The organism is Bradyrhizobium sp. 160 (assembly GCF_023073735.1).
In the GTDB taxonomy this organism is placed as follows: Bacteria; Pseudomonadota; Alphaproteobacteria; order Rhizobiales; family Xanthobacteraceae; genus Bradyrhizobium.
In genome coordinates, this window is the sequence record NZ_JADPKD010000083.1 from 56,483 (window position 1) to 170,452 (window position 113,970).

Here is a 113,970-nt window from a genome sequence, read left to right on the forward strand (position 1 = left end):
AAGTTCACGCTGGTGGGACCGGACAAGTCATACGAGTTCAATACGAACTTGGAGTAGCGTCGTCCCAATCCGAGCCGTGGTCCGGGACAAGCGCAGCGAATCGGAGCGCGGACCCACTACCTCAGGAGTAGTGGTGGCGCGAACTCGTTGCCCGAGCCTTCGCTCCAACTTCTCCCTGGGGCAACGGATCCTGGCCTTCGCCTGGCCTTCCGGGACGACGTTGCGGTTTCTACAGCACGCCCACCCAACCGAATCTTAACGAGTGGTTGCTAATTCCCGGGCCTGCCGCAGTATGCGGGCGGGGAACTCGAATTGGCCGTGATGGATGCACAACCCGCAACGACCGGACCAGCCGGGTTGATCGCGCGGCTGCGCGGCAGGCTGACGGGCGGCTCGAGCGAGGCCTCGCTGACGCGGCGGCTGGCCGCGACCATCTTCGTCATCCGCGTCATCAGTGCAGGCCTCGCCTATGTCTCGCAGATCCTGCTCGCGCGTTGGATGGGCACGTCCGACTACGGCATCTATGTCTATGTCTGGACCTGGGTGCTGCTGCTCGGCAGCATGATGGATTTCGGCATTTCCGCTTCCGCGCAAAAGATCATTCCGGAGTACCGCGCCAGCGGCGCGCATGCGTTGCTGCGCGGCTTTCTCTCCGGCAGCCGCTGGCTCACCTTTGCCGTCTCCGCTCTGGTGTCGCTCGGCCTTGCCGGCATCGTCAGGCTGCTGTCACCCTGGATCGATCCGGCCGAGGTGCTGCCGCTCTATATCGGCTGCATGACGCTGCCGGCCTTCGTCGTCGCCAACACCCAGGACGGCATCGCGCGCTCGCACGACTGGATGCAGCTCGGCCTGATGCCGCAATTCATCATCCGCCAGGCGCTGATCATCGGCATCACGGCATGCGCTTTCCTGCTCGGCTATCATCTCGGCGCAGTCGCGGCGATGGTCGCGAGCCTAGGTGCGGTGTGGATCGCGATGGCCGGGCAGATGCTGGTGCTGAACCGCAAGCTCGCCGATCACATCGAACCGGGCCCCAAGGCCTACGACATCGGCGGCTGGCTGGCGGTCTCGCTGCCGATCCTGCTGGTCGAGAGCTTCTACCTGCTGCTGTCCTACACCGACGTGCTGGTGCTGCAGCAGTTCCGCCCCTCCGACGAGGTCGGCGTCTATTTCGCGGTGGTGAAGACGCTGGCGCTGGTTTCCTTCATCCACTACGCGATGTCGGCAACGACCGCGCATCGCTTCGCCGAGTTCAACGCAAGCGGCGACAAGGCGCGGCTGTCTGCCTATGTGGCGCACGCCATCAGCTGGACATTCTGGCCGTCGCTGGCGGCGACCATCCTGCTGCTTGCGTTCGGCAAGCCGCTGCTCTGGCTGTTCGGGCCGCAATTCACCGTTGGCTACGATCTCATGTTCGTCGCCGCGATCGGGCTGGTGGTGCGCTCTGCAATCGGGCCGGTGGAGCGGCTGCTCAACATGCTGGGCCAGCAGAAGATCTGCGCGCTCGCTTATGCGCTGGCTTTCGTCATGAACGTCGTGCTCTGCATCGCGCTGGTACCGCGCTACGGCAGCCACGGCGCCGCCGCAGCGACCTCGATCTCGCTCACCTTCGAGACGGTGCTCCTGTTCTGGATCGTGCGGCAGCGCCTCGGCCTGCACGTGCTGGCGTTTGGCAAATAGGGGACGCGCGACCCTACTCCTGGGGAACGGCACGTTCGCAGCATGCCTCGGAACGAAGCGAAATTCCTACCGATTTGCCGTCCGCAGCATGATTTTTCTTATTGGACCCAGGTAGTTGCATGCGGGAGGAATTTCATTCTACGTCATGTTGCTCAACCGACGAGATCGACCTAAGATTCCCCGGACATGTTTGATCCACTCTACGTCGCCTCTGGATTCGGCGTCGGCTTGCTCGTCGGCATGACCGGCGTTGGCGGCGGTTCGTTGATGACGCCGCTGCTGATCCTGCTGTTCGGCATTCATCCCTCCACGGCGGTCGGGACCGACCTGCTCTATGCCGCCGCCACCAAGACCGGCGGCAGCCTGGTGCATGGCTGGTCGCGTAGCGTGCACTGGCCGGCGGTGCTGCGACTCGCCTGCGGCAGCATTCCTGCGAGCGCCGTGACGCTGCTGGTGCTGTGGAAGCTCGACCTCAGAAGCGATTCCGAGCGTAGCCTCGTCAATCTCGTGCTGTGCTTCGCGCTGATCCTGACTGCGACGTCGCTGATCTTCCGCAAGGCCATCATGGATCGCTACCGCAAACGCCTCGAGCAGGTCGACGCGCGCACCACCGCGATCGCGACCGTGATCACCGGAATCGTACTCGGCGTGCTGGTCTCGATCTCGTCGGTCGGCGCCGGCGCAGTCGGCGTCACTGTGCTCCTGCTGCTCTATCCGCGCCTGCCGATGGCGAGCATCGTCGGCTCCGACATCGCCCATGCGGTGCCGCTGACGCTGGTTGCCGGCATCGGGCACTGGGCGCTCGGTGACGTCGACTGGGCGCTGATGGGCGTGCTGCTGCTGGGCTCGCTGCCCGGCATCATCGTCGGCAGTTTTAGCGCAACGCGCGTGCCCGAGACGGTGCTGCGCCTGACGCTGGCGAGCGTGCTGTTCGTGGTCGCCGGCAAGATCATGTTCGCGGAGCTGAACTTGTCATCGGCGATCGTGACGGCCCTAGCGTGGACGCATTAAACCAGAGACCGCGCCCCACTCTCACTGTCGTCGCCCGGCTTGAACGGGCGATCCAGTATTCCGAGAAAGCTGTGATTGAATGGATAAGCCGCGGCGTACTGGATGCCCCGGCCAAGCCGGGGCATGACAGCGAGCTAGCTGAACCGACGCGAACTACTCCGCGGTCCAGCCGCCGTCGATCGACAGATTGCTGCCGGTGATCTGCGCGGCATCGTCGCTGCACAGGAACAGGGCGAGCGCGGCAACCTGCTCGGAGGTGACGAACTCCTTGGTCGGCTGCGCATCGAGCAGCACGTCGTTGATGACCTGCTCGCGCGTCAGATTGCGCGCCTTCATCGTGTCGGGGATCTGCTTCTCCACCAGCGGCGTCCAGACATAGCCCGGGCTGATGCAGTTGCAGGTGATCTTGTGGGTCGCGAGCTCCAGCGCCACGGTTTTGGTGAGACCGGCGATGCCGTGCTTGGCCGACACGTAAGCCGATTTGAAGGGCGAGGCGACGAGTGAGTGTGCCGACGCCGTGTTGATGATGCGGCCCCAGCCCTTCTTCTTCATGCCGGGCACGGCGGCGCGAATGGCATGGAAGGCCGACGACAGGTTGATGGCGATGATCTGGTCCCACTTCTCGAGCGGAAACTCCTCGATCGGCGAGACGAACTGGATGCCGGCATTGTTGACGAGAATGTCGACCGAGCCAAACGTCTTCTCGCCGAGCGCGATCATCCCGGCGATCTCGGCGGGCTTGGTCATGTCGGCCGGCGAGTAGATCGCCTTGACCTTGAACTCGGACTCGATCTTGGTGCGCTCCTTCTCGATATCCTCGGGCGAGCCGAAGCCGTTGATGACCACGTTGGCGCCGGCGGCGGCGAAGGCGCGTGCGTAAGCGAGCCCGATGCCGCTGGTCGATCCGGTCACAACGGCGTTCTTGCCTGACAGACTACCCATTCTATTCGCTCCTTTTTGCCGGGGGTGCGGTGACGTCCCCCGTGAGATCGTAGGTCACCATGGTCTCGCCGGACTGCGGCTTCTCGAGCCAATCCTTGTGGCGCATCGACAGATGCACGTCGCGCACCCCGGCTTCCCAATGCTCGACCATGGCGACATGCGAGAAGTCGTAGTCCTTGGACGAGGATTCGTAGTTCTTGCTGCGATAGATCAGATGCACCACCGTGACGGTGCTTTCGCGCGACGCTTTCGCGAGGAATTCGACGGAAGGATCGTTCTTCAGGTAATCCGGCAACTTGCTGATGAGATCTCGCACCGCCCTGCGGGCGTTGTGCAGCTGCTTGTTCTTGTCGGTGTTCATCCGCGTGCGGCTGGAATAGCGGATGTCTTTCTCGCGCTCGGCGGCCTCGAGCAGCGAGGTGGGCAGATCGCCGCGCGCGGAAAACAGGTCGACCTGGAAGATCAGCATGTCGCGGTCGACCTCGGCATCGAGCACGTAGTCGAGCGGCGTGTTGGAGGCGATGCCGCCGTCCCAGTAATGCTCGCCGTCGATCACGACGGACGGAAAGCCCGGCGGCAGCGCACCGGAGGCCATGATGTGCTCGGGTCCGATGGTCTTGCCGAGCTTCTTGAACGCGTAATTGTCGAAATATTTGAAGTTGCCGGAGGTGACGCCGACCGCGCCGACGGACAAGCGCGTCTTCAGATCGTTGATGCGATCGAAATCGACCAGACGCTCCAGCGTCTTCTTGAGCGGCGCGGTGTCGTAATAGCTTTCCGCCTCGGGGTGCCCCGGTGGCCAGAGCGGCGCCGGCGGCACGCGGGGTACGAAGAAGCCGGGCACACCGAAGGTCGCGATCAGCGCTGCGCTCGTCGAGTTGAACAGCTCGCGGCTGCGATCGCTCTTGCCGATCGGCTTCCACGGCACCGGCGCCGACACCATCTCCCAGAATTCCTTCAACCGCTTGACGCGGGTGTGGCCCTCATTGCCGGCGATGATCGCTGCGTTGATAGCACCGATCGAGATGCCGGCAACCCATTCCGGCTCGAAGCCGTAGCCGCATAGCGCCTGGCAGGCGCCGGCCTGATACGAGCCGAGCGCGCCACCGCCCTGGAGAACCAGGACGCGTTGCGCATTCGCGGGGATGCTGGCGGTATCAGGACGATGATCTGTCATGAGGGAACATTAGCAAAAGGCAAGCCACCGTGGCGACACTCCGCCGCGGCGTCAATGCATCCAGGATCAAGTCTGGCTTATCGAGGGTCCGCCGAAGCCAAGATCATGGTCCAGAACACCTTGTACTTGGTGCCGGGAGCATAGCCCGCTGCGATGCCAAGTTTTGTGACACCGCTTTTGAGCATGTTGGCGCGGTGGGGTGGCGAGTCGCGCCAGCCGGAAAACGCTTCGGCCAGCGTATGATAACCGGCCGAGACGTTCTCGACGGCCACGGTCGCAGGATAGCCGCCGGCGGCGAGCCGTTTGGCGAGCGGCGCGCGAACGTCGTGGTCCATCTTGTTGGCGGCCGCCATAGCCTGGGACTGGGATTCGGCGAGCCGCATCAGATCGGAATCGATCACGACGGTGCCGAGCCCGTTGTTCTGGCGGTATTGCGAGATCATCACGGCGGCGGCCTGCGCATCGAGCTTGGCGCCCGGGACAGCCATGTCAGTATACATGGACGGCTGCTGGACCAGCGCTTCGTTGCCGGCGCAGCCGGCTAGAAGCAAAGTGATGGATATTGCGGCCGCAGCGCGCATGAATCAGGCCCCCAAATGAGGGGCCGTTGTTGCATATCAACCGTGGCTGAAAGGTGAATTTTGGGGAAAATTTGACCCGACGAGTCGGCTCAGGCGCCCGCAAATATGCGGTAGCGGCGCGGCTCCAGCCCAATCGTGTCGCCGGCGCGCAGTTCCTTGTCACGGGGGGCATCGATCTCGATGGTCTCGCCACCTGATAGCGCGACCTCGGCGCGCTGCACGGGACCGAAATTGCGGACATGCCGAACCGCGCCCTCGAAGGCGCCGCTGCCGGGCGGGCCGACCAGCATGTCGTGTCGCCGCACGAACAGTTTTGACGCGCCAGGCGCAAGCCCGTCCGCGGCAAGCCGCAGCGGCCGGTCGCCCAGCCTGATCAGGCCGCCCTCGACCTGGATCGGCAGCTCGATGGATTCGCCGATGAAGCCGTGGACGAAGGCGGTCGCCGGGCTTTCATAGACGTCGTCGGGCGAGCCGATCTGCTCGATTCTGCCCTTGTCCATCACAACGACGCGGTTGGCGACTTCCAGCGCCTCTTCCTGGTCATGGGTGACGAAGATCGAGGTGACGTTGATCTCATGATGCAGTGAGCGCAGCCATCGGCGCAGCTCCTTGCGCACCTTGGCATCGAGCGCGCCGAAGGGTTCATCGAGCAGCAGGATGCGCGGCTCGATCGCGAGCGCGCGGGCGAGCGCGATGCGCTGGCGCTGACCGCCGGAGAGTTGGCTCGGATAGCGGTCGGCAAGCCAGTCGAGCTGCACGAGATCGAGCAGCTCCTTCACCCGCGTACGGATCGCGGCCTCGTCCTTGCGAATCGCGCGCGGCTGCACGCGCAGGCCGAAGGCGACGTTCTCGAACACCGTCATGTGGCGGAACAGCGCATAGTGCTGGAACACGAAGCCGACATGCCGTTCGCGCGCGCCCTGCGCCAGCGCGTCCTCGCCGTTGAAGGAGACGTCGCCCGCATCGGGCCAGTCGAGGCCGGCGATGATCCGCAGCAGCGTGGTCTTGCCGGAGCCGGACGGGCCGAGCAGCGCCAGCAGCTCGCCGTTGTCGACCTTAAGATCGACGCCGTCGAGAGCTTTAAAGCTGCCGAACTTCTTGACGAGATTCTTGACTTCAATGGTCACGGGGCTCGTGTCCTTCGTCCAGGTGACGTTCGAGAACAGCTTTTGCGATCAGCGTGATCAGCGCCAGCATCGCCAGCAGCGAGGCGATCGCAAACGCGGCGACGAACTGGTACTCGTTGTAGAGGATCTCGACCAACAGCGGCATGGTGTTGGTCTCGCCGCGGATATGTCCGGACACGACCGAGACGGCGCCGAACTCGCCCATCGCGCGGGCGTTGCAGAGCAGGACGCCGTAGAGCACGCCCCATTTGATGTTGGGCAGCGTGACCCGGAAAAAGGCTTGCAGACCCGAGGCGCCGAGCGAGATCGCGGCCTCCTCCTCCTGCGTGCCCTGCTCCTGCATCAGGGGGATCAGTGCGCGCGCCACGAATGGGAAGGTCACGAAGGTGGTGGCGAGCGCAATGCCGGGCACCGCGAACAGGATCTGGATGTCGTGCTCACGCAGCCAGCTGCCGAAATAGCCCTGCGCGCCGAACAGCAGCACGAAGACGAGGCCCGAGATCACCGGGCTGACGGAGAACGGCAGGTCGATCAGCGTAATCAGAAAGGTCTTGGCCTTGAAGTCGAACTTGGCGATGGCCCAGGCGGCGACGAGGCCGAACACGAGATTGAGGCCCACTGAAATCGCGGCCACCAGCAGCGTCAGCCTGATCGCAGCCAGCGCTTCCGGTTCGGCGAGCGCAGTGAGATAGGCCATGACGCCCTTCGAGAGCGCCTGTGCGAACACCACGACCAACGGCAGCACGACGAAGACGGTGAGGAAGATCATCGCCAGCGCAATGATGGTGATGCGCACCGTCTGTGGCTCGGTGCGAAGGCTGTCGCGCGCGGCAGCCGCATGCGCACGTGCCTTGGCGTCGGGGGCCGGGAGAGAGACCGAATCTGCAATCTGCATCGTCATGGTCGGCCCTTAGCGCTCCGGAATCCGGCTCTGTGCCCAGCGCTGGAGCCGGTTCACAGCGAAGATGATGACGAAGGAGACGACGAGCATGACCACCGCGATCGCAGTCGCATCGGCGTAGCGGAATTCGGACAGCCGGATCACGATCAAGAGCGGCGCGATCTCGGAGATGTTAGGCAGATTGCCGGCGATGAAGATCACCGAGCCGTATTCGCCGACCGCACGCGCGAAGGCGAGCGCAAGGCCGGTGAGCAGCGCCGGTGCGAGTGACGGCAGGATCACGCGGATGATGGTCTGCCAGCGGCTTGCGCCCAGACTGCCCGCGGCCTCCTCGATCTCGGGGTCGAGATCCTGGAGCACCGGCTGCACCGTGCGCACCACGAAGGGAATGCCGATGAAGATCATGGCGACGAAGATGCCGACCGGCGTGAATGCGACCTTGATGCCGAGCGCCGCGAGCGGGCCACCGAGCCAGCTCTTCTCGGCGAACAGCGCGGTCAACGCGACGCCGGCGACCGCAGTCGGCAGCGCGAAGGGCACGTCGACAATCGCATCGAACAGCCGCCGGCCGGGAAAGCGGTAGCGCACCAGCGCCCAGACGATGATGCTGCCCATCACGAGATTGACGCAGGCAGCCGCGAAGGCGAGGCCGAAGGAGACGCGGAGCGCGTTCAGCGTGCGGCGACTGGAAAGGATATTCCAGAACTGTTCCGGGCTCAGCTCGAGCGACCTCAGGAACAGGCCGGCGAGCGGAATCAGGATGATGACGGAGAGCCAGGAAAGCGTCAGCCCCATGGTGAGACCGAAGCCCGGCAATGTCCGGCGTCTTGCTGCGAGTGCGCTCACCAGGCCCCCCTGCTAAAAGCCTCCTAAGACGGCGCTCGATCAGTTCTTGTAGATCTGATCAAAGACGCCGCCGTCGGCAAAATGTTCCCGCTGCGCCTTGGTCCAGCCGCCAAAGACGTCGTCGATCGTGAACAGCTCGACCTTGGCGAAGGCACTTTCGTGCTTCTTGGCGATCTCGGCATCGCGCGGGCGGTAGAAATTGCGCGCGGCGATCTCCTGCCCCTCTTTGGTATACCAATACTGGAGATAGGCGTCGGCGGCGTTGCGCGTGCCTTTTTTATCGGCAACTTTGTCGACGATGGCGACCGGCGGCTCGGCGAGGATCGATTGCGGCGGCGCCACGATCTCGAACTTGTTCGCGCCGAACTCCTTCAGCGCGAGAAACGCCTCGTTCTCCCAGGCGAGCAGCACGTCCCCGACGCCACGCTCGACGAACGTCACGGTGGCGCCGCGTGCGCCGGTATCGAGCACCGGCACCTGCTGATAGAGCTTTCCGATGAAGTCCTTGGCCTTGTCGGCCGAGCCGAACTTTTTCTGCGCAAAGCCCCACGCTGCGAGGTAATTCCAGCGCGCGCCCCCTGATGTCTTCGGGTTCGGCGTGATCACGGCGACGCCCGGTTTGATCAAATCGTCCCAGTCCTTGATGCCCTTGGGATTGCCCTTGCGCACCAGGAAGACGATGGTCGAGGTGTAGGGTGATGAATTTTGCGGCAGCCGCTTCTGCCAATCGGCTGCGGTGAGGCCTTTGGCGGCGATCGCGTCGATGTCATAGGCGAGCGCGAGCGTCACCACATCGGCTTGCAATCCGTCGATCACCGCGCGCGCCTGCGAACCGCTGCCGCCATGCGACTGCTTGATCTCGACGCTCTTGCCGGTTTCCTTCTGATAGGCGGTCGCGAACGCCTTGTTGAACTCGACATAGAGCTCACGCGTCGGATCGTATGACACGTTCAGCAGATTGATGTCAGCGGCGAGAGCCGAGCTTGCCCAGAAGAGTCCTGCAGCGAGCGGAACGATACGGCGCATCATCTCCATCTCCATTCACTTCGGCGACGTCGGTGTCAGCGAAGGCGTGCAGGCATAACTCGGGTCGAAACGCTCTTAAGTCAACGGAACCGGATTTTCTTGTTCACAGCGTGGCAGCGTAACCGTGCTACGAAGTCTCCATCGTGTGAATGCCGCATTCTGTCTTGGCCCGGCCGCGCCAGCGGCCGGCGCGTACATCCTCGCCTTCGGCCGTTCTGCTGGTGCAAGGCATACACCCAACCGACAGGAAACCGGAGGCGACGAGAGGGTGACGCGGCAATTTGGCGCGGACGAACATCGCCTCGAGTTCCTCGCGCGAGACGTTGGCAAAGGGATTGAACTTCAATCGGGCGCCATCGTTCTCGACGACCGGAATGTCGGCCCGCGCATTGCCCTGGAAACGCTTGCGGCCGTTGAGCCAGGCATCGAACGGTTTCAGCGCACGCGCCAGCGGCTCGACTTTACGGATGCGGCAGCACGCGTCGGGATCGGAGAACCAGAGGTCGCGGTCGGGATCCTCGCGCGACAGCGTCTCCTCGGCGGGCTGGACCGAACGGACGTCCTTCAGGCCCAGCGTCGCGATCAAGGTGTCGCGATAAGCGAGCGTCTCCTCGAACAACCAGCCGGTGTCGAGAAAGATCACCGGGATCGCCGGATCGACGTCCGCCATTACTTTCAGCAGCGTCGCCGATTCCGTACCGAAGGAAGATACCAGGGCGAGCTTGTTGCGCCCGACCGCCTTCAGCGCCGCAGCGATAACCTCTGCGGGCGAGGCATCGCGCAAGCTCCGATCGAGCTCGTCCGCCGAGGGCAGCGCAGAGATGGATGAAACCTGAGGCGCGATCGCGTTCACGTGCCGACACCTTCGGAATGGCGCAACTGCATGCGCCGATGCAGGGCCGTGATGCGGCCGTCGCCGGTCGGCTGGTAGAACACCGAATAGCGCTTGGCGGTCTGCATGAACGCTTCCGCGTCGGCCTGCTTCTTGACCTCGAAGGCGTCGAAACCGGCGCGCAGCATGAACACGAACTGATCGCGCAGCACCTGGCCGGTGGCGCGCAATTCGCCGCGGTAGTTGTAACGCTCGCGCAGCAACCGGGCCTGGCTGTAGGCGCGTCCGTCACGGAAAGTCGGAAACACCAGCGCGACCGTGGCGACCTTGCTGAGATAGGGCACGAGTTCGGCGATGTCGCGATTGTTCGGCCAGATCACGCCGACCTTGCCGGCGCGCTTGAGCAAGCCTTCCGCTTCACCGAGGAAACGCTCGGCCGGCACCAGGATATCGCCGCTCTCGGGCAGCGGGGTATCGACGGCGAGCTTGGCGAAGCCGTCGTCGACGATCTTTCCGCCGTTAACGAGTGGCATAGACGCGCTCCTTGAAGGGTTCGACGCCGAGGCGTCTCACCGTGTCCATGAATAGCTCTTCGGGCCGTTCGCGCAGCGCCAGGTAAGCTTCCACGATGTCCTCGACGACGTCGGCGACCTCGTCGAACTTCACCCCGGGGCCGATCAGGGTGCCCAGCGCTGCGTTCTCGTCGGCGCGGCCGCCGATGGTGATCTGATAGACCTCCTCGCCATTCTTCTCGACGCCGAGAATGCCGATGTGGCCGACATGGTGATGGCCGCAGGCATTGATGCAGCCGGAGATGTTGATGTGGAGACGGCCGATCAGGTTGGCGAGCTCGTGATTGGCAAACCGGCGCGTCAGCTCCTGCGCGATCGGGATCGAGCGCGCATTCGCCAGCGAGCAATAGTCGAGGCCCGGGCAAGCGATGATGTCGGTGATCAGATTGACGTTGGGCGTCGCAAGCCCGAGCTTGTCGAGCGCCTTCCAGAGTGCCGGCAGGTCGCGCTTGGCAACGTGCGGCAGCGCAAGGTTCTGCTCGTGGCCGACACGGATCTCGCCGAAGGAATATTTGTCGGCGAGGTCGGCCAGCGCGTCCATCTGCTCGGCGGTGGCATCACCCGGAGGCCCACCGATCGGCTTCAGCGAGATCGTGACGATCGAGTAACCCTGCACCTTGTGCGGGGCCACCGAGTTCTTGCGCCACGCCTCGAAATCCGGATCGGCCGCGGCCTGGCGCAGCTCGTCAGGCATGTGCGGCAGCTTCTCGTAAGCCGGGTAGGTGAAGCGCGAGCGGATGTCCTCGATCACCTCGTCGTCGATCTGGAGCGAGGAGTTGCGGATGTGCTGCCACTCGTCCTCGACCTCGCGGGAGAACTTTTCGATGCCGAGCTCGTGCACCAGGATCTTGATGCGCGCCTTGTAGATGTTGTCGCGGCGGCCGTACTGGTTGTAGACGCGTAGGATCGCCTCGATGTAGCTGAGGATGTCGCGGCCATGCACGAAGTGCTTGATGGTCTTGGCGATGAAAGGCGTGCGGCCGAGGCCACCGCCGACCAGAACCTCGAAGCCGGTCTCGCCCTTCTCGTTCTTGATCAGCCTCAGGCCGATGTCGTGAATCTTGATCGCCGCGCGGTCGTGGTCGGACGCGGTAATCGCGATCTTGAACTTGCGCGGCAGGAACGAGAATTCCGGATGCAGCGTGGTGTGCTGGCGGATCAGCTCCGACCAGATACGGGGATCCTCGATCTCACCGGGCGCGACGCCGGCCCACTGGTCCGAGGTGACGTTGCGCATGTTGTTGCCGGAAGTCTGCATCGCATGGATGCCGACCTTGGCGAGGTCGGCCAGCGCATCCGGCAGCTCGGCGAGCTTGATCCAGTTGAACTGGATGTTCTGCCGCGTGGTGAAATGGCCGTAGCCGCGATCGTATTTGCGCGCGACATGGGCGAGTGCCCGCAGCTGGTTCGTCGCCAGCGTGCCGTAGGGAATCGCGACCCGGAACATGTAGGCGTGCAGTTGCAGGTAGACGCCGTTCTGGAGCCGCAGGATCTTGAACTCGTCCTCAGTGAGCTCGCCGGACAGGCGCCGCTTCACCTGGTCGCGGAACTCCGAGACGCGCTCATTGACGAGCGTGCGATCGATTTCGTCGTAAGCATACATAAGAGAGCGCCTTAAACCTGGGCCGGCTGTCCGATGGTGACGCCGGTGCGGCGGATCTGTTCGCGCAGATTGCCGGGCTGGACCTTGCCGTCCGCACCGACCTGCACGGGCGCGATATAGGGACCGATCGCGCCGACGTCATCGGCAACGGACTCCGCAAGCAACGCCTTCGCCTCGTCGGAGTTGCGTACGATCGCGGCTTCCGAGAGGTCCGCGGACCAGCTCTTGGCGGCGGTGCGATAAACCACGATGCCATCCCAGGTGCGGTTGGCGGTCACGACCGAGGGGCCAGCGATTTTGATCTTCTTCTGTTCAAGCGGGGAGGTCATTCGGCTGCATCCAGGAGGTCAGAGATGATTTGGTTTGGGGTTTTCTTGGGAGTTTGCCGGCCAAGTGAGCCGGCATGCCGGACCACCTCGCCGATGATGAGAATGGCAGGACCGCCATTGGTCCGCCGCACGAGCTCGGGCAGATCGCGCAGCGTGCCGATCACGCCTTGCGCATCGGGGCGCGTGACGCGGGCGAACACGCCGACCGGGGTTTCCGGCGAACGGCCGGCGGCGAAGAGGCCGGCGCGTACGGCGGGCGCGGCGGTCGCGCCCATGTAGACCACAACAGTCATCTTGGCGTCGGTCAGCGTCGACCAGTCCACGACTTCCGCGTCGCGCGCCTTGTGTGCGGTAAGAAAGGTGATGCGGGTTGCTTCATGACGGTAGGTCAGCGGCACCTCGAAGTCGGCGGCACCGCCGAGACCTGCGGTGATACCGGGAATGATCGAATAGGCGACGCCGGCGGCGCGCAGGGCTTCCATCTCTTCGCCGCCACGGCCGAACACGAAGGGATCGCCGCCCTTCAGGCGCACCACGCGCTGACCGGATTGCGCGGCCTCGATCATGCGCTTGTTCATGGCGTCCTGGCCGATGCCGGGCTTGCCGATACGGCGGCCGACGGCAACACGCGTGGTATCGCGGCGGATGCGGTCGAGAATTTCGGGCGAGACCAGCTCGTCGTGGAAGACGATGTCGGCATCCTGCAGCGCGCGCAGCGCCTTGATGGTGAGAAGATCGGGATCGCCGGGGCCTGCCCCGACCAGCGCGACCGAGCCTTCCGGCTTGTCGGCGCGCGCGAAGGCGGAGGGATCGGCGATAGCCTTTAGCGCAGCGTCGGCCTCGGTCTTGCGGCCGGCGAGCACGGCGGCGCCGATCGGCCCGTCAATGACCCGCTCCCAAAAGCGGCGGCGCAGCGGAAATTCAGCGATGCGCTCGTTGATGGATTTGCGGAAGCCGCCGATGAATTCAGCGAGCTCGCCGATGCGGGCGGGCAGCAGCGCCTCGATCTTCTCGCGCAGGCGCCGCGCCACCACCGGCGAGGTGCCGCCGGTGCCAACCGCGACCACGACATCGCCGCGATCGACGATCGCGGGGAAAATGAAGCTGGAATGTTCAAGATCGTCCATCACGTTGACAGGCAAACCCAGCGCCTTGGCGCGAACCGACATCGCTAAACCAACATCACCCGCGCCTGCGCAGACGACCGCGATGATGCCTGAGAGATCGGCAGTAAGCGGATCCCCGGACATGATTTCGACACGCGCTGCGTCCTCGGAGCTGAGGCTCAGATCACGATCGCCGTCGATCGCATGCACGCGGATGCGCGCGCCGGCAGCGGCGAGCACGCGCAGCTTGGCGCGCAAAAGCTCGCCCGCGCCGATGAGGACCACCGGACCGGTCTTGAGATCGAGAAACACCGGCAAGAACCGCATGCGATACCCGCTTCCCCACAAACGGGGTTGACTGGAATTATTTTCTATATATGTCTCGTTTCGAGCGCGCAAAGAGAAAATTTTTTCTTCTCTTCCGCAGTGCGACTATAGAATTTTCGCCTCCAAACGCAAAGTGGCAGAGATGCATCTTCTCAAGGACGATTCCGCTGCTGATCGACTGAGCAATCCGGCGCTGGCCGAGCGCGTGCGCGCGCAAGAATTTTCTGGCGAGCTTGCCCCAAGCATGGATCATCTCGACCAGCTCGAGGCGCAGAGCATCTACATCTTCCGCGAGGCCTTCGCCCGTCTGAAGAAGATTGCCCTGCTGTGGTCGCTCGGCAAGGACTCCAATGTCATGATCTGGCTGGCGCGGAAAGCGTTCTTCGGCAAGATGCCGTTCCCCGCCCTTCATGTCGACACCGGCAAAAAGTTTCCCGAGATGTATCGCTTCCGCGATCACTACGGGAAGGAGTGGGATCTCGATTTGCGCGTCGAGCCCTGCCCGCCGATCGACGCCGTCGACCCAACGCTGCCGCCGGCCGCACGCTCCGCCGCGCGCAAGACCGAAGGCCTCAAGATGGCGCTCGCAAAGTACGGCTTTGACGGCCTGATCGCCGGCATTCGCCGCGACGAGGAGGCGACGCGCGCCAAGGAGCGCGTGTTCTCGCCGCGGGGATTGGAAGGCAATTGGGACGTGCGCGACCAGCCACCGGAGTTCTGGGATCATTTCAATGCCTCGCCGCCGCAAGGCGCGCATTTGCGCATCCACCCGATCCTGCATTGGACCGAGGCCGACATCTGGGCCTACACCAAGCGCGAGAACATCCCGATCATTCCGCTGTATCTCGCCAAGGACGGCAAGCGCTATCGCTCGCTCGGCGATCAGGACATCACCAATCCGGTCGCTTCGACCGCCTCGAGCATCGACGAGATCCTGATCGAGCTCGAACAGACCAAGGTGCCGGAGCGCGCGGGACGCGCGCTCGACCACGAGACCGAGGACGCTTTCGAGCGCCTGCGCGTCGCCGGCTATCTCTGATTCCCAAGGACGCGAGCGTCGCATGAACATGATCGTCACCACGGCTTCGCCGGCCACTCCGAACGGCACCACGCGTCCGCAAGTGCGCATCGTCATCGTCGGCCATGTCGACCACGGCAAGTCGACGCTGGTCGGCCGCCTCCTGCACGAGACCGGCAGCCTGCCCGAGGGCAAGCTCGAAATGCTGAAAGCCGTCAGCGCGCGGCGCGGCATGCCGTTTGAATGGTCGTTTCTGCTCGATGCGCTCCAGACCGAGCGCGATCAGGGCATCACCATCGACACCACGCAGATCCGCTTCCGCACCAATTCGCGTGACATCGTGCTGATCGACGCGCCCGGCCACGCCGAATTCCTGCGCAACATGATTACCGGCGCCTCGCAGGCCGACGGCGCGGTGCTGATCATCGACGCGCTCGAAGGCGTGCGCGACCAGACCCGGCGCCACGGCTATCTGCTGCATCTCTTGGGCGTGAAGCAGGTCGCGATCGTCGTCAACAAGATGGACCGCGTCGACTTCTCCGCCGAGCGCTTCAAGGACATCAGCGACGAGATCTCGGCACATCTGAGCGGCCTCGGCGTGACCCCGACGGCGGTGATCCCGATTTCCGCCCGCGACGGCGACGGCGTTGCGATGCGCACCGACCGGATCGGCTGGTACAAGGGCCCGACGGTGGTCGAGGCGCTCGACCGGCTCGAACCGGCGCGGCCGCTGGAAGCGCTGGCGCTGCGCCTGCCGGTGCAGGCGATCTACAAGTTCGACGACCGCCGCATCGTCGCGGGCCGGATCGAATCCGGCAGCCTCATTGCGGGCGACGAAATCGTGATCATGCCGGCCGGCAAGATCGCCAAGATCAAGACGGTCGAGAGCTGGCCGGTGACGCCGGTCGCGGGCCGACAGGGCGCCGGCCGCTCGGTCGGCATCACGCTCGACCGCGAATTGTTCCTCGAGCGCGGCGACATCATCGCGCATGCAGGCAGCGCACCGCGCGAGACGCGGCGGCTGCGCGCGCGCATCTTCTGGCTGCACGACAAGCCGCTCGCCAAGGGCGACCAGCTCCTGGTCCGCTGCGGGCCGAAGGAAAGCCGCGCCACCGTGGTTGCGATCGAAAAGGCGGTCGATCCCGGCGAATTGTCGAGCGTCGAGAACAAGGCGATCGGCCGCAACCACGTCGGCGAGATCGACATTTCGCTTTCGAATCCGATTGCAACGGATCCCTATACCGACAATCCGCGCACCGGCCGGCTCGTGATCGAGGTTTCCGGGCGCATCGCCGGCGGCGGCCTGGTGCTGTCGGTCGACGCCGGCCAGCGCGCCGTGCCGGTCGACATCGTGCCGGTGGAATCGGCGCTGCGCTCCGACGAGCGCTCCGCGCGCTACCGCCATAACGGCGCCGTGGTCTGGCTCACCGGCCTGCCGGCCTCCGGCAAATCGACCTTGGCGAAAGCGCTGGAGCGGCGCCTGTTCAGCAATGGCGGCTCGCCGGTCCTGCTCGATGGCGACACACTGCGCGCCGGGCTCAACAGCGATCTCGGCTTCTCCGCCGCTGATCGCAGCGAAAACATCCGCCGCCTTGCGGAAGTCGCCACCCACCTCGCCCGCAACGGCCATATCGCGATCGTCGCGGCGGTCTCACCGGCGCGCGAGGATCGCGCCACCGCGCGCCGGATCGCCGACACCGCGTTCCGCGAGATCCATGTCGCGACGCCGGCTGAAGTGTGCGAGGAGCGCGACCCCAAGGGTCACTACAAGAAGGCCCGCGCCGGCACGCTGGCCTCGTTCACCGGCATCGGCAACGACTACGAGACGCCGCAGGCGGCCGAGCTTGTGATCGATACATCGACACGGACGGTCGCCGAAGCGGCAGATGCGATCGAAGAGATGCTGAAGACCACCGGCGTGCTGTTCGACGAAGTCGTGGACCTCGCCGCGAATATTTGAATGCTGTCGTCGCCCGGCTCGACCGGGCGACCCAGCTTTCCAGAGACAGCGCTGGATACGGAGAAGCCGCGGCGTTCCCCGCTTTCGCGGGGAATGACAGCGGTGCGCTGAGCCCCACCTCACCTTGACATTTTGACAAAGGCCTGGGGGTCTTCTCACGGCCTTGATTTTGGGGCTAATAGGCCCCCGAAAGCTGCCCTATGGGCGCATTTTGCTGCTGACGGGTGAAAAGCAGCCAAAAACAGTCATTTCCAACAAGAAAGCCCATCATGAAACGCGTCGATGCCTACGGATTGAAGATCGCTCCCGTTCTGTTCGATTTCATCGCCAAGGAAGCGGCCCCGAAAACAGGGATCGCGCCGGATGCGTTCTGGGCCGGGCTTGCCGGCATCATCAAGGAGCTGGGGCCGAAAAACCGGTCGTTGCTCGCGTTCCGCGACACGTTGCAGGCCAAGATCGACGACTGGCACCGGGCCAACAAGGGCAAGGCGTTCGACCTCAACGCCTATACCGCCTTCCTGAAGGAGATCGGCTATCTCGTTCCGGAGCCGGCGACGCAGAAGGTCGAGACCGCCAATGTCGACGAGGAGATCGGCAAGATCTGCGGTCCGCAGCTCGTCGTGCCGCTCACCAATGCGCGCTATGCGTTGAACGCGGCGAATGCGCGCTGGGGCTCGCTCTATGATGCCTTCTACGGCACCGACGCGATTCCGCATGATCCATCCGAGAGCGGCAAGGGCTACAACAAGGCGCGCGGCGACAAGGTGATCGCCAAGGCCAAGGCGTTCCTCGATACCGCCGTGCCGCTCGCGACCGGCAGCCACACCGACGTCACCGCCTATAGCGTCGTCGCGGGCCAGCTCGCGGTGAAGCTGAAGAGCGGCAACGCCACCGCGCTGAAGAACGCGGCGCAGTTCGCAGGCTTCCAGGGCGATGCGGCCGCGCCGTCCGCCGTGCTGCTCGTCAACAACGGCCTGCATGTCGAGGTCAAGATCGACCGCAGCAGCGCGATCGGGAAAGACGATCCGGCCGGCGTCGCCGACATGATCATGGAGGCCGCGGTCTCCACCATCCTCGACATGGAGGACTCCGTCGCCGCGGTCGACGCCGAGGACAAGGTGCTGGTCTACCGCAACACGCTCGGCCTGATGAACGGCACGCTGTCGGCCGATTTTGAGAAGGGCGGCAAGACGCTGACGCGCTCGCTCAACGCGGACCGCAGCTACAGGACGCCCGATGGCAAGGGCGAGCTCAAGCTGCACGGCCGCAGCCTGCTCCTGATGCGCAATTGCGGTCACCACATGTTCACCGACGCGGTGCTGGACGAGAAGGGCGAGGAGATTCCGGAGGGCCTGCTCGATGCCGCCGTGTCGGGCCTGCTCGCCATTCACGACCTCAAAGGCAATTCCAAGGTCAGGAACAGCCGCACCGGCTCGGCCTATATCGTCAAGCCGAAGATGCACGGCCCCGACGAGGTGTCGCTGACCTGCGAGATTTTCGATCGTGTCGAGAAGATGCTGGGCCTGCCCGAGAACACGCTCAAGGTCGGCATCATGGACGAGGAGCGGCGCACCACCGTCAACCTCAAGGCCTGCATCCAGCGTGCGTCCAAGCGCATCATGTTCATCAACACCGGCTTCCTCGACCGTACCGGCGACGAGATCCACACCTCGATGGAAGCGGGCCCGATGATCCGTAAGAACGAGATGAAGGCGCAGGCCTGGATCAAGGCTTATGAGGACTGGAACGTCGATATGGGCCTGATCTGTGGCCTGCCCGGACATGCCCAGATCGGCAAGGGCATGTGGGCCGCGCCCGACAAGATGGCGGACATGCTGGCCCAGAAGCTTAGCCACCCGCAGGCCGGGGCCACCACCGCCTGGGTGCCCTCGCCGACGGCGGCGACGCTGCACGCGCTGCACTATCACCAAGTCAACGTCATTGCGCGCCAAGAAGAATTGGCCCAGGGCGGCCCGCGCGCAAAACTGTCGGACATCCTCACCATCCCGGTGTCGAAGTCGAACTGGGCGCCTGACGACGTCAAGCAGGAGATCGATAACAATTGCCAAGGTATTTTGGGCTATGTCGTGCGCTGGATCGACCAGGGCGTCGGCTGCTCGAAGGTGCCCGACATCCACGATGTCGGCCTGATGGAAGACCGCGCCACATTACGCATCTCCAGCCAGCATCTCGCCAATTGGCTGCACCAGGGCGTCATCACCGAAGCGCAGGTGATGGAATCCTTGAAGCGCATGGCCGTCGTCGTCGACAAGCAGAACGCGGGCGATCCGATCTACAAGCCGATGGCGCCCGCCTTCGACGGCGTCGCCTTCAAGGCAGCCTGCGACCTCATCTTCAAGGGCCGCGAGCAGCCGAACGGTTACACCGAGTACATCCTCACCGCGCGCCGCCGCGAGGCGAAGGCAGCGGGTTAAATAGCCTCAGTTCGAAGGGCGAAACCGTCCCGGCGCGCAGCGGAACGGCTGCGCGCCGCTTGCGTTGTAGGGCCATCAACTCGATGGAGATGGTCATGGACTGGAATCGCATCGAAGGAAACTGGAAGCAGTTCAAGGGATCGGCCAAGGAGAAATGGGGCAAGCTCACGGACGACGACCTCAGCTCGATCGAGGGACGCCGCGAGCAACTCGAGGGCCGGCTCCAGGAACGTTACGGCAAGGCCAAGGACCAGGTCCGTCAGGACGTCGACGACTGGCTCAAGTCGCTGCATTGAGGCAGCACGAAAAAGCCCCGGCCCAAGCCGGGGCTTTTTTGTTGGAATATCCGGAGGCCCGCTAAAACACCGCGAGATATTTCAAGAGCGACACGATACCGATGATGATGACGATCACGCGCGCGATCTGCTTGGCGCGGCCGTCCATCGGAAGCATGTTGATGAGATAAAGCACGAGAATGACGACGAGAAAGGTGACGAGTACGCCGACCAGCATCGTGAGGGCCCCCCTTCAGGCAAATTACCAATGAGGTCTTAACGCCGGTCGCTCGCGCTGGTTCCATTGCCGCAACCCGCTGCAATTTCTATAGATTACGTACTTCTACGATCGGGTCGCAGCCCGAAGTTTCACCCTTCGCTCTCAGATATCTGTGCGCTCGCGCCGCGAGCGGCGTGCGATTGCCGATGCCACCGCTCGACGGCGGAGATTGAGGCGCCAGCGGCGCCGCTCACTCAACGGCTCCCCCTACTCCTTCGCCACCACCGGTACCTGACGGAATCTGGCGCGCACCGATTCCGGCAGCGGCGAGAAATTCATCGCAACGCCGCGGCGGTCGTTGGCATTGCGGTTGGCAACCACCAGACCGTTGGCACCGGCGACGATGTCGCCCTTGCGTAAGGTGGGATCGTCCTCGATCTTGACCTGGGCCAGGCCGGCCGGATCCTTGCCGTTGCAGGTGCAGCCCGCGACGATCTCGTTGCGGTAACGGAAGGCGTTCGGCAGATCGGAATAGGACTTTCCGTTCTCCGTCGTGGCCTCGTCGATATTGCTGCCGTAGACCAGCGAGGTCTCGGACGCCGGGCAGAAGCTCTTGCAGGACTGCGCCTTGCTTTCGGCATCCGTTCCTTGTGCCGGAAAATAGCGGCCGTCGCATCCGCGCACGCAATAGGCGGTGCCGCCACCATAGGCGGCTCGCTGGCGCGGCACGTCATATCGCGGCATGTCATCGTTCGGGAACGGCGTCCGGATCTGCGGAGGCCGCGCGCCGAACGCACCGAACAACGCCGAGAAAAAGTCCTCCGCATGCGCCGGCGGCGTCAGTGCGAGGCCGAGAGAGATGATTGTGAGCACGGCCGCCGCACCGCCGGTCAGCTTGCCAATCGAGCGTTTACACATCTGACCTCGCTCAATCCTAGTTCAGCGCCGACGTCGTGATGTTCAGCGCCTGCCGCCCCGAAGGCAACGCGGTCACCGCCGGACGCTTGCGCACGGAATCGCCGCCGCCTTTCGCCATCAGAGGCGCGTTCTTCGGCAGCACCACGACCTTGGCGCCGACACTGACGCGGTTAAAGAGATCGATGACGTCCTCGTTGGTCATGCGGATGCAGCCGGACGAGACGAACTTGCCAATGGTGCTGGGATCGTTGGTGCCGTGGATGCGGTATTCGCTCGAGCCGAGATACATCGCGCGGGCCCCGAGCGGGTTACCCGGACCGCCCGCGACGAAACGCGGGAGATAGGGCTGGCGCGCGATCATTTGGGCCGGCGGATGCCAGTCCGGCCACTCCGCCTTACGGCTGACGCTCTGCACGCCCGACCAGGTAAAGCCTTCGCGGCCGACGCCAACGCCATAACGAATGGCGCGGCCATTGCCGAGCACGTAGTAGAGATAGGTGTTGTTGGTATCGATGACGATGGTGCCGGCCGGCTCGCTCCTGTCGAAGCTGACGATCTGCCTGCGCAGGCGGTCGGGCAGCTGGGCATCTTCGTCGGCGGCTTGCGGCGCCTCGCTTCCATAGCCCTGTGAATAGCTCTGATCCTGCGGATACAACTGCGGCCGGATCGGCGCAAAGCCGAGGGTTTGCGCACTCGCGCTGCCAAAGGGCACGGTGAACAGAACGGTCGCGAAGGCAAACGCAGTGACGGCACGCGGCGAGAAGCGGCGGACGAGAGAGAAGCTTGTCATGTGCTGCCCCATTGGATGTGTGCATCCGGGTGATGCGCCAGCCAAGCAACGCCATCGGGCTGATCTAAGTTCCGGCGCGGAGCGCGGCCGCGACGTCACAGTCAAGCGAGCGTTTCTTCACGAAGGCGCGATGGAACTGCTACCGCGATCACGCGTTCTCACCTCGTAAATGGGCGCGCGGATCGCGGCTTCCGTGCGGGAGAGGTATTGTGCGCGTCCTTCCCAGCGAACGTCTGCCTCCCGGCAAAAGCGAAGGTGAACCGCTTCCCGACAGCCATAGCGAGCTGCCGCCGGTCATCCGCCGCACCGAGTTCGTCGCTTTCGCACTCGCAGGCCTGCTGCTGATTGCGGTCGTCACCGTACTCTATGTCGGAAGAGCTTTTTTCCTGCCCGTGGTGATGGCCTTCGTGATCGGCACCATGCTGTCGCCGGCGGCGAGCTTCCTGGAGCGATGCAAGGTGCCACGCGCGCTCGCCGCCGTGCTGATCGTGGTCGCGGGGACCGCGGTGGTTGCCTTCGCCCTGGCGCTGATCGCCTCGCCGATTATGGAGTGGAGCACGCGCCTGCCGGAGCTCGGCGCGCAATTGAGGGACAAGCTGCACGTGTTCGACCGCCCGCTGGCGCTGTGGCGCGAGCTGCAAGGCATGGTCGGCGGCTCGGAGGCATTCCCGAGCTTCCAGATGCCGAAGGTCGAGTGGGTGCAACCGACGCTGGAATTCCTGTCGCCGACCTTTACTGAATTTCTGCTGTTCTTCGTCACCCTCATTCTGTTCATCGCAAGCTGGCGCGACCTGCGCCGGGCCATGATCATGACCTTCAGCGATCACGACGCGCGGCTGCGCACGCTGCGTATTCTCAACGAGATCGAGGTCCATCTCGGCAACTACCTGCTGACCGTCACTCTCATCAATGTCGGCGTCGGCGTCGCCACCGGCCTGATCTGCGCGCTCACCGGCATGCCCAATCCGGCCGGGCTCGGCGCGCTGGCGGCAACGCTCAATTTCATCCCGATCATCGGGCCAGTCGCGATGTTCGCCGTGCTGGTCGTGGTTGGGCTGGTCGCCTTCCCGACCATCAGCGGTGCCCTCACGGCGGCGCTCGCCTTCGGCGGCCTCACCTTCCTGGAAGGGCACTTCATCACCCCGACCATCATCGGCCGGCGGCTGGCGCTGAACGCACTTGCGGTCCTGCTTGCGCTCGCATTCTGGACCTGGATGTGGGGCCCGATGGGCGCGTTCCTGTCGTCGCCGCTCCTGATCGTCGGCCTGATCCTCAAGGAGCATCTGTTGCCGGCGGATTCGCCGCAGTTGCCGCAGGCCTGAGGCGGTTTCCGCAAACGGAACTTCCCCGACGACGAAACGTTCTCCGGCTATCTCAGCCGTCAACAGTTTGGAGCTCCCGATGTCCACGACCAATGCCGAAACCGGGATGAAAGACTGGACCGACAAAGCCACCAGAGAACGCCTCGAGAAGGATGTAGCAGCCGTGAAAAGCGATATCGCCGCCCTCACTGAACAAATCACCGACGCGCTCAATACCTTCGCCAATTCCAGCAGCAAGCAGGCTCGCCGCGGCTATCGCCAGGCGCGCGAGAACGTGGATTCCGCGATGGACGATATGTCCGAGCGCGGCAGCGCGATGATGGAGGCTGCGCAAGACGCCTACGGCTCGATCGAGGAGACGCTGGAAGAGGCCATCACGCAGCGGCCGCTCGCGACCGTCGGGCTCGCCCTCGGCATCGGCTTCCTGATCGGCGTCGCCTGGCGCCGGTAGGTTTGCGGAACGGATCTTGAGACGGCGACGCTGCCGCGCCGCCGATGTCGGCGTGTGGCGGTTCGGCTTGTGGGGATTTGAGGAGCAAGGCCATGTTTCAGCGCATCATCGACGGGATCAGTGCATCCACCGGGACCACTGTGCGACTGACCTCCCTTGCCGCAGGCGCGGCATTCGCGCTCTTCATCACCACGTGCTTCCTCTGCGCCGCGGCCTTCATCTTGGTGCTGGAGAAATATGGTCCGGTGCAAGCCTGCCTCGCGGGTGCCGGCGTTTTCTTTCTGCTTACCTTGGCCGCAGCAGTGAGCTACTGGGCCTATAAGCGGCAGTTGCGCAAGCAAGCCCAGATCGCGGCCGAGCGTGCCGCGAAGTCGGCGGCGCAGAGCATGCTCGCGGACCCCATGCTGCTCGCCACGGGACTCCAGATCGTCCGCGCCATCGGAATCAAGCGGCTGTTGCCGATCTTGGCGATCGGTGGCGTCGCTCTCGGAATCATGGCGAGCCGCGCCGGCGTTCCCGACGAGGCATCGGCCGAGCCCGCCGAGTGACGACCAGCGTGGGTTAGAAAATTTCGCCGCAACTGCTGCCATCTGATCTGGTGGAGCTCGGCAGGAAGGCGCTGCGCAATTTTGCGCCATCCGGCACGGATGTCCCCGCCATCACGCAAACGCTACTCGGATGGGCAGGCGGTTGCCGCTAAAAGCGGCGCCCCTGATTCCAAAAGTCTTTTTCGCAATGAAACCGTCCGTCAAGGCGAACCTCGCCGCATTCCAACCCGACGCCAGGCTGTATTTGACACTCGGCATCGCCAACTGGTCGGTTTTCGTCGACCACATCCCGAACAACGTCGTCAACCTGCTGACGCTGCGAAATTTCGGCTTCAGCGGCGCTGCGGATTTGTTCGTGTTCGTGGTGGGCTATGGCGTCGCCATCATCCACGGCCGGATGGCGCTGGAGCGCGGCTACGTCGTCGCGGCGACGCGCATCTTTCGACGTGTCTGGCGGCTCTACGCCGCCTACGTCGTCCTGTTCGTCATCTATATCGACACCATCGCCTATGTCGCCTCGCAATCGATGGCACCGGAGATCATTCACGAATACAACATCTCGGGGATTCTCGAGCACCCGCTGCGCATCCTGATCCGCGGCCTCGTGCTCCAGGAGGAGCCGCTGAACCTCGATCTCCTGCAATTGATGATCCCGCTGATGGCCTTCTTTCCGCTTGTGCTGTGGGGCCTGTTGCGGCGGCCGAATGTGACGCTCGCGGCATCGGTCGCGCTGTACCTTGCCGCACGCTGGTTCGACTGGAATTTCCGGGTCTACCCGGATCAGGAGTGGACCTTCAATCCGCTCTGCTGGCAGGTGCTGATGGTGCTGGGCGGCTGGTTCGCGGTGACAGGCGCACCCGGACGGACGTTGCGCAGCATGCCCTGGCTGCGGATCCTCGCAGGGACCTATCTCGTTTTGGCGATGGCGGTCACCTTGATGCGCCATTCACCGGCGCTCTCCGCTTATCTGCCGAACTTGCTCCTCGACGCCATTGCGCCGACGGAAAAGGAAAACCTCGCGCCTTATCGCGTGCTTCACTTCCTCGCCCTCGCCTTCGTCGCGACCCATCTCATTCCGGCCGGTCATCCCGGCCTGCAGTTGAAGCCGCTTCAGGCGGTCATCCGATGCGGCGAGGAATGGCTCGCCGTGTTCTGCGTCGGCGTGTTCCTGTCCTTTGCTGGGCATCTCGTCCTGATCACGGGGCCCAATCTGGTGGTGATGCAGGTCGTGGTGAGCCTCGCAGGCTTCGCCGCGATGACCGCGGTCGCCTACTACATCGCCTGGTCGAAGTGGCAGGACCTGCCCGCAGCCCTGCGGCACCAGGCCTAGCGGGGAGCCCATTTCCGATTCTCCTAGGCTCGCCGCCGCGGCTGCGCTATGCGAATCGAGCGCAGGTTGCGCGAGGAGACCGGGCCAGGTCATGGCGAGAAATGAGGGTGAAGAGTCTGACGGCGCGCCGCCCCGGCGCGGCCGGCCGCGGTCGATCGAGACCGCCAACGCCATTCTCGAAAGCGCGTACGCGCTGATGGCTGCGACCGGCCTTGCCGCCACCACCATCGACGCAGTCGCGCGCAATTCCGACGTCTCCAAGATGACGATCTACAAATGGTGGCCATCCCGGGAGGCGCTTTTGATCGACGCCTTTCTTCACCACGCCGCACAGATGCTGCCGCTGCCCCCGGAGAGCTCCGGCACGCCTGCGGCGCGTGCGCGCCGCCACGCCGCGGCCTATGCCGAGGCACTCCAGGGCGAGTTCGGCAAGGTGCAGCTTGCCGTGATCTCCGAATGCATTTCGAAGACCGGCTCCGCCGAACTGTTCTACGCCCGCTATCTGCAATTCCGCCGCGACGCTCTGGTGGAGATGATCGCAGCAGGCCAGAAGGACGGCAGCATCCTGGCCGAGGGACTGCCCGAGGATCTCTATGACGCGATCTACGGCGGCCTGTTCTACCGCTACGTCTTCGGCATCGCGCCGGTCACGCCGGCCTACGCGCGCAATCTGGTCGACCTGGTGTTGCAGCCGAAGGGCTGAGGTGCCGCTCTACCGCACCGGCTGCGAAAACTTCTCGGTGCGATCGCGCTCGGACATGTCGACCACCGTCTCCATCGGCGCGGTCAGCTCGTAGACGTAGGAGACGTCGGTGAAGTAGCGCTTGGCGGTGCCGCCGAGCGCCTCGGGCGCCACGCGGTCGAGCAGGATCAGGCCGAAATCGGAATCGGGGCGGCGCGTCGCCTCGCTGGTGTTGAACTCCTCCCAGCGGAAATTGAAAATCTCGTCGGGCTCCTCGCCCGTCACCGTCCAATTGGCGGTGATGTGCGGATGCTTTCCGACCAGCGACAGGCCTTCGTCGGAATGCGAGGCGAGCTCGAAGAACAGCAGAGACAGGCTCTGCGCCGCGCGCGCGCTGACCGCGATGTCGGGACCGGTGACGGCGATGCGTTCGGCATGCGGGATGGCGCGCGCTTCGAACAGGCCCTTCAGCTTGACACCCTGCCATTGGCTCTCGCTGAGCAGCGAGACCACGTTCGACATGGCGTGGATGCGGCCGATCAGGAGCTCGCGCGCGACGTCGATGTCCGAGCCGTGGCGCAGCGTGCGCGTCACGATCGACTGGATCACCGCCAGGATGTTCTTGACCCGGTGATTGAGCTCGTCGATGACAGCGGTCAGCCGCCGCTCGAAGCCAATCCGCACCTGGATTTCCCGGCTGAGCCGCAGGTTGTTGTAGGCGACATAGCCGAACAGGCCACACACCATCGCGGTGATCGCAAAGCCGATCGCCGCCACGATGATGGCAGTCTGTTCGGCGCGACGCGCCGAATTGGTCTTCGCGTAGTAGGCGAGCTGCCAATCACGGCCACCGAAGCTCACCGTGCGCATGGCCGACGGCGCCAGCCCGTCCGCCGCCGTCGCGCGCGTGGAGACCACGCCCTGGTCGTTGGCAACGAGCTCGCCGCCGTCCTTGCGCGGATCCCTGAGCGCGACCGAGAACAACGACATGTCGTCATTGGTCAGCATCAGCGAGGCAAGCTCATAAGAGAATGTGACGAACCCGGCCGGCTCCGTTGCTCCCTCGGGAATGACGGGCGCGGCCACGATGACGCCGATCGGCCCGTCGCCGCTGAGCAGCGGAATCGGATCCGAGGCAACCGACCGCTTCTCGGCGCGCGCACGCGTCAGCATGGCGCTGGAAACCGGATCCTTATCGTAGCTGCGGCCGGGCAGCGTCTTGGTCTCGTTGCTGCGCGGCTCGAGATCCATCAGCACGTCGATCGGCTGAGTAACCTCGGCGGGATTGATCGGCTTGTCGTCAAACGTGCGGATCCGCGGATTGGGGAAGCCGGCGCCGGCAATGGCAGCCTGCGCTGCGGCAAGCTCATTCGGCTTCAGGCGGGCGATCCAGCCGGCCACCACGAAATCGGTCTTGAAGGCGTAGATGGCCGAGCGCAGCGGCTCCAGCATGTTCGGCTTGATCACGGATGGCGCACGGAACAAGCCGGAGGCGACACGCGCGAGCAGCTCCCGCTCGGTGAGGCGGTCCTGGACCAGGCTTGCGTGAACGTCAATCGCACGCGCGAGCGCGATCCGGTCCAGCGCCAGCTCCTGATCGTGAACGCGATAGGCCGCAAGCCCGGAGAGCAGGGCTCCGAGCAGAGCGATGAAGCCGATGATGAAACCCAGCCGGACCACTTCGACTACTCAGGCGAAAGCAAGAGGTCGGCAATAATTGTGGACCATATGAACGCCGCTCGAACGGCCATCTGCCGAAACAGGGTGAACCCCAGTGGCGGAGATAATGGAGGAGGAGGCATCAGTACGCAACGTAGGTCGGCTGACAAGCTTAATCCGCCCGGCCGATGGTCAGGCCGGAATGGCTGCCCCGAGGCGGAGGTAGTTAATCTCCATGTCTAAAATTTGTTCCGCCGCTCTGAGCCTGCTTCACCCGTCAACCGCGAAAACCACCTGCGCCAAGTCGTCGCGTCGGTCAGCCTGCCCGCCTCAGGCCACCTTTGGCTTCGATGAACGCGACAATGCGGTCGAGCCCCTGGCTCTTCTTCAGGTTGGTCATGACGAAGGGACGCTGGCCGCGCATGCGCTTGGCGTCCGTCTCCATCTTTTCCAGGGAGGCCCCGACATGGGGCGCCAGGTCGATCTTGTTGATGACAAGAAGGTCTGACCGGGTGATGCCCGGGCCGCCCTTGGACGGAATCTTGTCGCCGGCGGCAACGTCGATGACGTAGATGGTGAGGTCGGCCAGCTCCGGGGAAAAAGTGGCAGCGAGATTGTCGCCGCCGGACTCGATCAGCACGAGATCGAGGCCCGGAAACTTCGCGCGCATGTCCGCCACCGCCGCGAGATTCATCGAGGCGTCCTCGCGAATCGCGGTGTGCGGGCAGCCGCCGGTCTCGACGCCGGCGATCCGATCCGGCGTCAGCGAACCCGAACGCACGAGGTATTCGGCATCCCATTTGGTGTAGATGTCGTTGGTGATCGCGGCAATGTCGTACTGCTCGCGCATGGTCTTGCAGAGCAGGTCCATCAGCGCGGTCTTGCCCGATCCGACCGGGCCGCCGACGCCGACACGTAAGGGGCCGTGAGACGTAGCCATTGATTCCTTCCTATCGTCGTCCTGGCGGAGTGTGACGCAACGTGCTCACGATCTGAACAGCCGCGTATATTGTGTCTCGTGCCGGAGGCTGGCGAGATCGGCACGGAAGGTCGCGCTGCCGAGATCGTCCAATGTCGCATTCAGCGCACGATTGGCGGTCGCGACGACGGCGGCTTCCAGCCTCACCAGCACACGCTGGCTGTCGGTCTGGCCGAGCGGAATGAGACGGCTGGCCGCGGAAATCCAGTTCGAGACCAGCGCATGCAGGAAAGCGTGCAGCGTCGGCGCCAGCGGCACACCATGCATCGCGGCGACCACGCCGACGGCGACGGGATAGACCAATGGCGTGCGGCATGCCGCGACCATCGCATCCAGCCCATCGGCATCCCACGCCGCGCGCGCGATGTCGATGAAGGCGCGGCCTTGGGAGGTCGTTTCCAGCTGTCGTTCGCGCGACGGCACGAAGGCGGCCGCGAGCTCGGCGATATCGCTCAAAGTGGTGGTCTCGTCGGCTTCCGCGGCGCGATAGGCATGGACCAGGAACGTTGCATCGCAAAGCCCGGAGCCGTCGCCGAGCATAGTGTCGAGCCAGTCGACCAGCGTCGCGGTATCCGTGATGTCGCCGGCCTCGACCGCCCATTCGATGCCGCTGGAGTAGGAGAAACCACCGACAGGAAACGCCGGCGACAACCAGGTCATCAACCGGTACAGCGCCGCCGCCTCGCGCTCGGCGAGATCAGCGGCGCCGACCGGCTCATTTGTGGTCATGAGCATGCTTATGGCCGTGGTGATGGTCGCGGTGGTCGCAATGCTCGTCGTGGTGATGGCGATGATCGTGACCATGATCATCATGGCCATGTTCGTGATGATGGTGGCCGTGATCGTGATGCGCATGGGCGTCGTGACCATGCGCATGACCGGCGTCGGCATAGGCGCCGCCTTCGGGATCGAACGGCGCCTCGATCTCGATCACGCGGGCGCCGAGACCTTTCACCATGGCTTCGATGACGTGGTCGCGGCGGATACGCAAGGCCTTGGCCATGATCTGCGTCGGCAGGTGGCGGTTGCCGAGGTGCCAGCCGACGCGGATGAGATGGTGCGGATCGTGGCCGCGGATTTCCAGCAGCGGTTCGGGCGCCGCCACCACCTCCACCAGCCGGCCGTCCTCCAGCACCAGCGCATCGCCGCCGCGCAGCGCGACAGCATGCTCCAGGTCGAGCAGGAATTCGAGCCCCCGCGTCCCCGTCATGGCCATGCGGCGACGGTGCCGATCGTCGAAATCGAGCACCACCGTATCCACGGGTGCTTCCGTGAAGCGGTGCTGCCCCCTGACCTGCGTCGCCCGGATCATGCATTTACCCCGTTTACCGTGTCTCGACCTTCTCGGGCGTGATCACCTCGATCTTCGGCGGCGCCGTGAAGCACTTCACCGCGACGCGGCCGAACGTCTTCATATGCTCCATGGCACGATGCGGCACCAGCGCCTCGGCGTTCTCCCACTGCTCGACGAACACCATTTTGGCAGGGTCGGTGACGCTCTCGTGCAGATCATAAGCGATATTGCCGGGCTCTTTGCGCGTCTCCTTGATGCAGGCGGTGGCGGCTGCAATGAATTCGGCGCGCGTTTCGGGCTTGATGGTCAAGGTGGCAACAACATAGATCACGAGAAATCCTCCCGGCTTTTCTTCTGGGTTCAAGATACCGGCGGGACATTAGACCAGGCAGGGTCGAACTCAAGACCGGAAAACAACCCCGAGGCATGCAGCACAGGCTATTTCAGTACATGAAATATCGCTGTGCCATCGGCAGCACCTCGGCGGGGGCGCAGGTGAGCAGCTCGCCGTCGGCGCGGACCTCATAGGTCTCCGGATCGACTTCGATCTTGGGCGTGGCGTCGTTGTGGACCATGCTCTTCTTCGAGATCTTGCCGCGGGTGTTCTGGACCGCATAGAGCTTCTTGTCGATGCCGAGTTTTCGCGCAAGACCTCCGGTGACGGCGGCCTTCGAGGTAAAGACAACGGAGGACGCCGTGCGCGCCTTCCCGAAGGCACCGAACATCGGTTGGTAGTGCACCGGTTGCGGCGTCGGGATCGAGGCGTTGGGATCGCCCATGGGCGCTGCGACGATGCTGCCGCCCTTGACGATGCAGTCCGGCTTGACGCCGAAGAAGGCCGGCGACCACAGCACGAGATCGGCGAGCTTGCCCTTCTCGACCGAGCCGATCAGTTTCGACACGCCGTGCGCGATTGCGGGATTGATCGTGTATTTGGCGATGTAGCGCTTGACGCGGAAATTGTCGTTGTCCTTGCCCTTGTCCTGCGGCAGCGATCCGCGCTGCTTCTTCATCTTGTCGGCGGTCTGCCAGGTCCGGATGATGACCTCGCCGAGACGGCCCATCGCCTGGGAGTCCGAGGACATCATCGAGAGCGCGCCGAGATCATGCAGGATGTCCTCGGCGGCGATGGTCTCCTTGCGGATGCGGCTCTCGGCGAAAGCCAGATCTTCCGCGATCGAGGGGTCGAGGTGGTGGCACACCATCAGCATATCGAGATGCTCGTCGATGGTGTTGCGCGTGAAGGGCCGCGTCGGATTGGTCGAGGACGGCAGCACATTCTTCAGGCTCGCGACCTTGATGATGTCAGGAGCGTGACCGCCGCCGGCGCCCTCGGTGTGGAAGGCGTGAATGGTGCGGCCCTTGAACGCCTTGATCGTATCCTCGACGAAACCGGATTCGTTGAGCGTGTCGGTGTGGATCATGACCTGGATGTCGTGATCGTCGGCGACCGACAGGCAGTTGTCGATCGCTGCTGGCGTCGTGCCCCAATCCTCGTGCAGCTTCAGCGCACAGGCGCCGGCTCTGATCATCTCGACCAGCGCGGCGGGCCGCGAGGCGTTCCCTTTGCCGGAAATGCCGAGATTAACCGGAAAGGCGTCGAACGACTGGATCATCCGGGCGATATGCCAGGGCCCCGGCGTGCAGGTCGTGGCGAAGGTGCCGTGCGACGGGCCGGTGCCGCCGCCCAGCATCGAGGTGACGCCGCTCATCAGCGCGTGCTCGATCTGTTGCGGGCAGATGAAATGGATGTGGCTGTCGAAACCGCCGGCCGTGAGAATCTTGCCTTCGCCCGCGATCACATCGGTGCCAGGACCGATGATGATGGTCACGCCCGGCTGGATGTCTGGGTTGCCGGCCTTGCCGATCGCGGAAATCATGCCATCCTTGATGGCGACGTCGGCTTTCACGATGCCCCAATGATCGACGATCAGCGCATTGGTGATGACCGTGTCGGCGGCGCCCTGCTTGTTGGTGACCTGCGACTGGCCCATGCCGTCGCGGATCACCTTTCCGCCGCCGAACTTCACCTCTTCGCCATAGGTTGTGAAATCCTTCTCGACTTCGATGATGAGGTCGGTATCAGCTAGACGCACCTTGTCGCCGGTGGTCGGGCCGAACATGTCGGAATAGACGGAACGCTTTATTTTGACGGACATCACAAGCCCCGTATGCGTTTGAATAACTGGTCGGTCACAGCACGGCCCTCGCTGCTTTCACGGCATCGTCGAACTTCTCGTCGAGCCACGCGTTGCCGCCGCGGCAGCCCGCAACGACTTGCGTGGCCCACTCAACGTAATCGACGAGTTCGTCGCGCTCCTCGGCACTCAAATCGGTTTGAATGCGCGCCCCTGTATTGCTGATCTTGTCGGCAATCTTGATCAGCTTCGCGCCGACGGATTTTTTTGGCGCGTCCATCACCTGCCGACGCCGTCGCTCGGCTTTCGGCAGACTCCTGTCGTCGGTGCATTCCGCGACGAGGGCGGCGACACGCTCGGAGAATCTCTGCGCGAGCTCCTCGCGCGTGGTGTCGGTGTCCTCGATGGAATCATGCAACCATCCGGCCGCCACCAGCTCGGCATCGGCTCCATCGGTCGCGGTCGCAAGCAGGTTCGCGACCTCGGCAAGATGATTGATATAGGGCTCGTTGCCGCGCCCCTTGCGCGCCATGCCGTTGTGGCGGCGCGCGGCGAATTCGGCAGCTTCGGAGACGAGGCGGATAGCAGGCAGCATGGCAGATCCCTCCACTTTGGCCTCAACCGTGCCGCATCGCGCTCGTTCCTCCTGATGTCACAGCTTCCCCATCACCTCGCCACGAAAACCGTAGATCGTCTTCTTGCCGGCCATGGCGACGAGCTGGACATCGCGGGTCTGGCCCGGCTCGAACCGGACGGCGGTGCCGGCGGCGATGTCGAGGCGCATGCCGCGGGCGCGTCTGCGGTCGAAATTCAACGCCGGGTTGGTCTCGAAAAAATGGTAGTGCGAGCCGACCTGGATCGGACGGTCGCCGGTGTTGGCGACTGTCAGCGTCACGGTCTTGCGGCCAGCATTGAGCTCGATTTCGCCGTCCTGGATGAAGAGTTCGCCGGGGATCATGCTCTGCTCCTACCTGATCGGCTCGTGGACGGTGACGAGCTTGGTGCCGTCCGGAAAGGTCGCTTCGACCTGGATGTCGTGGATCATCTCCGGAATTCCGGGCATCACCTGATCGCGGGTCAACACCTGCGCGCCAGATTGCATCAGTTCGGCGACGGTGCGGCCGTCACGGGCGCCTTCGAGGATAAAATCGGAGATGATCGCGACCGCCTCGGGATGGTTGAGCTTGACGCCACGCTCCAGCCGGCGGCGCGCCACGATGGCGGCCATCGAGATCAGAAGCTTGTCCTTTTCGCGGGGAGACAGGTTCATGCGAAATCTCTTCCGTTCAACACGTCAATTCAACCACAGCCGCGGCAGCACGGCGCCGGTGCGCGCCAGCACCGCCATCATGTCAGTGCGCAAACGCGCCGCATCTTGGGCACAGAACCGCGCCATTGCAAAGCCATTCCAGGCGGATATCCCGACCTCGCCGGCGAACGAGTCCGATGCTTCGCGCAGGCGCTCAACCAGGGCCTCGTCTCCAGGCAGGATCAGGGCCGTGCCGATCGCGGCGCCATCTTTGGCAACGGCAGATCGGCCGAGTTTTGCGCCGATATTGCCGTCGAGCCTGATAGTTTCGGCGAACACCAGCTTGCCGCCGCGAGAGAGCCGCCAGCGATCGACAAACTCGCCCTGCTCCATCCGCTCGCCCATGGCGGTGCGACCGAACACCACGATCTCGCAGAGCAGAAGCGAAGCCTTCTCATCGAGCGCGATGTCGAAGCGGCGATAGATACGGGCGCGATCGAACAGGATCATCTCCTGAGGCAGCCAGGACAGATGCGCGCCTGCGCCGACCTTCAGCGCGATATTGAGCTCGGCCGCCTGTCCCGGCGCACGATAGACCTTTTCTGCGGCCGCCGTAGTCAGCGTCAGCCGCGCAGCATCAGCGGCCGTGATCTCAATGTCGAAGCGATCGCCGCCAGCGACCCCGCCGGCCGTGTTGACGAACACGCCAGACAGCCCCTCGCCTTCCGGCGATGGAAAGCGCACGCGCAGCGAGCCGCTTTCATGCAACGTGCCACGCCGCGTCACGCCGTCGCGCGCCTGAACATCGAAGCGCACCTCGCCGCGGGCACGGTTCGCCTCGAAAACGGTTGATGTGACTGAAACGTCGCTGCGCATCCGCCTCCCCACCCGGTCGCGGCAGAATGGCCTAGAGCGCCATCTGGCGGCTGATTTCGCTCGCGTCGAGATTGGAGCGGTCGCAGGTGAACTTCACCGCGCCGCGATCCATCACCGCGAAACTGTCGCCGAGTTCGCAAGCAAAGTCGAGATATTGCTCGACCAGCACGATCGCAATGTTGCCGAGGTTGCGCAGGTAGGAGATGGCGCGGCCTATGTCCTTGATGATCGATGGCTGGATGCCCTCGGTCGGCTCGTCGAGCAGCAGCAGCTTTGGCCGCATCACCAGCGCGCGCCCGATCGCGAGCTGCTGCTGCTGACCGCCGGAGAGGTCGCCACCGCGCCGGCCGAGCATGGATTGCAGCACCGGAAATAGCGAGAACACGTCGTCCGGAATGTGCTTGTCCTCGCGCTTGAGCGGGCCGAAGCCGGTCTTGAGGTTCTCCTCGACCGTGAGCAACGGAAAGATCTCGCGGCCCTGTGGCACGAAGCCGATGCCCCTGCGCGCGCGCTCGTAGGGCTTCAGGCCCGTGATGTCTGTGCCGTCGAGCACGATCGCGCCCGAGGAGATCGGATATTGCCCGACCATGGCGCGCAAGAGCGAGGTCTTGCCGACGCCGTTGCGGCCGAGCACGCAAGTCACCTTGCCCGGCTCCGCCGAGATCGAGACGCCGCGCAGCGCCTGCGCCGCGCCGTAGAACAGGTTGATGTCTTTAACTTCAAGCATCGGAAACACCTTTATGGGCGAATAGCGAATGGCGAGTAGCTAGTAAGAGAAGCGGCCAATCCATTCGCCATTCCCTATTCGCCATTCGCTACCTGCCCAGATAGACTTCGATGACCCGCTCGTTGGACGAGACCTGGTCGATGGTGCCTTCCGCCAGCACGGTGCCTTCATGCAGGCAGGTCACCTTGACTCCGAGCTCGCGCACGAAGGTCATGTCGTGCTCGACCACCATCACGGTGTGGGTCTTGTTGATCTCTTTCAGCAGCTCGGCGGTGAGATACGTCTCGACGTCGGTCATCCCGGCGACCGGTTCGTCGACGAGGAGCAGCTTTGGGTCCTGCGCGAGCAGCATGCCGATCTCGAGCCACTGCTTCTGGCCATGGCTGAGGCTGCCGGCGAGACGGTTGCGGGCGTCGGTGAGCCGGATCGTCTCCAGCACCTTGTCGATGCGCTCGGACTCCGCTTTGCTGCCGCGCCAGAACAGCGTGCCGCGGACCGAGTGATCGACATTGAGCGCGAGCAGGAGATTGTCCTGCACGCTCTGACTCTCGAACACGGTCGGCTTCTGGAATTTGCGGCCGATGCCGAGCTCGGCGATGCGGGTCTCATCGAGCCGCGTCAGATCGGTGACCCCGTCGAACAGCACAGTGCCCTCGTCCGGCTTGGTCTTGCCCGTGATGATGTCCATCATCGTGGTCTTGCCGGCGCCGTTCGGACCGATGATGGCGCGCATCTCGCCGGGCTCGAGCGTCAGCGACAGGTTGTTGATGGCGTGGAAGCCGTCGAACGAGACGTGCACGCCGTCGAGATAGAGCATCGCGGAGGTCGCGCGGGTATCCATGACGTTCATCGCGCTACTCCGCCATCTTGGGTTCGGTGACGCCGTCTTCGGCCGCAGCGCTCGCAATGGCCGCGGCGGTGCGCTTCTCCTTCGATGAGTCCCACCAGGCGTTGAAGGTGCCGACGATGCCCTTCGGCAGCAGCAGCGTCACCAGGATGAACAACGCACCCAGCATGAACAGCCAGTACGGCGCGAGCACGCCGGAGGTGAAGAAGGTCTTGGCGTAATTGACGACGACGGCGCCGAGCGCCGCGCCGACCAGCGTGCCGCGGCCGCCGACCGCAACCCAGATCACCGCCTCGATCGAATTGCCCGGCGCAAATTCGGATGGATTGATGATGCCGACCTGCGGCACGTAGAGCGCGCCGGCGACGCCGGCCATGCATGCCGACACCGTGAACACGAACAGTTTGTAGGATTCGACGCGGTAGCCAAGAAAGCGCGTCCGCGATTCCGCGTCACGCACCGCAATCAGCACCTTGCCGAGCTTGGAGGAGACGATGGCGCGGCAGATCAGGAAGCCCAGAATCAGCGCCAGGCAGCTCAGCGCGAACAATGCGGCGCGCGTGCCCTCCGCCTGCACGTTGAAGCCGAGGATGTCCTTGAAATCGGTCAGGCCGTTGTTGCCGCCGAAGCCAAAATCATTGCGGAAGAAGGCGAGCAGCAGCGCATAGGTCATCGCCTGCGTGATGATCGACAGATATACGCCTGTGACGCGGGAGCGGAAAGCAAGCCAGCCGAAGCAAAAGGCGAGAAGGCCCGGCACGACCAGCACCATCAGCGCTGCAAACCAGAACATGTCGAAGCCGTACCAGTACCAGGGCAGCTTCTGCCAGTTCAGGAACACCATGAAGTCGGGCAGGATCGGATTGCCGTAGACGCCGCGGGTGCCGATCTGTCGCATCAGATACATGCCCATGGCGTAGCCGCCGAGTGCGAAGAAGGCGCCGTGGCCGAGCGAGAGGATGCCGCAATAGCCCCAGATCAAGTCGATCGCGAGCGCGAGGATGGCGTAGCAGACGTATTTGCCCCAGAGCGCGACGAGATAGGTCGGCACCTGAAGGAACGAGCTCGCAGGCAGCAGCAGGTTGGAGAGCGGGATGAGGATGCCGCAGGCCGCGACGACGGCAAGGAAAATCGTCGCGCTTCGGTCCAGCGATCGCGTCAGCATGTGAGGGGTCATGCTTCCACCGCACGGCCCTTGAGCGCGAACAAGCCGCGCGGCCGTTTTTGGATGAACAGGATGATCAGAACCAGGATGGCGATTTTGCCGAGCACGGCGCCTGCGACCGGCTCCAGGAATTTGTTGGCGATGCCGAGCGTGAAGGCGCCGACCAGGGTGCCCCAGAGATTGCCGACGCCGCCGAACACCACGACCATGAAACTATCGATGATGTAGCTCTGGCCGAGATTGGGGCTGACATTGTCGATCTGCGACAACGCCACGCCTGCAATGCCGGCAATGCCGGAGCCGAGCCCGAAGGTGAGCGCATCGACGCGCGAAGTGGCGATGCCCATCGAGGCCGCCATGCGGCGGTTCTGCGTCACCGCGCGCATCTCGAGGCCGAGCGCGGTGTAGCGCAGCATCGCGAGCAGGATCGCGAACACGGCCAGCGTGAAGCAGAGGATCCAGAGCCGGTTATACGTGATAGTGATCTGGCCGAGTTCGAACGCGCCGCTCATCCAGGAGGGGTTGCCGACCTCGCGGTTGGTCGGGCCGAACATGGTGCGCACCGCCTGCTGCAACACCAGCGACAGGCCCCAGGTCGCCAGCAGCGTCTCCAGCGGACGGCCGTAGAGGAAGCGGATGATGCTGCGCTCGATCAGGACGCCGATGGCGCCGGCGACGAGAAAGGCGAGCGGCACGGCAATCAGCAGCGAATAGTCGAACAGGGCGGGAGAGCGGGTACGGATCACCTCCTGCACCACGAAGGTGGTGTAGGCCCCGATCATCACCATCTCGCCATGCGCCATGTTGATGACGCCCATCACGCCAAAGGTGATGGCGAGCCCGATCGCAGCGAGCAGCAGCACCGAGCCGAGCGAGAGGCCGTACCAGGCGTTCTGCACCATTGACCAGACCGCAAGCGAGCTTTGGATCGAGCCGATCGCGCTCGCGGCAGCCTTGCTCACCGAGGCCGGCTGGTCGCCCATGCCGGTGAGCAGCGCCAGCGCCTCCTGGTCGCCGCGCGCCTTGAGCGTGGCGACGGCCTCCAGCTTCTCGACCTCGGTGGCGTCCGACTTGAACAGCAGGATGGCCGCACGGGCTTCGCCGAGCACCGTCTTCACGGCTCTGTTGGTTTCCTTGGCGAGCGCACCGTCGACTGCCTCTAGCGCCGATTCCTCATGCGACTTGAAGACGGATTGCGCGGCCTGAAGGCGCGTCGACAGATCTGGCGACTGAAGCGTCAGGCTGCCGACCGCGGCATCGACGCTGCGGCGCAGACGGTTGTTGAGCCGAACCGCGCTCGCGCTGTCGGGAATGCTGGTCACCGCCTGGCCGGACGCGGCGTCGATCGACTTGCCGTCGGCGCCGGTGACGTAGACCTTCTTGCTGTCTGGATCGGCCATGAGGCGGCCGTCTTGCAGCGCGCTGATGATCGGCAATGCCAGCGGGTTGCCGCTGCTTGCGACCGCGCCGATCGCCTCTTCCGTGTCGGAAAAATCGTCGTTGGCGAATTTTGCGACCGCATCCTCGAACGGACCGGCGAAGGCCGGCAGCGCGAACGCGATCAGGAACAACGAGAGCAGGAGCGAACGGAGACGGGCGGACAAATGGGCTAGCACTGTGAATGACCCCGGCGGAAATGGATGGAGAAGGCGGCGGGATCGCCGCCCTCTCCAATCTTGGAGCGTCAGATCGGGATCAGGAGCCCGAACCGAGGCACTTGTTGGTCTTGGTGTTGAAATTGCCGCACTTCTTGCCGACCCAGTCGCCGATCAGGTCCTTGGAGCCCTCGAGCTCCTTCGACCAGGCATCGCCAGCAACGAGACCCGGGGTCTTCCAGACCACGTCGAACTGGCCGTTGCCCTTGATCTCGCCAATGAACACCGGCTTGGTGATGTGGTGGTTCGGCAGCATCTTCGACACGCCGCCGGTCAAGTTCGGCGCCTCGATGCCGGGAAGCGCATCGATCACCTTGTCCGGATCAGTCGACTTCACCTTCTCGACCGCCTTCACCCACATGTTGAAGCCGATCACGTGCGCTTCCATCGGGTCGTTGGTCACGCGCTTCGGGTTCTTGGTGTAGGCCTGCCAATCCTTAATGAACTTCTCGTTCGACCCGTCCTTGGTCTTGATCGACTGGAAGTAGTTCCAGGCGGCGAGATGGCCGACCAGCGGCTTGGTGTCGATGCCGGCAAGCTCTTCCTCACCCACCGAGAACGCGACCACGGGGATGTCCTTGGCCTTGATACCCTGGTTGCCGAGTTCCTTGTAGAAGGGAACGTTGGCGTCGCCGTTGATGGTCGAGACCACCGCGGTCTTCTTGCCAGCCGAGCCGAACTTCTTGATGTCGGCAACGATCGTCTGCCAGTCGGAGTGGCCGAACGGCGTGTAGTTGATCATGATGTCTTCCTGAGCCACACCCTTCGACTTCAGATAGGCTTCCAGGATCTTGTTGGTGGTGCGCGGATAGACGTAGTCGGTGCCCGCGAGCACCCAGCGCTTCACCTTCTCTTCCTTCATCAGATAGTCGACGGCGGGAATCGCCTGCTGGTTCGGCGCAGCGCCGGTGTAGAATACGTTGCGCTCGCTCTCCTCGCCCTCGTACTGCACGGGGTAGAACAGGATGTTGTTCAGCTCCTTGAAGACCGGCAGCACGGACTTGCGCGACACCGAGGTCCAGCAGCCGAACACGACCGCGACCTTGTCCTTCGTGATCAGCTCGCGCGCCTTCTCGGCGAACAGCGGCCAATTGGAAGCGGGGTCGACGACGACGGCCTCGAGCTTCTTGCCGAGCACGCCGCCCTTCTTGTTCTGCTCGTCGATCAGGAAGAGGATGGTGTCCTTCAGCGTGGTCTCGCTGATGGCCATGGTGCCGGAAAGGGAGTGAAGCACGCCGACCTTGATCGTGTCGTCCGCGGCCTTGGCGCCGGTCAATGAAGCCAGACCGAGCATCAGCCCGGCCGTCGCGGCGAGGACGCCGCGGCGGCTAAATGACGCCGCTATATCGTGAGTGGATTTGCTAAGCATGAGTGTATCATCTCCCTGACGCAGACGTGAAAAACGCTGCGAAACGGCCCCACGGCCGCCTGCGATTAACGGATTCGCAAGAACCATGCCATGGACTGAGCACCCCTCAAGCCATTGTTCTTGCTAGCAAAACAGCCAGAATTCCAAGTCTCGAGGCGATCTGTTCGCCCAAACCCTAGGCAGTGGGGATGTATGCGAAAGCGGCAGACGGCCTATTTTATATGCAAATCGTCCGCTCTGGCTAAATTTCCGGCACAACTATTTCTGCGCCGCAACCGTCGTTTGGGGCGAACCTGCCTTGAAAGCGCCCCCACGATGTTCCATATGAACGGTCGAGACTGCTTGCGAATCAAGCCGTCGTTGCGAGCTGCGTGTTCTTAAGCCCCTACGGGCCTCTGGCTTGCCCCATATCTCCCAAGCCCATCCGACACCCCAAACACGCAGGTGTCTTCTCGACACCCTATGCGCGCGCCGCGCCGAATGCGCCGGGCGCCCGCCTTTGACATGGAAAGAACCCCTCTTTTGACTTCGTTTCAGGATTTCGGCCTCGCCGAACCCATCGCACGCGCTCTTCGTGAAGAGAACTACGTCACCCCCACCCCGATCCAGGCTCAGACCGTCCCGCTGGCGCTGACCGGCCGCGACGTCGTCGGCATTGCCCAGACCGGCACCGGCAAGACCGCGTCTTTCGCGCTGCCGATCCTGCATCGCCTGCTCGAGAACCGCATCAAGCCGCAGCCCAAGACCGCCCGCGTCCTGGTGCTGTCGCCCACCCGCGAGCTGTCCGGCCAGATCCTCGACAGCTTCAATGCCTATGGCCGCCACATCCGCCTGTCCTCAACACTCGCCATCGGCGGCGTGCCGATGGGCCGCCAGGTCCGCTCGCTGATGCAGGGCGTCGAGGTTCTGGTCGCCACTCCCGGCCGTCTGCTCGATCTTGTCCAGAGCAACGGGCTGAAGCTTTCAAGCGTCGAATTCCTCGTGCTTGACGAGGCCGACCGCATGCTCGACATGGGCTTCATCAACGACATCCGCAAAATCGTTGCCAAGCTGCCGATCAAGCGGCAGACGCTGTTCTTCTCGGCCACCATGCCGAAGGACATCGCCGAGCTCGCCGACGCCATGCTGCGTGATCCCGCCCGCGTCGCGGTGACCCCGGTCTCCTCGACCGCCGAACGGATCAACCAGCGCATCCTCCAGGTCGACTTCTCGGCCAAGCCGGCCTTCCTCGCCAAGCTGCTGAAGGAAGAACCGGTCAACCGGGCGCTGGTCTTCACCCGCACCAAGCACGGCGCCGACAAGGTCGTAAAGACACTGGAGAAGGCGGGCATCCCCGCCAGCGCCATTCATGGGAACAAGTCACAGAACCATCGCGAACGAACGCTGGGCCAGTTCCGGTCGGGCGAGATCCGTACCCTGGTCGCCACCGACATCGCTGCCCGCGGCATCGACGTCGACGGCATCACCCACGTCATCAATTTCGATCTGCCCAACGTGCCTGAGACTTACGTCCACCGCATCGGCCGCACCGCGCGCGCCGGCGCCGACGGCACCGCGATCTCGCTGGTTGCCGGCGGTGACGAGCTCGGCTATCTCCGCGACATCGAGCGCCTGATCCGCGTGGCGTTGCCGCGCGAGGACCACCGCACCGACGCCGGTCGCCGGGATGCCGGTCCTCCCCCGCCGCAGCAACGACAAGGTCGGCCAGGCCGTCCGGGCCAGCGTCCGCAAGGCGCACGGCACGGGCAGGGTGACGGGCGGCGTTCCGACGAGAGGCATGCCGACGGGCGCCACCACAGCGCCGGCAAGCAGGGGGACGGACGCCCCGGCGAGGGACGGCATATTGACGGGCGGCCCGGCACTGGCCCGAAAGCTTCGAAGGCATCTCGTCGCCGCCGTTCCGGTGCTAAGATGCATTCGTCGCTAACCGACCGTCCGGAACAGCGTTCCGCGCATAGCGCCGGGACGCCTGATGGGATACAAGGCGTTGCCTTTTTGCGCCGCGAGAGTCGGCCGAACGGTCAACCGAATCGCAAACCCTTTTCGCACTAGCCGTCCACGACCTGGAGAAATTCATGGCTAAGGAAGAGCTGATCCAGTTCGAAGGACTGGTCACCGAAATCCTCCCCGACGCACGCTACCGCGTGCAGCTCGACGCCGGACACGAGATCGTTGCTTACACCGCCGGCAAGATGAAGAAGAACCGGATCAAGACGCTCGCGGGCGACCGCGTGACGGTGGAGATGTCACCGTATGACCTCGAGAAGGGCCGGCTGATTTTCCGCCACAAGGACGAACGTCCGAGCACGGGAGGCGGACCGCCTCGTCCCGGCCAGCGCGGCGGCCAGTTCCGCCGCCGTTAGTCCTTCGGGCGCGTCAGCGCGGAAGTAAAATTCTGGTCTGTATGCTGATCCGCCGCGCACCTCGCGGCGGATCAAAAAATCGTGCGCTCCGGATTGTTTTGAAGCCCTAATTCCGATAAACTGAATTAATCGATTTTCGGCCGGACGACATTCGCATCCACCGGTACAGCCGGTTCAGACACGCTGACGACCCTTCCAAAAATTCGATCTAACCTGCCTGCGCGAGCGGGCTCTTACATGGTGCTATCTAGAAGGGACTACCCCAGTGAGCATGGGAACCGTGAAGTGGTTTAACGCGACCAAGGGTTATGGCTTCATTCAGCCCGATGACGGTGGCAAGGACGTGTTCGTTCACATCAGCGCCGTCGAGCGCGCCGGCCTCGGCTCGCTGCACGAAGGCCAGAAGGTCTCCTACGAGATCGTGGCCGACCGCCGCTCCGGAAAGTCGGCAGCGGACAACCTCCGCGCCGCAGGCTGAGCCCGCCGGGCCCATAGTCCGGATATTGCCCCGGACCGGCTCAGGCGAGCCAAGGAATCGAAAAGGCCGTGCGCAACGCACGGCCTTATTCATGTCGGAAGGAGGCGCTGCGGTCAGTAGGCCGTGCAGGCCGTAGCCGGGCTGTAATAGACGCAGGTGGACTGGCGCGGGCGGGTATAGGCGACATCGCTCAGCGTGACCGCGTTCTTGAGCACGTAGCCGATCGTCGGCGTGTAGGTGTAGCTGACCTCACTGAAGATCAGGTAGGTGCCGCCGACCGCAAGCGTCGTGGGAATCGTGACCAGGGACTTCTCCGTGCGCGGCACGGATCCCTTGCTCCACTGCACATGCGCCTGCAGGGTCGATGGGTCGACATAGAGTTCGCTGATCGTCGCCGACACCGTCGTGGTGGGATACGGCGTCATGACGCCGGTCGAGGCCGCGAAGAAATTGGTCATGTCGGTATCGCCGACCGAAATCGATTGCGAGGTGAGGTCGGACAGCGTCCGCGCCATCAGCGTCACCTTGCGATCGATCGCCACCGCCGACGAGAACTCGACTGTGCCGAAGAACATCACCAGCATCAGCGGCACGATCACCGCGAATTCGGTCGCCGCGAGCGCCCTGCTGTCCGCGACGAACTCGCCCACGGCGCAATGGGCCACCCACCAGATTCTCGACATCGTCTGCATCGTTCCGTCCAGATCCATTGGTCCTAGTAAGGCTCGTTCTTGAACGCGGCCGTGGCAACCAGCAGCCGCTTGCTGCCGGCAAGATTGGAGGTGTTGTAGCCGAACCCGGTGACGAACAGCGGCCACTGATAGAACACCCGCACCACCACGATGTCGCCCGCACCGCCCGGGCTGTAGCTCGTGTTCGTGTCGAAATTTCCGCTGCCGTCGATATGGGTCGGCAGCGTCACCGCGGCGAAGGACGAGAAGCTGGTGACTTCGACATAGAGCTTGTTGCAATCGAACAGCGCCGGAATCTGGCTACAGACATAGGATTTGAACGTTGCTTGCGTGCAGGGCTTGCTCACGCCGGAGACGGCGCAGGCCGTCACTGAGCCGGATTGTGCCTGCCCGGTCAGAACCACGCGCGCGGAATTCTGGGTGATGGTCTCGAGCACCTGGCCCGCGAAGAACATCAGCGCCGTCTCGATAATGGCGAACAGCAACGCGAAGAACACCGGAGCGACCAGCGCAAACTCGACGACCGCGGAGCCGCGGCGGTTGCCGCGAAACCGGCGCAGCGCGGCGAGCGGCGTGAACCTCGTAGGCGCAGGCGATGGCATCGCGTCAAATTCCCCGGCAACGGCAATCATCTGCCCGCTTCAATAGCGAAAACTGATTGTTTAAGTGTTTCAGGCGATCCGCTCCGGTCAGACCGCCTCGTTAAGCATGCGTTAACCACGAACGCCCAAGCACAGGGGAGGCAGGAAGGCCACGCGGAAACAAGGCGCGCGGAGAGAAGAGCTCCTCGTGAGAGGCGCCAGCGCCCGGGCCGGTGAGGCGATCCTGCCCGAGCAACTTCGCCGGTTCTGCTAGTTGGTCTTGGCGCCGGCTCCGGCCGTGCCGCTGGCATTGCCGCTCAGTGTGCCCGCCTGGTTCATCGTGTTGTTGAAGTAGGCATCGCTGTCGCCGAGCGTGACGCGGCGCTGGCAAAGCGGCAGGCAGCTATAGGACTCGCGCTCGATCCCGCGATAGACGGTGACGAGCCGATCGCTCGGACCTTCGACCTGGATCTGGCGGTCGACCAGAATCTCGCCGCCCCGGTCGAGCGCGATAAAATTGGTGGCACCATAACCTTTCCCGGTCACGACGATCATGCCGCCAGGCTGGAGCGTGACGTCCGCGATCAGGGGATTGCCGACCACGATGGTCGCGACCTTGCCGGGGAGCCGTACCAGCTTGGCCTGGTCGACATTGACGGCGATGGTATCGGCGGTGGGCTCGGCAAGGCCGGCACCAGGCGACGCCAGCACCGCGGCCGCAACCAGAAGGCAGACGCGCGCCTGACGGCGCAGCAACTCTTTACGCATACTCTTACCCCCGGGACGTCACAAACCGGCAGAAACGATCAAACAGCGGAGCCGGTGCCCGACCCGGCTAACCTGCGCTTAATTCGTGAACGTTCCGCAAACTCGCCGACTATTGTTTGAAGGGAGCTTCCGAATCGTCGGCGCCGCGCTAACGGCGGAACGGATAGGCGAGTTGCCCGCCGATTTCCTTCGGCATGGTCGCTTCGTCCTTGCCATAATCCTGCGGCAGCCTGCCCTCCGGCATCCGGAAGGTGCCGAACAGCACGTCCCAGATCGGGAACGTCCCGGCAAAGTTGGTATCGCCGCCCTCTTCGAGCGAGGTGTGGTGCCAGCGGTGGAATACCGGCGTCGCCAGCACATATCTGAACGGTCCGAAGGTCCAGTTCAAATTGGCGTGCACGAAGGCCGAATGAAAGGTGGTGAACGGACCGACCCAGATCATGACGTTCGGGGAGATACCGGCCATCAGCAGCACGACGTCGACGCTGATCGTCCCGAGCATGAGGTTGACGGGATGGAAGCGCGCCGCGGAAATCCAGCCGATCTCCTCCGACGAATGATGAATCGCGTGGTACTTCCAGAAGCCACCGTCGTGGAAAAGCCGGTGCAGCCAGTACAGCATGAAATCGGACAGCACCAGGAACAGCACGGCCTGTAGCCACAGCGGCAGCTGTGACAGCGGGCCATGGCCGTTGTCGTAGAAAGCGATGAGGTCGTCGGCATCGTGGATGCTGAAGACCACGCCGGCGCCCACGATCAGCAGTCCGATCCGCATGGTGCGGGCGAACACCGGTACGAAGAACCAGTAGCAGATGTCGGTGAGGATCTCCCGCTTGCGCCACCACGGCGCGCCGGGATTGCAGGCCCAGAAATGCTCGAGCACGGTGAAGATTGCCGCGAGCACCAGGGTGACGGGGACCATCTTCTGGATCGTCTCGCCGAGCATCAGGGCGACTTGCATGGGCAGGCTCGACATCGTCGCCTCACTTCCGAATTGCTGGTCCCGCCTAGGCCTACTCCGCTAGATTTAAAGGAGGGTGAAGCCGGCGGTGCATGCGCTGCATTCGGAACAGACCGAATTCAACTGCCTTATTAAGACGAAATTCACTCTGGCCAAAAGCACCGCGCCACAAGCGGGTTTGCTCGAATGAATTAACGCTACCGAAAGAGCTCGACTCTCATGTTCGTCGCGTCAAAGACAGCGCCGAACGAGGCGATCCCATCCAGACGGAGTTTTGTTCATGAAGAACCTGATTGCGCGTTTCGCGAAGGACGAATCCGGTGCCACCGCCATCGAATATGGTCTGATCGCCGCCGGCATCGCGCTGGCCATCATCACCGTCGTCAACAATCTCGGCAGCACGTTGAACAGCAAGTTCGGCTCGATCAGCACGTCGCTGAAGTAAGCGGCTTGACGAGCGACCGCAAAAGCCCCGGACCTCCGGGGCCTTTGTTTTTCTGAAGACGGCGAGTTCCAGTGGCGTTGCGCGAGTACAGAACCGATGCCGCCGTCGCGGCGAACGAGGCGGTGTCGCAGACCAGCTCGCCGGCCTATTGGGTCTGCCTTGCGCTGCTGCTGGCGACGCTCGTCCTCGCCGTGCGCATCGCCAGCCTCTGGTGAGCACGCTTGCGGCGGTGCCACCCCCGCCGCCCGGCTGCCGTTGTCGGTTTGTTTAGCACTGCCGGCTAGCATCCGCGCCGCCAGCTTCGGCGACACAACCAGGCCTCAAGACGCAGCCCATGATCCTCGACCTTGCGCGCCTTCTGCTCTTCCCGGCCCTCATGGCGTTCGCCGCCGCGAGCGATCTCTTCACGATGACGATCTCGAACCGCGTCTCGCTGGCATTGGTCGCAGGCTTCTTCGCCCTCGCCCTCGCCGGTGGCATGGCGCCTTACGAGGTGCTGAGCCATCTCGGTGCCGGCGCACTTCTCCTGGTCGTGGCCTTCACCTGCTTTGCGATGGGCTGGGTCGGCGGCGGCGATGCCAAGGTCGCGGCCTCAGTCGCACTCTGGTTCGGCTTTGCACATCTGATCAACTTCCTACTCTACGCTTCGCTGTTCGGTGGCGCGCTGACGCTGCTCCTGCTCCAGTTCCGGCAATGGCCGCTGCCCTACGGACTGGCGGGCCAAGCCTGGCTCGCACGGCTGCACGCCAAGGAGAGCGGCATTCCCTACGGAATCGCGCTCGCACTGAGCGCGCTGATGGTCTACCCAGAGACCGAATGGGTGAAGGCGATCGACCTCGCTCACCTCGCACTGCGCTGAACGCACCGGGTAAACCGGGCGTTGAGGCGATTTAGATACGCCTCATTAACCATGCTTTGACGAATAGCTGGTCAACTGCCGATTACGGCGGCGGCAGCGTCGCGGCGTTTTTGTTGGAAAGTGAAGCGTATGAATAGGGCACGCATTGTCGTCCTGACGGTCGCTATCGGGGCCGGCGGCGTCGCCGCGTACCTGGCGAGCGGCACGGACAATTCTGCGCCGCCTCCGGCTCCGGTCGCGCAGCTTCCGACCGTCGACGTTCTGGTGGCCAAGAACGATATCGGTCTCGGCCAGACCGTGAAGCCGGACGACGTGCAATGGCAGACTTGGCCGGCCGCGACCGCCAGCGCCACCTTCATCCGCCGCAACGAGCGTCCCGAGGGCGCGACCCAGGTGACCGGCTCGATCGCGCGCGCTCCCTTCATCCAGGGTGAGCCGATCCGCGACCAGAAGCTGGTCAAGGCCGAGGGCTCCGGCTTCATGGCGGCAATCCTGCCTTCCGGCATGCGGGCGATCTCGACCGAGATCTCGCCGGAGACCGGCGCAGGCGGCTTCATCCTGCCCAACGACCGCGTCGATGTGATCCTCACGCGCCGCCTCAAGAACCCGGACCAGAGCAGCGGCGCCCCGGACATCGTCACCTCCGAAATCATCCTCGCCAACATCCGCGTCCTGGCCATCGACCAAGCGCCGAAGGAGAAGGACGGCCAGAACACGGTGGTCGGCAAAACCGTGACCTTGGAGCTCAATGCGGCGCAGACCCAGGCGCTTTCGTCGGCCCGCCAGGCCGGAACGCTGTCGCTGGCGTTGCGCAGCATAGCCGACGTCAAGCTCAGCGAGATCACGCTCGACGAATCCGCGCAGAAGCGCGACGGCGTTTCGATCATTCGCTACGGCATTCCAAGTCAGACGGCGAAAGCACGATGAAGACAGTCGATATGAAATGCAGGGCAAATCTGGCGACGATGCGAACCTCACTGGTTCGCGCCCTGTCGTTTTCGGCCGTCCTCGCGCTGACGCTGAACCCGGCCCTTAGCCCGGTGGTCGCCGCCGACTACCGCGCCGTGGTGCCGGTCGCGGCCGACGGCCAGATGAACGCGCGTTTCCTCTCGCTCGGCATCGGCAAATCTGTCGTGGTCGATCTGCCGCGGGACATCAAGGATGTGCTGGTCGCAGACCCCAAGATCGCCAATGCGGTGGTCCGCTCGGCGCAGCGGGCCTACATCATCGGCGCCTCGGTCGGCCAGACCAATATCGTGTTCTTTGATTCCGCCGGCCAGCAGATTGCGGCCTATGACATCGCGGTCAAGCGCGACCTCAACGGCGCGCGGGCCGCACTGAAACAGATCCTGCCCAACTCCGACATCCAGATCGACGGCCTCGGCGACGGCATCGTCCTGACCGGCACGGCTGCGAACCCGCTCGAAGCGCAGCAGGCCAATGATCTCGCCGCGCGCCTCGCCGGCGGCGCCGACAAGGTGGTGAACTCGATCGTGGTCCGCGGCCGCGATCAGGTCATGCTGAAGGTGACGGTGGCTGAAGTTCAGCGCAACATTGTTAAGCAGCTCGGCATCGACCTCTCCGCGAACCTGAACTACGGCACCTCCGTGGTGAGCTTCTCCAATTCCAACCCGTTCACGGCCCTTGGCCACAATCTCGTGGACGGTAACAACCTGACTACGAAATTCGGCGCGACGCCGTCCGTGCAGGCCACCCTGCGCGCGATGGAGACCGCGGGCGTGATCCGTACGCTGGCCGAGCCGAATCTGACCGCGATCTCCGGCGAGTCGGCGACCTTCATTGCCGGCGGTGAATTCCCCGTGCCGGCAGGCTATGCGTGCGATCCGACCACGCATGTCTGTACCACCCAGATCAGCTTCAAGAAGTTCGGCATCTCGCTCAACTTCACTCCGGTGGTCCTGAGCGAGGGCAAGATCAGCCTGCGCGTGATGACCGAAGTCTCGGAACTGTCGAACGAGAATGCGATCACGCTGTCCCAGGCGGTGACCTCGACGTCGGTGAACTCGCTGACGGTGCCCTCGATTAGGACCCGTCGCGCCGAGACTTCGCTGGAAATTCCCTCGGGCGGCGCGATGGCGATGGCCGGCCTGATCCAGCAGCAGACCAAGCAGGCGGTCAGCGGACTGCCGGGGCTGATGCAGCTCCCGATCCTCGGCACGCTGTTCCGCAGCCGCGACTTCGTCAACAACGCGACCGAACTGGTCGTGATCGTGACGCCTTATGTCGTTCGCGCGGTTGCGCAAAAGGATCTGTCGCGGCCGGATGACGGCTTTGCCGCGCCTTCCGATCCGCAGGCCGAGCTGATCGGCAACATCAACCGCATCTACGGCGTGCCCGGACGGACCGAACCGGCCAGAAATTACCGCGGCACCTACGGCTTCATCACCGACTGAGGCGGAACGGGGACTTCACGATGATCATAAGACCACCCCAGCTTCGCAAACGCGCCATCCGCCTCGGTGGCGCGCTCGTCGGCATGGCGCTCGCCCTCGGCGGCTGCCAGCACGACGAAGCGGTCACCGCCTCCATTCCCGACGATTACAAGCAGCGCCATCCGATCGCGATCGAAGAGCAGAACCGCTCGATCGTCGTCTTCGTCGGCCACGCCCGCGGCGGCTTGACCGCCGCCCAGCGCGCCGACGTGATGGGCGTCGCCTCGGCCTGGCTGCACGAGGGCACCGGCGCGATCCGGATCGACGTGCCATCCGGCACGCCCAACGCACGTCCGGTCGCGGACACCATGCGTGAGATCCAGGCGATACTGGCGGCGGCCGGCGTTCCGCCGCGCGGCGTCAACGTTCGCCCTTATCAGCCGGACGACAAGCGCTTCCTGCCGCCGATCCGGCTCACTTACTCCAAGATCGCCGCGGTCGCGGGTCCCTGCGGCCTGTGGCCGGAGGACATCGGCCCCTCGATGAAGAATAAGAGCTGGTTCGAGAACAAGGACTATTACAATTACGGCTGCGCCTATCAGCGCAACCTCGCTGCGATGGTCAGCAATCCGTCGGACCTCGAGCAGCCGAGGGCCGAAACGCCGTCCTACATGGCGCGTCGCACCACGCTCCTCGAGAAATATCGCAAAGGAACGCCGACGGCGGTCTCCTATCCTGAAGCCGACAAGGCCAAACTCAGCGACACCGGCAAATGATCAGCTACGCTCGCCAGCCTCAAGAAGAGCAGCCGGAGGCCCCACCCCCGCCGCTTGATGAGCATATTGCGCCCTCGCCGCGTGTCTCGGTCCAGGCCTTCTGCGAGACCGTAGAGACCGCTGCCGCGGTGCAGTCGGCCGGCGAGGATCGCCGTCTCGGCAAAGCCCATCTGAAGATCCAGATGGGCGGCATGGCGGCGGCGATCGAAGCCTATCGCTCCGCCCCGACACCAAACGTGATCGTGCTCGAAAGCGACGGCCGCAACGATCTCCTGGGCGGGCTCGACCAGCTTGCCACCGTCTGCGACGCCGGCACCCGCGTGGTCGTGATCGGCCGCATCAATGACGTCATGCTCTACCGCGAGCTGGTGCGCCGCGGTGTCAGCGACTACGTGCTCGCGCCGGTCTCCGCGATCGACGTGGTGCGCTCGATCTGCAACCTGTTCTCGGCGCCCGAAGCCAAGGCGGTCGGCCGCATCATCGCCGTCGTCGGCGCCAAGGGCGGCGTCGGCGCTTCCACCATTTCCCACAACGTTGCCTGGGCGATCGCGCGCGATCTCGCGATGGATGCGGTGGTCGCCGATCTCGACCTCGCCTTCGGCACGGCCGGGCTGGACTACAACCAGGACCCGCCACAGGGCATCGCCGACGCCGTGTTCTCACCCGATCGCGTCGATACGGCCTTCATCGACCGCCTGCTGTCGAAATGCACCGACCATCTCAGCCTGCTGGCGGCGCCCGCGACGCTCGACCGCGTCTATGACTTCGGCTCGGACGCTTTCGATGCCGTATTCGACACGCTGCGCTCCACCATGCCCTGCATCGTGCTCGACGTGCCGCACCAATGGTCGGGCTGGACCAAGCGCGCCTTGATCGGAGCGGACGATATCCTGATCGTGGCCGCGCCGGATCTGGCCAATTTGCGCAACACGAAGAACCTGTTCGACCTTTTGAAGGCCTCGCGCCCCAACGACCGGCCGCCGCTCTACTGCCTGAACCAGGTCGGTGTTCCGAAACGTCCCGAAATCGCCGCCACGGAATTCGCCAAAGCGATCGAGAGCCAGCCGGTCGCCTCGATTCCGTTCGAGCCGCAGATCTTCGGCTCGGCGGCCAATAACGGGCAGATGATTGCGGAGATCTCGGCCAATCACAAGTCGATCGAGATGTTCCTTCAGATCGCCCAGCGCCTGACCGGCCGGAGCGAGACCAAGAAACAAAAGTCGTCCTTGTTTTCACCCCTGATTGAGAAGTTGCGGGGAAAATAGCCGCCGCATGGAGTTGTTAAGTGTTCGGTAAGCGTAGCGGAACAGACACCGACCTTCGGGCTCCCAAGCCCGGCGCCGTGTTGCCCGAGCCTTCCCAGGCTCCGGCGGCGACGGTGTCGCGCGGCCCGCTCCCGCCGGCCGTCGCCTCGCCGCCGCTTGCCCCTGCCAAGGCCCCGCCGCCTCCCGCCATGGAGAGCCGGCGGTCGGACAATTATTACGAGGTCAAGGCCACCATCTTCGGCGCGCTGATCGAGGCCATCGACCTCGCCCAGCTCGCCAAGCTCGATTCCGAGTCCGCCCGCGAGGAAATCCGCGACATCGTCAACGAGATCATCGCGATCAAGAACATCGTGATGTCGATCGCCGAGCAGGAGGAACTGCTCGACGATATCTGCAACGACGTGCTCGGCTATGGCCCCCTCGAGCCCCTGCTCGCGCGCGACGACATCGCCGACATCATGGTGAACGGCGCCGGCACCGTCTTCATCGAAGTCGGCGGCAAGATCCAGCGCACCGGAATCCGGTTTCGCGACAACCAGCAGCTCCTCAATATCTGTCAGCGCATCGTCAGCCAGGTCGGCCGGCGCGTCGACGAATCCTCACCGATCTGCGACGCGCGCCTCGCCGACGGCTCCCGCGTCAACGCTATCGTGCCGCCGCTCGCGATCGACGGCCCCGCCCTCACCATCCGCAAATTCAAGAAGGACAAGCTGACGCTCGATCAGCTCGTCAAGTTCGGCGCGATTTCGCCGGAAGGCGCAGAGATCCTCCAGATCATCGGACGGGTCCGCTGCAACGTGCTGATCTCCGGCGGTACCGGCTCGGGCAAGACGACGCTGCTCAATTGCCTGACCAACTACATCGAGCACGACGAGCGGGTCATCACCTGCGAGGACGCGGCCGAGCTCCAGCTCCAGCAACCTCATGTGGTCCGGCTCGAAACCCGCCCACCCAACATCGAAGGCGAAGGCCAGGTCACCATGCGCGAGCTGGTGCGCAACTGCCTCCGTATGCGCCCCGAACGCATCATCGTCGGCGAAGTCCGCGGCCCCGAGGCGTTCGACCTGCTTCAGGCCATGAACACCGGCCATGACGGCTCGATGGGAACGCTGCACGCCAACAATCCGCGCGAAGCGCTGTCGCGCTGCGAATCCATGATTACTATGGGCGGCTTCTCTCTGCCCTCGCGCACCATCCGCGAGATGATCTGCGCATCCATCGATGTCATCGTTCAGGCCGCACGCCTGCGCGACGGCTCGCGGCGGATCACCCACATCACCGAAGTGATGGGCATGGAAGGTGACACCATCATCACCCAGGATATCTTCCTCTACGACCTGATCGGCGAAGACTCCAACGGCAAGATCATCGGCCGGCACCGCTCGACCGGCATCGGCCGCCCGAAATTCTGGGAACGCGCCCGCTATTACGGCGAAGAGAAGCGCCTTGCCGCCGCGCTCGACGCCGCGGAAGTGGCGCCGACAACGTGAGCAGGTCAGCGTCATGAACATGCAGGTCCTCGCGCTCGCGTTTCTCGCCACGGCCGCCGTCGGAGGCATCGCCTGGGTCTTCCTCTATCCACTCCTGTCAGGGGAGCGGAAAGCCGAAAACCGCCGCGCGGCTATCGCGCGCGCCGACGCGCCCGCGGCCAAGCAGACCGACAAGAGCCAACGATCGCGCCGTGAGCAGGTCGAGACTTCGCTCAAGGATCTCGAGGCGCGGCGCCAGCAGGAGAAGAGGATTCCGCTCAGTGTCCGCCTCTCGCAAGCAGGGCTCGACTGGACGGCGCAGAAATTCTGGGTCGTGTCCGCCGTTGTGGCGGGCGTGCTGTTCGCGGCCGCTCTGTTCGTCGGGGGCGGCCTGCTCGGTGCCGCCGGCCTGGCTTTTGCTGGCGGCTTCGGCCTGCCGCGCTGGGCACTGGGTTTCCTCAAGAAGCGCCGCGAGTCCAAGTTCCTGGCGGCGCTGCCTGATGCGGTCGACGTGATCGTGCGTGGCATCAAGGCGGGTCTGCCGCTGTTCGAATCGATCAAGGTCGTCGCTGCCGATGCACCGGAGCCGCTGCGCACCGAGTTCCTCCAGATCATCGAGACGCAGGCGATCGGCATGCCGCTCGGTGAGGCCTGCTTGCGTCTCTATGAGCGCATGCCGCTCCCAGAGGCGAACTTCTTCGGCATCGTGATCTCGATCCAGCAGAAATCGGGCGGCAACCTCTCCGAAGCGCTCGGCAACCTCTCCAAGGTGCTGCGCGACCGCAAGAAGATGAAGGAAAAGATTCAGGCGATGTCGATGGAGGCCAAGGCCTCGGCAGGCATCATCGGCTCGCTGCCGCCGATCGTGATGTTCCTGGTCTATCTCACGACGCCGCACTACATCTCGCTGCTTTGGACCCACCCGACCGGCCAGCTGATGCTGGTCGGCTGCGTCGTCTGGATGTCGATCGGCATCATGGTGATGAAGAAGATGATCAACTTCGATTTCTGACGGTGCCGTATGGTCGAGTTTCTCGTTTCGAAGCTACATGACGTCCGCTTCATGACCATGCTGCTGGCGGCCATTGCCGCCAGCGCCACCGTCTATACGCTGGTGATGCCGCTGTTTGCCGGCGAGGGACTCTCCAAGCGCATGAAGGCGGTGGCGAGCGAGCGTGAGCGCCTCCGGCAGCGCGAGCGCGAGCGCCTCAACAAGAACGAGAAGGTCTCGCTGCGCCAGTCGCCGAAGCAGCTCGTCTCCAAGGTGGTCGAGGACTTCAACCTCACCAAATGGCTGGCGCAGGAGGCCGCCCGCGACAAGCTCATCATGGCGGGCTACCGCGGCCAGGCGCCCTACATCACCTTCCTGTTTGCCCGCATGGTCGCTCCGATCGCGCTCTTCATCGGTACCGCCATCTACGTCTTCTTGATCGCGCATTTGGAGCAGGCGCTGCCGGTCAAGATCGGCATCTGCGTCGGCGCGGCCTATCTCGGCCTCCAGGCGCCGATGCTGTTCCTCAAGAACGCGATCTCCAAACGCCAGCTCTCGATCAAGCGCGCCTTTCCGGACGCGCTCGACCTGCTGCTGATCTGCATCGAATCCGGCATGTCGGTCGAAATGGCGTTCCGCAAGGTCGCCACCGAGATCGTCGGCCAATCGATCGCGCTGTCGGAGGAGTTCGCGCTGACCACGGCCGAGCTGTCCTACTTGCAGGACCGGAAGATGGCCTATGAGAACCTGGCGCGGCGCACCGGGCTCGAAGGCGTCAAGTCGGTCTGTCTGGCGCTTCAGCAGGCAGAGCGCTACGGTACGCCGCTCGGGCATTCCCTGCGTGTCATGGCGCAGGAAAACCGCGACATGCGCATGAATGAGGCCGAGAAGAAGGCCGCTGCGCTACCGCCGAAATTGACGGTGCCGATGATCCTGTTCTTTCTTCCGGTCCTGTTCGTCGTCATTCTCGGACCGACCGGCATCAAGATCACCGAGCTGCACTGACGCGAGAGGCCCTGCGCGCGGTCCAAGATCAGGCCGATCAATCGGGCTGGCCGAGCGAGGCGACCGGCGTCCGCTTCGGTGCCCCGCGCGGAGCGTCGTTGCGGTTCAGCATCTCTTTGAGATAGGCGACATTGGCCGCGGCTTGGTCCGGCGGCAGGTCCGCCTTCACGATGGTCTCGGCTTCGGCGAAGCGCCCTTGCAGGCCGACGACCAGACCGAGATTCTGCCGCACCCGGGCGCTCGCGCGCGGCGAAGCGTAAGCTTGTCGCAGCGCCTCTTCGGCCTTCGGCAGGTTCCTCGTCAACATGTAGGACAGGCCGAGATTGGAGAGGACGCCGGGATCACCTGGTGCGATCTTCAGGGCGCTCGCATAATAGGAGCGCGCCTCGTCGTGCCGGCCCATCTGATCGAGCGCAGTACCTTGCACCGAGAGCAGGCGCCAGTCCGGATTGTCGGGCGAATGCGCCTTCGACAGCACGTCGAAGGCCTGCTGGAAATTGCCGTTGTCGGCGAGCGCGCGGCCGTACTGGGCGAGCAGCGCCTTGTTGCCGGGATTGGCGATGGTCGCCTGCTCGAGCACGGCGGCGGCCTGGGCGCGCTGGCCATTGGCGCGCAAGGCCTGGCCATAGGCGAGCGCGGCGTCAGCATCCTTGGGATTGGCCCGATAGCGCTCGCCATAGACTTCGGCAGCGCGCGCGGGATCGGCCGGAGCGGCTTCCGCCCGCGGCCCGACCGAGCCGGTGATCTCGGAGAGCTTCGACATGCCCGTGCAGCCGCCGAGGCCCATGGCCAACGCCGCGGCCAGCGAGGTGGACGCAAGAAGCCGGGCAAGACTGAATCGTTGACGCATGACGCTTTGAATCTCGAGCCGATTGATCGAGCCGAACGCGCCAGCAATAGACTGTTAACCCTAACGGCCAGTTAACACCGACGAGTGGGAGATACGAGAGCTTCCCGACGGCGGTTGCGCCCCGCCGGTCAATATTCGATGGCAAGTCGCTTGCGGATTTCATCGACGCGCTTGTCCAGCGCATCGAACCGCGCATGGACCGAGCGGTCGTGCAGATAGAAGACGTAGCCGCCGGCAAGGAACGCGAAGATCCAGTGATGATGCTCGACATAGCCGAAAATCGCCTCGACGGCCTGGCCGATGAATGTGACTGCGCTCCACACAATTTCCATTGCATCCTCCCGGCAGGCGTCGTCGGCCGCCGGCGATTTCCATATGTGGCGGCCGTGCTCGGAACCTAGCATGGCCTCCTCGCTGCGAGTAGCGGCTCGCTGAACGGTGACAGCAAAGCCGATTGCGGCGGCGCCGAAACTCTGCGAAGTCTCGTCCGTTCGCACGACTGCTTGATCTGACGATCCGGACCCGCCAATGCCTTCTGTCTTCGAGACGTCGCCCACTGCCATACCGATCACCTTCGTCACCAAATCGAGCTGGGATCAGGTCGCCGAAACGCTACCCGCGGCGCAGCGCCAGTTCGCGGCCGCGAGCGCCTTTGCCGCCAAGCCTGGCGGCTATCTCGCGCTGCCCGCGCCGGACGGCGCAATTGCACAGGTGCTGTTCGGCCTCGAGGACGAAGGCGCCAGATCGCGCGACCTGTTCCGGCCGGGCGCCCTGCCTGGCCTGCTGCCGCCGGGCACCTATCGCTTTGCCAATTCACCGCACGATGCACGGCTGGCGGCGCTGGCCTTCGCGCTCGGCAGCTACCGCTTCGCCCGCTACCGCAAGGCTGACCGGCCCGGCGTCCGGCTGGTGCCGCCTGATGGCGTCGACGCGACCGAGATCAATCGCATGGCCGATGCGGCGATGCTGGCACGCGATCTCATCAACACGCCGGCCAACGACATGGGACCGGAGCAGCTCGCCGCAGCCGCGCAGGCGCTCGCCGCCGACTTCGGCGCAAGCTTCGCCTGCACCATCGGTGAAGATCTGAAGACGAATTTTCCGCTGATCCATGCCGTCGGCATGGCCTCGAGCCGTGCGCCGCGACTGATCGACATTGGCTGGGGCGATCCGGCTCATCCCAAGGTGACGCTGGTCGGCAAGGGCGTCTGCTTCGACACCGGCGGACTCGACCTGAAGCCGTCGAGCGGCATGCTGATCATGAAGAAGGACATGGGTGGCGCCGCCAACGTGCTGGCGCTCGCAGGCATGGTGATGGATGCGAAGCTGAAGGTCCGATTGCGCGTGCTGATTCCGGCCGTGGAGAACGCGGTCGCCGGCAACGCGTTCCGCCCCCTCGACATCTTCACCTCGCGCAAGGGCATCACGGTCGAGATCGGGAATACCGACGCGGAAGGCCGCCTCGTCCTCGCCGACGCGCTGGCGCTGGCCGATGAGGAAAAGCCGGAGCTGCTGATCGATTTGGGCACGCTGACCGGCGCGGCACGCGTTGCGCTGGGGCCGGATCTGCCGCCTTTTTACACCAATGATGAGACGCTGGCGGCCGACGTCGCACGTTGCGCGGTGAGGGAGAACGATCCGTTGTGGCGCATGCCGCTGTGGCCGCCTTACGATGCCTGGCTGGACTCCAAGACGGCGACCATCACCAATGCCCCGTCGGGCGGCTTTGCCGGCTCGATCACCTGCGCGCTGTTCCTGCAACGCTTCGTCGAGCATGCCAGGAGCTGGCTGCATGTCGACATCTACGGCTGGACGCCGTCGGCGAAGCCGGCGCGGCCGGAGGGCGGCGAGTGCCAGGCTGCGCGCGCTCTCTATTCATTGCTGAGTGAGCGCTATGCATGATCCACGGCTGACGCCGGTGCGGGGCGACATCGCCGCGAAATATCTCGAAGGCAAGGTGGAGGCGAATCGCTTCGTCACTGGCGAGGAATTCGAGGTGGTCGAGGCCATCGCAGCCGTGCGTGAGCAGCCATCCTCGAATGCGACGTTGATGACCGAGGCGCTGCGCGGTGAGCGCGTCACCATTTACGACCGCAACGGCGAAGGCTGGGCCTGGGGCCAGCTCAATGCCGACGGGTATGTCGGCTGGTTGCCGGATGCAGGCCTGGCTCGCCCCGCGGCAACGCCAACCCACGTCGTCAGTGTACTCCGGACGTTTGCGTTTCCCGGCCCTTCAATCAAGCTACCGCCGGCCGACACGCTGGTGCTTGGATCAAAGCTCACGATCGTGCGCGAGCATGGGGCCTTCGCGGTGACGCGCGCCGGAACGTTCTTGCCGAAGACCCATCTCGTCCCGCTCGATCATCGCGAGCCGGACTTCGTCGCCGTCGCCGAGCGCTTCGTCGGCACGCCCTATCTCTGGGGCGGTAAAAGCAGCTTTGGCATCGATTGCTCGGGCCTGGTGCAAGTCTCGCTGACTGCTGCCGGCATCGGCTGCCCGCGCGACAGCGACATGCAGCAGGCAGGCGTCGGCCGCGCGCTCGAGGCGCATGAGTGGGACAAGCTGCAACGCGGAGATCTGATCTTCTGGAAGGGCCACGTCGCCATCGTGCGCGACGGGGCCACCATGGTTCACGCCAACGCCTATCACATGGCCACCGTGATCGAACCGACCGGGCCGGCGATTGCGCGGATCAGGCAAGCCGGCAGCGAGGTCGCCGCGATCAACCGGCTCGCTTAATCTCGTAGCGGCGGGCGACAGCTCTCCCGTACGGAGAGCTGAAGCACTACGTCGCGACCGAGCCGTTGCCCGCAGTCTCCAGCCGGAACGCGGCGGCGAACAACGCTCGGGTGTAATCCGTCTTCGGGTTGTTGAACAGCTCGGCGGCCTGCCCCTCCTCGACCACCTTGCCGCCGCGCATCACGATCAGATGGCTGGCGAGCGAGGCGACGACGCGCAGGTCGTGCGAGATGAACATGTAGGTGAGCTCGCGCTTGCGCTGGAGCTCCCGCAAAAGATCGACCATCTGCGCCTGGAACAGCATGTCGAGCGCGCTGGTCGGCTCGTCCAGCACGACGAAATCCGGCTCCAGCACCACCGCCCGGGCGATGCTGATGCGTTGGCGCTGGCCGCCGGAGAATTCATGGGGATAGCGGAAGCGCGTCTCTGGATTGAGTCCGACATCCTCGAGCGCCTTGACGACGCGGCCCTCGCGCTCCTCACGCGAGAGATTCGGCTGATGCACGGAGAGGCCTTCGGCGATGATGTCGGCGACCGACATGCGCGGGCTGAGCGAGCCGAACGGATCCTGGAACACGATCTGCATGTCGCGCCGGAAGGGTCGCATTTCCTTGAAGCGCAGGCCCTGGATGTCCTTGCCCAGGAACACGATCCGGCCGTTCGACGAGATCAGCCTTAGCAGTGCGAGCCCCAGCGTGGTCTTGCCCGAGCCAGATTCGCCGACGACGCCAAGCGTCTCGCCCTTGCGCACGGCGAGGCTGACGCCGTCGACCGCCTTGATGTGGCCGACCGTCTTGCGCATCAAGCCGCGCTTGATCGGGAACCAGACCTTCAGATCGTTGGCCGACATCACCAGCGGCGCACCCGGCTGCGGCGGCGCCGGATCGGGCTTCGGCTCCGCCGCGAGCAGGTCGCGCGTATAGGGATGCTTCGGGGTCTTGAAGACCTGCTCGACCGGCCCGTGCTCGACGATCACGCCGCCCTTCATGACGCAGACCGTATCGGCGATGCGGCGGACGATGCCGAGATCGTGGGTGATGAACAGCAGGCTCATGCCGAGCCGCGCGCGAATCTCAGCGAGCAGTGCCAGGATCTGCGCCTGCACGGTGACGTCGAGCGCCGTGGTCGGCTCGTCCGCAATCAAGAGGTCCGGCTCATTGGCGAGCGCCATCGCGATCATCACGCGCTGGCGCTGGCCGCCGGAGAGCTGGTGCGGATAGCTCTTCAGCCGCGTCTCCGGCTCGGGAATACCGACCTGGGTCAATAGCTCGAGCGTCCGCTTGCGCGCCTCGGCATTGCTGGTCGGATTATGCAGCTGGATCATCTCGCCGATCTGCGCCTCGATCGTGTGCAGCGGATTGAGCGAGGTCATCGGCTCCTGGAAGATGATGGAGATGTCGCTGCCGCGAATCTCCCGCATCTGCTGCTCGGACTGGTCGATCAGCTCCTGCCCCTTGAAGCGGATGCTGCCGGAGGGATGCGAGGCGTTCGGATAGGGCAGCAGCTTCAAAATCGAGAGCGCGCTGACCGATTTGCCGGAGCCGGATTCGCCGACCAGCGCCACGCATTCGCCGCGCTTGATCTGGAACGAGACCTTGTCGACCGCGAGCGTGGTGGCGCCGCCCTGGTGGAAGGCGACCGAGAGATCGCGCACGCTGAGCAGAGGCTGGTTGATCGCGTCCATCGGCTCACCTGAACGTCTTGCGCGGATCGAAGGCGTCGCGCACGGCTTCGCCGATGAAGATCAACAGCGACAGCATGATGGCGACCGAGAAGAAGCCGGAGAAGCCGAGCCAAGGTGCTTGCACATTGGCTTTCGCCTGGGACAGCAATTCGCCCAGCGAAGGCGATCCCGGCGGCAGGCCGAAGCCCAGGAAATCGAGCGCCGTCAGCGTCATCACCGAGCTCGACACGATGAAGGGCAGGAACGTCATGGTCGCGACCATGGCGTTCGGCAGCAGGTGGCGGAACATGATGACCTGATTGGACACGCCAAGCGCCCGCGCCGCCTGAATGTATTCGAAGTTGCGCCCGCGCAGAAACTCGGCCCGCACGAGACCTACCAGTGAGACCCAGGAGAACAGCAACAGGATGCCGAGCAGCACGAAGAAGCCGGGCACGAGGACCGAGGACAGGATCAGGAGAAGGTAGAGCGAGGGAATCGCCGTCCAGATCTCGATGAAGCGCTGGAAGATCAGATCGACCCGACCGCCGAAATAGCCCTGCACCGCCCCCGCCGCGATGCCGATCACCGACGAGATGATGGTGAGGCACAGGCCGAACAGTACCGAGATGCGGAAGCCGTAGATCAGTCGTGCGACCACATCGCGCCCCTGGTCGTCGGTGCCGAACCAGTTGTATTCGAGGTCGCGGCAGCTCTTCAGCCCCTTCTTCTCCACCACCGGCTTGCATTGCTTCTCGGTCAGCATCCAGGTCGGCGGCGACGGCGCCGGCGTCGGCAGGTCAAGATTGTGGGTGTCGTAGGAATAGCGGATCAGCGGCCAGACGATGCTGCCGCCCTTGTCCTTGATCAGCTTCTGCAAATAGGGATCGCGGTAGTCGGCCGCGGTCTCGAAGTCGCCGCCGAAGGTGGTTTCCGAATAGGTCACGAAGGCGGGCCAATAGAGCCGGCCGTCGAACTTGATCAGGAAAGGCCGGTCGTTGGCGATCAACTCGGCGAACAGTGAGACCACGAACAGAATAATGAAGATCCAGAACGACCAATAGCCGCGGCGGTTCGCCTTGAAGTTCTGCCATCGCCGCCTGTTGAGCGGCGAAGGTGCGAACGACTTGCGGGTGATTGGAACGACCTCACCCAGCGGAGACTGCGTCGTGGTCTCGATCGGCGTCGGCGCGGTAATTGTCATCAGACCTCCCGCGCCTCGAAATCGATTCGTGGGTCGATCCACATATAGGTCAGGTCGGAGATCAGGTTGATCACGAGTCCGACCAACGAAAAGATGTAGAGCGTGCCGAACACCACGGGATAGTCACGGTTGAGCACGCTCTCGAAACTGAGCAGCCCGAGCCCGTCCAGCGAGAAGATGGTCTCAATCAGCAGCGAGCCCGAGAAGAAGGCGTGGATGAACGTCCCTGGAAAACCGGCGATCACGATCAGCATCGCATTGCGGAACACATGCCCGTAAAGCACCCGGCCCTCGCTGCACCCCTTGGCGCGCGCGGTCATAACATATTGCTTGCGAATCTCGTCCAGGAACGAATTCTTGGTCAGGAACGTCATGGTGGTGAACGCGCCGAGCCCCATGGCAATCAGCGGCAGCGTCAGATGCCAGAAATAATCGAGGATCTTCCAATACCAGGGAAACTGCGACCAGCCGTCCGAGGTCAGTCCACGCAGCGGGAACCAATTGAAGAAGGAGCCGCCGGCAAACAGGATGATGAGGAGGATGGCGAACAGAAATCCGGGAATGGCATAGCCAAGCACGAGCACGGTCGACGTCCAGGTGTCGAAGCGCGTGCCGTCCTTGACCGCCTTGCGGATGCCAAGCGGGATCGAGATCAGATACGTAATCAGAGTGAGCCAGATCCCGAGCGAAATCGAGACCGGCAGCTTCTCCTTGATCAGCTGGATCACGCTGACGTCGCGGAAATAGCTCTTGCCGAAATCGAAGCGCACGAAATTCCAGACCATCAGGAGAAAGCGTTCCGGTGCCGGCTTGTCGAAACCGAACTGTGCCTCGAGCTTCTTGATGAAGTCAGGATCAAGACCTTGCGCGCCGCGATATTTCGAGTTGATAGCGTCGCCACCGGCCCCGACTTGCCCCGGTGCACGCTGAGCGAAGTCGCCGCCGCCCGATATGCGCGAGCTGCCGCCGGTGTCAGCGCCGGAGAGCTGCGCGATCACGCGCTCGACCGGGCCGCCCGGCGCGAACTGCACGACGATAAAGGACACGAAGAGGATCCCGAGCAGCGTCGGGATCATCAAGAGGATGCGGCGGGCGATATAGGCGCTCATGATTATTTCGCCTGCTCGAGCTTGGCGGCCTTGGCGGGTTCATGCCACCAGATGTCGGGTGCGCCGACGCCGTTGGCATAACGCGGCAGCTTCTGAGGGTGGCCGAACTGATCCCAATAAGCCAGCCGGTGCGTCTTGTTGTACCATTGCGGCACCCAATATCGGCCGGCGCGGAACAGACGGTCAAAGGCGCGGCACGCGACGGTCAAATCTTCTCGGCTGTCCGCCGCCATGATCTTTTCGATCATGGCGTCGATGGCCGGGCTGGCGACGCCTGCGAGATTGTATGAGCCTTTGGTCGCCGCAACCTGCGAAGAAAAGAATGCGCGCATGGCGTCGCCCGGCGTCGCCGACATGCTGAAGCGCTGGATCGTCATGTCGAAGTCGAACTCTTCCTGGCGCGCCCTGTATTGCACCGCATCGACGAGGCGCACGCTCGCTTCGATGCCCAGCGTCCCCAGGTTCTTTATGTAGGGCGCATGGTGCGGCTGGAAGGAGGGCTCGTCCAGCAGGAATTCGATCCTGAACACCTCTCCGTTCGGCAGCACCCGCTTGCCATCCTTGATCGGCACACCGGCTTCGTTTAGCAATTGCTGCGCCTTGCGCAACAGGCTCCGGTCTTGCCCGGAGCCGTCCGAGACCGGCGGCGTGAATGGGGTCGCGAACACGTCGTCCGGCACATGGCCGCGAAACGGCTCCAGCAGCTTCAGCTCGTCCGGCGAAGGAGGCCCATCGCCCGCCATGAGATCCGAGTTCTGGAACGGCGACACCGTACGGGCATAAGCGCCGTACATGATAGTCTTGTTGGTCCACTCGAAGTCAAAGGCATTGATGAGGGCTTCGCGCACGCGGGGGTCTTTGAACTTGTCACGCCGCGTGTTGATGAACCAGCCCTGCGCGCCTGACGGCGTTTCGTCGGGCACGACCTCGAGCTTGACGCGACCATCCTTGACGGCCGGGAAGTCATAGCGCGTCGCCCAGATGCGTGAGGTGAATTCCTCACGGTAGAGATAGTTCTTGCCGGTGAAGCCTTCGAAGGCGACATCACGGTCGCGATAGAATTCATAACGCACGACGTCGAAATTGTAGCTGCCGCGGCAAACCGGCAGATCGGCAGCCCACCAGTCCTTGACCCGCTCGAATTCGATGTAGCGATTGACCTCGAATCTCCCGACCCTGTACGGCCCCGAGCCGAGCGGAATGTCCAGCGTCGATTCGTCGAACGGCCGGGACGTGTAATACGCTTTCGAAAAGATCGGCAGGCCCGCGGCATAGAGCGGCACGTCGCGCGCCCGCCCCTTGGCAAAGGTGACGACGAGCGTGGCATCGTCGATCGCTTCCGCGCTCACCATGTCGCGGAGCTGCACGATGAGCAGCGGATGCCCCTTGGCCTTCAGCGCGGTCAGTGAGAACGCCGCATCATGCGCGGTGAGCTTGGTGCCGTCGTGGAATTTCGCCTCCGGCCGCATCGTGAAGCGATAGACCAGCCGGTCCGGCGATATCTGCACGGATTTGGCTGCGAGCCCGTACATCGCGTCCGGCTCGTCACTCGCCCGCACCATCAGCGGCGAAAACGTCATGTCCATGCCTTGCGCGCCGTCGCCCTTGAGGATGAAGGCATTGAGCGAGTTGAAGGTCTGGTAGGACTGGTTATACGATTTCGTCGACGGGATGAGCGAGAACGTGCCGCCCTTCGGCGCGCCCGGATTGACATAATCGAAATGATGGAAATCGGCGGGATATTTGAGATCGCCGAACGCCGAGATGCCGTGGGCCTCGGCCGGCATTTCCGATGCCGTTGCGCCGCGCTGCCAGGTGGCGCCGAGCGCACCGGCGGCAGCCAGAGCAAGCACATGCCGGCGTGAAAGCTGCGCCATGCGCAAAGGCTCCCTCAAGAGCGTTTTCCGATCCGCGCCGCTTTTTCGGCGTCATACCACCACAGCGTCGGCAGGCCGGACCGTCCATATTTCGGCATTGGCTCGGCGTGGCTGAAGCGATCCCAGCGGGCATAGCGCGCGAACGGATAGGTGAACTGCGGAACCACGTAGAAATTCCAGAGCAGCACGCGATCGAGCGCATGGGTGGCGGCGACGAGGCCAGCGCGATCCTTGGCGAAGATCACCTTCTCGATCAAGGCATCCACGGCAGGGTTCTTGATGCCGATGGTGTTGCGCGCACCAGGCACGTCGGCAGCCTGCGAGCCCCAGAACTCGCGTTGCTCGTTGCCCGGCGAGAGCGACTCGCCCCATTGATCGATGATCATGTCGAAGTCGAAGCTGCGCAGCCGATTCTGGTACTGCGCATCATCGACGGTACGAACCGATGCATTGACGCCGATTCGCTCCAGTGACGGCTTGTAGAACAGTGCGATTCGCTCGGATGAGGGGTCCTGCACCAGGATTTCGACCGTCAGAACCTTGCCCGAGGCGTCCACCAGCTTGTGGTCGCGAACTTCGAAACCTGCCTCTTTCAGCAGCTTTGCCGCTTCGCGCAGATTGGCGCGCACGGCCTCTGGAGTGCCGCCAACCGGATTCTGATAAGGCGTGGTGAAAACTTCCGGCGGCACCTTGTCCTTTACGGTTTCAAGGATCTGCAGCTCCTCGCCCTGGGGCAGCCCGGTCGCGGCGAGTTCCGTGCCTTCGAAATAGCTGTTGATGCGCTTGTACTGACCAAAGAAGAGCTGCTTGTTCATCTCCTCGAAATCGAAGGCATAGTTGAAGGCGCGCCGCACCCGCGCGTCCTTGAATTGGGGACGCCTGATGTTGACGACGAAGGCCTGCATGCGGCCGGAATCGTTGATCGGAAATTCTTCCTTGATGACCCGCTTCTCCGCCACCGCCGGGAAGTCGTAGGCCGTCGCCCACTGCTTGGCGGAGTTTTCCGCGATCCAGTCGGCCTGGTCGGCCTTGAAGGCTTCCAGCGCCACGAGGTTGTCACGGAAGAACTCGAAGCGGAGCTCGTCGAAATTGTTGGTGCCGATCTGGCTGGGGAGATTGGCACCCCAATGATCTTTCACCCGCTCCAGCTTGATCGAGCGTCCCGCCACGAATTCCTTGATCCGGTACGGCCCGGAGCCCAGCGGGATCTCCAGCGTGGTCGCGCTGACGTCGCGTTTGCGGCCCTGGGCGTCGGTGCCTTCCCACCAATGTTTCGGCAGCACGGTCAATTCACCGACGATGGTCGGCAGTTCGCGGTTGCCCGGCCCGTCGAAGCTGAACTTGACGTCGCGCTCGCCAACCTTCTCCGCCTTGGTCACGTGGCGATAGTAGGACGCGTACATGGGGCTCTGCTGCTTGAACGTCTCCAGCGAGAAAATGACGTCCTCCGGCGTCACCGCCTTGCCGTCATGCCAGCGGGCTTCCTTGCGCAGGCGATAGATCACCCAGGAAAAATCGTCCGGATGTTGTGCCGCCTCGGCAAGTTCGCCGTACTCGGTCGCCACCTCGTCCTGCGCCCGGGTCATGAGCGTTTCGTAGATCATCGCCGCAGCTGGAGCGAGGGAGCCCTTGATGCCGGCGACCGCGAGGTTGAAATTGTCGAAGGTGCCGATCGAGATCAGGCGGGCGACGCCGCCTTTGGGCGCATCCGGATTGACGTAATCGAAGCGCTTGAAGTCGGCGGGGTACTTGATGTCGCCGAACAGCGACAGAGCATGGCGCCAAGGAAGCCCATTTTCATTGGCTGATTGCGCCGCTGCCGTGCCGATGACGGAAACGCGGCCCATGGAACCGAGGGCGGGGAGAGCTGCGGCCGCAGTGCCGGTGAGCAGGAGATCGCGTCGAGTAATGGCCAAATCAACATTCCCTGTCTTGAAGGAGGCTACTCCTTTAAGTTCCCAATATAGGCGAGGTTTCGACCGAATATGTTGCTTTTTGCTCATCTTGAAAGCCCAGCCGGCCTCTCGGATGCGGCCAAACGCCCCGATAGCGTTGCCGCGAGGCCGGATAAGCAAACGGCCAGGCTTTTCAGCCTGGCCGCAGATTCCAAGAGAGAACTTTGAGGCTTACTTAGACGCCGTCGGCAGCGGCTGCGGATGCTCCGACAACGAATTCAGATAGGCAATGACGTCGGCCCGCTCGGAATCCTTCGGGATACCGGCGAAGCCCATTGCAGTGCCCGGGATGAAGCCCTTCGGATTGGCGATGAACTTGTTGAGATCCTCGAACGTCCAGGTGCCGCCCTTGGCTTTCATGGCCGCCGAGAAGTTGAACCCGCGGCCTTCGCCCTTCGGCTCGCCGACGACGCCATAAAGGTTCGGACCGACGCGATTCGGGCCGCCCTTTTCGAAAGTATGACAGGCGCCGCACTTCTTGGCGGCCGCCGCGCCCTTTTCGACGGAGGCGGTCTGGAGCAGTTTTTCGATCGGCTCCGAGGAGGCCGCAGCGGCGGCGCCGCCCTCGTTGCCGTGGCCGGCATCTTCCTTCACCGCGATCTCGAAGCCCGGCTTTTCCGGCATCTTCGGCGAGAAAAGCGCCTGGGCGGTGAAGCTCGTCACCAGCAGCACGAGACAGGTGCCAAGAACAGCACCGAGAATCTTGTTGAGTTCGAAAGAATCCATTTCCGGCCAGGCCCCACCGCAAGAAGGAAACGGCGGCCCAAGCGGCCGCCAGGACGAGCCTCGGGAGAAATCGTTCCTTATTGTTTCCCCGAGTTTTGCCATTGAGATATCGGTTTGCCCCGGGTCTGGCAACCCGTATAAGCGACCCGGCTTTCAGCCCGTCCCCATGCCATTTCTCGGCGCGGAAAGCGCTCCGTTTCCAGGCCCTTGACCCAATGATCGATCCCCGCATCCTGGTGCTGATCCCGGCCCGCATGGCCGCCACACGCCTGCCCGGCAAGCCGCTCGCCGATATCGCGGGCCTGCCGATGATCGTGCACGTGCTGCGCCGCGCCGAGGCCGCTGCCATCGGCCGGGTCGCGGTCGCAACCGACACGGCGGAGATCGCCTCGGTCGTCACAGCCCACGGCGGTGAGGCGGTGATGACCCGCCCGGACCATCCCTCGGGCTCGGACCGCATCCACGAGGCCATGCAGAAGCTCGATCCGGACGGCAAGGCCGAGATCGTGATCAATCTCCAGGGCGATTTCCCGACCATCACGCCGCAGACCATCCGCGAGGTGCTGCCACCCTTTACCGAGCCTGCCGTCGATATCGTGACGCTGGCCTCGCAGATCCACACCGAGGAGGAGGATCTCGCCCCGAGCGTCGTGAAGGCGGTAGGCTCGCCGATCGGGCCGCGGCGGCTGCGGGCGCTCTATTTTACCCGTGCCACGGCCCCCTACGGCGACGGACCGCGTTACCACCATATCGGACTCTACGCGTACCGCCGCGCGGCGCTGGATCGATTCGTGTCGCTGCCACGGTCTCCCCTGGAAGTTCAGGAAAATCTCGAGCAGCTCCGGGCGGTGGAAGCCGGCATGCGCATCGACATCATGATCGTCGACAGCGTGCCCCGTGGCGTGGACACGCCGCCCGATCTCGAAACCGCGCGCAGCATCCTTTCCAAATCCTGAGCCGCTGTTACAAGGCCGATCATGAGCAAGCTGAAAGTCGCATTCCAGGGCGAGCCTGGGGCCAATTCCCACATCGCCATCGTCGAGGCCTATCCCGACGCCGAGCCGATGCCCTGCGCCACCTTCGAGGACGCGCTGTCAGCGATCTCGTCCGGCGAGGCTGATCTCGGCATGATCCCGATCGAGAATTCGGTCGCGGGCCGCGTCGCTGACATCCATCACCTGCTGCCGGCCTCCGGCCTCTTCATCATCGGCGAATGGTTTCTGCCCGTTCGACATCAGCTGATGGCGGTGAAGGGTACCAAGCTCGACGACGTCAAGAGCGTGGAGAGCCATGTCCACGCACTCGGCCAGTGCCGGCGCATCATCCGCAAGCTCGGCATCAAGCCAATCGTGCACGCGGACACTGCCGGCAGCGCCCGCGACATTTCCGAGCGCAAGGACAAGACCGTCGCCGCGATCGCCTCGCGCTTGGCCGCGAAAATTTACGGCCTCGACATCCTCGCCGAGGACATCGAGGACGAGGCCCACAACACCACGCGCTTCGTGGTGCTGGCGCGCGAGCCGAAATGGGCAGCCCAAGGCTCGGGCCCGCTGGTCACGACGTTCGTCTTCCGGGTGCGCAATTTGCCGGCCGCGCTCTACAAGGCGCTCGGCGGCTTTGCCACCAACGGCGTCAACATGACCAAGCTCGAAAGCTACATGATCGACGGCAATTTCTTCGCCACGCAGTTCTATGCCGACGTCGACGGACATCCCGACGACAAGGGCCTCGCCTTTGCCATCGAGGAGCTGAAATTCTTCTCGCGCGAATTCCGCATTGTCGGCGTGTATCCGGGGCATCCGTTCCGCGCGACGTTCAACGAGGCGCAGGATTGATAACTGTCGTTCCGGGACACGCGAAGCGTGAACCCGGAACCTCGAGATTCCGGGTTCGATGCTTCGCATCGCCCCGGAATGACGGTGAGTGACTAGGACGCCTGCTTCGCCAGCCCGAACGCCTCCGCCAGCAGCGAATACGACCTCTTTCGCGCCTCGTGGTCATACACGGCGGTGATCACCATCAGCTCGTCCGGCTTGCTCGCGTAGATTAGCGGCTGAAGCTTCTTCTGCACGGTTGCCGGGCTGCCGACGAACAGGCGCGAGCGGTTGCGGAGAATCGAGATGCGCTCGGCGTCCGTGTAGGGATAGGCCAGCGCCTCCTCGATACTCGGCAGCGGAAGATATTGACCGCGGTCGCGGCGAAGGCGGTTGAGATCGAAGGAGCTGGCGAGCCTTTCGGCCTCCTCATCTGTGTCGGCCACGATGGCCGCGACCGCGAGGATCGCATGTGGGCTGGCGCGCCAGGCGGAGGGCTGGAAGCGGTTGCGGTAATGCACCATCGCATCGATGGCGTCGTGGGAAGTGAAATGATGGGCGAAGGCGAAGCCCATGCCGACCTGCGCGGCGAGCTCCGAGGAATAATCGCTCGAGCCGAGCAGCCAGATCGGCGGCAGGGCGGTGTCGTCAGGCATGGCGACGACGCTGTTGTAAGGGTGGCCCGCGGGGAATTTGCGGGTCTCCCACAAGATCAGTTCGTGCAGCCGCTCCAGAAAATCTTCGCCCTCGCGGCGGTCGAGCCGGCTGCGCAGCGCGTAGGCGGTGGCGCCGTCGGTGCCCGGGGCGCGGCCGAGACCGAGGTCGATACGTCCGGGAAACAGCGCCTCCAGCATCTTGAAGCGCTCGGCCACGACCAGCGGCGCGTGGTTGGGCAGCATCACGCCGCCGGAGCCGACGCGCAGGTGCTTCGTCACCGCCGCGATCTGCCCGATCATGACGTCGGGCGCGGGGCTCGCGACCGAGGCGAGGTTGTGATGCTCGGCGAGCCAGTACCTGACATAGCCGAGCCCGTCGACGTGGCGTGCCAGATCGATGCTGTTGCGCAGCGCCGCGGCGGGCTTGGTACCGGTGGTGACGACCGACAGGTCGAGGACTGAGAGCGGGATCATGGTGCGTCAACGTAACGGAGGGCTGTGCGGCGGCAATGGCAGGCTGCGCAGGCCTGACGTGTAGGACTTGGCGGGTACGCTAAGATCCCTGATTGGGACAATTGTTACTTCTATATGCCAAAATTCGGTCCGCCCACCTGCAAAATCGGAACAAAGAAAATGCAATATCGGCAATAGCGTTTTTGTATCAATACATTATGTCTCTGGATGTCTTTCCCAACGAGATCGCAAACTGCGCCAGAATTCGTTCTGGTCATATCCTGGTGGGCAATTTCCCATCCCCGATGGGCTGTCGACTAGACCGCCTTTGCCCTATTTTAGGCCTCCGCGAGATGATCCGACCGCCGGCCGAAATTCGGAGTGAATGGTGCCATGACTGACGTGACGACGCCTGGCCAAGCCAACGGGCAAGACGGGCACCTGAAGCGGCCTGCGATTTCCTTCGAGTTTTTTCCGCCCAAGACCGAGGAAATGGAGCGGAATCTCTGGGACACCATCAACCGGCTCGCCCCGCTCGACCCGCAATTCGTCTCGGTGACCTACGGCGCCGGCGGCTCGACCCGCGAGCGCACCCATTCCACCATTTCCCGCATCCTGAAGGAAACCGCGCTGCTGCCGGCCGCGCATCTGACCTGCGTCGGCGCCTCGCGCGGCGAGATCGACGAGATCGTCGACCGCTATCACGAGGTCGGCGTCCGCCACATCGTGGCCTTGCGCGGCGATCCCGTCGGCGGCATCGGCACGCCCTACTTCAGCCATCCCGACGGCTACCAGACGTCCGCCGCACTCGTTGCCGGCATCAAGAAACGGCATTCCGACATCGAAGTGTCCGTATCCGCCTATCCCGAGAAGCACCCGGAGGCGCGCGACTTCGATGCCGACATCGACACGCTGAAGGCCAAGGTCGATGCGGGTGCGACGCGCGCGATCACCCAGGTGTTCTTCGATAACGACCTCTATTTCCGCTATCTCGACCGCGTCCGCGGGCGCGGCATCAGCATTCCGATCGTGCCGGGCATCATGCCCATGCACAATTTCAAGCAGGCCCGTAATTTCGTCACCCGCGCCGGCACATCTGTGCCCGACTGGTTCGCCGCGAAATTCGACGGCCTCGATGACGACGCCGAGACCCGCAAGCTGGTGGCCGCAACCGTTGCGGCCGGCCAGGTGCAGAAGCTCGCCAAGCACGGCGTCGACACCTTCCATTTCTACACCATGAACCGCGCCGATCTCGTGTTCGCGATCAGCCATTTGCTCGGCATTCGCGCCAAGAGCGCGCAGAAGGCGGCGTAAGACAACATGACCGTAACCATCTCTCCCAAGCGGACTGCCCTGCTCAACGCCGCGCGCGAACGCATCCTCGTGCTCGACGGCGCTATGGGCACGATGATCCAGAACCTCCAGCTCGACGAGGCCGCCTTCCGCGGCGAGCGCTTCAAGAGCTTTCACCGCGACCTGCGCGGTAACAACGATCTCTTGATCCTGACCCAGCCGCAGGCGATCGAGGACATCCACGCCGCGTACTTGCGCGCCGGCGCTGACATCGTCGCCACCAACACGTTCTCGACGACCTCGATCGCGCAGGCCGATTACGATCTCACCGACATCGTCTACGAGATGGCGCGTGAAGGCGCTCGCCTCGCCGGCAATGCGGCAGGGCGCGTCGCGGCCGAGGACGGCAAGCCGCGCTTCGTCGCCGGTGCCATCGGGCCGACCAACCGCACCGCCTCGATCTCGCCCGACGTTTCCAATCCCGGCTATCGCGCCGTCACCTTCGATGATCTGCGCCAATCCTATGGCGAGCAGATCCGCGGCCTGATCGACGGCGGCGTCGATCTGCTGCTGGTCGAGACCATCTTCGATACGCTCAATGCCAAGGCGGCGCTCTACGCGATCGCCGAGATCACGGAAGAACTCGGCATCGACATGCCGGTGATGGTATCGGGCACCATTACCGACAAATCCGGCCGCCTGCTCTCCGGACAGATGCCGGAAGCGTTTTGGAATTCGGTGCGCCACGCGAGGCCGATCACCATCGGTTTCAATTGCGCGCTCGGCGCCGAGGACCTGCGCGCGCATATCGCCGATATCGGCCGCGTCGCCGATACGCTCGTCTGCGCCTATCCCAATGCCGGCCTGCCGAACGAGTTCGGCCAGTATGACGAAAGCCCGGAGTACATGGCGCGCCTGATCGGCGAATTTGCCCGTGACGGCCTCGTCAACATCGTCGGCGGCTGCTGCGGCACCACGCCGGAGCACATTGCAGCGATCGCCGCCGCGGTGGCCCCGCACAAGCCGCGCATCGTGCCGGAGATCGCGCCGCGCTTGCGGCTCTCCGGCCTCGAGCCGTTCGTGCTGACGGATGCGATCCCCTTCGTCAATGTCGGTGAGCGCACCAACGTCACAGGATCGGCGCGCTTCCGCAAGCTGATCACCGCCGGCGACTACACGGCCGCGCTGCAGGTCGCGCGCGATCAAGTCGAGAACGGCGCGCAAATCATCGACGTCAACATGGACGAGGGCCTGCTCGATTCCGAAGCGGCGATGGTGACCTTCCTCAACCTCGTCGCCGCCGAGCCCGACATCGCGCGCGTCCCCGTGATGGTCGATTCCTCGAAATTCTCGGTGATCGAGGCCGGCCTGAAATGCGTGCAGGGCAAGCCGGTCGTCAACTCGATCTCGATGAAGGAAGGCGAGGACAAGTTCATTCACGAGGCCAAGATCGCGCGCCGCCATGGCGCGGCCGTCGTGGTGATGGCGTTCGACGAGGTCGGCCAGGCCGATACGTTCGCGCGCAAGACCGAGATCTGCAAGCGCGCCTACGACATCCTGGTGAACCGGGTCGGCTTCCCGCCTGAGGACATCATATTCGATCCCAACATTTTTGCGATCGCGACCGGCATCGAGGAGCACAACAATTACGGCGTCGACTTCATCGAGGCGACGCGCTGGATCCGCCGGAACCTGCCCGGCGCGCACATCTCGGGCGGCGTATCCAATCTGTCGTTCTCGTTCCGCGGCAACGAGCCGGTGCGCGAAGCCATGCACTCGGTGTTCCTGTATCACGCCATCAAGGCCGGCATGGACATGGGCATCGTCAACGCCGGGCAGATGATCGTCTATGACGACATCGACCCCGAGCTGCGCCAGACCTGCGAGGACGTTGTCCTTAACCGCGATCCGGGTGCGTCCGAACGTCTGCTGGCGCTCGCGGAAAAATTCCGCGGCAAGAAGACGGAAAGCAAGGAAGCCGATCTCGCCTGGCGCGAATGGCCGGTGGAGAAGCGGCTGAGCCACGCGCTGGTGCACGGCATCACCGAGTTCATCGAGCAGGACACGGAAGAGGCCCGCAAATTGTCCTCGCGCCCGCTCGACGTGATCGAAGGACCGCTGATGGCCGGCATGAACGTGGTCGGCGACCTCTTCGGCGACGGCAAGATGTTCTTGCCGCAGGTGGTGAAGTCTGCGCGTGTCATGAAACAGGCCGTTGCTTACCTCATGCCGTTCATGGAGGAGGAGAAGGCGCGCAATCTTGCGAACGGCATCGGCACGGAGGGCTCCTCGTCCGCCGGCAAGATCGTGCTCGCGACCGTGAAGGGCGACGTTCACGATATCGGCAAGAACATCGTGGGCATCGTGCTCCAGTGCAACAATTTCGAGGTCATCGATCTCGGCGTGATGGTGCCGGCAGCCAAGATCGTCGAGACCGTGAAGGCGGAGAAGGCCGACATCGTCGGCCTGTCCGGCCTGATCACGCCCTCGCTCGACGAGATGGCATTCTTCGCCGGCGAGTTGCAGCGCGAAGGCCTCAAGCTGCCGCTGCTGATCGGCGGCGCCACCACGAGCCGCGTGCATACCGCGGTGAAGATCGACCCGAGCTATCGCGCCGGCCCCGTCGTGCACGTCAACGACGCCAGCCGCGCCGTCGGCGTTGCCTCCGCACTGCTCTCGCCGGAGAAGCGCGAGGCCTATGCCGCCGAGGTGCGCGCCGAATACGCCAAGATCTCGGAGGCGCATCTGCGTGCGCAGGCGGACAAGAAGCGGCTGAAGCTCGCGGCTGCCCGCGCCAACCGCGTGCCGGTGGACTTTGCAGCAAACAAGCCGGTGAAGCCGACCTTCCTCGGCATCAAGAGCTTCGACGACTACGACCTCGGCGAGCTCGTCGACTGCATCGACTGGACGCCGTTCTTCCAGACCTGGGAGCTCGCCGGACGCTTCCCCGCCATTCTCCACGACCCCAAGGTCGGCGAGGTCGCGCGCTCGCTCTACGACGATGCGCGCAAGATGCTCGATACCATCGTGAAGGAGAAATGGTTCCGGGCACGCGCGACGATCGGCTTCTGGCCGGCGAATGCGCAAGGCGACGACATCGTGCTCTACTCCGATGAAAGCCGGACCAAGAGCATCGCGACGCTGCACACGCTGCGCCAGCAGCTCGAAAAGCGCGAGGGCCGCTTCAACGCGGCGCTCGCCGACTTTGTCGCGCCCGTCGGCACCGGCGTGCCCGACTATGTCGGCGGCTTCGTCGTCACCGCTGGCATCGGCGAGGACGCGGTCGCCGATCGTTTCAAGATGGCGAACGACGACTATTCCTCGATCCTGTGCAAGGCGCTGGCCGACCGCCTGGCCGAAGCCTTCGCCGAGCGCATGCATGCCCGCGTCCGCCGCGAGTTCTGGGCCTATGCACCTAGCGAGGCGCTCTCCAGCGAGGAGCTGATCCTCGAAAAATACCAGGGCATTCGCCCCGCGCCTGGCTATCCCGCGCAGCCCGATCACACCGAGAAGGCGACATTGTTCGAACTGCTCGATGCGGAAAACACGGCCGGCGTGAAGCTGACCGAGAGCTTTGCAATGTGGCCGGGCTCGTCCGTCTCGGGGCTCTATTTCGCAAACCCTGCGAGCTATTATTTCGGCGTCGGCAAGATCGAGCGCGACCAGGTCGAGGACTATGCCGCACGCAAGGGCATGAGCGTAGCGGAAGCCGAGCGCTGGCTCGCGCCGGTGCTGAACTACATCCCGTCCCAGCCGGAGGCGGAAAAGGCGTTTGCCGCGACGCCCGCGAATGACGAGATGCCGAAAGACCTCGCCTCGCATCCGCCGGGCTGCACCTGCGCGGTGCACCTCGTCTGGCAGAAGAAGCGCGCGGGGGCGGGGTAGGCACCCCTCCAAAACAAAACTGAGAAAACAACCCCATGCACAGTAGCGATGGGGTTGAAAAGCTTGAATAATTTCGGACTTACCGAAAGCGGGTTGCGGCGTCGGGCAAAACAGGGGTAATATTCCATCATCGGCTGCTGCCCCGTCTGACAGTCTCGCCAAGCCCAGCGCCGTCATTCCGGGGCGCGCCTCTTGGCGCGAGCCCGGAATCCCTTTGCCTCGCATCATCTGCTGCGCGATGGATTCCGGGCTCGCGCTGCGCGCGCCCCGGAATGACAGGGGAAGTCCCTCACCCCTTCGGCCGCACCAGTGGCTGCACGATCTCCACTGGAAAAGCGGCAGGGCCGTGAACGTACCGCGCGCTCGCCGCGACCAATGGCGATCGCCGCCGACGAGCAGGAAATCAGATGCTGGATGCCCAGGGATTGATGTGGACGCAGATTGCCGCCGGCATCTCGGTGCTATTGTTTGGATTGATGCTGTTCAATCTGGTCCGCATGCGGGGCCGGATGCTGGCGGCGCGGAGCTGGGACAAGGTCGAGGGCATAATCACGGTCTCCAGGGTCGATCGGCCGGCGACGCACGCCTCGGACGATCAGAACGATGCCAAGCCCATCATCCGCTATCGCTATCACGCCCGCGGCGAAGAGCTGGAAAGCGACAAGGTCTTTGTTGGCGGCACTGCCATGACCACAGGGGTGCTCGCCGAAAAACTGGCGGGACGATATCCCGTTGGCGCCCATGTCGACGTCTATGTCGATCCGAAGTCCCCGGTCGAGGCGCTGTTGGAGCCCGCCGCAGCGCAGAACGTCGCGGCGCTCGTGGCATTCACGATCGTGTTCGGTTTCATTGCCGCCACCCTGACCGCGCACTCGCTCGCCGGTCACGTGCTTTACGCCGACAATGGCGTTCCGCTGTTCGCGTTCGCGCTGCCGATCATCGTGCTCGTGGGCGGCGTGTTCTGCATCGTCGAATATATCAGCACGCGCCGGCTGGCGAGCGCCAGCCTGCGCTGGCCGACTGCGGCCGGCAGGGTTACTCGTTGCGCCGTGATCGAGGAAATCATCGAGGACAAGGGCAGTGACGACGACAAGTCACGGACCACCAAGCTCCAACACCGCTATCAGGTCGACCTCCGCTACGCCTACAAGGTCGGCAAGCGCGACTTCATCGGCACCGAAGTCAATTGGGGCGGCACCATGATCTCCGGGCTGCGCGAGGTCGCCGAACAGGCCGCGGCGAAGTACCGTCCGGGGCAGAACGTCAAAGTTTATTACGATCCGGAACAGCCGGGACATGCGGTGCTCGAGCCTGCAAGCCGTGAAGGCACGCTGGGGCCGCTGATCGGAGCCGCGGTTTGCGCGATCGTCGGAGGCCTTTTCCTGACATTGCTGATCAAGGTCGGGTTCGCATAGCGGCGCTTGATGTCTTTCCGGGAGAAAGCGCGCATCCCGGAAATGACCTCATGGGGCTCACCCCTTCGGCGGCGCCAGCGGCTGCACGATCTCCTTGAAGGGAGCGAGGGCTTCGCAGCGCTCGGCATGCGCTGACAAGGCAGGGTAACGCGACGCGTCGAACAGCTGCGGGTGCGCTTCGCGGGTGAAGCGGACGACGCAAGCCACTGCGACGTCGGCATGACCGATGCGGTCGCCCAGCCAGTACGGCGTCGTCACCTTGGCGCGCTCGACCTCGAGCACCTTCAGCACGTCCGCGATCTGTGCTTGGCAGCGCTCGACCCATAGCGCAAGCTGCTCCTTCCGCAGCACGCGCTCGTAGAGCAGGCTCACCGCCTTGTCGCCGAGGCCGGAGGCGAGCGCGCAGATGCGCAAGTGGCGCCGCCGCTCGGCGCCACCGCGCGGCAGCATCGCCTTCTCGGGACCAACGAGCTCGTCGAGATAATCCAGGATGATCGTGCTCTCGATCAGCGCCTCGCCGTCGTCGAGCACCAGGGTCGGCACGCGGCGCAGCGGATTGTATGGCGCGATTCTGTCGGCATCGCCGAAGGTCGACCATGGCTTGTGCTCGAAGGCGAGGCCATAAAGCTTCAGCGCGATGGCGACGCGGCGGACGAAGGGGGAATCGTATTGGCCGATCAGGAACATGGGTCTCGCTCTTCTCGATCATTGAACAAGGCAGGGCCGATCAGTCTCCACGACCAGCTCGGTGCGGCGCAACAAAAATCTCGGAAATGGAGCATTGCGCCGGCTGCAACGAAGCGTCAGCCGGACGGTACGGACCGCCCGCTCAAAGGCCGTCCTGAATCGAGCGCTTGATGGCGGCGATCGCCGTCTCGTTGCGCTTGTACATCGTCCACTGCTTGATCCGTTTGGCGCGCACCAGTTTCGCGGCGGTCAGCACCCGCATGTGCTCGCTCAATGTTGGTGCGCTGACGCCGAGCTTTTCGGCGATCAGCAATCCGCAGACGCCGTCCTTGACCAGGTCGCCGTCGGCCTGCTCGCGAAAATGCTTCCGCGGATCCTGCAGCCATTCCAGGATCTGCAGGCGGCGTTCGTTGGCGAGCGCGCGCAAGGCAACGGCGAACTTCATTTAGCCATTTTGCTAATTACCTAATGGATGTCAACGCTCCCTTGCGCTATCTGGACGGTATCATGACAAAGACCATGGACATCACGCGGGAGCGGATTGCGGCGACCGAGGCGGTCATCCGTCCGCATATCAGGCGCACGCCGCTTCTGAAGGCCGATCTCGCCGATTTCGACCTGCCGGCCGCGCCCGTCACGTTCAAGCTCGAGATGCTGCAGCATTCCGGATCGTTCAAGGCGCGCGGCGCCTTCGCCAATCTGTTGCTGCGGCAGGTGCCGCAGGCGGGTGTCGTCGCCGCATCCGGTGGCAATCACGGCGCGGCGGTCGCCTATGCGGCGCAGCGGCTCGGCATTCCCGCCACGATCTTCGTGCCCGACATCACCTCGCCGGCCAAGGCCGAGCGGATCAGGGGGTATGGCGCCAAGCTCGTGATCGCGGGCAGCCGCTACGCCGATGCGCTCGCCGCGAGCGAGGCGCATGTCGCGCAGACCGGCGCGCCGGCCGTCCACGCCTACGATCAGGCCGAAACCCTGCTCGGCCAGGGCAGCGTCGGACTGGAATTGGAGCAGGATGCGCCCGGCATCGACACGCTGCTGGTGGCGGTCGGCGGCGGCGGGCTGATCGGCGGCATTGCGGCCTGGTACGCCGGCAGGACGCGTATCGTCGCGGTCGAGCCGGAGCAATCGCCGACCCTGCACGCTGCGTTTGAAGCGGGCGCTCCGGTCGATGCGCCGGCCGGCGGCATCGCCGCCGACAGCCTTGCGCCGCGGCGCGTCGGCGAATTGATGTTTCCGGTCGCGCGCGCCCATGTCGAGCGCGTCATCCTGGTCAGCGACGACGCGATCCGCCAAGCCCAGGCCGCCCTGTGGTCGCACTTGCGCCTCGTGGCCGAGCCCGGCGGCGCAGCCGCCTTTGCCGCGCTGCTCTCGGGCCGCTACCGTCCCTCAGCAGGAGAGCGCGTCGCGGTTCTGGTCTGCGGCGCCAATACGACGGCGGTAAAGTTCGACGGCTGAGTGAGAATGACATGAGGGGACCACGTGGACTGCCGCGCGTTGCTCTGGGAATTGGAAGAGCGATGGCGGCGGTCACACGCCGTCATCGCGAGCCAACGGGTCCGCGCGAAGCGCGGCCCGATGACAGGGTCCGCGAACCAATCCAGAATCTCTCTGCGAAGACAGTCTGGATTTGCTTCGTCGCAAGAGCTCCTCGCAACGACGGTGGGGGGACGGCTGCGATTAATCAATAATTGGCACATGCTTCGCCGCCGACCGCCGCAGCGTTCCGTCAAGGCGCGGATCATCCGCCACCTCGATCTGGCGGCGGAAGGCGCGGAAGCCGGAGCGCTGGTAGAAGGCAACGGCCGATGGATGATCGAGTGTGCAGGTGTGGACCCAGACCCGACGGACGTCGCGTGACCACGCAAGCTCCAACGCGCGGTTCATCAGGAAGCGCGCGGCGCCGGTGCCGATTAGCCCAGCGGTGACGCCGAAATAGGTCAGCTCGCACTGGCCGGGCTCGCGGAAGTCGAGCTCGAGCAGGCCTTCGTCGCTTCCGTCCACGACCAGGGCGTAGACCTCGATGCCAGGCGCGTGGATGATCGCAGCGAGCTCTGCATCGGTCATGCGGGCTCGCGAGAACCACAACCACTCCTCGCCGACACGGCGGAAGAGGTCGCGATACCAATAAAGCGCGGGGGTATCCACCTTGCGCAGGGTCCACGCGCCAGGGGGATCGTCGCGGCGCGCCGGAGGTGCGGTCATCTCCAAATGCGTGACGACGGCTGCGATCTTGCCGGCGGGCACGTCGGAATAGCCGTCCGGTATCATCATCGCGGCGTCAGCGTGATGGCTTCTGCGGTGGCGGCTTCGACCGCGGCTTGGCTGTAGAGCAGCGGCACATATTGTCCGGTCGCCCAGAGCGGGGCGAGGTCGCGGTAGTGGCCGCTGAAGGGATCGCCGGATTGCCCCGGCGTGTTGATGGTGCGGCTCGCGTCCCAATTGCCGACATCGAGCACCATCCGAAACGAGGCGCCTGAGATGAGCTGGTAGTCGGAGCGGCGATAGGTGGCGGCGCGCGGAACGTTGGCTGCGCCGCCGAAGGCGAGCGGGCCCACCGACATTTGCGCTGCGGTCGCCTTGTCGGCAAGCGGGATCAGCGCGTGGTCGAACTTGGCGACATGCAGGCGGCCCCAGCGCCAGCTGGATGCATCGTCCCCGAGCTTGCCGGCGACGTCGGCAACCGCAGCGCCCAAGCTCTCGCGCAGGATCTGGTCGCGTGCGGCAGCGGGATCGGCGCCGAGCGCGGCATCAGGGGACTCGAGATAGGCGACGATCGCCGAAATGCTGGATGCCTCGGGCGCGATCAGGGCCACCGCCTTGGGCGCCGTGGTCTTCAGCAGCGTGGGGCCGAGATGATTGGCGATCCAGACCTCGAACAATGCGGCGGCGGCACTGTCGGCGGCATCGCGCGCGTCCCATGGCCTCAACAGCTCGAGACCCTTCTTCACATTGGCATCGTCCGAAGTCAGAGGCTGCAGCAGCTTGACGAGGCGCCGCCCCAGCATCGCGGTATCGTCGTTCTGCAAATCCATGGCGTCGGCGAGTGTAACCTTGCTGTTGGCCTGGAGCACCTCAACAATGCGCTGCCAGCGGGCGCTGTCAGCCCATTCGAAGCCGACCTTGCGTTCGCTGATGGGGTAATCGGACGGAAGGTTCATCTGATTGGCGGTGGCCAGAAAGCCCTGCTTGGGCTGATAGGCTTTTGGCAGATCGTCGAGCGACAGAAAGCCCTGCCAATCATAGCGGCCGTCGCCGGGCACCGGCATCAGGCCGTCATAGTTGACGCGGCGCGGAGTCTTGCCCGCGGCAACCCAGCCGATACTGCCGCGCGTGTCGGCATAGACCTGGTTCTCCGAGGGCGCGCCCCAGCGCCGCATCGCCGCGAGAAAGCCGTTCCAGTCCTTCGCGGTCATGTAGTCGGACGAGCCGAAATAGGCGGAAGTGCCGGGCTCGAACCAGATCGAGCGCACCGCGAAGGCGCGCTTGTTGCCTTCATCGACAGAAATCACCGGACCGTGCCGGGTGAACTTCAGCTCGACGTCGCGATCGCCCTCGCCTTTCACCTGCTCGGTCTCGTGGACGATGCGCATGTCCTCCCAGCCATTGCCGTAACGGTACTGATTGGGATTTTGCGGATTGAGCTCATAGACGTAGAGGTCTTCCTGGTCGACATTGAAGATGGTGAGGCCAAAGGCAATGGTGCCGTTATGGCCGATCGAGATGCCGGGCAGCGCCGGCTCACCGGCGCCGATCACGGAAAGGCCGGGCGCATTCAACCCGACGATATAGCGCAGCGACGGCACGCTGTGCTCGCGATGCGGATCGTTGGCGAGGATCGGGCGTCCGGTCGCGGTGCGCGAAGGCGCGATCACCCAATTGTTGGAGCCGAGGGTGTCGCGCTGTTGATCGGCCGCGTCCAGATAGGTGTCGGGATCATGCGCGAGCGCGGCCTGTCGGTCTTTCGGCTGCGGAAAGGCGACCGGGCGCGTCGCAAGGTCATAGGCCGCGAGCACCGCCTTCGGGACGCTACAGGGATCGAGGCCATCGGGGACTTTCGTCGTCCAGGCCGGCTCGAGCTTGACGCGAAACCGATCGGCCTCGAGTCCTGCCGCGCAGGCAACCAGCGAGCGCTTGACCTCCGAGGCGATGTTGCGGGTGAGCCCATGGCTGCGAATACGGACCACGTCGTCCGCGGTCCAGAGATCCGGCCTGGTGCCGGCGATCCTGAACTCGATCGGCAGCGGCCGCTTGCCATCGCGGACATCCGCGACATAGGCATTGATGCCGGCAACGAACGCTTCCGCGTAGGTCTTCGCCCTGGGGCCATAGGACGCCCACTCCGCATTCATGTCGCCGCGATACAGGAAGAGCCGCAGCGCCTTATCCTGCTCGGCATAGGCCGGGCCGAAATCCCGGGCGAGCAGCCCGAGCCCCCGCTTACGCCAGAGATCGATCTGCCAGAGGCGGTCGCGCGCGGCGTTGAAACCCTGCAGAAAGAACAGGTCGTGCTCGTTACCGGCATAGATGTGCGGAATGCCCCAGACGTCGACCAGGATCCTGGCGGGCGCATTGAGGCCGGCGACGTCGGTCTTGACCTGACGCGCGTTCGAGAGCGGGTTCTCCTTTTCGCGTGCGGTTGCGCCGGAAGCAAGCAGCACGCTGCAGACCGCCGCGCTGCACAGCGCCCGCATGACCCGGTTGATATCCGTGTTCATTGTCGTTTCTCCCGTTGTTGTTATTTGAGCGAGCGACGTGAATCCGCTTACCCCTCCCCCTCGTCGCTCGCCAGCACGCCCTTCACCGCTCTTGCCCATCCGGCCAGCTTTCGCTCGCGCGTCGCCTGGCTCATGTTCGGCTTGAAGCGGTGCTCGAGGCGCCAGTTGTCGGCGAATTTTGTCGGCTCGGGATAGACGCCCGCCTGGAGACCGGCGAGGTAGGCAGCCCCTAAGGCCGTGGTCTCCTGGATCACGGGGCGATCGACCGGGGCGTCCAGGAGATCGGCGAGGCGCTGCATGGTCCAGTCGGATGCTGTCATGCCGCCGTCGACGCGGAGCACGACGCTGGCCGTTTCCGAGCTCGGCCAGTCCGCGCGCATCGCGGCCCAGAGGTCAAACGTCTGGTAGCACACGCTTTCCAGCGCGGCGTGGGCGAGCTCGGCAGGGCCGGTGTTGCGGGTGAGGCCGAACAAGGCGCCACGCACGCGCGGATTCCAATAGGGTGCGCCCATGCCGACGAAGGCAGGAACGAGATAGACGCTCTGCGTGGAATCGGACTGGTCGGCGAGCGGGCCGGTTTCGGCGGCGTGCTTGATGATGCCAAGGCCATCGCGCAGCCATTGCACCGCCGAGCCTGCCACGAAGATCGAACCTTCCAGCGCGTAGGTGCGCTTGCCGTCGAGCTGATAGGCGACGGTGGTGAGCAGCTTGTTCTTCGACACCACAGGCGTGGTGCCGGTGTTGAGCAGCGCAAAGCAGCCGGTGCCGTAGGTCGACTTCATCATGCCCGGGCGGAAGCAGGCCTGACCGATGGTCGCGGCCTGCTGGTCGCCAGCGATGCCTGATATCGCAATGGGCCCGCCGAACAGGTCGGGCGTGCTCTCGCCGAAGCGGGCGGAAGAGTCCTTCACCTCGGGCAGCATCGAGCGCGGCACGCCGATGATCTCCAAGAGCTCGTCGTCCCACTGGCCGGTGTGGATGTTGAACAGCAGCGTGCGCGAGGCATTGGTGGCATCGGTGGCATGCACCTTGCCGCCGGTGAGGCGCCAGAGCAGATAGCAGTCGATGGTGCCGAACATCAGCTCGCCGCGCGCGGCGCGCGCCCGCGCACCGGGAACGTGATCGAGGATCCAGGCCACCTTGGTGCCGGAGAAATAGGGATCGATGATCAGGCCGGTCTTCTGCGAGATCACGGGCTCGCGGCCGTTGGCTTTCAGCTTGGCGCAGATGTCGGCGGTGCGGCGGTCCTGCCAGACGATGGCGCGGTGCACGGCCTGACCGGTGGCGCGGTCCCACACCACGGTGGTCTCGCGCTGGTTGGTGATGCCGATCGCGGCGATGTCCTTTGCATTGATGCCGGCCTGCGCGATCGCCTCGCGGCACACCATCACGGTCGAGGTCCAGATGTCCTCCGGCTCGTGCTCGACCCATCCCGAGGCCGGGAAATGCTGCGGAAACTCGGCCTGGGCCTTCGCCGCGATCGAAATGTCGCTGCGAAACACGATGGCGCGCGAAGAGGTGGTGCCCTGGTCGATGGCGAGGACGAAAGACATGGCGGCTATCTCTGGCGTTTTCTTGGCGTTTCCCTGGAAGGGATCATTGTGTCGCGGCAAGAAAACGGGATTGCCGGCAAGAGGTCAAGGCGGCTCTCCGCTTACCTTCCCCTGGAGGGTCAGGGTAAGAGAAGCCGCGCCTCGATGCAACTGAACGTGGTTTCGCCGGCTACACCGCTGCCGTGGTGACGCCGCCGTCGATGACGATGGTCTGGCCGGTCATGAAGCTCGATGCGTCGGAGGCGAGGTAGGCGACGGCGCCGGCGATTTCGTCGGGTTCGCCGATGCGGCGGAGCGGCGTGGTGGCGGTGCGGCGTTTCAGATTGGCTTCGTCTTCCCAGAGCGCGCGGGCGAAATCGGTCTTGACGAGGCCGGGCGCGATGCAGTTGACGCGGACGCCTTTGGGGCCCCATTCGCCGGCGAGCGAGCGGCACAACGCGAAGTCGGCGGCTTTCGAGATGCCGTAGGCGCCGATCACGGTGGAGCCGCGCAAGCCGCCGATCGAGGAGATGATGATGACGGAGCCATTGCCGCGCTCGGCCATCTCAGGGATCGCGAGCGCGGAGAGCCAGATGTTGCTCTTGACGTTCGAGCCCATGATCTTGTCGAAGGCTTCGTCGGTAATGTCGAGCAGTGGGCCGTAATAGGGGTTCACTGCGGCATTGCAGACGAGGATGTCGACCTTCCCGTAGTGCTTCGTTGCGCCGGAGATCAGCGCCTCGACCTCGTTCTTGCGCGCGATGTTGCAGGGAATGACGATGGCATCGCCGCCGCCGGCAATGATGCCGTCGGCGACCTCCTTGCAGGCATCCGCCTTGCGCGAGGAGACCACGACCTTGGCTCCTAATTTTGCCAGCAGCTCGGCGGAGGAGCGGCCGATGCCGCGGCTGGAGCCGGTGACGACGGCGACCTTGCCGGTGAGATCGAACGGGGTGTTTTTCATTTGTTGGGCTCCGCTATGGCCGCATACTCAGTGTCATCGCCCGCGAAGGCGAGAAACGGCGCGGCTGGAATCGAGAAGCCGCGGTGTACTGGGTCCCCCGCTTTCGCGGGGGACGACAGGCGTCGTAAGACTAGATCAATCCGCCCGCGTCGGCGACACGGCGCTGGTGGTAGTCGGTGTCGCCAAAGGTATTTTCGATCATGGTGAGGCGCTTGAAGTAGTGGCCGATCTTCGCCTCCATGGTCATGCCGATGCCGCCGTGGAGCTGGATCGACTGCTGGCCGACGAATTTGGTCGACTTGCCGATCTGCACCTTGGCCGCGGCGATCGCATTGCTGCGCTCCCTGGCGTCCTCGAAATCACCGGCCATGGTCGCGAACATCGACATCGAGCGCGCCTGCTCGGCTGCGACGAACATGTCGGAGGCGCGGTGCTGGAGCGACTGGAACGAGCCGATCGGAACGCCGAACTGCTTTCGCGTCTTGATGTACTCGACCGTGGTCTTGAGCGACTCGTCCATCAGGCCGACCGCCTCGGCGCAGAGCGCGATGCGGGCCTCGTCGACGACGCGCTCGATCAGCGCGAGCGAATCCTCGGGGTTGCCGAGCACGGAATCCGCGCCGATTTCGACGCCGGTGAAGGTGACGTCGGCAGCATGCAGGCCGTCCTGGGTCGGATAGCCCTTCTTAGCTACGCCTTTTGCATTGGCGGGTACCAGGAACACGCCGATGCCCTTATGATCGCGGCGCTCGCCCTTGGTGCGCGCGGTGACGATCAGGGTGTCGGCGTTCTCGCCGTTGAGCACGACGAACTTCTCGCCGTCGATCACCCAACCGTCGCCCTTCTTCTTCGCCGTCGTGGTGACGTCGAACAGATCGTAGCGCGAGTTCTTCTCGAGCTGGGCGAACGCCAGCGTCTTGCTGCCGTCGATGATCCCCGGCACGTGCGCGGCCTTCTGCGCCTCGCTGCCAGCATGGCGCAGGAAGCCGCCGCCGATCACCACCGTGGCGAGATAAGGCTCAAGCACCAGCGCCTTGCCGAGCGCTTCCATCACGATCATGGTCTCGACGCCGCCGCCACCGAAGCCGCCATCGGCCTCTGCGAAGGGCAGGCCGAGCAGGCCCTGCTCGGCGAGCTTGAGCCAGACGGTTTTGCTCCAGCCGCCCTTCTCCTTCATGTACTTCTTGCGGCTCTCGAAATCGTAGGAATCGGTCAAGAGGCCGTCGATGCTTTCCTTGAGAAGCCGCTGCTCCTCGGACAGGTCAAAATCCATGTTGCTTGGTTCCTCGTACCCGGAATTTATGCTTCGTCATTCCGGGACACGCGCGGTAGCGCGTGGACCCGGAATCCAGAGATGTGGCGCGAGATTCCGGGTTCGCGCTGACGCGCGCCCCGGAATGACGCTAAAGCCCCAGCACCGCCTTGGCGATGATGTTGCGCTGGATCTCGTTGGAGCCGCCGTAGATCGAGACCTTGCGGTTGTTGAAGTAGCTCGGTGCGATCTGGGCGGTCCAGTCCATGGCCTCGTTGGAGCCGTCATCCCCGTGCAGGTCGTAAGGCGCGGCGAACGGGCCGATCACTTCCATCAACAGCTCGGTGGTGGTCTGCTGGATCTCGGAGCCCTTGATCTTCAGCACGGACGAAGCCGGATTGGGCTTGCCCTTGCCGTGCTTGCCTTCGTCGGCGACGACGCGAAGCTGGGTCAGCTCGAGCGCTTTCAGCTCGATCTCGCAGGCCGCGAGCTTCTCGCGGAAGGCGGGATCCTGGATGATCGGCTTGCCGCCGGACTCGACCTTCGACGCCAGATCCTTGATGCGGCGGATGCGCTCCTTGGAGACGCCGACGCGGGCAATGCCGGTGCGCTCATTGCCGAGCAGGAATTTGGCGTAGTCCCAGCCCTTGTTCTCCTCGCCGATCAGGTTCTCGTAGGGCACTTCGACGTCGTCGAAGAAAACCTCGTTGACCTCGACGCCGCCGTCGATGGTCTGGATCGGACGCACGGTGACGCCTTTCGACTTCATCGAGAACACGATGAAGGAGATGCCCATCTGCTTCTTTGCGGCGGGATCGGTGCGGCAGAGGCAGAAGATCATGTCGGCGTGCTGGGCCAGCGTGGTCCAGGTCTTCTGGCCGTTGATGATCCATTTGTCGCCCTTGCGCTCGGCTTTCGTCTTCAGCGAGGCGAGATCGGAGCCGGAGCCGGGCTCCGAAAATCCCTGGCACCACCAATCGTCGACATTGGCGATGCGCGGCAGGTACTTCTTCTTCTGCTCCTCGTTGCCGAAGGTGTAGATGACCGGGCCGACCATGCTGACGCCGAAGGCGAGCGGCTGCGGCGCCGGATAGGACTGCAGCTCCTCGTTGAAGATGTAGTGCTGCACGCTTGTCCACCCCGTGCCGCCATATTCCTTCGGCCAGTGGCTGACGCCCCAGCCCTTCTTGTTGAGGATGCGCCACCATGTCACCATCTCGTCCTTCGAGAGGTGGCGGCCCTCGACCAGCTTGCGCCGCGTATCCGGCGGCACGTTGTCGCGCAAGAACTGCCGCACTTCCTCGCGAAACGCCTGCTCTTCTTTCGTGAATGCGAGATCCATCGGATCCTCCTGTGAGCTTCGTCGTCCTGGCGAAAGCCAGACGGTGAACTATTGCAACACCTCGAAAAGTCCCGCCGCGCCCATGCCGCCGCCGACGCACATGGTGACGACCGCGTACTTCGCCTTGCGGCGGCGGCCTTCGATCAGAGCGTGGCCGGTGAGGCGCGCACCCGACATGCCATAGGGATGGCCGACCGAGATCGCGCCGCCATTGACGATCTTGTCGGGGTCGATGCCGAGCTTGTCGCGGCAATACAGCACCTGCACCGCGAAGGCCTCGTTGAGCTCCCACAGGCCGATGTCGTCAACCGTGAGATCATGACGCTTGAGCAGGCGCGGCACGGCGAAAACCGGGCCGATGCCCATCTCGTCCGGCTCGCAGCCGGCGGAGACGAAGCCGCGGAAGATGCCGAGCGGCTTGAGGCCGCGCTTGGCCGCTTCCTTGTCGCTCATGATGACGGAGGCGCTGGCGCCGTCGGAAAGCTGGCTGGCATTGCCGGCGGTGATGGTGAAACCGTCGCCGCGCACGGGCTTGAGGCCGGCGAGGCCTTCAGCGGTGGTCTCCGGACGCGGACCTTCGTCCTGCGACAGCGTGACTTCTTTCATCGAGACCGTACCGGTCGCCTTGTCGGTAACCGCCATCTGCGTGGTGATCGGCGCGAGTTCGTCCTTGAACTTGCCGCCCTGCTGCGCGGCCGCGGTGCGGCGCTGGCTCTCCAGCGAATATTCGTCCTGGCGTTCGCGCGAGATGCCGTAGCGCTTGGCGACGACCTCGGCCGTGTCGATCATGGGCATGTAGACCTCGCCCTTCATCTTGAGCAGCGCCGGATCCTGGGCGTGGAAGCCGTTCATCTTGTCGTTCTGCACGAGGCTGATCGACTCGCCGCCGCCGCCGACCGCGATCTCGACGCCGTCGAAGATCACCGAGCGCGCCGCGAGCGCGATCGCCTGCAGGCCCGAGGCGCATTGCCGGTCGATGGTGGTGCCGGCGACGGTGACGGGAAGGCCGGCGCGCAACAGCGCCTTGCGCGCGATGTTGCCGCCGGTCGCGCCCTGCTGGAGCGCTGCACCCATCACGACGTCCTCGACCTCCTTGGGATCGACCTTGGCGCGGGCGACGGCCTCGCCGATGGCGTGGCCGAGCAGGGTCGCGCCCTCGGTGGCGTTGAGCGCGCCGCGATAGGCCTTGCCGATCGGCGTGCGGGCGGTGGAAACGATGACGGCGTCGGTCAAGAGCGACCTCCTGATGCGGTTTTGGTGGATTGTGACGATTTCTGCTGCTGGCGCAATTCGTGGCGCGACAATTTTCCGACCGGCGTGCGCGGCAGATCGTCGACGAACTCGACTGCGGCCGGCAATTCATGCTTGCCGAGCTTGCCAGCGAGCTGGGTGCGCAGCTCGTCGAGCGAGAACGGTTTGGCTTCCGGCTTCAGCTTGATAAAGGCCTTGGCGGCCTCGCCGCGATAGGGATCGGGAATGCCGAGCACGATCACCTCGTGCACACCGGGGACGGTGTAGATCGCCTGCTCGATCATCTGCGGATAGACGTTGAAGCCGCCGGAGATGATCATGTCCTTCTTGCGGTCGACCAGGAAGAAATAGCCGTCCTGATCCATGTAGCCGATGTCGCCGGTGAGGAAACGGCCGTCGACGAAGGCCTCCGCGGACCCTTCCGGCTTGTTCCAATAACCCTTGGTGACGTTCGGGCCCTTGATGCGGATCTCACCGACTTCGCCCGGCGGCAGCACGCGTCTGGGATCGTCCAGCGCGACCACGTCGAGCTCGATGCCCGGCAGCATCAGACCGATCGAACCCGGCTTGTCGGGACCAACAGGCGGATGGCCGGTGCCGGGCGAGCAGGTCTCGGTCATGCCCCAGCCGCTGCGTAGCTTCTTGCCGACCTTGCGCTCGAAGAAGCTCGCGATCTCCACCGGCAGCGGTGCACCGCCAGAGCCGATGGTAGCAAGCGAGGAGAAGTCGCGCTTGTCGAGGTCGGGCAGCGCCGCAATCGCGATCCACATCGTCGGCACGCCCGGAAAGTACGTCGCGTGCTTGATCTCAATGTCGCGCATCACCGCTTCGACGTCGAAGCGCTGATGCAGCGAGATCAGATTGCCGCGGCGGAGCGAGGAGAGCAGCACGACGGTGAGCGCATAAATGTGAAACAGCGGCAGCACGCAGATCACGCGCTCGACGACATCGCCGCGCGCGGCGCGCGCCGGCTTGCCCCAGACGTCGTAGATCGACACCGCCGCGGTGAGATTGCCGTGCGTCAGCATCGCGCCCTTGGGCAGGCCGGTGGTGCCGCCGGTATATTGCAGCAGCGCCACGTCTTCGGCCGTCACGTTCGGCCACTCGGCCGGCGCGGCCGCGCCCTCCACGAAGGCTTTGAACGTGACGATGCGGGGATCATCGGGGATCGCCGCCTGCGGCGTGCCGACCTTGCCCCAATCGTCGTCCTCGCAGACGACGAGGCGATCGATCAGCCCCTTCTCCAGGAATTTCAGCGCGGTCGGCAGCAGCGCGGCAAGGTTGGAGGTGACGAGCAGGCGCGAGCCGGAATCGGCGACCTTGTGGGTCAGCGCGATCTCGCCGTCGAGCGGCGACAGATGCGCGACGCGGGCGCCGGCCTTGAGCGCACCGAAGAAACTGACGGGATGATCGGGCGTGTTGCCGAGGAACAGTGCGACCGAGCTGTTCCTGCCACAGCCGGCGCGCAGGAAGGCCGCGGCGGCGCGCTCGGCCATCGCGGCAAGCGCGGTATAAGTGATGGGTCGGTCGCGAAACTCGATCGCGGTGCGCGCGCCGTAATCGGCGGCGGCCTGCGACAGCAGGTCGGGCAGCGTGCCCTGGACGATGGTGTCGTCCCAATGCACGCCCTCGGGATAAAACTGTTCGCCGGGATGGGTCATTAAGGTCTCAAGTCCAACAAAGCGTCATTCCGGAGCGATGCGAAGCATCGAACCCGGAATCTCGAGGTTCCGGGTTCGCCCTTCGGGCGCCCCGGAATGACTGAGAGTTGGAGCGCGAAGCTCCATCAAGCCGCTTTCGACGCAGCCGCCAGCGACGCGAACGTCTTGCCCTCATCCGCGAGTTTCTTCAGGAGCGGCGCGGGCTCGAGGCTCGGGTCGTTGGTCTCCTTGGCGTAGAACGACAAGCGGTCGGCGATGTGCTTGAGGCCGACGCTGTCGGCCCAGAACATCGGGCCGCCGCGGTAGATCGGCCAGCCATAGCCGTAGAGCCAGACCACGTCGATGTCGGAGGGGCGTGCCGCAATGCCCTCTTCGAGGATCTTCGCGCCCTCGTTGATCATCGGATACATCATGCGCTCGAGGATCTCCTCGTCGCTGACGACACGCTTCTTGCGGCCGAGGCGGGCCAGCGTCTCGTCGATCAGCTTCTCGACCTCGGGATCGGGCAGCGGCGCGCGGCTGCCGCCTTCATACTTGTAGTAGCCCTTGCCGGTCTTCTGGCCGAAGCGGCCGGCTTCGCAGAGCGCATCCGCGATCTCCGACTTGATGCCGCGATCTTTCCGCGAGCGCCAGCCGATGTCGAGGCCGGCGAGATCGCCCATCGCGAACGGTCCCATCGGCATGCCGAACTTGGTCACGACGGCATCGACCTGCTGCGGCAAAGCGCCTTCGAACAGCAGCTTCTCGGCCTGCTTGCCGCGCTGCGCCAGCATGCGGTTGCCGACGAAGCCGTCGCACACGCCAACCACGGCCGGCACCTTTGCGATCTTGCGTGCAATATTGACAGCGGTGACCAACGCATCGGGCGCAGTCTTGTCGGCGCGCACGATCTCGCACAGCTTCATGACGTTGGCCGGCGAGAAGAAGTGCATCCCGAGAACGTCCTGCGGACGCTTGGTCGACTTCGCGATCTCGTCGATGTTGAGATACGAGGTGTTGGAGGCGAGCACCGCGCCGGGCTTGGCGAACTGGTCGAGCTTGCCGAACACTTCCTTCTTCACCGCCATGGTCTCGAACACGGCCTCGATGACGAGGTCGGCATCGCCGACGTTCTCGATCCCGACCTTGCCGTTGATCAGCGCCATGCGCTTGGCAGGCGCATCGGCCGGGATGCCGCCGCGTGCCGCGGTCGCTTCCCAGTTCTTTTGCATCACGCCCATGCCGCGCTTGAGCTGCTCTTCCCCGGTCTCGATCAGGGTGACGGGAATGCCGGCATTGGCAAACGACATCGCAATGCCGCCGCCCATGGTGCCGGCGCCGAGGATGGCGACACGGTTGACCGGGCGCGGCTTGGTGCCTTCAGGGATGCCCGCGATCTTGGCGGCTTCGCGCTCGGCGAAGAAGGCATAGCGCTGCGCCTTGGACTGATCGCTGGCGACGAGCTTGAGGAAGCCTTCCCGCTCCTTCTTCAGGCCCTCTTCGAACGGCAGGTCGATGGCGTAGCCGACGGCGTCGGCCGCTGCGAACGGCGCTTCCAGGCCGCGCGACTTCTTGGTCATGGCCGCGACCGCATTGGTGAAGATGGAACGATCGGCCTTGGCGGCCGCGAGCTTGGAATCGTCGTCGCGCAGGCGGCGCAGCGGACGTTTCTCGGCCAGCAGCTTGCGGACGAAGGCTTCGCCGCCCGACGCCGGGCCCTCGATGATCTCCTCGATCAACCCGTTCTTCAGCGCTTCCGCAGCGCCAATGGGATCGCCGCCGACGATCATCTTGACGGCGAGCTCGGGACCGACCGCGCGCGGCAGGCGCTGGGTGCCGCCCGCGCCGGGCAGCAGGCCGAGCTTCACCTCGGGCAGGCCGAGCTTGGCCTCTTTCACCGCGACGCGGTAATGACAGGCGAGCGCGACCTCGAGGCCGCCGCCGAGCGCGGTGCCATGGATCGCTGCAACGACCGGCTTCGGCGAGTTCTCGATCTCGGACAGCACGTCGTTGAGGGCGGGCGGCTTCGGCGGCTTGCCGAATTCGGTGATGTCGGCACCCGCAATGAAGGTGCGGCCGGCACAGGTCAGCACGATGCCCTTGATGCCGGGATCGGCGATTGCAGCCTTGACGCACTCCAAAATGCCGCTGCGGACCGCGGCACTCAGCGCATTGACTGGAGGGCTGTCGACCGTGACGATGCCGACTTCATCATGACGCTCAAGCTTGACCACTTCGCTCACGGTGTCCCTCCTTGGTGGGATTAACTTTTGTTCGATTTCGCGGTGCGGAATTTAATTCCGCATCTTGACGGCAGGGTTATTTTGAAGCACGGACGTTGTCAACGACTCCGCGCAAGAAGCAGATCAGGGATGAAGCGTACAGGAAAGAAGACTGCGACCGACCGGAATTTCGTCGTCGCGCTTTCCCGCGGACTGGACGTATTGCGCGCATTCGAACCCAATGACGGCCTTCTCGGCAATCAGGAGATCGCGGCGCGGACAAATCTGCCCAAGCCGACCGTGTCACGCCTGACCTACACGTTGACAAAGCTCGGTTATCTTGCGCCGGTTCCCCGCTTCGAGAAGTATCAGCTCACACCGGCCGCGATGTCGCTTGGCTATGCGGCGCTCGCCAATCTCGGTGTTCGGCATTTGTCCGAACCGTTCCGCGAGGAAGTGATGCGCGCGACCGGCGGCGCGGTCGCCGTCGGCGGCCGCGACCGCCACAGCATGATCTATTTCGGGCAGAGCCGCGGCAGCGAGACCGTCGGCGTTCAACTTGACGTCGGCTCCCGCGTGCCGATTGCAACCAGCGCGATGGGTCGCGCCTATTTCTGGGCGCTCGATGCCGACGATCGCGCAGAACTGTCGCGTCTGCTGCGCGAGCATTACGGCAGCCGCTGGCCGAAGATGCGCGACGGATTGGAACGCTCCGGCGAGACCGTGGCGAAATATGGCTTTGCGATTTCCGTCGGCGACTGGCACGACGACATCGGCGCCGCCGGCGTCGCGCTCAAGCTCAACGACGGAACCGGGCCCTACGCATTCAATTGCGGCGCGCCCGCATTCCGTTTCACGGAAGAGCGTTTGATCAACGACATTGGACCGCGTCTGCTTGCGATGGTAAGGAACATCGAAGCGGCACTCGGGGGTCTGATGCCGCATTCAAAAAAAGACGTCAGCAAAAAGCTGAAATCAGGAGGAAAAGTTGCGCGTGTGGCCGAGGGATTCAGATAGCCTTTGTCATCAGCGGGAGCGGTTCGCATCGCCCCTTCGCCCACTGATCGGTGTGGGCGAGACGAGATGACGCAGGCACAGCTCGCGCAGGGGACATCGCCCCTGCTCGCGGTTCGCGACGTCAGCGTCGTGTTCGGCGGCATCATCGCGCTCAACGGCGTGTCCTTCAACATGCACAAGGGGCAGATCCTCGGATTGATCGGCCCGAACGGCGCCGGCAAGACCACGCTCTTCAACTGCCTGTCGCGGCTCTACCAGCCGTCGTCCGGCGACATCCTGATGGAAGGCGTCAGCATCCTGTCGCGGCCGCCGCACCGGATCGCCGAGATCGGCATTGGCCGCACCTTCCAGAACGTGGCGCTGTTTCCGAACCTTTCGGTGATGGACAATGTCCGTGTCGGCGCCCATTCAAAGACCTCCAGCGACATCATCAGCGACTCCCTGAGATTGGCCTGGGTCCGGCGCAGCGAGACCAGCGTCAATAACAAGGTGCACGAAATCCTCGCTTATCTCGATCTCGAGGACGTCGCCCACACCGTGGTTTCCGGCCTGCCCTTCGGCACGCAGAAGCGCGTCGAGCTGGCGCGCGCGCTGGCGGCGGACCCGAAGATCCTGCTGCTCGACGAGCCCGCCGGCGGCCTCAATCACGAGGAAGTCCATGTGCTCGGCGACCTCATCCGCCGCATCCGCGACGATCGCCACATGACCGTGCTCCTGGTCGAGCACCACATGGGTCTCGTGATGTCGATCGCCGACCACGTCGTCGCGCTCAATTTCGGCAAGAAGCTCGCGGAAGGCACGCCCGCCCAGGTGCAGGCGGACCCCGACGTCATCAAGGCCTATCTCGGGAGCAAGGACCAATGACGACGCTGCTCAACGTCAAGGACCTGCGTGCCTATTACGGCCAGGTCCAGGCGCTCCATGGCCTGTCCTTCTCGCTAAACGAGGGCTCGCTCGTGACGCTGTTAGGGGCCAACGGCGCCGGCAAGACCACGACGCTGCGCGCGATCTGCAACATGGTGCGCTCGACCGGCGGCATCGAGTTCGACGGCAAGCCGCTGAACAACCGCTCCACCGAGAGCATCGTGCGGTTCGGCATTGCCCATGTGCCGCAGGGCCGCGGCACCTTCACCAACATGACGGTGGAGGAGAACCTCCAGCTCGGGGCCATCACCCGCAAGGACAGCGCCGGCATCGTCTCCGACATCGAGCGCATGTACGCGCATTTCCCTGTGCTGAAGCAGCGGCACACCCAGCAGGCCGGCACGCTCTCCGGCGGCGAGCAGCAGATGCTCGCGGTCGCCCGCGCGCTGATGCTGCGGCCGCGGCTGATGCTGCTGGACGAGCCCTCCTTCGGCCTCGCGCCGCTGGTGGTGCGCGATTTGTTCGGCATCCTCGGCAAGATCAACCGCGAGGACAAAGTGTCGATCCTGGTGGTCGAGCAGAACGCCCAGCTCGCGCTCGAGCTCGCCGACCAGGCCTATGTGATCGAGACCGGCCGCATCGTGATGTCCGGCAAAGCCAAGGACATCGCGAACAACGAAGAAATCCGCAAATCCTATCTGGGTTACTGAGGGAGCGGATGATGGCAAGGAATCACCCGCGCTCTCCGTACACCTCTCCCCAACGGGGAGAGGTCGATTTGCGCAGCAAATCGGGTGAGGGGCCGCAGCTTCACCGGAAGACCAAAACCCCTCACCCGGCGCTTCGCGCCGACCTTTCCCTGCGGGAGAGGTGGACGTTCGACGCCGTTGCAGTTCAAACCCAATCGGGCAAGTTTTAGGGAGCCGGGACGATGGAGCTTTTTACCAACCAAGTCCTGGCCGGCATCGCCACCGGCGCCATCTATGCCTGCATGGCGCTGGCCGTTGTCATGATCTACCAGGCCATCGACCATCTCAACTTCGCGCAAGGCGAGATGGCGATGTTCTCGACCTTCATTTCCTGGCAGCTGATGCAATGGGGCGTGCCCTATTGGGGTGCCTTTCTGATCACGCTGATCTTCTCGTTCATTGGTGGCATCGCGATCGAACGCATCCTGTTCAAGCCTCTGGCGAAGGCGCCGGTGCTGACCAACGTCGCCGGCTTCATCGCGCTGTTCGCGATCATCAACTCCTCGGCCGGCCTGATCTGGGACTTCACGATCAAGCAGTACCCGACCCCGTTCGGCTCCGCCCCGTTCCTCGGCAGCCAGCTGATCTCGACCCACCAGGCCGGCATGATCGGCGTCACCGTGCTGCTGCTGCTCGGGCTCTATTTCTTCTTCCAGTACACGCGGATCGGCCTTGCCATGCGCGCTGCCGCCTCGGTGCCTGAATCGGCGCGCCTTGTCGGCATCAACACCTCCTGGATGATCGCACTGGGCTGGGGCATGGCCTCGGCGATCGGCTCGATCGCCGGCATGCTGATCGCCCCGGTCGTGTTCCTGGAGCCCAACATGATGGGCGGCGTGCTGATCTACGGCTTCGCTGCGGCGGTGCTCGGCGGGCTGACCAGCCCGTTCGGCGCCGTGGTCGGCGGCTTCCTGGTCGGTGTCTTCGAGAATCTCGCCGGCACCTACATTCCCGGCGTCGGCAACGAGCTAAAGCTTCCGATCGCGCTCGCGCTGATCATCTCCGTCCTGGTCGTCAAACCCGCTGGCCTGTTCGGCCGGCACATCGTCAAGCGAGTTTGATCATGAGCGCAGTTGAAGATGTCGTAACGGAAGCGCCAGCCGTCGAGGCCGTTCCGAAACGGGCCATGACGCTGGGCACCGGCACCTCGCTGGTGGTGCTCGCGGCGTTGCTCATCGCGCCCGTCTTCGTCAAGAACTTCATCATCTTCCAGATGACGATGCTCCTGATCTACGGACTTGCGGTGCTGGCACTGAACATCCTGACCGGGGGCTCGGGCCAGTTCTCGCTTGGCCAGAGCGCGTTCTACGCCGTCGGCGCCTACACGACCGCAGTGCTGATGGAGCACTTCAACGTCAATTATGCGCTGACCTTGCCGATCGCCGGCGTGGTCTGCTTCGCCTTCGGCTTCCTGTTCGGGCAGCCGGCGCTGCGGCTCTCCGGGGTCTATCTCGCGCTCGCAACCTTCGCGCTCGCCACCGCGATGCCGCAGCTTCTGAAGCTGAACTTCCTCGAGCACTGGACCGGCGGCGTGCAGGGTCTCGTCGTCACCAAGCCGGACGCGCCGTTCGGCCTGCCGATGTCGCAGGACATGTGGCTGTACTACTTCACGCTCGTGGTCACGATCGCGATCTACATTTTCGCGGTGAACCTGTTGCGCTCCCGCTCGGGCCGCGCCTTCATGGCGATCCGCGACAACGAGATCGCGGCCTCCGCCATGGGCGTGGACGTCGCGCTCTACAAGACGCTGGCCTTCGGCGTCTCCGCAGCCATCACCGGTATCGCCGGCTCACTCGGCGCCATCGCCGTGCAGTTCGTGGCGCCCGACAGCTACACCATCACGCTCGCGATCTCGCTGTTCCTCGGCATGGTCGTCGGCGGCGTCGGCTGGCTGCCCGGCTCGATCGTCGGCGCGGCCTTCATCATCTTCGTGCCGAACATCGCGGAAGGCATCTCCAAGGGTCTCTCGGGTGCGGTATTCGGCGTGCTCCTGTTCCTCGTCATCTACCTCGTGCCGCATGGCGCAAGGCAGATCGCGATTCTGGGCCAGCAACTCGCTGGCAAGCTCAGAAAGAACTGAATCCCTCTCGTCAAGTCTGTCGTTTTAACCAAGGAGAACGAATTGCATTTTGGAAGAACACTGCGAGCCGCCGCGCTGATCACGGCAACGGCGGCCATTGCCCTCACCTCCGGCGCTGCACTCGCCCAAAAGAAATACGACACCGGCGCGTCCGATACCGAGATCAAGATCGGCAACATCATGCCCTACAGCGGTCCGGCGTCGGCCTATGGCATCATCGGCAAGACCGAAGAAGCCTATTTCAGGATGATCAACGACAAAGGCGGCATCAACGGCCGCAAGATCAACTTCGTCACCTATGACGACGGCTATTCGCCGCCGAAGGCTGTCGAGCAGGTGCGCAAGCTGGTCGAGAGCGACGAGGTGCTGCTGGTTTTCAATCCGCTCGGCACGCCGTCGAACACGGCGATCCAGAAATACCTCAACGCCAAGAAGATCCCGCAACTATTCGTCGCAACCGGCGCCACCAAGTGGAACGATCCGAAGAACTTCCCCTGGACCATGGGCTGGCAGCCCTCCTACCAGAGCGAAGCGCAGATCTACGCGAAATGGCTGATGAAGGAGAAGCCGGACGCCAAGGTCGCGATCCTCTACCAGAACGACGATTTCGGCAAAGACTACCTCAAGGGCACCAGGGACGGACTCGGCGCCAAGGCCTCGTCCATGATCATCATGGAAGAGAGCTACGAGGTCTCCGAGCCATCGATCGACGGTCATATCGTTAAGATCAAGGCCGCCAATCCCGACGTGCTGCTGATCTACACCACGCCGAAGTTTGCAGCCCAGACCATCAAGAAGACCGCCGAGCTCAGCTGGAAGCCGCTCCAGATCCTCACCAACGTGTCGATCTCGGTCGGCAGCGTGATGAAGCCGGCCGGCTTCGAGAATGCCCAGGGCGTGCTGTCTGCGGCCTATGCCAAGGATTCGACCGATCCGCAGTGGGCCAACGATCCCGGCATGAAGAAGTGGAACGAGTTCGTCGACAAGTACATGCCGGGTGCCGATAAGTCGGACACCAGCATGGTCTATGGCTATGGCGCAGCGTCGACACTGGCCAAGGTGCTGGAAATGTGCGGCGACGATCTGACCCGCGCCAACATCATGAAGCAGGCGGCATCGTTGAAGGACTTTGCTCCAGACACGCTGCTGCCCGGTGTCAAGATCAATACCAGCGCTACCGACTTCGCCCCGATTTCGCAGCTTCAGATGCAGCGCTTCAAGGGTGAGAAGTGGGAACTGTTCGGCGAGATCATCAGCGGCGACGTCGCCTCCGAGTGACACGCTGACGCGATAGCCGAGCCCTGAAGAAGCCCCCGCGAACGATCGCGGGGGCTTTTTGTTGACGGAAGGCGCCAATCTTGTTCAATGCGGCGCCGATCCATCTCGGGGTGGGAGAACAATGACCGCCGTTCGTTTTCAGGTTGCGGCCCTGTCGGCCGCGCTCGCATTGTGCACTGCAATGAGCAGCGAGGCGCTGGCGCAAAAGAAATACGACACCGGCGCGTCCGACACCGAGATCAAGATCGGCAACATCATGCCCTATAGCGGCCCCGCCTCCGCCTATGCCGCAATCGGCAAGACCGAGGAGGCCTATTTCAACAAGATCAATGCCGAGGGTGGCATCAACGGCCGCAAGATCAAGTTCATCTCCTATGACGACGCCTATTCGCCGCCGAAGACGGTGGAGCAGGCGCGCAAGCTGGTCGAGAACGACGGCGTGCTGCTGATCTTCGGCTCGCTCGGTACCTCCACCAACGGTGCAATCCGCAAATACATGAACGAGAAAAAGGTGCCGCAATTGTTCGTGGCGAGCGGCGCATCGAAGTGGAACGATCCCAAGCAATATCCATGGACCATGGGCTGGCAGCCGAGCTACACGAGCGAAGCGCGGATCTACGCCAAGTACATCATGAAAGCGAAGCCGGAGGGAAAGATAGGCGTGCTCTATCAGAACGACGATTTCGGCAGGGACTATCTGAAGGGGCTGAAGGATGGCCTCGGCACCAAGGCCTCGATGATCGTGCTGGAAGAGGCCTATGACACGTCGGAGCCGACGGTCGACGAGCACGTCGTGAAACTGAAGGCTGCCGGCGCCGACATCTTCATCAGCATCACCAGCCCGAAATTCGCCGCGCAGGCGATCAAGAAGGCGGCGGAGATCAATTGGCATCCAATGCAGATCATCTCCAACGTTTCGGCCTCGGTCGGCGGCGTGCTGGAGCCGGCAGGCCTCGAGATCTCGCAAGGCGTCCTGTCGGCGAGCTACACCAAGGACGGCTCCGACCCGCAATGGAACGCCGATGACGGCATGAAGAAGTTCTACAACTTCCTCGCCCAGTACGACCCCAAGGCCAACAAGCTCGATGCCGGCGTGGTGTTCGGCTATGCCGCCGCGCAGACCATGGTGAAGGTACTGCAAATGTGCGGCGACGATCTCACTCGCGAGAACGTCATGAAGCAGGCCGCAAGCCTGAAGGATTTCGAACCCGATACGCTGCTGCCTGGCATCAAGATCAACACCGCGCCGGACGATTTCGCCCCGATCGAGCAACTCCAGATGATGCGCTTCAGGGGCAAGAAGTGGGAGCTGTTCGGCGATATCATCTCCAGCGAGATCGGACGCTGAGCGCTGCAAACGCGGCAATTCAAAATAGCCTGCAATTTCCAAGACAACTTCTGCGCAGCTGATTGACGGCGCATCGCATCTCGCGCGCCGGAATATTCCGCATCCCCTCAAAAAAAGAGCGCGCCGCTGCGACAGCTCCGGCGGGGCGTTCTCCTTGCTGGCCGCCCGGGAAGGGTATTCAATGTGTGCCGAAGCGACGCGCAACGATCGCTTCCAATCAAGAACACGGCACATTCAAACCTACCTAGGGAGATCAAGATGCCTGCAATGCATGTGCGATTGGGGGCCCTCGTGCTGGCTGCAACCCTGTCCACGACAGCGTCCGCGCAGAAGAAATACGACACCGGTGCATCCGACACCGAAATCAAGATCGGCAACATCATGCCCTACAGCGGACCGGCCTCCGCCTACGGCGTGATCGGCAAGACCGAGGAAGCTTTTTTTCGCAAGATCAACGCCGAAGGCGGCATCAACGGCCGCAAGATCAACTTCATCACCTATGACGACGGCTACTCGCCGCCGAAAACGGTGGAGCAGGCGCGCAAGCTGGTCGAGAGCGACGAGGTGCTGCTCATCTTCAACTCGCTCGGCACGCCGCCGAACTCGGCGATCCAGAAATACATGAACCAGAAGAAGGTGCCTCAACTCTTCGTCGCCACCGGCGCCACCAAGTGGAACGATCCGCAGAACTTTCCCTGGACGATGGGCTGGCAGCCGAACTACCAGAGCGAGACCATCATCTACGCCAAATACATCCTGAAGAACAAACCGGACGCCAAGATCGCGGTGCTCTATCAGAACGACGATTACGGCAAGGACTATCTGAAGGGATTCAAGGACGGGCTCGGCGCCAAGGCGGCTTCGATGATCGTCATCGAGGACAGCTATGAGGTTTCCGAGCCGACCATCGACTCGCACATCGTGAGACTGAAAGCCTCGGGCGCCGACGTGTTCATGAACATCACCACGCCGAAATTCGCGGCGCAGGCGATCAAGAAGAACGCCGAACTCGGCTGGAAGCCGCTGCATTTCCTCAACAACGTCTCGGGCTCGATCGGTAGCGTGATCAAGCCGGCCGGGTTCGAGAACGCGCAGGACATCATCTCGTCGCAATATTTCAAGGACCCGACCGACGCGCAATGGAAGAACGACCCGGCGATGATCGCCTGGAACGAGTTCCTGGATAAGTACTATCCGGAAGCGAACCGCGCCGACGCTTCGGTCATGTATGCCTACATCGTGAGCCAGGGCCTCGTTCACGTGCTCAAGGCCTGCGGTGACAATTTGACCCGCGAGAACGTCATGAAGCAGGCCGCCAGCATCAAGGACTATGAGCCTGGCGGCCTGTTGCCGGGCATCAAGGTCAACACCTCGCCCACCGATTTCGCACCCCTCTCGCAGCTGCAACTGATCCGCTTCAAGGGCGAGCATTGGGAGCGATTTGGCGAGATCCTGAGCGGCGACGTCGGCGGCTAGCCTTAACCAGTCGCTAAAGATGTAACCCCAATCGACTAAAGACGAAGCCTCTGCGGCCTTGCCGCAGGGGCTTTTCCTTGAAGCTCTCGGACAAATCGTATTGAATTGCCGCAGCGTCACCAAAACAATCAAGCCAAGAAGAAGGACGCGCACACCAAGAAAATAGGGAGATAGGAATGCCCGCTGTCACCGGCAAATTTGCGGCCGCGTCACTGGCGCTCGCGCTCATTGCGACCTCCGCCTCCACTGCATCGGCCCAGAAAAAATACGATACCGGCGCGACCGACACCGAGATCAAGATCGGCAACATCATGCCCTACAGCGGACCGGCCTCCGCCTATGGCATCATCGGGCGGACCGAAGCCGCCTATTTCAAGAAGATCAATGACGAGGGCGGCATCAACGGCCGCAAGATCAATTTCATCAGCTATGACGACGCCTATTCGCCGCCAAAGACGGTGGAGCAGGCACGCAAGCTGGTCGAGAGCGACGAGGTGTTGCTCATCTTCAACTCGCTCGGCACGCCGCCGAACTCGGCGATCCAGAAATACATGAACTCGAAAAAGGTGCCGCAGCTGTTCGTCGCCACCGGCGCCACCAAGTGGAACGATCCGCAGAACTTCCCCTGGACGATGGGCTGGCAGCCCAATTACCAAAGCGAGACGCAGATCTACGCGAAGTACATCCTGAAGGAGATGCCGAACGCGAAGATTGCCGTTCTGTTTCAGAACGACGATTACGGCAAGGACTATCTCAAGGGCCTGAAGGACGGGCTTGGTTCGAAGGCCGCGAACATGATCGTAGCCGAGGAAAGCTACGAGACGTCGGAACCGACCATTGACAATCACATCGTCAAGCTGAAGGCGACGGGCGCCGATGTCTTCGTCAACATCACCACGCCGAAATTTGCGGCGCAGGCCATCAAGAAGAACGCCGAGATCGGCTGGAAACCGACCCACTTCCTCAACAACGTCTCGGCCTCGGTCGGAAGCGTGATCAAGCCGGCAGGCTTCGAAAACGCGCAGGGTATTATCTCGGCGGCCTATCTGAAGGACACCACCGACACGCAATGGGCCAACGACGCCGGCATGAAAGCATTTCTTGATTTCATGACGAAATACTTCCCCGAAGGCGACAAGACCGACGGCGGCACCATCGTCGGCTACGGCGTTGCGCAGACGCTGGTCCAGGTCCTGAAGAACTGCGGCGACGACCTGACGCGCGCGAATGTCATGAAACAGGCGGCCACCCTGAAGGACTTCCGCACCGAGGTGCTGCTGCCCGGCATCAAGATCAACACCTCGCCGACCGATTTCGCGCCGATCAGTTCGCTGCAGCTGCAGCGCTTCAAAGGCGAGCGCTGGGAGCTGTTCGGCGACGTGATCAACGCTGAAGCCGGCGGCTAGCCCTCTGAAACAGATGACGAGAACACCCCCTGCGCGGCTCGCGCAGGGGTTTTTGCTTGCGCGCCGATTATGATCACGCGATTGCATAATCCAATGATGGCAGAGGGCGCTTACGCTTTGGCGCCCGATGCGGTAGGCAGGGGAGCGGCGGTATCGCCGCCATCGCTTCGCCCGAGACCCTGCCCAAGGCCTTCGTCATGACCGACCGCCGTCCCCTGCTCCGCGCACTCTACGACGCTGCCGTTGCCGCCGCCCACCCCAACGTCGTGCTGGCGCCGCACCTGCGGCCCGCGCCCAAAGGACGGGTGATCTGCCTCGCCGCCGGCAAGGGCGCAGGCGCTATGGCCGCGGCCGCGGAGCGGCACTATCTCGACACCTTGAAGCTCGCGCCGGAGCGCCTCGTCGGCATCGCCACCACGCGCCATGGCTATGGCGTGCCGACGCGCCGCATCCGCGTGGTCGAGGCCGGCCATCCCGTGCCTGACGAGGCTGGCCTCAAAGGTGCGGCCGACACGCTCGCGCTCGCGGGCGAGGCCAGGCCGGACGATCTGCTTCTGGTGCTGCTCACCGGCGGCGGCTCGGCGAACTGGATCGCGCCGGTGGACGGCATCAGCTTCGCGCAGAAGCAGGCGGTCAACAAGGCGCTGCTGCGCTCGGGCGCGCCGATCGGCGAGATGAACACGGTCAGGAAACATCTGTCGCGGATCAAGGGCGGCCGGCTGGCGCGCGCCGGCAAAAATGCCGCCGAGATCGTCACGCTGGCGATCTCCGACGTGCCGCACGACGACCCTTCCGCGATCGCCTCCGGCCCGACCGTGCCGGATCCGACCACGCTTTCAGATGCACGTGCGATCGTGGCGAAATACAAGCTCGACATCGACGACGCCGTTCGCCGCGCGCTGGATGATCCCGCCAATGAAAGCTGCAAGCCCGGTGACGCCCCCTTCGCGCGCGCGCATTTCGAGCTGATCGCGCGGCCCAAGCAGTCGCTCGACGCGGCGGTGAAGCTGGCGCGCGAGTCCGGTTACGAGACCATCGACCTCGGCGCCGATCTCGAAGGCGAGGCCCGCGAGGTCGCTGCCGATCATGCCAAGCTCGCGCTGCAAGCGCGCGCGCAAGGCAGGCGCGTCGCGATCCTCTCCGGCGGTGAGCTTACGGTGACCGTGCGCGGCCAGGGGCGCGGCGGACCGAACCAGGAATACGCGCTGGCGCTCGCGGGCCTCTTGAAGGACACGGCTGGCATCTCGGCGCTGGCCGGCGACACCGATGGCGCCGATGGCGGCGCCGGCCATCCCACCGACCCCGCCGGCGCGCTGATCGACGCGGCCACGTTCGCCAAGATGAAGGCGCTGGGGCTTAAGCCAGAGGTCTATCTCGACAACAACGACGCGACCACGTTCTTCGAGGCGACCGGCGATCTGCTACAGCCCGGCCCGACGCTGACCAATGTGAACGATATCCGTGTGATCCTGGTGGATTGAGGTCGCTCTCCACACTGCGCTGTCATTCCCCGCCACCGGGCCTCGAATTCGGCGAATCCAGTACGCCGCGGCCTCTCGATTTAGCCGCGCCGGCTCTGGAATACTGGATCGCCCGGTCCCGGCTACGCTATAGCTTCGCCGGGCTCTTCAGTGTTGGGCCGGCGAAGCGTTAGCGAAGACGGCAAGCCGGGCCATGACAGCGGAGAATGTGGCTTGGGCTTGCCACGAGACGGCCCGGTTACGCGGTCCCGCCGCACCTCAAAACTCGTTGGCGATTTTCGCGAGCATCGCGAGCAGGGTTTCGCGGTTGGCCTGCCCGAGCAGGTCGTTGAGCCTCGCCTCGTGCTTGGTGGCGACGAGCTTCTTGGCGCGGGTCAGCACGGCCTTGCCCTTGTCGGTCAGGACCAGGATGTGCGAGCGGCGGTCATTGGTGGAGCGGATCCGCGCGCAAAGGTCGCGGCTTTCGAGATTGTCGAGCATGGCCACGAAGTTCGGCCGGAGAATGCCGAGGGTGGAGGCGATCTCGGTCTGGTTACGGCCCGGATTCTTCTCGACCAGCAGCAGCACCGAGAATTGCGCCGGCGTGAGCTGGAGCGTGGCCATGCAACGCAAAAAATTCTCGAACACCTTGAGCTGGGCCCGCTTCAAGACGTAGCCGAGCTGCTCCGAGAGCTCGCCGAGCTGAAGCGCCTCGGGCTGAGCCTCGGCGGCGTCCTTGCGGCCCTTGGCCGTGTCGGCCGGCTTTTCGGAGGACTTTTCAGCAGTTTTGGAAACGGTCATCGCCTCTTGCTCGTAATCCCGCTAAATTCGGCCCGATCGCCCGCGCCACGCTTGAGATTATATTTGATAATTGTTATGGATCATATCAAATATCGCCAGCGTTTTTCAATGGCTGTGAGCGGACCGTCCACCACAATGGGGGGACCGGTCCGTCATCTTTAGGGGGAGCGTCCGGTCTTGAATACCACCATCATGCTGTTCCTGGTGCAGGACGGCATCACTAATGGCGCGATCTATGCGCTGCTCGGCCTGGCGCTGGTGCTGGTGTTCGCCGTCACCCGCGTCATCCTCATTCCCCAGGGCGAATTCGTCACCTATGGCGCGCTGACCTATGCCTCGCTGGCGGCGGGCCAGATGCCGGGCACGGCAAAACTCGCGCTGGCGCTGGGCATCGGCGCCTTCGTCTTCGATCTGTTCGTGGCGCGCAAGGCGCTGCACGGGCGGCTGATCCTGCGCAGCATCGTTGCCAACATCGTGCTGCCGGCGATCGTGCTGGCGCTGACCGTTTACTTCGCCGCCCAGAAGCCCCCGGTGGCAATCTGCATCGCGCTATCGCTGGTGATCGTGGCGATGATCGGCCTGTATCTCTACCGGATCGCCTTCCAGCCGCTGGCGCACACCTCCGTGCTGGTGCTGCTGATCGCATCGGTGGGCGTGCACCTCGCGCTCCAGGGGCTGGGCCTTTTGTTCTTCGGCGCCGAAGGCCAGCGCGGACCGGCCGTGCTGTCCGGCGCCTTCACCGCGGGCGCGCTGCGCTTCACCGGCCAGAGCATCACCGTCTACGCCATCACCATTGCCTTCATCATCGGTCTCTGGCTGTTCTTCGGGCTGACACTCTACGGCAAGGCGCTGCGCGCCACCGCCGTCAACCGGTTAGGGGCACGGCTCGCCGGCATCCGCACCACGCTGTCAGGGCAGATCGCCTTCCTGCTGGCGTCCGTCATCGGCGCGCTGTCGGGCATCCTGATCGTGCCGATCACGACGCTCTACTACGATTCCGGCTTCCTGATTGGCCTGAAGGGCTTCGTCGCCGCGATCATCGGCGGCCTCGTCAGCTATCCCTTGACCGCCGTCGCGGCGCTGGTCGTCGGCATCGTCGAGGCGTTCTCGTCCTTCTATGCTTCCAACTACAAGGAGGTGATCGTTTTCATGCTCTTGATCCCGGTGCTGCTGCTGCGCTCGCTCGCCGCGCCCGCGGTCGAGGAAGAGAAGGACTGACGCGCGATGCAGAGCCGGCTTCCCATCCTCATCTTCGCGCTTGTCATGGCGGCGATCCCGTTTGTGCCCGGCATGCCGCCGTTCTGGATCGTGCTGCTCGACAATATCGGCCTTGCCGCCCTCGTCGCGATGGGCCTCGTGCTGCTGACCGGCGTCGGCGGCCTGACCTCGTTCGGGCAAGCGGCGTTCGTCGGCTTCGGCGCCTACACCACCGCGGTGCTGTCGACAAGCTACGGCCTGTCGCCCTGGCTGACGCTGCCGTTGTCGCTCGTGGTCAGCGGATCGCTCGCGGTGCTGCTCGGGCTGATCACCGTCCGCCTCTCCGGCCATTACCTGCCGCTCGGCACGCTCGCCTGGGGCCTCGGCCTGTTCTACCTCTTCAGCAAGCTGGAGTTTCTCGGCCGCAACGACGGCATCTCGGCGATCCCGCCGCTGTCGATCGGCGCGTTCAAAATGCTCTCTCCCGGGTCGATCTATTACGCAATCTGGGTCGCCGTCATCGTCTCGGCCCTGCTGACGGTGAACCTCTTGGACTCACGCACCGGCCGCGCCATCCGCGCGCTCCGGCGCGGCCATGTCGCGGCGGAAGCCTTCGGCGTGCACACGCCGCGCGCCAAGCTGCTGGTGTTCATCCATGCCGCGGTGCTGGCCGGCCTCTCCGGCTGGCTCTACGCGCATCTTCAGCGCGCGGTGAACCCGACGCCGTTCGGCGCCCAGGCCGGCATCGAATATCTCTTCATCGCGGTCGTCGGCGGCGCCGGCTATGTCTGGGGCGGCGTGCTCGGCGCGGCCATCGTCGTGGTGCTGAAGGAGGTGCTGCAAAGCTATCTGCCGCTGATCCTGCCCGGCTCCGGCCAGGTCGAGACCATCGTGTTCGGCATCATGCTGGTGGCGCTGCTGCAGCTCGCGCCCGGCGGCCTCTGGCCCTGGCTGATGTCGTTCCTGCCCGAGCGCACCACCGGCAGGAAGCCCGATACCTCGTTGAAGCTCGAATCACGCGCTCGCGCTGCAGGCCCATCCGGCATTCTGCTCCAGGTCGAAAAAGCGCGAAAGCAGTTCGGCGGCGTGGTCGCCGTCAACAACGTCTCCTTCGACGTCCAGGCCCGCGAGATTGTCGCGCTGATCGGCCCGAACGGCGCCGGCAAGAGCACGACGTTCAACCTGATCACCGGCGTACTGTCGGCGACCTCGGGCTCGATCTCGGTGCTCGGCAACAAGGTCGACAAGGCGCCGCCGCAGGAGATCGTCAAGCTCGGCATCTCCCGCACCTTCCAGCACGTCAAGCTCATCCCCGACATGACGGTGCTGGAGAACGTCGCGATCGGCGCGCATCTGCGGGGCCATTCGGGGCCGATCGCCTCGATGCTGCGGCTCGACCGTGCCGACGAGGCCAAGCTGCTTGCCGAGGCCGCCCGCCAGATCGAGCGTGTCGGACTTGCCGAGCAGATGCACCAGCTTGCAGGCTCGCTGTCGCTCGGACAGCAGCGCATCGTCGAGATCGCCCGCGCGCTCTGCGTCGATCCGATGCTGCTGCTGCTCGACGAGCCCGCCGCCGGCCTGCGCCATATGGAGAAGCAACGGCTCGCGACGCTGCTGCGCGATTTGCGCGACGGCGGCATGAGCGTGCTGCTGGTCGAGCACGACATGGGTTTCGTGATGAACCTCGCCGACCGCGTCGTGGTGCTTGATTTCGGCACCAAGATCGCAGAGGGAACACCCGCGACGATCAAGAGCGATCCCGAAGTGATCAAGGCCTATCTCGGAGTGGCGGCATGAGCGCGCTGTTGTCCGTCACCGACGCACATGTCGCCTATGGCAAGGTCGAGGCCGTGCGCTCGGTCTCGCTCGAGGTCGGGGCCAACCAGATCGTCACCATCGTCGGCGCCAACGGTGCCGGCAAGACCACGCTGCTCTCGGCCATCATGGGCATTTTGCCGCTCAAGGGCCGCGTCGCCTTTGCGGGCCAGGATCTGGCGCAGCTCGATATCGAGGACCGCGTCGCGATGGGCCTCGGCCTCGTTCCCGAGCACCGCGAATTGTTCGTGACCATGAATGTCGAGGACAATCTCGAGCTGGGCGCCTTCCGCATCGAGCGAAGCAGGGCGAAAGCCTCGATGGAGCGGGTCTACGCGCTGTTTCCGCGGTTGAAGGAGCGGCGCAAGCAGCTCGCCGGCACACTCTCCGGCGGCGAGCAGCAGATGCTCGCGATGGGCCGTGCGCTGATGGGCGAGCCGAAGCTCCTGATGCTGGACGAGCCGAGCCTCGGCCTCGCCCCGATCATCGTCGCCGACATTTTCCGCATCGTCACCGAGCTCCGCGCCAGCGGCGTCTCCGTCCTACTGGTCGAGCAGAACGCGCAGGCCGCGCTGAAGATCGCGGACCAGGCTTATGTGATGGAGCTCGGCGAGTTCGCGCTCAGCGGCAAGGCCAGCGAGATCGCGGCAAACGAGCGCGTCGCAGCCAGCTATCTCGGCTTCCAGCACGAAGGCGAGAGTGCGATCTAGATTCGAAGGGCTTCGGCATACTTGCTGTCATCGCCCGCGAAAGCGGGCGATCCGGTATGCCGAGACGGTTGTGATTGAACCGAGGGGCCGCGGCGTACTGGATGCCCCGCCTTCGCGGGCATGACAGCGGAGGGTGCTGCGAAATCCGTGCCTAACGGCCCGCCGCCTTCTCTTTCAGCGCCGCCACCTCCGCTTCCAGCTCCGCGATCTTGGCATCCCTCGCCGCCAGCGCAGCGGCCACATCCGCCGCATCGAACTTCTGCGGGATGTGCTGCGGGCAGTTGGTGTCCCACGCCGCGATCTTGAACAGGATCACCTGCTCCGGCCGCGCGCGATAGCCCTTCGGCATCAGCGACGCGATCAGCGCCTCGTCGTCCTCGACGACGCGCGCCTCACCCCAGATCTTCACCCGGCGGCGATGGGCGTAGTCCATCACGAAGATGTAGGCCTTGGGATTCTCCGAGAGATTACCCTGGGTGATGAACTGCTGGTTGCCGGCATAGTCGGTGAAGGCGAGCGTCTGCTTGTCGAGCACCTTGAGAAATCCCTTCGGGCCGCCGCGGTGCTGGATATAGGGCTGGCCGTCCGCCGAGGCAGTGGCGAAGTAAAAGCTGTTGGCCTCAGTGAGGAACGCCGCGAGGTTGTCGTCGACCTCGGTGCGCCAGCCGCGCTGCTCGGCGCGGGCATAGGCCGCTCGCGAGCCCTTGCGCGCCTGGATCGCCTTCACCGCCGGCGAGAAGGCGACGTCGCTGGCATAGGTGTGGGCTGCTGTCGTCATCGGAACGTCTCCTGAAATCCGGCGCATTCTTCCGTCTTTCGCCAGCTAAGATGGCCTTGCCAGCCGCCAGAACAATCTGGTCGCTTGACACTTCACCGTTGCAATATATGCAATAATGCCATGGATCGCCTGGAAGCCATGCACGTCTTAGTCACCGTCGCCGATTTGCGCGGCTTCGCGCCGGCGGCGCGCAAGCTGCGCCTATCGCCATCAGCGGTGACCCGGCTGATCGCGGCGCTGGAGGAACATCTCGGTGCGCGACTGTTGCAGCGGACCACGCGACAGGTGACGCTGACCGACGTCGGCACCCGCTATCTCGAGCGCGCCCGCCGCATCCTCGCCGACGTCGAGGAGGCCGACGGCTCGGCGCGGCAAGAGCGCAACCGGCCGAGCGGACGTCTCGTGGTGTCGGCGCCGGTCGGCTTTGGCCGGCTCCATGTCGGACCGCTCATGACCGCCTACCTCAAGCGCTATCCCGAAGTCACAGCCGAATTGCGGCTGTCCGACAACCTCGTCAATCTCGTGGAAGACGCCATCGATGCCGCCGTCCGCATCGGCCATCTCGCAGACTCTTCACTCGTCGCGCGCCAGGTCGGCGAGATGCGGCGGATCGTGGTGGCCGCACCCGGCTATCTCAAACGTCACGGCGAACCCAGGACGCCGGAGGCCCTCGTCTCGCACCAGACCATCCAGTTCGGCCCTTGGTCCGCATGGCGCTTCCTGCGCGACGGCCGAGACATCGAGGTGACCGCGGCCCCCCGCTTTATCAGCAACAGCGCCGACGCGGCGCTGCAATATGCCGAGGGCGGCGGCGGCGTGACGCGGGTGCTGGCCTATCAGGCCGCCGAAGGACTGAAGCGCGGGCGGCTCAAAATCGTGCTGGCGAAGTATGAGCAGCCGGCACTGCCGATTCACATCGTCTATCCGACCTCGCGCCTGCTCTCGGCCAAGGTGCGCGCCTTCATCGATCTCGTGGTGGAGACGACGGACTGGAGATTCGGATGATGACTGTCATTCCGGGGCGGTCCGCGGGACCGAACCCGGAATCTCGAGATTCCGGGTTCTCGCTTCGCGAGCCCCGGAATGACGGTCATCCCTCTTCGGCACCACGCGGAACGTCCCGCTCGCCCGTGCGATCACGGTGTCGTCGGACTTGATCAGGCACTGTGCGAAGCAGATCGTCTTGCCGGTCTTGATCACGTCGCTCTCGATCGAACACCATTGGCCGATCTCGGCGGAGCCGACGAAATCGACCGAGAGCGAGACCGTCACGAACGACGTGGTCCAGCCCGTCGCCTGCGCGCAGCTGTAGCCCATGGCATTGTCAGCGAGCGCGGTGATGAGGCCGCCATGGATCAGGCCGCGGCCGTTGGTGTGCGGCTTCGCCAGCCGCAGGCCGATGATGACGGACTTGTCGGTCTTCTTCGCGTAGAGCGGCTCCCAGGGCTCGGTGAGAGGGCTCCTGCGAAAGAGCGGCTCGAAGCCAGCAGGGATATCGGTTGCGGTCATGGCTGTCTCGCGTTGCTGATCGTTGGCATTGAACGCGATGGACGTGACGAACGCATCACCTACAAAGTTTTAAACGGGATTTGCGCGGGCGTTTGAAACGATCCCGCCCTCACTGCGAGGAGCCCTTGCGACGAAGCACTCCAGACTGTCTCCGCGAAGAAAATTTCTGGCTTGCTTCGCGGAGCCTGTCATCGGGCCGCGCTTCGCGCGGACCCGTTGGCGCGCAATGACGATGTGGACGCACCGTCCTAGAACGGCAGCCCCACATAATTCTCCGACAGCGACGTCATCGCGGCCTGCGAGTGCGTGACGTAATCGAGCTCGGCGAGCTGGATTCGAGCGCCGATGGTGCCAGTGTCGGGGAATTTGTGCAGCATCGAGGTCATCCACCAGGAGAAGCGCACGGCCTTCCAGACCCGCGCCAGCGCCTTGGCGGAATAGGCGTCGATCCCGGCGCAGGATTTCTCGTCATAGAATTCGCGCAGCGCGCTCGACAGGTAATGCGCGTCGCTCGCGGCGAGGTTCAGCCCCTTGGCCCCGGTCGGCGGCACGATGTGCGCGGCATCGCCGCACAAAAACATCCGGCCAAAGCGCATCGGCTCGGCGACGAAGCTGCGCAGGGGCGCGATGCTCTTCTCGATCGAAGGACCGGTGACGAGGCTGTCGGCCGCCTCCTGGTCGAGCCGGCGCTTCAATTCGTCCCAGAACCGCTCGTCCGGCCATTGGTCGACATGGTCCTCGAGCGAGCACTGCACATAATAGCGGCTGCGCTTGGTCGAGCGCATGGTGCACAGCGCAAAGCCGCGCGCGTGATTGGAATAGATCAGCTCGTGGCTGACAGGGGGCGTTTCGGACAGAATGCCGAGCCAGCCGAACGGATAGACCCGCTCGAATTCCTCGAGCGCCGTGGCCGGGACACTGGCGCGGCTGACGCCGTGAAAGCCGTCGCAGCCGGCGATAAAATCGCACTCGATCGTGTGGGTGATGCCGTCCTTGACATAGGTGACGCGCGGGTGAGCACCGTCGAAATCATGCGGCTGCACGTCCCTGGCCTCGTACACCGAAATGAGACCTGCAGCCTTGCGCGCATTCATCAGGTCGAGCGTGACCTCGGTCTGGCCGTAGATCATCACGGTCTTGCCAGTCGCGGCCTTCATGTCGATGCGGTGACGGCGGCCGGAGAAGGCGAGCTCGATGCCCTCATGCACCAGGCCTTCGGCATGTGCCCGCGATCCGGCGCCGATCTGGTTGAGCAGCGCAACGGTCCCCTCCTCCAGCAGGCCGGCGCGGATGCGGCCGAGCACATAGTCTGGGCTCTGCCGTTCCAGAATGACATTGTCGATGCCATATGTGTGCAGCAGTTGCCCAAGCAACAATCCGGCCGGTCCTGCCCCGATGATTGCGACTTTTGTCCGCAATACTTGCTCCTTCCGATGCTGTAGGCTTTCGTCGCGGCCTGCTTGTCGCGGCGGCCGGCTGACGATAATTATATCATATAATCGTTGAGCAAAAGGGGAGCGGTCGTCGTCGCAGCGCGACAAATCCATGCAAACATGGCTGACGTAGATGGCGGCGCGGCCAGGCATGCGTCAGTTCCGGCTTGAACACGCCGGCCAATTAGATAACATGTTAATTAATGAGACCGGGGCCGTCGAAGCCCGCCGTCGAAAACAGGGAGAGACGCGTGATGAGGAAAGCCTGTCTGGCGTTGCTGCTGGCAGCAAGCGTGACGCCTGCGCTCGCGCAGGACAAGACCTTCGATTTGAAGATCTCGCACTGGGTGCCGGCCTCGCATCCCCTACAGAAATCGCTGGAAGACTGGGCGGCCGCGGTCGAGAAGGACTCCGGCGGCACTATCAAGGGCAAGGTGTTTCCGGCCCAGCAACTCGGCAAAGCCTTCGACCATTACGACATGGCGCGCGATGGCATCGCTGACGTCACCTATGTCAATCCGGGGTACCAGCCCGGCCGCTTCCCAATTATCGGCGCCGGCGAGCTGCCGTTCCTGATCTCGGACGCCAAGGGCGGCTCGATGGGGCTGGATGCCTGGTACCGCAAATATGCCGAGAAAGAGATGAAGGACGTCAAGTATTGTCTCGCCTTCGTCCACTCGCCCTCCTCCTTCCACTCGCGCACCAAGAAGATCGTGGTTCCCGATGACGTGAAGGGCCTGAAGATCCGTCCAGCCCACGCCACCATGGCGAATTTCGTCACCTCGCTCGGCGGCACCAATGTGCAGTCCTCCGCGCCCGAAGTGCGCGACATCATCGAGCGCGGCGTCGCTGACGGTGTCACCTTCCCCTGGGGCTCCCTGGTGCTGTTCGGCATCGACAAGGTGACCAAATACGACATGGAGGCGCCGCTCTACACCACGACCTTCGTGTTCGTGATCAATAAGGACAAGTACAATGCCATGTCCGACAAGCAGAAGGCCGCGATCGACAAGAATTGCACGGTCGAAATGGCAGGCGCGGTCGGCGAGCACTGGGGCAAGTTCGAGGACGCCGGCATCGACAAGGTAAAGGCGGAATCGAGCCATGAGGTCTACAAGCTCACGGGCGAGCAGACCGCGGCCTGGAAGAAGGCCGCCGAGCCGCTGGTGAAGACCTGGAGCGACGGCGCCAAGAAGGCCGGTGCCGATCCGGATGCAGCCCTTGCGGATCTGAAGGCCTCGCTGAAGAAGTATAACGCGCTGGCCGAGTGATGCGCTGTGGCGGCGCACTCGCTGCACCTCTCCCGCTTGCGGGAGAGGTCGGCGCCTAGCGCGGGTGAGGGCTCTCTCCTCTTGGGGTCCTCAATTGTGGAAGCACCCTCTCCCGTAGCCGATGCTCCGCATCGGCGTTGTCTTCAAGAACGGCGGCCGAAGGCCGCCTATGCCTCCCCCGCAAGCGGGGGAGGGAGCGCAGCTCCATTACGGGCACATCTCGAACTCGTCGGAAGGACTCTTTCCCCATGAAGCGCGCCTGGATGGATCGCTTTATCGACTCGATCGAATGGATCGCGGCCGGCTTTGTCGGCCTCGTCGCACTCGACATCTTCCTGTCGGTGCTGCTGCGCAACACGCTAAACTATTCGATTCCCGACAGTTTTGATATCGGCCGCATGCTGCTCGGCATCCTGATCTTCTGGGGCATCGCGGCGACCTCCTATCGCGGCACCCACATCACGGTCGACCTGGTCTGGGGCAATGTCGGGCCGCGTTATCAGCGCTGGATCGACGTGTT

The 113,970-nt window shown here is 64.0% G+C and carries 106 protein-coding genes and 1 pseudogene (2 of these 107 only partly in view); 49 read left to right on the top strand and 58 right to left on the bottom strand.

What is annotated here, in order from left to right; all coding sequences use genetic code 11:
- From IVA98_RS34180 to IVA98_RS34190, 3 genes are all read left to right on the top strand, one after another.
- Positions 1–57, top strand: the 3' portion of a protein-coding gene (locus IVA98_RS34180; RefSeq protein WP_247335008.1) for a protein-disulfide reductase DsbD domain-containing protein. Its footprint begins 783 nt before the window's first position; only the last 57 of its 840 coding nucleotides appear in the window; the start codon falls outside the window, past its left edge; it ends in the stop codon at positions 55–57.
- A 255-nt stretch (positions 58–312) separates the two neighbouring features.
- On the top strand, positions 313–1,680 hold the full coding sequence (locus IVA98_RS34185; RefSeq protein ID WP_247304741.1) for a flippase: 1,368 nt from the start codon (positions 313–315) through the stop codon (positions 1,678–1,680).
- Positions 1,681–1,866: 186 nt separating this feature from the next.
- On the top strand, positions 1,867–2,691 hold the full coding sequence (locus IVA98_RS34190; protein ID WP_247356656.1) for a sulfite exporter TauE/SafE family protein: 825 nt from the start codon (positions 1,867–1,869) through the stop codon (positions 2,689–2,691).
- A gap of 153 nt (positions 2,692–2,844) precedes the next feature.
- Here IVA98_RS34190 and IVA98_RS34195 read toward each other — a convergent pair whose 3' ends face one another.
- From IVA98_RS34195 to cysG, 12 genes are all read right to left on the bottom strand, one after another.
- The gene (locus IVA98_RS34195; protein ID WP_247304747.1) at positions 2,845–3,633 is read right to left on the bottom strand and encodes a 3-hydroxybutyrate dehydrogenase; all 789 of its coding nucleotides are present in this window, start codon (positions 3,631–3,633) and stop codon (positions 2,845–2,847) included.
- A 1-nt stretch (position 3,634) separates the two neighbouring features.
- On the bottom strand, positions 3,635–4,810 hold the full coding sequence (locus IVA98_RS34200) for a DUF3734 domain-containing protein (RefSeq protein WP_247304748.1): 1,176 nt from the start codon (positions 4,808–4,810) through the stop codon (positions 3,635–3,637).
- Between the two features lie 77 nt (positions 4,811–4,887).
- The gene (locus tag IVA98_RS34205; protein WP_247304750.1) at positions 4,888–5,391 is read right to left on the bottom strand and encodes a CAP domain-containing protein; all 504 of its coding nucleotides are present in this window, start codon (positions 5,389–5,391) and stop codon (positions 4,888–4,890) included.
- Positions 5,392–5,480: 89 nt separating this feature from the next.
- Positions 5,481–6,518: a sulfate/molybdate ABC transporter ATP-binding protein gene (locus tag IVA98_RS34210; RefSeq protein WP_247304753.1), complete on the bottom strand. Its 1,038-nt coding sequence runs from the start codon at positions 6,516–6,518 to the stop codon at positions 5,481–5,483.
- Positions 6,508–7,419, bottom strand: a complete 912-nt coding sequence (gene cysW, locus IVA98_RS34215) for a sulfate ABC transporter permease subunit CysW (protein ID WP_247304756.1) — start codon at positions 7,417–7,419, stop codon at positions 6,508–6,510. Before cysW ends, IVA98_RS34210 begins: the two co-directional genes overlap by 11 nt.
- Before the next feature lie 9 nt (positions 7,420–7,428).
- Complete coding sequence (gene cysT, locus IVA98_RS34220) at positions 7,429–8,265, bottom strand: sulfate ABC transporter permease subunit CysT (RefSeq protein WP_346657758.1); 837 nt, start codon at positions 8,263–8,265, stop codon at positions 7,429–7,431.
- A gap of 39 nt (positions 8,266–8,304) precedes the next feature.
- Positions 8,305–9,306, bottom strand: a complete 1,002-nt coding sequence (locus IVA98_RS34225; RefSeq protein ID WP_524536448.1) for a sulfate ABC transporter substrate-binding protein — start codon at positions 9,304–9,306, stop codon at positions 8,305–8,307.
- A 112-nt stretch (positions 9,307–9,418) separates the two neighbouring features.
- The gene (locus IVA98_RS34230) at positions 9,419–10,144 is read right to left on the bottom strand and encodes a phosphoadenylyl-sulfate reductase (protein WP_247304762.1); all 726 of its coding nucleotides are present in this window, start codon (positions 10,142–10,144) and stop codon (positions 9,419–9,421) included.
- Positions 10,141–10,656 (bottom strand): DUF934 domain-containing protein, encoded by a 516-nt coding sequence (locus tag IVA98_RS34235; protein ID WP_247304764.1) that lies wholly within the window; start codon positions 10,654–10,656, stop codon positions 10,141–10,143. The genes IVA98_RS34230 and IVA98_RS34235 overlap by 4 nt, the downstream gene beginning before the upstream one ends.
- Complete coding sequence (locus IVA98_RS34240; protein ID WP_247304767.1) at positions 10,643–12,298, bottom strand: nitrite/sulfite reductase; 1,656 nt, start codon at positions 12,296–12,298, stop codon at positions 10,643–10,645. Before IVA98_RS34240 ends, IVA98_RS34235 begins: the two co-directional genes overlap by 14 nt.
- A gap of 11 nt (positions 12,299–12,309) precedes the next feature.
- Entirely contained in the window at positions 12,310–12,627 is a 318-nt protein-coding gene (locus IVA98_RS34245) for a DUF2849 domain-containing protein (protein WP_247304770.1), read from the bottom strand.
- On the bottom strand, positions 12,624–14,060 hold the full coding sequence (gene cysG, locus IVA98_RS34250) for a siroheme synthase CysG (protein WP_247304774.1): 1,437 nt from the start codon (positions 14,058–14,060) through the stop codon (positions 12,624–12,626). The genes IVA98_RS34245 and cysG overlap by 4 nt, the downstream gene beginning before the upstream one ends.
- A 244-nt stretch (positions 14,061–14,304) precedes the next feature.
- Between cysG and cysD the strand changes: the two genes are divergently transcribed.
- The 4 genes from cysD (at position 14,305) to IVA98_RS34270 (ending at position 19,769) form a co-directional block, all read left to right on the top strand.
- On the top strand, positions 14,305–15,099 hold the full coding sequence (gene cysD, locus IVA98_RS34255) for a sulfate adenylyltransferase subunit CysD (protein ID WP_131872081.1): 795 nt from the start codon (positions 14,305–14,307) through the stop codon (positions 15,097–15,099).
- Between the two features lie 22 nt (positions 15,100–15,121).
- The gene (cysN, locus tag IVA98_RS34260) at positions 15,122–17,038 is read left to right on the top strand and encodes a sulfate adenylyltransferase subunit CysN (protein WP_247304777.1); all 1,917 of its coding nucleotides are present in this window, start codon (positions 15,122–15,124) and stop codon (positions 17,036–17,038) included.
- Between the two features lie 269 nt (positions 17,039–17,307).
- Positions 17,308–19,473, top strand: a complete 2,166-nt coding sequence (locus tag IVA98_RS34265; RefSeq protein ID WP_247304781.1) for a malate synthase G — start codon at positions 17,308–17,310, stop codon at positions 19,471–19,473.
- A 95-nt stretch (positions 19,474–19,568) separates the two neighbouring features.
- On the top strand, positions 19,569–19,769 hold the full coding sequence (locus IVA98_RS34270; protein WP_247277808.1) for a CsbD family protein: 201 nt from the start codon (positions 19,569–19,571) through the stop codon (positions 19,767–19,769).
- A 61-nt stretch (positions 19,770–19,830) separates the two neighbouring features.
- Here the strand turns inward: IVA98_RS34270 and IVA98_RS34275 are convergent, their stop codons facing one another.
- The 3 genes from IVA98_RS34275 to IVA98_RS34285 all read right to left on the bottom strand — a co-directional run bounded on the left by IVA98_RS34275 (position 19,831) and on the right by IVA98_RS34285 (position 21,676).
- Positions 19,831–19,986: a Thivi_2564 family membrane protein gene (locus tag IVA98_RS34275; RefSeq protein WP_008546817.1), complete on the bottom strand. Its 156-nt coding sequence runs from the start codon at positions 19,984–19,986 to the stop codon at positions 19,831–19,833.
- 249 nt (positions 19,987–20,235) lie between these two features.
- Positions 20,236–20,886 carry a DUF2865 domain-containing protein gene (locus IVA98_RS34280; RefSeq protein WP_247304784.1) on the bottom strand — a complete coding sequence of 217 codons (651 nt, stop codon included), beginning with the start codon at positions 20,884–20,886 and terminating at the stop codon, positions 20,236–20,238.
- Between the two features lie 16 nt (positions 20,887–20,902).
- Positions 20,903–21,676: a L,D-transpeptidase gene (locus IVA98_RS34285; RefSeq protein ID WP_247304788.1), complete on the bottom strand. Its 774-nt coding sequence runs from the start codon at positions 21,674–21,676 to the stop codon at positions 20,903–20,905.
- A 209-nt stretch (positions 21,677–21,885) separates the two neighbouring features.
- On the opposite strand from IVA98_RS34285, the gene IVA98_RS34290 reads away from it, so the two are divergent.
- From IVA98_RS34290 to IVA98_RS34310, 5 genes are all read left to right on the top strand, one after another.
- Entirely contained in the window at positions 21,886–22,998 is a 1,113-nt protein-coding gene (locus IVA98_RS34290; RefSeq protein ID WP_247356658.1) for an AI-2E family transporter, read from the top strand.
- Between the two features lie 79 nt (positions 22,999–23,077).
- Positions 23,078–23,449, top strand: coding sequence for an ElaB/YgaM/YqjD family protein (locus tag IVA98_RS34295; protein WP_247304793.1), 372 nt, complete (start codon positions 23,078–23,080; stop codon positions 23,447–23,449).
- Between the two features lie 92 nt (positions 23,450–23,541).
- A complete protein-coding gene (locus IVA98_RS34300; protein ID WP_247277813.1) occupies positions 23,542–23,997 on the top strand; it encodes a hypothetical protein in 456 nt (151 codons plus the stop codon).
- Between the two features lie 187 nt (positions 23,998–24,184).
- Complete coding sequence (locus IVA98_RS34305) at positions 24,185–25,327, top strand: OpgC domain-containing protein (protein ID WP_247304796.1); 1,143 nt, start codon at positions 24,185–24,187, stop codon at positions 25,325–25,327.
- A gap of 91 nt (positions 25,328–25,418) precedes the next feature.
- Entirely contained in the window at positions 25,419–26,030 is a 612-nt protein-coding gene (locus IVA98_RS34310; RefSeq protein ID WP_247304799.1) for a TetR/AcrR family transcriptional regulator, read from the top strand.
- Between the two features lie 9 nt (positions 26,031–26,039).
- On the opposite strand, the gene IVA98_RS34315 is transcribed toward IVA98_RS34310, so the two are convergent.
- From IVA98_RS34315 to urtA, 15 genes are all read right to left on the bottom strand, one after another.
- Positions 26,040–27,689 (bottom strand): CHASE domain-containing protein, encoded by a 1,650-nt coding sequence (locus tag IVA98_RS34315; RefSeq protein ID WP_247304801.1) that lies wholly within the window; start codon positions 27,687–27,689, stop codon positions 26,040–26,042.
- 295 nt (positions 27,690–27,984) lie between these two features.
- The gene (gene ureG / locus IVA98_RS34320) at positions 27,985–28,608 is read right to left on the bottom strand and encodes an urease accessory protein UreG (protein ID WP_247304803.1); all 624 of its coding nucleotides are present in this window, start codon (positions 28,606–28,608) and stop codon (positions 27,985–27,987) included.
- Between the two features lie 45 nt (positions 28,609–28,653).
- On the bottom strand, positions 28,654–29,382 hold the full coding sequence (locus tag IVA98_RS34325; RefSeq protein WP_247304921.1) for an urease accessory protein UreF: 729 nt from the start codon (positions 29,380–29,382) through the stop codon (positions 28,654–28,656).
- A complete protein-coding gene (locus tag IVA98_RS34330; RefSeq protein WP_247304805.1) occupies positions 29,363–29,959 on the bottom strand; it encodes an urease accessory protein UreE in 597 nt (198 codons plus the stop codon). Before IVA98_RS34330 ends, IVA98_RS34325 begins: the two co-directional genes overlap by 20 nt.
- A 13-nt stretch (positions 29,960–29,972) precedes the next feature.
- The gene (locus IVA98_RS34335; protein WP_007599815.1) at positions 29,973–30,272 is read right to left on the bottom strand and encodes a putative quinol monooxygenase; all 300 of its coding nucleotides are present in this window, start codon (positions 30,270–30,272) and stop codon (positions 29,973–29,975) included.
- A gap of 112 nt (positions 30,273–30,384) precedes the next feature.
- Complete coding sequence (ureC, locus tag IVA98_RS34340; RefSeq protein ID WP_247304808.1) at positions 30,385–32,100, bottom strand: urease subunit alpha; 1,716 nt, start codon at positions 32,098–32,100, stop codon at positions 30,385–30,387.
- A 34-nt stretch (positions 32,101–32,134) separates the two neighbouring features.
- Positions 32,135–32,674, bottom strand: a complete 540-nt coding sequence (locus IVA98_RS34345) for an HD domain-containing protein (RefSeq protein ID WP_247304810.1) — start codon at positions 32,672–32,674, stop codon at positions 32,135–32,137.
- A 57-nt stretch (positions 32,675–32,731) separates the two neighbouring features.
- Complete coding sequence (locus IVA98_RS34350; protein WP_247304813.1) at positions 32,732–33,037, bottom strand: urease subunit beta; 306 nt, start codon at positions 33,035–33,037, stop codon at positions 32,732–32,734.
- Between the two features lie 9 nt (positions 33,038–33,046).
- The gene (locus tag IVA98_RS34355; protein ID WP_006612146.1) at positions 33,047–33,349 is read right to left on the bottom strand and encodes an urease subunit gamma; all 303 of its coding nucleotides are present in this window, start codon (positions 33,347–33,349) and stop codon (positions 33,047–33,049) included.
- 24 nt (positions 33,350–33,373) lie between these two features.
- Entirely contained in the window at positions 33,374–34,204 is an 831-nt protein-coding gene (locus IVA98_RS34360) for an urease accessory protein UreD (RefSeq protein ID WP_247304816.1), read from the bottom strand.
- Between the two features lie 31 nt (positions 34,205–34,235).
- Positions 34,236–34,931: an urea ABC transporter ATP-binding subunit UrtE gene (gene urtE / locus IVA98_RS34365; protein ID WP_247277824.1), complete on the bottom strand. Its 696-nt coding sequence runs from the start codon at positions 34,929–34,931 to the stop codon at positions 34,236–34,238.
- A gap of 88 nt (positions 34,932–35,019) precedes the next feature.
- Positions 35,020–35,781, bottom strand: coding sequence for an urea ABC transporter ATP-binding protein UrtD (gene urtD, locus IVA98_RS34370; RefSeq protein ID WP_247304818.1), 762 nt, complete (start codon positions 35,779–35,781; stop codon positions 35,020–35,022).
- A 4-nt stretch (positions 35,782–35,785) separates the two neighbouring features.
- Positions 35,786–36,955 carry an urea ABC transporter permease subunit UrtC gene (gene urtC, locus IVA98_RS34375; protein ID WP_247304820.1) on the bottom strand — a complete coding sequence of 390 codons (1,170 nt, stop codon included), beginning with the start codon at positions 36,953–36,955 and terminating at the stop codon, positions 35,786–35,788.
- Positions 36,952–38,559: an urea ABC transporter permease subunit UrtB gene (urtB, locus tag IVA98_RS34380; RefSeq protein WP_247304822.1), complete on the bottom strand. Its 1,608-nt coding sequence runs from the start codon at positions 38,557–38,559 to the stop codon at positions 36,952–36,954. The genes urtC and urtB overlap by 4 nt, the downstream gene beginning before the upstream one ends.
- A 79-nt stretch (positions 38,560–38,638) precedes the next feature.
- The gene (gene urtA / locus IVA98_RS34385) at positions 38,639–39,967 is read right to left on the bottom strand and encodes an urea ABC transporter substrate-binding protein (RefSeq protein ID WP_247304824.1); all 1,329 of its coding nucleotides are present in this window, start codon (positions 39,965–39,967) and stop codon (positions 38,639–38,641) included.
- A 480-nt stretch (positions 39,968–40,447) separates the two neighbouring features.
- On the opposite strand from urtA, the gene IVA98_RS34390 reads away from it, so the two are divergent.
- The 3 genes from IVA98_RS34390 to IVA98_RS34400 all read left to right on the top strand — a co-directional run bounded on the left by IVA98_RS34390 (position 40,448) and on the right by IVA98_RS34400 (position 42,808).
- A complete protein-coding gene (locus IVA98_RS34390) occupies positions 40,448–42,019 on the top strand; it encodes a DEAD/DEAH box helicase (RefSeq protein ID WP_247304826.1) in 1,572 nt (523 codons plus the stop codon).
- Positions 42,020–42,042: 23 nt separating this feature from the next.
- On the top strand, positions 42,043–42,330 hold the full coding sequence (gene infA / locus IVA98_RS34395; protein ID WP_247304828.1) for a translation initiation factor IF-1: 288 nt from the start codon (positions 42,043–42,045) through the stop codon (positions 42,328–42,330).
- 265 nt (positions 42,331–42,595) lie between these two features.
- Positions 42,596–42,808 carry a cold-shock protein gene (locus IVA98_RS34400; protein WP_247277830.1) on the top strand — a complete coding sequence of 71 codons (213 nt, stop codon included), beginning with the start codon at positions 42,596–42,598 and terminating at the stop codon, positions 42,806–42,808.
- A gap of 113 nt (positions 42,809–42,921) precedes the next feature.
- Here IVA98_RS34400 and IVA98_RS34405 read toward each other — a convergent pair whose 3' ends face one another.
- The 4 genes from IVA98_RS34405 to IVA98_RS34420 all read right to left on the bottom strand — a co-directional run bounded on the left by IVA98_RS34405 (position 42,922) and on the right by IVA98_RS34420 (position 45,825).
- Entirely contained in the window at positions 42,922–43,491 is a 570-nt protein-coding gene (locus tag IVA98_RS34405; protein WP_247304830.1) for a TadE/TadG family type IV pilus assembly protein, read from the bottom strand.
- Positions 43,492–43,523: 32 nt separating this feature from the next.
- Entirely contained in the window at positions 43,524–44,102 is a 579-nt protein-coding gene (locus IVA98_RS34410; protein WP_247304833.1) for a TadE/TadG family type IV pilus assembly protein, read from the bottom strand.
- Between the two features lie 249 nt (positions 44,103–44,351).
- Entirely contained in the window at positions 44,352–44,849 is a 498-nt protein-coding gene (locus IVA98_RS34415; RefSeq protein WP_247304836.1) for a pilus assembly protein N-terminal domain-containing protein, read from the bottom strand.
- Between the two features lie 148 nt (positions 44,850–44,997).
- Positions 44,998–45,825, bottom strand: coding sequence for a sterol desaturase family protein (locus IVA98_RS34420; protein WP_247304839.1), 828 nt, complete (start codon positions 45,823–45,825; stop codon positions 44,998–45,000).
- A gap of 265 nt (positions 45,826–46,090) precedes the next feature.
- On the opposite strand from IVA98_RS34420, the gene IVA98_RS34425 reads away from it, so the two are divergent.
- From IVA98_RS34425 to IVA98_RS34470, 10 genes are all read left to right on the top strand, one after another.
- Positions 46,091–46,255 carry a Flp family type IVb pilin gene (locus tag IVA98_RS34425; protein WP_247304840.1) on the top strand — a complete coding sequence of 55 codons (165 nt, stop codon included), beginning with the start codon at positions 46,091–46,093 and terminating at the stop codon, positions 46,253–46,255.
- A 77-nt stretch (positions 46,256–46,332) separates the two neighbouring features.
- Positions 46,333–46,470: a hypothetical protein gene (locus IVA98_RS34430; RefSeq protein WP_247277941.1), complete on the top strand. Its 138-nt coding sequence runs from the start codon at positions 46,333–46,335 to the stop codon at positions 46,468–46,470.
- 119 nt (positions 46,471–46,589) lie between these two features.
- Positions 46,590–47,114 carry an A24 family peptidase gene (locus IVA98_RS34435; RefSeq protein WP_247304842.1) on the top strand — a complete coding sequence of 175 codons (525 nt, stop codon included), beginning with the start codon at positions 46,590–46,592 and terminating at the stop codon, positions 47,112–47,114.
- Positions 47,115–47,243: 129 nt separating this feature from the next.
- A complete protein-coding gene (cpaB, locus tag IVA98_RS34440; protein ID WP_247304844.1) occupies positions 47,244–48,041 on the top strand; it encodes a Flp pilus assembly protein CpaB in 798 nt (265 codons plus the stop codon).
- An 11-nt stretch (positions 48,042–48,052) separates the two neighbouring features.
- Positions 48,053–49,528: a type II and III secretion system protein family protein gene (locus tag IVA98_RS34445; RefSeq protein ID WP_247304923.1), complete on the top strand. Its 1,476-nt coding sequence runs from the start codon at positions 48,053–48,055 to the stop codon at positions 49,526–49,528.
- 20 nt (positions 49,529–49,548) lie between these two features.
- Positions 49,549–50,283: a CpaD family pilus assembly protein gene (locus IVA98_RS34450; protein ID WP_247304846.1), complete on the top strand. Its 735-nt coding sequence runs from the start codon at positions 49,549–49,551 to the stop codon at positions 50,281–50,283.
- A complete protein-coding gene (locus IVA98_RS34455) occupies positions 50,280–51,548 on the top strand; it encodes a CpaE/TadZ family protein (protein ID WP_247304848.1) in 1,269 nt (422 codons plus the stop codon). Before IVA98_RS34450 ends, IVA98_RS34455 begins: the two co-directional genes overlap by 4 nt.
- 20 nt (positions 51,549–51,568) lie before the next feature.
- Complete coding sequence (locus tag IVA98_RS34460; protein ID WP_247356660.1) at positions 51,569–53,038, top strand: TadA family conjugal transfer-associated ATPase; 1,470 nt, start codon at positions 51,569–51,571, stop codon at positions 53,036–53,038.
- A gap of 13 nt (positions 53,039–53,051) precedes the next feature.
- Entirely contained in the window at positions 53,052–54,029 is a 978-nt protein-coding gene (locus IVA98_RS34465; RefSeq protein WP_247356662.1) for a type II secretion system F family protein, read from the top strand.
- A gap of 9 nt (positions 54,030–54,038) precedes the next feature.
- Positions 54,039–55,013 carry a type II secretion system F family protein gene (locus IVA98_RS34470; RefSeq protein ID WP_247277841.1) on the top strand — a complete coding sequence of 325 codons (975 nt, stop codon included), beginning with the start codon at positions 54,039–54,041 and terminating at the stop codon, positions 55,011–55,013.
- A 37-nt stretch (positions 55,014–55,050) separates the two neighbouring features.
- On the opposite strand, the gene IVA98_RS34475 is transcribed toward IVA98_RS34470, so the two are convergent.
- Both IVA98_RS34475 and IVA98_RS37400 read right to left on the bottom strand, forming a co-directional pair.
- A complete protein-coding gene (locus tag IVA98_RS34475) occupies positions 55,051–55,863 on the bottom strand; it encodes a tetratricopeptide repeat protein (RefSeq protein WP_247304854.1) in 813 nt (270 codons plus the stop codon).
- 128 nt (positions 55,864–55,991) lie between these two features.
- A complete protein-coding gene (locus tag IVA98_RS37400; RefSeq protein WP_346657762.1) occupies positions 55,992–56,195 on the bottom strand; it encodes a hypothetical protein in 204 nt (67 codons plus the stop codon).
- A 196-nt stretch (positions 56,196–56,391) separates the two neighbouring features.
- Between IVA98_RS37400 and IVA98_RS34485 the strand changes: the two genes are divergently transcribed.
- Positions 56,392–57,765 carry a leucyl aminopeptidase family protein gene (locus tag IVA98_RS34485; RefSeq protein WP_247334989.1) on the top strand — a complete coding sequence of 458 codons (1,374 nt, stop codon included), beginning with the start codon at positions 56,392–56,394 and terminating at the stop codon, positions 57,763–57,765.
- On the top strand, positions 57,758–58,603 hold the full coding sequence (locus tag IVA98_RS34490; protein WP_247304860.1) for a C40 family peptidase: 846 nt from the start codon (positions 57,758–57,760) through the stop codon (positions 58,601–58,603). The genes IVA98_RS34485 and IVA98_RS34490 overlap by 8 nt, the downstream gene beginning before the upstream one ends.
- Before the next feature lie 46 nt (positions 58,604–58,649).
- On the opposite strand, the gene IVA98_RS34495 is transcribed toward IVA98_RS34490, so the two are convergent.
- The 6 genes from IVA98_RS34495 to IVA98_RS34520 all read right to left on the bottom strand — a co-directional run bounded on the left by IVA98_RS34495 (position 58,650) and on the right by IVA98_RS34520 (position 67,137).
- Positions 58,650–60,287 carry an ABC transporter ATP-binding protein gene (locus tag IVA98_RS34495; RefSeq protein ID WP_247304862.1) on the bottom strand — a complete coding sequence of 546 codons (1,638 nt, stop codon included), beginning with the start codon at positions 60,285–60,287 and terminating at the stop codon, positions 58,650–58,652.
- A 4-nt stretch (positions 60,288–60,291) separates the two neighbouring features.
- Positions 60,292–61,470: an ABC transporter permease gene (locus tag IVA98_RS34500; RefSeq protein WP_247304864.1), complete on the bottom strand. Its 1,179-nt coding sequence runs from the start codon at positions 61,468–61,470 to the stop codon at positions 60,292–60,294.
- Positions 61,470–62,579, bottom strand: coding sequence for a microcin C ABC transporter permease YejB (locus IVA98_RS34505; RefSeq protein WP_247304866.1), 1,110 nt, complete (start codon positions 62,577–62,579; stop codon positions 61,470–61,472). Before IVA98_RS34505 ends, IVA98_RS34500 begins: the two co-directional genes overlap by 1 nt.
- Positions 62,580–62,581: 2 nt before the next feature.
- Positions 62,582–64,456 (bottom strand): extracellular solute-binding protein, encoded by a 1,875-nt coding sequence (locus tag IVA98_RS34510; protein WP_247304869.1) that lies wholly within the window; start codon positions 64,454–64,456, stop codon positions 62,582–62,584.
- A 14-nt stretch (positions 64,457–64,470) separates the two neighbouring features.
- Positions 64,471–66,372, bottom strand: coding sequence for an extracellular solute-binding protein (locus IVA98_RS34515; protein ID WP_247304871.1), 1,902 nt, complete (start codon positions 66,370–66,372; stop codon positions 64,471–64,473).
- Between the two features lie 210 nt (positions 66,373–66,582).
- Positions 66,583–67,137 carry a c-type cytochrome gene (locus IVA98_RS34520; protein WP_247356664.1) on the bottom strand — a complete coding sequence of 185 codons (555 nt, stop codon included), beginning with the start codon at positions 67,135–67,137 and terminating at the stop codon, positions 66,583–66,585.
- A gap of 215 nt (positions 67,138–67,352) precedes the next feature.
- Between IVA98_RS34520 and IVA98_RS34525 the strand changes: the two genes are divergently transcribed.
- A complete protein-coding gene (locus tag IVA98_RS34525) occupies positions 67,353–68,093 on the top strand; it encodes a 3-deoxy-manno-octulosonate cytidylyltransferase (protein WP_247304877.1) in 741 nt (246 codons plus the stop codon).
- Positions 68,094–68,114: 21 nt separating this feature from the next.
- Positions 68,115–68,972 (top strand): prephenate dehydratase, encoded by an 858-nt coding sequence (locus tag IVA98_RS34530; RefSeq protein ID WP_247304880.1) that lies wholly within the window; start codon positions 68,115–68,117, stop codon positions 68,970–68,972.
- Positions 68,973–69,064: 92 nt separating this feature from the next.
- On the opposite strand, the gene IVA98_RS34535 is transcribed toward IVA98_RS34530, so the two are convergent.
- Positions 69,065–70,081, bottom strand: a complete 1,017-nt coding sequence (locus tag IVA98_RS34535) for an LLM class flavin-dependent oxidoreductase (protein WP_247356666.1) — start codon at positions 70,079–70,081, stop codon at positions 69,065–69,067.
- 372 nt (positions 70,082–70,453) lie between these two features.
- Between IVA98_RS34535 and metF the strand changes: the two genes are divergently transcribed.
- The 3 genes from metF (at position 70,454) to IVA98_RS34550 (ending at position 76,653) form a co-directional block, all read left to right on the top strand.
- Positions 70,454–71,374, top strand: coding sequence for a methylenetetrahydrofolate reductase [NAD(P)H] (gene metF, locus IVA98_RS34540; protein WP_247304886.1), 921 nt, complete (start codon positions 70,454–70,456; stop codon positions 71,372–71,374).
- A gap of 6 nt (positions 71,375–71,380) precedes the next feature.
- The gene (gene metH / locus IVA98_RS34545) at positions 71,381–75,238 is read left to right on the top strand and encodes a methionine synthase (protein WP_247304889.1); all 3,858 of its coding nucleotides are present in this window, start codon (positions 71,381–71,383) and stop codon (positions 75,236–75,238) included.
- Between the two features lie 407 nt (positions 75,239–75,645).
- A complete protein-coding gene (locus IVA98_RS34550; protein WP_247304891.1) occupies positions 75,646–76,653 on the top strand; it encodes a DUF3592 domain-containing protein in 1,008 nt (335 codons plus the stop codon).
- 57 nt (positions 76,654–76,710) lie between these two features.
- Here IVA98_RS34550 and IVA98_RS34555 read toward each other — a convergent pair whose 3' ends face one another.
- Together IVA98_RS34555 and IVA98_RS34560 are read right to left on the bottom strand one after the other, a co-directional pair.
- Entirely contained in the window at positions 76,711–77,340 is a 630-nt protein-coding gene (locus IVA98_RS34555) for a glutathione S-transferase family protein (RefSeq protein ID WP_247304893.1), read from the bottom strand.
- A gap of 142 nt (positions 77,341–77,482) precedes the next feature.
- Complete coding sequence (locus IVA98_RS34560) at positions 77,483–77,785, bottom strand: ArsR/SmtB family transcription factor (protein ID WP_247304894.1); 303 nt, start codon at positions 77,783–77,785, stop codon at positions 77,483–77,485.
- A gap of 62 nt (positions 77,786–77,847) precedes the next feature.
- Between IVA98_RS34560 and IVA98_RS34565 the strand changes: the two genes are divergently transcribed.
- A complete protein-coding gene (locus IVA98_RS34565; RefSeq protein WP_247356667.1) occupies positions 77,848–78,795 on the top strand; it encodes a threonine/serine dehydratase in 948 nt (315 codons plus the stop codon).
- A gap of 222 nt (positions 78,796–79,017) precedes the next feature.
- Here IVA98_RS34565 and IVA98_RS34570 read toward each other — a convergent pair whose 3' ends face one another.
- The 9 genes from IVA98_RS34570 to IVA98_RS34610 form a co-directional block, all read right to left on the bottom strand.
- A complete protein-coding gene (locus IVA98_RS34570; protein WP_247304898.1) occupies positions 79,018–79,611 on the bottom strand; it encodes a GNAT family N-acetyltransferase in 594 nt (197 codons plus the stop codon).
- The gene (locus tag IVA98_RS34575; RefSeq protein WP_247356669.1) at positions 79,608–82,055 is read right to left on the bottom strand and encodes a penicillin acylase family protein; all 2,448 of its coding nucleotides are present in this window, start codon (positions 82,053–82,055) and stop codon (positions 79,608–79,610) included. The genes IVA98_RS34570 and IVA98_RS34575 overlap by 4 nt, the downstream gene beginning before the upstream one ends.
- A gap of 47 nt (positions 82,056–82,102) precedes the next feature.
- Entirely contained in the window at positions 82,103–83,608 is a 1,506-nt protein-coding gene (gene glpK / locus IVA98_RS34580) for a glycerol kinase GlpK (protein WP_247304903.1), read from the bottom strand.
- A gap of 169 nt (positions 83,609–83,777) precedes the next feature.
- Entirely contained in the window at positions 83,778–84,551 is a 774-nt protein-coding gene (locus IVA98_RS34585) for an SDR family NAD(P)-dependent oxidoreductase (protein WP_247304906.1), read from the bottom strand.
- A 130-nt stretch (positions 84,552–84,681) separates the two neighbouring features.
- Entirely contained in the window at positions 84,682–85,824 is a 1,143-nt protein-coding gene (gene pimD / locus IVA98_RS34590; RefSeq protein ID WP_247356676.1) for a pimeloyl-CoA dehydrogenase small subunit, read from the bottom strand.
- 130 nt (positions 85,825–85,954) lie between these two features.
- Positions 85,955–87,145: a pimeloyl-CoA dehydrogenase large subunit gene (gene pimC, locus IVA98_RS34595; RefSeq protein ID WP_247334984.1), complete on the bottom strand. Its 1,191-nt coding sequence runs from the start codon at positions 87,143–87,145 to the stop codon at positions 85,955–85,957.
- A 48-nt stretch (positions 87,146–87,193) separates the two neighbouring features.
- A complete protein-coding gene (locus IVA98_RS34600; protein ID WP_247300234.1) occupies positions 87,194–88,378 on the bottom strand; it encodes an acetyl-CoA C-acyltransferase in 1,185 nt (394 codons plus the stop codon).
- Positions 88,375–90,057, bottom strand: a complete 1,683-nt coding sequence (gene pimA / locus IVA98_RS34605) for a dicarboxylate--CoA ligase PimA (RefSeq protein ID WP_247334982.1) — start codon at positions 90,055–90,057, stop codon at positions 88,375–88,377. Before pimA ends, IVA98_RS34600 begins: the two co-directional genes overlap by 4 nt.
- A 125-nt stretch (positions 90,058–90,182) precedes the next feature.
- A complete protein-coding gene (locus IVA98_RS34610; protein WP_247334981.1) occupies positions 90,183–92,279 on the bottom strand; it encodes a 3-hydroxyacyl-CoA dehydrogenase NAD-binding domain-containing protein in 2,097 nt (698 codons plus the stop codon).
- A gap of 129 nt (positions 92,280–92,408) precedes the next feature.
- On the opposite strand from IVA98_RS34610, the gene IVA98_RS34615 reads away from it, so the two are divergent.
- The 10 genes from IVA98_RS34615 (at position 92,409) to IVA98_RS34660 (ending at position 103,957) form a co-directional block, all read left to right on the top strand.
- A complete protein-coding gene (locus IVA98_RS34615; RefSeq protein ID WP_247277870.1) occupies positions 92,409–93,275 on the top strand; it encodes an IclR family transcriptional regulator in 867 nt (288 codons plus the stop codon).
- 66 nt (positions 93,276–93,341) lie between these two features.
- Complete coding sequence (locus tag IVA98_RS34620; RefSeq protein ID WP_247294586.1) at positions 93,342–94,139, top strand: ABC transporter ATP-binding protein; 798 nt, start codon at positions 93,342–93,344, stop codon at positions 94,137–94,139.
- Positions 94,136–94,849: an ABC transporter ATP-binding protein gene (locus tag IVA98_RS34625; protein ID WP_247277872.1), complete on the top strand. Its 714-nt coding sequence runs from the start codon at positions 94,136–94,138 to the stop codon at positions 94,847–94,849. The genes IVA98_RS34620 and IVA98_RS34625 overlap by 4 nt, the downstream gene beginning before the upstream one ends.
- 221 nt (positions 94,850–95,070) lie before the next feature.
- A complete protein-coding gene (locus IVA98_RS34630; protein WP_247277873.1) occupies positions 95,071–95,949 on the top strand; it encodes a branched-chain amino acid ABC transporter permease in 879 nt (292 codons plus the stop codon).
- Positions 95,950–95,951: 2 nt separating this feature from the next.
- Entirely contained in the window at positions 95,952–96,968 is a 1,017-nt protein-coding gene (locus tag IVA98_RS34635; protein ID WP_247294583.1) for a branched-chain amino acid ABC transporter permease, read from the top strand.
- A gap of 42 nt (positions 96,969–97,010) precedes the next feature.
- Positions 97,011–98,246 carry an ABC transporter substrate-binding protein gene (locus IVA98_RS34640; RefSeq protein ID WP_247294580.1) on the top strand — a complete coding sequence of 412 codons (1,236 nt, stop codon included), beginning with the start codon at positions 97,011–97,013 and terminating at the stop codon, positions 98,244–98,246.
- Between the two features lie 121 nt (positions 98,247–98,367).
- Positions 98,368–99,594: an ABC transporter substrate-binding protein gene (locus tag IVA98_RS34645; protein WP_247356679.1), complete on the top strand. Its 1,227-nt coding sequence runs from the start codon at positions 98,368–98,370 to the stop codon at positions 99,592–99,594.
- A 258-nt stretch (positions 99,595–99,852) separates the two neighbouring features.
- Positions 99,853–101,070, top strand: coding sequence for an ABC transporter substrate-binding protein (locus IVA98_RS34650; protein WP_247294576.1), 1,218 nt, complete (start codon positions 99,853–99,855; stop codon positions 101,068–101,070).
- A 176-nt stretch (positions 101,071–101,246) separates the two neighbouring features.
- Entirely contained in the window at positions 101,247–102,476 is a 1,230-nt protein-coding gene (locus tag IVA98_RS34655; RefSeq protein WP_247294574.1) for an ABC transporter substrate-binding protein, read from the top strand.
- Between the two features lie 197 nt (positions 102,477–102,673).
- A complete protein-coding gene (locus tag IVA98_RS34660; RefSeq protein ID WP_247294571.1) occupies positions 102,674–103,957 on the top strand; it encodes a glycerate kinase type-2 family protein in 1,284 nt (427 codons plus the stop codon).
- A gap of 258 nt (positions 103,958–104,215) precedes the next feature.
- On the opposite strand, the gene IVA98_RS34665 is transcribed toward IVA98_RS34660, so the two are convergent.
- A complete protein-coding gene (locus tag IVA98_RS34665) occupies positions 104,216–104,737 on the bottom strand; it encodes a MarR family winged helix-turn-helix transcriptional regulator (RefSeq protein ID WP_247294568.1) in 522 nt (173 codons plus the stop codon).
- A gap of 177 nt (positions 104,738–104,914) precedes the next feature.
- Here IVA98_RS34665 and IVA98_RS34670 point away from each other — a divergent pair, with 177 nt between their 5' ends.
- From IVA98_RS34670 to IVA98_RS34680, 3 genes are read left to right on the top strand one after another with little or no spacing between them, the layout of a single operon-like run.
- Entirely contained in the window at positions 104,915–105,955 is a 1,041-nt protein-coding gene (locus tag IVA98_RS34670) for a branched-chain amino acid ABC transporter permease (RefSeq protein ID WP_247277881.1), read from the top strand.
- A 6-nt stretch (positions 105,956–105,961) separates the two neighbouring features.
- The gene (locus tag IVA98_RS34675) at positions 105,962–107,731 is read left to right on the top strand and encodes a branched-chain amino acid ABC transporter ATP-binding protein/permease (protein WP_247356681.1); all 1,770 of its coding nucleotides are present in this window, start codon (positions 105,962–105,964) and stop codon (positions 107,729–107,731) included.
- Positions 107,728–108,459: an ABC transporter ATP-binding protein gene (locus IVA98_RS34680; RefSeq protein WP_247294563.1), complete on the top strand. Its 732-nt coding sequence runs from the start codon at positions 107,728–107,730 to the stop codon at positions 108,457–108,459. The genes IVA98_RS34675 and IVA98_RS34680 overlap by 4 nt, the downstream gene beginning before the upstream one ends.
- A 151-nt stretch (positions 108,460–108,610) precedes the next feature.
- Here IVA98_RS34680 and IVA98_RS34685 read toward each other — a convergent pair whose 3' ends face one another.
- Positions 108,611–109,237, bottom strand: coding sequence for a pyridoxamine 5'-phosphate oxidase family protein (locus tag IVA98_RS34685; RefSeq protein ID WP_247294560.1), 627 nt, complete (start codon positions 109,235–109,237; stop codon positions 108,611–108,613).
- A 120-nt stretch (positions 109,238–109,357) separates the two neighbouring features.
- On the opposite strand from IVA98_RS34685, the gene IVA98_RS34690 reads away from it, so the two are divergent.
- Entirely contained in the window at positions 109,358–110,242 is an 885-nt protein-coding gene (locus IVA98_RS34690; protein ID WP_247356683.1) for a LysR family transcriptional regulator, read from the top strand.
- Positions 110,243–110,332: 90 nt separating this feature from the next.
- Here IVA98_RS34690 and IVA98_RS34695 read toward each other — a convergent pair.
- Both IVA98_RS34695 and pobA read right to left on the bottom strand, forming a co-directional pair.
- A pseudogene (locus IVA98_RS34695) lies at positions 110,333–110,746 on the bottom strand (PaaI family thioesterase); the annotation flags it as partial.
- Between the two features lie 248 nt (positions 110,747–110,994).
- Positions 110,995–112,164 carry a 4-hydroxybenzoate 3-monooxygenase gene (gene pobA, locus IVA98_RS34700; RefSeq protein WP_247294558.1) on the bottom strand — a complete coding sequence of 390 codons (1,170 nt, stop codon included), beginning with the start codon at positions 112,162–112,164 and terminating at the stop codon, positions 110,995–110,997.
- A 269-nt stretch (positions 112,165–112,433) separates the two neighbouring features.
- On the opposite strand from pobA, the gene IVA98_RS34705 reads away from it, so the two are divergent.
- On the top strand, positions 112,434–113,450 hold the full coding sequence (locus tag IVA98_RS34705; RefSeq protein ID WP_247277891.1) for a TRAP transporter substrate-binding protein: 1,017 nt from the start codon (positions 112,434–112,436) through the stop codon (positions 113,448–113,450).
- Between the two features lie 248 nt (positions 113,451–113,698).
- Positions 113,699–113,970: the 5' portion of a TRAP transporter small permease gene (locus IVA98_RS34710; protein ID WP_247277892.1), read on the top strand. Its footprint extends 238 nt past the window's final position; 272 of the gene's 510 nt are visible here — the first part of the coding sequence; its start codon is at positions 113,699–113,701; the stop codon falls past the right edge of the window.

What these genes read in the sequence shown, in the direction of transcription:
- IVA98_RS34190 (WP_247356656.1), top strand. Translation starts at nt 1,867, where the DNA reads ATGTTTGATCCACTCTACGTCGCCTCTGGATTCGGCGTCGGCTTGCTC.
- IVA98_RS34195 (WP_247304747.1), bottom strand. Translation starts at nt 3,633, where the DNA reads ATGGGTAGTCTGTCAGGCAAGAACGCCGTTGTGACCGGATCGACCAGC.
- IVA98_RS34200 (WP_247304748.1), bottom strand. Translation starts at nt 4,810, where the DNA reads ATGACAGATCATCGTCCTGATACCGCCAGCATCCCCGCGAATGCGCAA.
- IVA98_RS34205 (WP_247304750.1), bottom strand. Translation starts at nt 5,391, where the DNA reads ATGCGCGCTGCGGCCGCAATATCCATCACTTTGCTTCTAGCCGGCTGC.
- cysW (WP_247304756.1), bottom strand. Translation starts at nt 7,419, where the DNA reads ATGACGATGCAGATTGCAGATTCGGTCTCTCTCCCGGCCCCCGACGCC.
- IVA98_RS34225 (WP_524536448.1), bottom strand. Translation starts at nt 9,306, where the DNA reads ATGGAGATGGAGATGATGCGCCGTATCGTTCCGCTCGCTGCAGGACTC.
- IVA98_RS34235 (WP_247304764.1), bottom strand. Translation starts at nt 10,656, where the DNA reads ATGCCACTCGTTAACGGCGGAAAGATCGTCGACGACGGCTTCGCCAAG.
- IVA98_RS34240 (WP_247304767.1), bottom strand. Translation starts at nt 12,298, where the DNA reads ATGTATGCTTACGACGAAATCGATCGCACGCTCGTCAATGAGCGCGTC.
- IVA98_RS34245 (WP_247304770.1), bottom strand. Translation starts at nt 12,627, where the DNA reads ATGACCTCCCCGCTTGAACAGAAGAAGATCAAAATCGCTGGCCCCTCG.
- cysG (WP_247304774.1), bottom strand. Translation starts at nt 14,060, where the DNA reads ATGCGGTTCTTGCCGGTGTTTCTCGATCTCAAGACCGGTCCGGTGGTC.
- cysD (WP_131872081.1), top strand. Translation starts at nt 14,305, where the DNA reads ATGGATCATCTCGACCAGCTCGAGGCGCAGAGCATCTACATCTTCCGC.
- cysN (WP_247304777.1), top strand. Translation starts at nt 15,122, where the DNA reads ATGAACATGATCGTCACCACGGCTTCGCCGGCCACTCCGAACGGCACC.
- IVA98_RS34265 (WP_247304781.1), top strand. Translation starts at nt 17,308, where the DNA reads ATGAAACGCGTCGATGCCTACGGATTGAAGATCGCTCCCGTTCTGTTC.
- IVA98_RS34270 (WP_247277808.1), top strand. Translation starts at nt 19,569, where the DNA reads ATGGACTGGAATCGCATCGAAGGAAACTGGAAGCAGTTCAAGGGATCG.
- IVA98_RS34275 (WP_008546817.1), bottom strand. Translation starts at nt 19,986, where the DNA reads ATGCTGGTCGGCGTACTCGTCACCTTTCTCGTCGTCATTCTCGTGCTT.
- IVA98_RS34280 (WP_247304784.1), bottom strand. Translation starts at nt 20,886, where the DNA reads ATGTGTAAACGCTCGATTGGCAAGCTGACCGGCGGTGCGGCGGCCGTG.
- IVA98_RS34285 (WP_247304788.1), bottom strand. Translation starts at nt 21,676, where the DNA reads ATGACAAGCTTCTCTCTCGTCCGCCGCTTCTCGCCGCGTGCCGTCACT.
- IVA98_RS34295 (WP_247304793.1), top strand. Translation starts at nt 23,078, where the DNA reads ATGTCCACGACCAATGCCGAAACCGGGATGAAAGACTGGACCGACAAA.
- IVA98_RS34300 (WP_247277813.1), top strand. Translation starts at nt 23,542, where the DNA reads ATGTTTCAGCGCATCATCGACGGGATCAGTGCATCCACCGGGACCACT.
- IVA98_RS34305 (WP_247304796.1), top strand. Translation starts at nt 24,185, where the DNA reads ATGAAACCGTCCGTCAAGGCGAACCTCGCCGCATTCCAACCCGACGCC.
- IVA98_RS34310 (WP_247304799.1), top strand. Translation starts at nt 25,419, where the DNA reads ATGGCGAGAAATGAGGGTGAAGAGTCTGACGGCGCGCCGCCCCGGCGC.
- ureG (WP_247304803.1), bottom strand. Translation starts at nt 28,608, where the DNA reads ATGGCTACGTCTCACGGCCCCTTACGTGTCGGCGTCGGCGGCCCGGTC.
- IVA98_RS34325 (WP_247304921.1), bottom strand. Translation starts at nt 29,382, where the DNA reads ATGCTCATGACCACAAATGAGCCGGTCGGCGCCGCTGATCTCGCCGAG.
- IVA98_RS34330 (WP_247304805.1), bottom strand. Translation starts at nt 29,959, where the DNA reads ATGATCCGGGCGACGCAGGTCAGGGGGCAGCACCGCTTCACGGAAGCA.
- ureC (WP_247304808.1), bottom strand. Translation starts at nt 32,100, where the DNA reads ATGTCCGTCAAAATAAAGCGTTCCGTCTATTCCGACATGTTCGGCCCG.
- IVA98_RS34345 (WP_247304810.1), bottom strand. Translation starts at nt 32,674, where the DNA reads ATGCTGCCTGCTATCCGCCTCGTCTCCGAAGCTGCCGAATTCGCCGCG.
- IVA98_RS34350 (WP_247304813.1), bottom strand. Translation starts at nt 33,037, where the DNA reads ATGATCCCCGGCGAACTCTTCATCCAGGACGGCGAAATCGAGCTCAAT.
- IVA98_RS34355 (WP_006612146.1), bottom strand. Translation starts at nt 33,349, where the DNA reads ATGAACCTGTCTCCCCGCGAAAAGGACAAGCTTCTGATCTCGATGGCC.
- IVA98_RS34360 (WP_247304816.1), bottom strand. Translation starts at nt 34,204, where the DNA reads ATGCGCAGCGACGTTTCAGTCACATCAACCGTTTTCGAGGCGAACCGT.
- urtE (WP_247277824.1), bottom strand. Translation starts at nt 34,931, where the DNA reads ATGCTTGAAGTTAAAGACATCAACCTGTTCTACGGCGCGGCGCAGGCG.
- urtD (WP_247304818.1), bottom strand. Translation starts at nt 35,781, where the DNA reads ATGAACGTCATGGATACCCGCGCGACCTCCGCGATGCTCTATCTCGAC.
- urtC (WP_247304820.1), bottom strand. Translation starts at nt 36,955, where the DNA reads ATGACCCCTCACATGCTGACGCGATCGCTGGACCGAAGCGCGACGATT.
- urtA (WP_247304824.1), bottom strand. Translation starts at nt 39,967, where the DNA reads ATGCTTAGCAAATCCACTCACGATATAGCGGCGTCATTTAGCCGCCGC.
- IVA98_RS34390 (WP_247304826.1), top strand. Translation starts at nt 40,448, where the DNA reads ATGCGCCGGGCGCCCGCCTTTGACATGGAAAGAACCCCTCTTTTGACT.
- infA (WP_247304828.1), top strand. Translation starts at nt 42,043, where the DNA reads ATGGCTAAGGAAGAGCTGATCCAGTTCGAAGGACTGGTCACCGAAATC.
- IVA98_RS34405 (WP_247304830.1), bottom strand. Translation starts at nt 43,491, where the DNA reads ATGTCGAGAATCTGGTGGGTGGCCCATTGCGCCGTGGGCGAGTTCGTC.
- IVA98_RS34410 (WP_247304833.1), bottom strand. Translation starts at nt 44,102, where the DNA reads ATGCCATCGCCTGCGCCTACGAGGTTCACGCCGCTCGCCGCGCTGCGC.
- IVA98_RS34415 (WP_247304836.1), bottom strand. Translation starts at nt 44,849, where the DNA reads ATGCGTAAAGAGTTGCTGCGCCGTCAGGCGCGCGTCTGCCTTCTGGTT.
- IVA98_RS34420 (WP_247304839.1), bottom strand. Translation starts at nt 45,825, where the DNA reads ATGTCGAGCCTGCCCATGCAAGTCGCCCTGATGCTCGGCGAGACGATC.
- IVA98_RS34425 (WP_247304840.1), top strand. Translation starts at nt 46,091, where the DNA reads ATGAAGAACCTGATTGCGCGTTTCGCGAAGGACGAATCCGGTGCCACC.
- IVA98_RS34435 (WP_247304842.1), top strand. Translation starts at nt 46,590, where the DNA reads ATGATCCTCGACCTTGCGCGCCTTCTGCTCTTCCCGGCCCTCATGGCG.
- cpaB (WP_247304844.1), top strand. Translation starts at nt 47,244, where the DNA reads ATGAATAGGGCACGCATTGTCGTCCTGACGGTCGCTATCGGGGCCGGC.
- IVA98_RS34445 (WP_247304923.1), top strand. Translation starts at nt 48,053, where the DNA reads ATGAAATGCAGGGCAAATCTGGCGACGATGCGAACCTCACTGGTTCGC.
- IVA98_RS34450 (WP_247304846.1), top strand. Translation starts at nt 49,549, where the DNA reads ATGATCATAAGACCACCCCAGCTTCGCAAACGCGCCATCCGCCTCGGT.
- IVA98_RS34455 (WP_247304848.1), top strand. Translation starts at nt 50,280, where the DNA reads ATGATCAGCTACGCTCGCCAGCCTCAAGAAGAGCAGCCGGAGGCCCCA.
- IVA98_RS34465 (WP_247356662.1), top strand. Translation starts at nt 53,052, where the DNA reads ATGAACATGCAGGTCCTCGCGCTCGCGTTTCTCGCCACGGCCGCCGTC.
- IVA98_RS34470 (WP_247277841.1), top strand. Translation starts at nt 54,039, where the DNA reads ATGGTCGAGTTTCTCGTTTCGAAGCTACATGACGTCCGCTTCATGACC.
- IVA98_RS34475 (WP_247304854.1), bottom strand. Translation starts at nt 55,863, where the DNA reads ATGCGTCAACGATTCAGTCTTGCCCGGCTTCTTGCGTCCACCTCGCTG.
- IVA98_RS37400 (WP_346657762.1), bottom strand. Translation starts at nt 56,195, where the DNA reads ATGGAAATTGTGTGGAGCGCAGTCACATTCATCGGCCAGGCCGTCGAG.
- IVA98_RS34485 (WP_247334989.1), top strand. Translation starts at nt 56,392, where the DNA reads ATGCCTTCTGTCTTCGAGACGTCGCCCACTGCCATACCGATCACCTTC.
- IVA98_RS34490 (WP_247304860.1), top strand. Translation starts at nt 57,758, where the DNA reads ATGCATGATCCACGGCTGACGCCGGTGCGGGGCGACATCGCCGCGAAA.
- IVA98_RS34495 (WP_247304862.1), bottom strand. Translation starts at nt 60,287, where the DNA reads ATGGACGCGATCAACCAGCCTCTGCTCAGCGTGCGCGATCTCTCGGTC.
- IVA98_RS34500 (WP_247304864.1), bottom strand. Translation starts at nt 61,470, where the DNA reads ATGACAATTACCGCGCCGACGCCGATCGAGACCACGACGCAGTCTCCG.
- IVA98_RS34505 (WP_247304866.1), bottom strand. Translation starts at nt 62,579, where the DNA reads ATGAGCGCCTATATCGCCCGCCGCATCCTCTTGATGATCCCGACGCTG.
- IVA98_RS34510 (WP_247304869.1), bottom strand. Translation starts at nt 64,456, where the DNA reads ATGGCGCAGCTTTCACGCCGGCATGTGCTTGCTCTGGCTGCCGCCGGT.
- IVA98_RS34520 (WP_247356664.1), bottom strand. Translation starts at nt 67,137, where the DNA reads ATGGATTCTTTCGAACTCAACAAGATTCTCGGTGCTGTTCTTGGCACC.
- IVA98_RS34525 (WP_247304877.1), top strand. Translation starts at nt 67,353, where the DNA reads ATGATCGATCCCCGCATCCTGGTGCTGATCCCGGCCCGCATGGCCGCC.
- IVA98_RS34530 (WP_247304880.1), top strand. Translation starts at nt 68,115, where the DNA reads ATGAGCAAGCTGAAAGTCGCATTCCAGGGCGAGCCTGGGGCCAATTCC.
- IVA98_RS34535 (WP_247356666.1), bottom strand. Translation starts at nt 70,081, where the DNA reads ATGATCCCGCTCTCAGTCCTCGACCTGTCGGTCGTCACCACCGGTACC.
- metF (WP_247304886.1), top strand. Translation starts at nt 70,454, where the DNA reads ATGACTGACGTGACGACGCCTGGCCAAGCCAACGGGCAAGACGGGCAC.
- metH (WP_247304889.1), top strand. Translation starts at nt 71,381, where the DNA reads ATGACCGTAACCATCTCTCCCAAGCGGACTGCCCTGCTCAACGCCGCG.
- IVA98_RS34550 (WP_247304891.1), top strand. Translation starts at nt 75,646, where the DNA reads ATGCTGGATGCCCAGGGATTGATGTGGACGCAGATTGCCGCCGGCATC.
- IVA98_RS34555 (WP_247304893.1), bottom strand. Translation starts at nt 77,340, where the DNA reads ATGTTCCTGATCGGCCAATACGATTCCCCCTTCGTCCGCCGCGTCGCC.
- IVA98_RS34560 (WP_247304894.1), bottom strand. Translation starts at nt 77,785, where the DNA reads ATGAAGTTCGCCGTTGCCTTGCGCGCGCTCGCCAACGAACGCCGCCTG.
- IVA98_RS34565 (WP_247356667.1), top strand. Translation starts at nt 77,848, where the DNA reads ATGACAAAGACCATGGACATCACGCGGGAGCGGATTGCGGCGACCGAG.
- IVA98_RS34570 (WP_247304898.1), bottom strand. Translation starts at nt 79,611, where the DNA reads ATGATGATACCGGACGGCTATTCCGACGTGCCCGCCGGCAAGATCGCA.
- IVA98_RS34575 (WP_247356669.1), bottom strand. Translation starts at nt 82,055, where the DNA reads ATGAACACGGATATCAACCGGGTCATGCGGGCGCTGTGCAGCGCGGCG.
- glpK (WP_247304903.1), bottom strand. Translation starts at nt 83,608, where the DNA reads ATGTCTTTCGTCCTCGCCATCGACCAGGGCACCACCTCTTCGCGCGCC.
- IVA98_RS34585 (WP_247304906.1), bottom strand. Translation starts at nt 84,551, where the DNA reads ATGAAAAACACCCCGTTCGATCTCACCGGCAAGGTCGCCGTCGTCACC.
- pimD (WP_247356676.1), bottom strand. Translation starts at nt 85,824, where the DNA reads ATGGATTTTGACCTGTCCGAGGAGCAGCGGCTTCTCAAGGAAAGCATC.
- pimC (WP_247334984.1), bottom strand. Translation starts at nt 87,145, where the DNA reads ATGGATCTCGCATTCACGAAAGAAGAGCAGGCGTTTCGCGAGGAAGTG.
- pimA (WP_247334982.1), bottom strand. Translation starts at nt 90,057, where the DNA reads ATGACCCATCCCGGCGAACAGTTTTATCCCGAGGGCGTGCATTGGGAC.
- IVA98_RS34615 (WP_247277870.1), top strand. Translation starts at nt 92,409, where the DNA reads ATGAAGCGTACAGGAAAGAAGACTGCGACCGACCGGAATTTCGTCGTC.
- IVA98_RS34620 (WP_247294586.1), top strand. Translation starts at nt 93,342, where the DNA reads ATGACGCAGGCACAGCTCGCGCAGGGGACATCGCCCCTGCTCGCGGTT.
- IVA98_RS34625 (WP_247277872.1), top strand. Translation starts at nt 94,136, where the DNA reads ATGACGACGCTGCTCAACGTCAAGGACCTGCGTGCCTATTACGGCCAG.
- IVA98_RS34630 (WP_247277873.1), top strand. Translation starts at nt 95,071, where the DNA reads ATGGAGCTTTTTACCAACCAAGTCCTGGCCGGCATCGCCACCGGCGCC.
- IVA98_RS34635 (WP_247294583.1), top strand. Translation starts at nt 95,952, where the DNA reads ATGAGCGCAGTTGAAGATGTCGTAACGGAAGCGCCAGCCGTCGAGGCC.
- IVA98_RS34645 (WP_247356679.1), top strand. Translation starts at nt 98,368, where the DNA reads ATGACCGCCGTTCGTTTTCAGGTTGCGGCCCTGTCGGCCGCGCTCGCA.
- IVA98_RS34650 (WP_247294576.1), top strand. Translation starts at nt 99,853, where the DNA reads ATGCCTGCAATGCATGTGCGATTGGGGGCCCTCGTGCTGGCTGCAACC.
- IVA98_RS34655 (WP_247294574.1), top strand. Translation starts at nt 101,247, where the DNA reads ATGCCCGCTGTCACCGGCAAATTTGCGGCCGCGTCACTGGCGCTCGCG.
- IVA98_RS34660 (WP_247294571.1), top strand. Translation starts at nt 102,674, where the DNA reads ATGACCGACCGCCGTCCCCTGCTCCGCGCACTCTACGACGCTGCCGTT.
- IVA98_RS34665 (WP_247294568.1), bottom strand. Translation starts at nt 104,737, where the DNA reads ATGACCGTTTCCAAAACTGCTGAAAAGTCCTCCGAAAAGCCGGCCGAC.
- IVA98_RS34675 (WP_247356681.1), top strand. Translation starts at nt 105,962, where the DNA reads ATGCAGAGCCGGCTTCCCATCCTCATCTTCGCGCTTGTCATGGCGGCG.
- IVA98_RS34680 (WP_247294563.1), top strand. Translation starts at nt 107,728, where the DNA reads ATGAGCGCGCTGTTGTCCGTCACCGACGCACATGTCGCCTATGGCAAG.
- IVA98_RS34685 (WP_247294560.1), bottom strand. Translation starts at nt 109,237, where the DNA reads ATGACGACAGCAGCCCACACCTATGCCAGCGACGTCGCCTTCTCGCCG.
- IVA98_RS34690 (WP_247356683.1), top strand. Translation starts at nt 109,358, where the DNA reads ATGGATCGCCTGGAAGCCATGCACGTCTTAGTCACCGTCGCCGATTTG.
- IVA98_RS34705 (WP_247277891.1), top strand. Translation starts at nt 112,434, where the DNA reads ATGAGGAAAGCCTGTCTGGCGTTGCTGCTGGCAGCAAGCGTGACGCCT.